Below are 114,248 nucleotides of genomic sequence, written 5' to 3'. Positions count from 1 at the left end.
AGTCGCTATCTCCTTATGAGTAGATTCATCTGGTCGGCTCTGGTCAGTTAGCTTGTGTCGCCCGCAAACAATTGTGCCATAGATGCCATGAGGTCTCTTTCAAAATTGTCTTTTAAGGTATAGTGGTGCCACTGTCCTTGTTTGCTGACAGAGATGATGCCGGCTTTTTCCAGTACTTTCATGTGATGCGACAATGTGGGCTGGGTAAATTCAAAATAGCCCAGTACCTCACACGCACACATCGTCCCGCGCGACAAAAGCTTGATGATTTTCAATCTGCTCGGATCAGCCATGGCCTTTAGTACCAATGACATCCTTTCGTCATTCATTGTTTTTCTTCCTTTCGTATATAGACAGTTGTCTATGTTCGTAATATAAAACAGCTGGAAAATAATGTCAAGCATCATTTATTGGCCAGTTAAATTTTTTTATGGAAAAAGATAAAAGCGGCCTCACCTGCTGACCCAATGCTGGTGAAGCCGCTCATTTAGTCAGTTTACGGTTTATCAGCCAAAACTGCCAACGACTTAGCCAGTTCAACTAAATCAAACTGATTTGCTTTTTGAACTGCATCGAATAACGAGATAAAATGCGGGTCATCTGTATTAATTAACGCACCGACCATAGACCCGGTGATTGTGGCAACGGTATCTGTATCATAGCCAATATTTACAGCATCGATTACTGCTTGCAGCGCATCATCCTGATTCAGTGCAACAATTCCAAATGCGCATGGAACTGCTTCTGAAATATGCAGACCGCTGCCAATAATTTGTGATAATCTGCGCAGCTTCTCTTCTTTGCTGCCCGGACCAGCGGCAATTTCAAACGATAGACCGATTCGTTTGGCAACACTTGGTCCCGCTACCTCTCTAGATTTAATTTTCCCCAATGTTTCCCCGCGCGCAGCGCCATATGCCCCTGCGCTTAACACATCTGTCATTGTCGCATTAGTTGCTAAAGAAACACTTGTTGCTGCTGCAACTGCACACGCACCAGAAACCGCTAAAGAATTATCATGTGTGACTTGTGTGATTGTTATTGCTGCTTCCATTGCTTTTTCAATGTTATCAGGAAATAAAATACCCGCAGGTGCAATTTTCATTGCTGCGCCATTCGTAGCTTTTGAAGCATAATCGACTGTAGCAGCACCTGCCAAAGGCTGCATCTTCTTTGATGGGTCTTTATACATCGCGACTGCACTTCTTGTAGTCGGACCAGCAAATCGGTCAAAGTACCATGGTTCGTTTGACCAATCCAAAATTGCTTGAATCACAATATCCTTTGTTAAAACACCTTCATTTTTTAAAATCGCTTGACACAGATAGTATATTTGTGAAAAATCATCCGTAACTTGTCCAGCATCATTTCCTATGGCAAATGCCGTTTCTTTTGGTTTTTCAAATGTCTTAACTGTACCGCCGAACTCATGTCTTATTTGGTCAAATGACAGATTTTCTGTTGCCGCTCCCATTGCATCCCCAATAGCCGCTGCGCCTAACGTACCACTGATTTTTTCTTGTAAATTCATGTGTATCTCCCTTTCTTTTATTATTTCATTGCAGCTTCGGGATCTTTAATCCCAAAAATAAACGTTAAAATGGTTCCTCCTAAAAACGAAATTCCCAAACCTAAGACATATGCCCATAAAGTCGGACCTGCAAACGCAGGAATAGTTGTCAATCCCCCAAACACAAAAGCATTGCCTGTAACGTTAAATGCACCCATAAATGCACCACCTAAAGCTGCTCCAAGACATCCTGCTGCTAGAGGGGTCTTAAATTTAACACCGATACCATAGATTGCCGGTTCAACGATGCCTGATAAAAAAACGGAGGTAATAGCTGTCAAAGAAAAGCTGCGCAACTGCCTATTCTTACTTCTCAAGAAAACAGCAAACGCTGCCCCGGCCATTCCAAAGTTTGCATTCGCACCATATGCGATAAATGGAGAACTTCCTGTTTTAGCTATTTCAGGAATAATGACCATCGTATTAGGTGCCCAATGAACACCAAACATGATTAATATGTTCCAAATTCCGCCAATTAAAGCTCCAGTTATTATTTGATTAATACCAGCAAGCTTATCCACAATATTGGCAATCCCGATACTCAGATAATTACCGACGGGACCAATAATTATCGCAGCCAACGGGACAAGGACCAGCAGGAGAATAGTCGGTATAACAATCATGTGCAAACTATTTGGTAATTTTCTTTTCATCAGTTGTTCCATTTTAGACTGTACCCAAGTCGTTAAAATAGCCGGAATAACCTGACTTGTATAATTGAAGACCGGCAATGATATGCCTAAAAAAGTAACCCAGTTACCCCCATCTCCTTTCATCAAATTCATAAAGTCCGGCATAATCAATGCTCCCATCACTGCGACAGCAATATACGGACTGGTTTTAAACCGGTTAGCAGACGTCACTGCCACCAGCAAAGGCAGAAAGTAAAAAACTGATGTTGCTGCAACTGTGAAAATCAAGTTAGTCGTACTTTCCGTAGAAAGCCATCCTGCTTCATTCGCTAAAATTGTGAACCCTCTTAATAGCCCCGAACCGGCAAGCAATGGCAATAAGGGTGAAAAAATACTCACGACAAGTGCAACAAACTCATTTAGCGGATGTCCCTTTACTTTGGCAGTATCTTCGGTAATCATAGTTCCCTCTTGGTTATCTGCCTCACATAGTTTCATCAACTCATCATAAACATCGCCCACGTTGGTCCCAATAACAATTTGAAGACCTGATTCTTTATCAACAATACCTGCAACATCTTCTAATGCTTCGATTTCTTCAATTTTCGCCAAACTTCTGTCTTTTAAAATGGGACGCAGCCGTGTCGCACAGTACGTGATTGACTCAATGTTCCCTTTTCCACCCATCAATTTCAGAAGTTGTTCTGATAGATTAGTTATTGGATTCATAGCTTTTTCCTTTCTTTATTTATCTTTCTCATCACATATTAAATATCAGCATGCAACAAACAATTTCCTAACACCCTTTCGCGGCAACGTTTTCATTTTTTATTACAATCACTTGCATCTACTTTAATATCCTAAAACCAACTTGCTTCACTTTCTATGCGCAATAGAAGATGATTGATAAATAATTTGCTTACGTAAACATGTTAACTACTCTTATAATATCACAAAAGCAAACTAATAGTAACTATATTTTTATATATAATTACATTTAGTTTGTATATTTAAAAAATCATACTGCCTACAATTAATTTGAAGGGGAAATAATCCGAAATGGATGGGAGAAACGACATGAAATTAGCTCAAATGGAAGAAATTGGAAAACATATTGCCAATTACAGAAAAAAAGCCGGTATGACACAGCTTGAACTAGCCGCAAAAACCGACTTGAGTTTGCAACACATCGGCTACATCGAGAATGGCCGACGGCAGGTTACGCTAAAAACACTGATTAATATCACTAATGCTCTTGAGGTGAATTTATCAACCTTTTTCTTAGGAATAGAAAGAGCTGACGATCAGGTAGGGCAATTAGTGACAAAATTAGAGTATCACCCTAAAAAGGAAACATACCTGACTATTTTTAATGCTATTTTGGATGCGTCATCCGATTAATAACCTAATACAAAAAATCGCAAGGCATGACTGAATTTAGTCACACCATGCGATTTTTTTATACTTACTGGTATTGCGCAGCAGCTTCTACTCTTCCGGCACAACCGCAAACACGCGCGCATTAAATCCGGGAGCTGCTTGAATTTTAGGCAGTCCGATGATGATGGCTCCGCCAGTTGCCGGCAAACGGGACAGATTGTTCATTACTTCCACTTGATATTTGTCTTGCGACAGCCAGTACAATTCGCCGACTAGGCCGCCGTTTTGCCGTGTGTCGGCTGCACTGTCCGTATCCAGCGTTTCATGGCCGATGGCAAGGACATCCCGTTCTTCATGCAAAAACTTCAACGCTTCCAGTGACCAGCCAGGCGTATGCGCCTCGCCCTCTGCATCGCGATTATAAAACTGCTCATGATTATTCCAGCGTTCCGACCAGCCGCTTGAAAAAGCCATAAAACATCCCGCAGGAATCCGGCCGTTTTCTTCTTCAAATTGCAGTAAATCTGCCAAAGTCACAGCATAGTCATTATTTGCCGCCACTTCTTTTTCTTTATGAATCACACACAACGGCAATACCAACTCTTTCAACGTCAGCTGGTCAACGTTTCTGCCGGGCTCATAGAAATGAGACGGTGCATCGACATGTGTGCCGTATTGCGTCACAAGGCTGTACTCTTTGGCATAAAACCCGTCTTCCTTCACTGTTGTGACTGTTTTTTCCGTCATTGGGCTGAATGAGGAAAAATAAGGAATGTTGTCATTCACGTCATGAGACAGGTCAATCCATGTTTGTGTCTTTAAAAAATGCAGGGCTGTTTGAATATCCGTCATCCTGATTCTCTCCTTCTTAAAGTTCTCCCCAGACTTCTTTGGCTATATCCACCACCAAGGAAAGTTTTTTCCACTGGTCATCCTCAGTCAAGGCATTGCCCTCTTGTGTGGAAGAAAAACCGCACTGCGGGCTGAGGCACAGCTGATCCAGCGGTACATAGTTCGCCGCTTCAGCAATACGTTCTTTGATTGCTTCAGGATTTTCCAATTCGCCTGTTTTAGATGTGATTAAACCGACGACGACACGCTGGTCTTTGATATTTTTTAACGGTTCAAAACTGCCTGACCGCTCATCGTCGAATTCAAGGAAGAACCCGTCGAATGCTGCAATAGCCAGCAGGCGCTCGGCAATGCGGTCGTAGGAACCGTTGTACAACCATTTGGACTGGAAATTACCTTTGCAAAAATGGAATGTAACGACCATGTCTGCCGGTTTTTTAGCCAAAACTTGCTCGGTGATATCGCCGAACTCCTGAATCAGCGCATCAGGGTCGTAACCGTTCTTGGCGATACTTTCTCTAAAGTTGTCATCAAACAGTGCACCCCAGCTCGTATCGTCCAGTTGCAGATAACGGCAGCCGACATCGTAAAATGCCTGAATAGCGTCTTGATATGTGTTAATCAAGTCAGCCACAAACTGGTCTTTCGTCTGATAGACCGGCTGCTCATGGTACCGTTCTGACATTAAAAAGGAATTCAAAAAAATCATGTTCGGACCGGGAATTGTTTGTTTTGCCAATGTTTCTCCTGCATGCTTTTTCGTAAACGCGAAGTGCGCCAAAAAAGGATGATCCGGATTGAATGAAAGTTCGTCGCTGACGTAGGTGCCTTGCGCTTCCGATTCGATGCCGAAGCCTTTCATGATATAGTCAAACACTGTGATACCGTTTAACCCAGCAATAAAATCCAGATGCCACCAGCGTCTGCGAAACTCGCCGTCTGTCACAGCCTTTAAACCGACCGCTTTTTGCTTGTCGATGGCGGCGATTATTTCCTCATCTTCTATTTTTTGTAATTCTTCTTTGCTCAATGCACCTGATTTAACGGCTTCTCTCGCTTTTTTCAGCCGTTCAGGGCGCAGCAGGCTGCCGACTTGGTCGCCTCTAAATGGAATGTTAGACAACATGCATCAACCTTTCTTATTTAAGATAAGTCTATTATAGCAGAAGGCAACAGGTTTAATGGATAATTTTCTGACTTTTCTAAAAATTTATAGTAAAACGGAACGGCCGGGAAATGGTCTTTCACACAGCCGTTCCGTTTGTTCGATTATCTTCTGACTGATCTGGCAATTCTGCTCATCGTATGGCGGATGCCTCTGATGGCAACTGACAGTGCATAGATGTTTTCCAAAGTTGCTACACCGGCAACATAGCCGCCGTCACCGATATGCTGGATATCTACACCGGCAATCTTGTTGCGCAAGGCGATGTGTCGAATTGTTTCCTGATCGGCACTTTCTTGACTCGTGCCGATTGCTGACATAGTCAAAGCCCCCCGTTCTTGGGCGTATTTGACCCCTTCAATCAGTTCGGCGTCCGTAAAGCCCGGGATGGAGCCGACTGCCGGCATCAAAATGATATCTGCACCAGCGGCGACAAATGCTTGAATCGCTTCTTTGGATACAACCGGTTCATCCACGCCTGCACTGTGCATTTTCCCGGCAATCACCAAACCTGAAAAATGTTTTTTAGCCACGGCAACTGCTTTTTCGATGCTCTTGTTTGTGACGCCAGTTCCCGGATTGCCTGTCAGGCAAATGAAGTCTAGGCCCAACTTATCCGCCAATGCCAGCGTGTCGGCAGAGCAGGTACGGCCTGCTGGAATATTGATGCGGTTTTGCAATAGGTCGATGGTGTCATCCACCGGCTCCAAGTTGATGCCCACGGGACGTCCCGTCAGTTCACGAAGTGTTTGTATCAGGCGGTCGCCGTCAACGTCCGGCATGCCGTTAATTTGAGGCGCATAGCAATCAAAGCCGTTCAACAGCAACAAATCAGCGCCATAGGACACGGCCACCTCCGCATTGGTGATGTCGCCAATGATTGCTGCATGTTGCCGATTATCTCTGAACAAATCGTCCGCCCAGCTGATGCTTTGATAGACTGCTTCAGTTCTTCCTTATTCATCGCCAGTATCTCACTGGCATTGGCACTTAAAAATCGTTTGACCATTGGTTTACCTCTCCTCTATAAGTTTTCTTGACCGGCTTCCTTGGCTGCGTACTTGTCAGCTGCCTTTAAGAACGGCATATAGATAACTATTGAACTCAGCAAACAAGTAATCCCCAACAGCAATCCCTGCCATGTACCACCTGTAGCTAAAAATGACAAGATTGGGCCGGGTGTCGTCCAAGGCACACCGATACCTGCTGGTACTACCCATTTTAAACCAACTGTTGCAACATAAGCAATCGTCAAACTGACAATCGGAGTTAATATAAATGGTACGGCTAAAATCGAATTCAAAACCAGCGGCAGACCAATTAAACAAAAAAACCGCTGTATATTGCTATACAGCGGTAACGTCGTGTCAGTTACTATAAGCGCTCGCTATTACCGAAAATAGTAGCGGCTCAGTTCAAGCGCGCTGCGTTCCATCAGCAGACGCCCGTATTCTTCCAGCATATCAAGGGTAATGTGTGTTTTGTCTCCGTATTCATAAAGCAGTGCAATGTCATTGGCAATCTGCCCGTCTGTCGACTCATCTGTCAAAAATGTCACTACTAAATAGTATTCGCCGTTCAGCGTATACAAGTCAGTCACTACATTCGCCAGTCGGATGTTTTTTGCCAAAGCGATAAATTCTTCAAAATCGTTGAGTTTAAAGACGACTTCCAGAGTCATCGCATCCGGCGCGCTGAGGTATTCCTCTATATCATCCACATCATCCACATTGGATTTGACATCTTTTCCTTGCTCAAACATATGTTGCTTCAGATAGTCTGCAAAGCCTTCCTGATAGCCTTCAAACTGTCCGTCTATGTCATCGCCGTCTGCCATTGGAGTATTTTTACTGATAAACAGCTCTAATCCATCACGGTTGGGTAGCACTTGAAATGTCACGGAATCAGTTTCTTGAAATTGTTCATCTACATCTACTTCCTCTAAAATACTGTAGAAGAAACTTTCAATCTGCTTGTGATTCCCTAACAAGTCCAGAAACGTTATTCCTCTTTCAGCTAAATCGTCATTGCCGATTAAAACACGGATTGTATTTTCGTTGATACGTTCCATTTCCATCTTGCTACACCTCATTTCTGTAAAAAATTCCTTCCCTAGCCTCATTGTATCGAAAATACGGAAAAAGTAAAGGGATTGGGTTTAAAAGATACGTAAATTAAATAAAATCAGCATACAGGACAAGAGTTCTTGTATGCTGAATACACGTCAAATTTTAAAAATGCCGGCAACTTTTTATAAACCGGCCATCATTTGTGCCCGTTTTAATTCCAATGCGCGGACTTCCCGCGGCAGGAATCTGCGAATTTCATCTTCATTGAATCCAACTTGAAGTCTTTTTTCATCTATCATAATCGGTCTTCTCAATAGCCCCGGATTGTCTTTCACCAGTGTCAATAACTCGGCCAATGGCAGGTCATCCAAATCAACATCTAATTTTTGAAAAACTTTTGAGCGGGTGGAGATGATCTCTTCAGTCCCATCTTCAGTCATCCGCAAAATTTCTTTCAACTCGTCTTGACTTAATGGCTCGGAAAAAATGTTTCGTTCTATGAAGGGAATTTTATGTTCCTGCAACCAGGCGCGCGCTTTACGACAAGAGGTGCAACTAGGCGACGTATATAACTTTAACATAGACATTCACTCCCTTTTTGCCAGATTGGCAATACTTTTTAGACAGTTTTTTTTACTTGTCTTCCAATACATAATTATTATACAACATTCCATTGAGAATGACTACACTTATTTAAAAATTCTTAATTTGTTTTCATTTTAATAACCTTGATAATACAAGGGTTACCAGACTTTTTTCATTCAAATTTTAGTCAAATAAAAATCGCTAAAAATTCACAAATAAGAAAAATATAACAGTTTTCACTGCTGTACCATCAAAATTTATTTGTTTTCTTTTTTCAAAAAATTCCCGTTCTTGCCGCTTACCTGAAAAAGCCTCCCCGGGAATGTAACCGTTTGATATCAAGGGAGAATAACGCTGATTTCCTTTTTTTCCGGTGCGTGCCGGACATCTTTCTGCATGAAATACGGTGGTAATTCAAACAGGGGTGCAGCTTCTTTAGCAGTATTTTATGATACATGACAAATACACGCTTTGTTTTCTGCTATAATTGTCAGCCACTATTGTATAAAACGTTACTCTTTTATAGCAAACGCATATTTTACGGAACTATAAAACCGTTTTTGTCTATTTGCGTTTTTGGGTAAAGCGGCTCCGCCGGTTAAAGTTAGAAATCCGGACGCCACGGTGAAAAGTTGTTTTGGACTTCAATGTCTTGCACAATGCCTTTGTCATCAAAGATAACACCATGCATCGAGCCGCCGTACACAGCCCCGCCGTCAATGCCGATTTTATTATCTTGCAGCCACAAATCAGTTGTCACATTATCCCCATGCAAGCTTGGCGTGATCGTATGGCCAAAGATGATGACCTTGCCTGTCCGGTTTTCTCCTGAATGGAATGGTTCGCGTATCCAGACAAAATCTCTCGCACTGCTGTGCCGCCAATCGTTCAACTCGAGGTTCACGCCTGCGTGCACGCAGACATAGTCATGCCATTCATAATAGAGCGGCAATGATGACAAAAACGCAATCAGTTCCTTGTACGCCGACCGTATCATCAGCGCCATTTCTGTTGGCGAATACTCAGCCGCCGCGCCCGGATGGAGCAGGCTGTTAAGCGTGCTGTCACCGCCGTTGAAATGATAATTGGGATACATCAGCTCCGGTTTTGCCAGAAAATCGAGGAACATCCGCTCATGATTCCCCATCAGATACACCGCACCGGTTTCTTCCACCAGCTGTTTACCCAAGAGCAGGCACGCTTTCGACTGGGGGCCTCTGTCTAGCAAATCGCCAATCAGCACCAGTTGATGCATCTTCTGATCGTAATCTTTCAAAAGCTCATTAAAAAGGGACAAATTACCATGGACATCACTTATCACAAATAATAATTTTGACATCTTTCTCCATCCTTTTTTGTGTGGCTGTGTTTGTTACTGCGGGTTGCTTGCAAAATTTAGTTGTATGCCGGGGGCGTCCAGTGCGATTTCCGTGACTTCATAGGTCAGCCGCTCAATCATTAACAGCAGCGGACGTACCAGCAAATCAATTTCTTCTTTTGCCAAGTCTGTGTTGCTGGATACTTTTTTATTTTTTAATGTACTGACCTGTCCCAGTGTGCCGGATATCAGCACTTGCTTCAAAACAATTTTGAATTCCACGCTGATTCCGACAATACTGTCTTTATCGCTGTCCAGCGCCATTTCTTTAGTAATCGGCAGCGGTGTCACGCTGACATTAATCGCTGTTTCTTCGCTATGATCTTTTGGCAATGCATCGTAATGAAAGGCATTGACAAATTCTTTCTGTCTATTAATTTCCAAAAATATACCCTCGCTTTTTCGTCAGTTACCTTTATTTTATACAATAACCAGAAGAATGTATACAGGCAAATAAAAAAAGCTTGTCATTACTCGCCGACAAGCTCTTGTTCGCTGATTTCTTTTTCTTTTTGACGGTACTTTTCCATTTTTTTGCTGAACAGTTCGCCATTTGTTGGCGGCGTGTACGTGATGGCGTTCGCTCCGGCCTGAATCGTTTCCAAAATCGATTCATCCGTTGGGCCGCCTGTGGCAATAATCGGAAAATCCGGATAGTCTTCCCTGATTTTCCGTACGATGGCTGCCGTATGGCGTCCGCCGCTGACGTTCAGGATTTTCGTTCCGGCGTCGATTTTTTCTTTAACATCTGTGTATTCCGAGGTGATAGTGCCAATAATCGGCACGTCGACCACCTTGGCAATCTCCCGAATCGTTTCTTTCCCCGTCGGCGCGTTGACGACAACGCCTATGGAGCCATTTGCCTCGGCAAATATACTCATCACAACAGACCTGTTGCCTTGTGTCAGACCGCCGCCTACGCCTGAGAATACCGGCAGGTCGGCTCCTTCCACAATACTTTTAATAATCGTCGGGTGAGGGGTAAACGGATAAACAGCGATGACCGCATCCGCATCAATGTTGCGGATGACGGCAATGTCCGTCGAATAGCAAATTGATTTGATGCGCCGCCCGAATATCCGGATCCCCGAGCATTCTCTGATGACAGACGGAACCTGAATAATGTCCCGCCGCAAATCAGTCGTAATTTCTGGTACTTTTTTCTTCATAACTCACCACATCTCCCCATCATGTGCCTTTGCCGTATAGCGTGTTTGTGTTACAAATCATATTGATAGAGCTCGTATGTTTCAATGACGGATATAATCTTTTGGGCATAGCCCGGGTCGGTCGCATAGCCGGCAGCCTCCAAAGACTTGGCCGCGCTGCGATAATTGTCGGCAAGCAGTACGCCCCTGTATAAATAAGGGTCCCAATCAACGCCGTTAACAAACAGCAGCGTATGGTCCTTCATTGATGCTTCCCAGCTGTCGTATACTTTAAAATCTGCTTTGATTTCAATCCACTCGCCGTCAACATGTTCCTTTGTTACCAGATTTACTGAATTGTTGTCGGGATGAAACGATTTCATGCCAAAAAGATTGTTATAGGTGGCACTCAATTCACTTCTTCCCCAGTCCGATTCGAGAATCGCCTGACCGATGATGATGCTTGGAAGGATACCATACTCCTGCTGCAACTGCTGAGAATACGGGACCAGCCGTTCGATAAATTCGGTCTGATTCATCGTCGGCTCCTCCACTGTGACAGCTGACGGACGGGACAATCCTCTCAAACTGATGACAAAAACAACGATTCCTATCACGATGATGCCCAAGCTGATAAATGCAGGAATGTTTTTGACGTTCGGCGATTGGTATTTCCTTCTATTCCTCTTCATTCTCTACCTACTTTTTAGTTGATCGATATATTCTTCCAGCGACAAATTGTTTGCCATGATGTAACGGGCGCTTTCAACACCGACATAGCGGATATGCCATGGTTCGTACTTGATACCTGTCTGTGCTTCTTTGCCCTCAGGGTACCGGATGATGAACCCGTAATCGGCACAGTTGGCTGCCAGCCACTTGCCGCCTTTGGATTTGCCGAAGTCTGTTTCCAACCCTCTGCCGGACTGATACCAGCTGTCGTCCAGAACATCCAGCGCCAAACCGGTCTGATGCTCGCTGCAGCCCGGTGTGGCCACATAATCAAGTGCTTTTTTCTTGGCTTCCGATTCACTGTAGCCTTGTGCCATGTAATCTTCTGTGTCCGTTGCCAAAATAGCTTCCTGCTCTTGAAGCGAGCGGTACCCGGAAAGAACAATCAGGCGAATATCTGATTTCAGAGCCGCCTGTAATAAATTATCATAGGCTGTTTTAATCCGTTTGTCAATTTTGTAGCCACTTTCCAGTTCGACAAGTTCCATACTGGAATCGGGCGCAGGATTGTCTTTATTGACAAGCATCAGCTCCCAGTCTTTCACCGATACACTGGGCAGCTTTTTATTGGTCGCTTGTTTCTTTTTTGCGGCACTTTCTTCATTGTTCTCTGCATTCGTTTGTCTATTTCCCTGATGGGTGTGCGTAATACGCGCCTCATCAGCAAAAAATGCCATCCCAGCGAAAATAATAAGAACGCTCAAAAAGAAAACCATTATTCTCTTCGCCATTCTATCATTCCTCACTCCTCTTGTGCCGAAACCTCGTCCGCCATGTATGTATCTTCCAGATTTTCATCGACCCACTCCAGCAGGTCGACAGAGGCATCCTCTATTTGCTGCTGGATCACTGCCGGCATGAAAAATTCCAAAATATCGTCATAGCCCCATTCGCCGTAGGACATGACGACCCGTAAATTCACTGTGTGTTTCATCACCTGCTGTTCTGACTGTCTAGGGAAATGGCTTTTCTTCGACACCAGTTCCACATCCGCTTCGTCGGAATGCAGCCATTTTTTTGCGATGATGGCTTTCAGACGTTTGTATTCGGAGACCACGTAGTTTCTTTTTTCCGGAAACAGAATCGTCTGACGGATAATTTTTTGAACCAGCATCCATTCGTAATCCGAAAACAGTCCTTTCATCTTCTGCATGACGTCTGCCGGCAGATTGCTGCGCCCTTTCTGCCATTCCCACCATACCTCAGTGGAAATTTGTAAATAATGTTTACAAAAAAGTTCTTCATTTATAAATTGTTCTTGAATACGGTCTTGCACGATTCTTACTAATGCCTGATGCATGTCAATCACCTCACTTATCATTTTACCTGTTTCAACCGAAAAAATCAGCTTTATCCATTTTCTGTAATCAATTTTTAAAGCTCTCTTGATATTTTAGTTACTATTCGGCCCTGTTTAAGGATATAATATAGTAAAAAAGACAAAGGAGCCAGTAAATTGACACAATACCATTGGGGCATTATCGGGCTTGGCGGCATCGCGACCCAGTTCGCCGAAACATTCAACCAGCGGCACAGCCGTCTGTCAGCAGTTGCTTCCCGCGACTTGCGGAAAGCTCGGCAGTTTGCCAACACGCACAATATCGGCAAAGCTTACGGCAGCTATATGGAGCTGTTGCAGGACAAAGAAATTGATATGGTGTACATCGCCACACCGCACAACTACCATTTGGAATGGATACTTGCCACTCTGACACACGGCAAGCATGTGTTGTGCGAAAAAGCCATCACCTTGACTCACAATGAACTTGCCGAAGCAATTGAAACTGCCGATGCGCACAACGTCTATCTGGCAGAGGCAATGACCATTTACAACATGCCGCTTTATGACACGCTGAAAAAACGCATCGCAGCAAATGAATTCGGCAAACTGAAAACTATCCAAGTCTCATTCGGCAGTTTGAAAGAAGCAGACCCTGAAAACCGGTTTTTCAATCCTGATTTGGCAGGAGGGGCGCTGCTTGACATCGGCACGTACGCCATGTCCTTTGCCCGTTTTTTCCTGTCAGAACAGCCGGATAAACTGTCGTCTTTCATGACGCCGTTTTCTACCGGGGTGGATGAACAGTCGGTAACGATCCTCAACAACCCGGCCAATGAAATGGCCACCGTCGCCCTTAATTTCCGTGCCAAAATGCCAAAGCGCGGCATCGTCGCCTTTGAAAAAGCCTACTTGACAATTGACGACTACCCGCGTGCCGATACTGCTGTCATTACTTATCCGGATGGCAAAACAGAACTGGTCGAAAGCGGAAAGTCCGCCGATGCACTGAATTATGAAATTGCCAACTTCACACAAATGGTCGCTAGACAAGAAGACAATCCCTCGCTGCGCTTGACAGGCGATGTGATGAAATTGCTTGACTGGATGCGGCGCGACTGGCAAGCAGACAACTAGCACACACTGAAAAAACCGGCCGCACCTTGTTGGTGGCCGGTTTTTTCATATCTCTTCACCTGACTGCTTTCCTTATATACTTTGGCGTTCTGCGTCAAGCTTCGTCTGGCTGAAGACGACTTTGATGTCGATGAAAGTTTTAAATTCTGTCAGGAGCTGATACAAACGGGCGCGGTTTTCAAATTCTTCACGTGTTGCCGGCAGCGGCATCGTGCGGTAGCTCTCATATACACGTTCGATTTTTTCCAGAATCAGCAGCCCGTCATTGTCTTCCCCGTATGTGTCATAAGTAAACTCAAATAATTCCCTGATACCTTCGGCAATCTCATAGCTGACATCAGTCTGCTCAAGCAAATCGAGCATTTCTTTCAAAACTGTGACTTGGATGTTCCGCATGTCAAAATAATCCATTTCATAAGCAGACTGCCCCAGCAGACGGTTTTCCGCATCGCGTCGGGCGTACTCCCTGCCTTCCTGAATCATTTCGTCCAGTGAATCCAATATTTGTTCACAGTTGAGCTGGAGACTTTTATCCGCCAGCGTCTGCGACATTTTTTTCAGCAAGTAGCGGATCGTTTCGTCGACAGCTTGCTTATCCCGCTTGATTTTTTCAGCCGTACTCGGCATGTACAAGTTGGACAGCAAGGCCAAACCCGCCCCAATCACCAGCAAAGAAAAACTGTTGACGATCAGCTCGAAAGATATGCTCTGTTCATTCAAAAAATGCGTCACGAGCACTGAGCTGACAGGAATGCCTTCCGACAGTCCCCAGCGGGCGGCACACGGGATGAACAGCAGCAAATAAACGCCGAAGGCAAGCGCATTGTACCCAATCAGGCGGTAACAGACAAACGCAATGATGATGGCGGTCGCCAGTGCGATGAGGCGCGACAGGCCGACTTTAAATGATGATTTCTTAGTATTTGTCACACTCAGTATGGCAATGACCCCGGCAGTTGCCGGATATAACAGTCCCAGCTGTGCCGCCAGCCAAATCGCCAGCGCCGCACTGATTGCCGTTTTGATCGTTCTCAACCCTATTTTCACCGGTTAACCCCCTGTAAATGAATTTAGCCGTCTTTATAGTTATAACATTTATTTTTTCGAAAAACTAGCCGAATAGCTCATCTTCGTTTATTATAATAAGTAGACAGAAGGAGGAACGATTTTTGAAAAAAAGAGCTGCGATTATTTTACATGTACTAAGCGCAATGTTGTTTCTTTCGGCCTGCGGCATCACGCAAGAGTTAGAGCAAGCCAGCACGACTGTCTCAGCACTGAAGGAACTGCTGCACACGCAGACATCTCAACTGCAAGAACTGCAGGAAGATGTGCAAGATATTTGGCGTGCATTTGATAGTGATGATTTAAACAACGTCAAAGGCGAAAATCTATTTAACCAGGAAAAAGGCGAACTTTTTGAAAATATGGAACGGCGCACGGAACAATTGCAACAAATCACGGACACGCAAAAAGAAATAGACGCTGTCCAACGACAGCTCAAAGGCATCCACAAAAAAGAAGCCGTCGATGTTGACAATGAAAAGCTTCAGCTGATTATCAACAGTCTGGATATACTGAAAAACGACTTTGAATCATTGTCGCTGTATCTCACATCAAGTTTTGAACAAGAGGAAGCATTATACAGCCAGCTGCCAGTTGAAAACCTGAGCAGCCAGCAATCGATTTTAAACCGGACATTCGGGGCAATCATGCTCGTTTCCGATGAGAGTATTGCAAACATCGATTACACACTTGGTTTGATCGACACATTCACAGCGTCTCAAAACAAAGCTGCGGCATCGCAATAGGAAGGGAAAAACATGTTTATTGGCGGAAAATTTCATCTGGGGTTGCGTACGATAAAAACCTCTTTAGCGGTGATGCTGTGCATCATCTTCTTTCAGCTCACTGATAGAGGGAATCCTGTGATTGCATCCCTTGGGGCGGTCTTTGCTTTGCGGGAAGATATTTCATCATCTGTCAACTTTGGCAAATCGCGCGTTGTTGCCACTTTGCTGGGAGGCGTCAATGCCCTGCTTTACTATTTTTTCCTGCGCTTCTTCGATAGTCAGGACATTGTTCAAGTGATTCTCGTGCCGGTATTCGTCGCGCTGACGATTGCCATCTCAGTGGGACTGGACAACAAGACCGGCGTTATCGGTAGTGTGGCCACGCTGCTGGTCATTGCCTTCACTATCCCCAAAAGCGAATCAGTCCTATACGTTATCAACCGCGTCGTCGATACGTTCATCGGGACATTTTTCGCGATTGCCATTAATTACCTGATAAAATCACCTAAAGAGGACAAAGGCGCATCCATTGAAGAAAAGTTGCTGAAGATTAAAGAAAAAGAACGGGAAATCACCCAACTAAAACAGGATATCAAAGACTTAAGGCGCTAAAACGGAGAAAGGCTAATGTTCTTTCTCCGTTTTTATGTTATCGGACAGCGGCAATGAACGAAGTGCCTGTTTACTGTGATTCCTTCAATTGTTTCTTTCCCGATGATAGTTGTGATTCGATTTTAAATTTTATTTTTTACCGACTTTTTTAGACTGGTCCAGAGGTCCCGTTACCCCAGAAACTGAGGTATAAAAAGGATAAAGTTATGCAACATATGGATAAAAATCGAATCTGCTAAATTTTTATGTCTTGAAAAGGCATAGTACAAACCGCAGCCGGCGATAAAGAAGTAACACCCCAGATAAATGCTGTTTGGAACATGGATCACCAAGAAAATGAGTGATGAAGCAATCAACTTAATGATAAAAGGTTTATCGAAAAAGAATTTTTCAAACATTCCTCTGTATACTGTCTCTTCCCAGACAGGGATAACAATAACTTGAAAAATAAAGTAAAAAAAGATAAGTGCCAGTGATTCCCTTTCGCTGGTAGCAGCTGAGGAAGGCCCACCTTGGTCCAGCACTGATTTAATATACATAAATAGAAACGGCACGCTCGCAATCAACATGACACAATAAATAATGATGTTGTGCAACATATCTTGCCAGCTTAACATGGTGAAGTTGATATGATACCTTTTTAAAAATCGATACGCACCATATAAACAAGCAACCCCCAAGAGACCTGTTAAAAAAAAAATGCGTTTGTATTTGACATACTTTCAAGTGAATCTGTTAGCATACCTGCTACTATTGAATATACCAACAAAAATATGATATATATGGTAATTCGCGACCCAAGTGACAGTTCTTTCATTCTAGTTCTGCTCCTTTTACTTGCAAAATTAATTCAGCGGCTGTTTTAACCGCTCTTTTATTTTAGCTGCCTTACCGATTGAAAAGACCCGTACCAAGTCAGCTTCAAAATGAATCTCACGCGTTTTAAAATTGATTTCTTGCATGTTTAACGGGTTGGCTAAGCACGACCGGTTGATGCGGATAAGGGAAGGATACTGCTTTTCCAGCTCGGATAATTTCCCGTAAAATTCGTAGTGTCCATTTTTCGTGTAAAGGCGAACCCTGTGAGGCAGCTCGGAAGGCTCAATAAAATAAACATCGTGCAAGTTAACGACAAATTGTTGCGAGCCGATAGAAAAAATGAATGCTTGATGGGCATTCGTCCTGACTGCGTCGATTCGCTGCTGCGCCAGTGTCAACAGCTCGACGATTTCTGCCCGGTAATCATCCAGCGGCTGGTCCTTTGTGACGAAGCCCAGCGTTTCTACCCGCCGTTTAATGGTCAGCGGCAGCATTTCTTCATGGGTCGTGGTGAAAATAATCTTGGCCTGCACGTCAGACTCGCGGATTTTTTCCGCCAAATCAATGCCGTCAATCGTGTGATTCAAGTCAATGTCTAAAAAGTAGATACCTTGACTCGGCTTAAAGGTTTTTAAGTATTTTTCCACTTCGACCGGACTCTGTGTCTTGAGCTTGATTTCAAATAAATCACTGTGAAACAAGATATAGTTCTGAATAATGGTTTCAAGCTGGTTTAACTGAGTAATCTGATCTTCGCAGATGATGATAGGATAGCTCATGTTTACGACCTTTCTTCCCGCATCAGGATAACTTGAGCGGTAAATTGTAATTGGTTGCTGTGATATTGTACAAACATGTTGCGGTGCTTGTGATTGATTTCTTGGATAGTATGCAACCCTAACCCTTGATGACCTGCTTTGGTGGAAAATCCTTTCTGCAACAGGCTGTTGATGGGCACATTGAGCGGCTGACAGCTGTTTTCAATCAAAAATTCTATCTGATGTGCGTCTTGATAAATCAGTAAAGACAGCTCCTTCGCTTCGCTTTCGCTGGCAGCCTCTATAGCGTTATCCAGCATAATCCCCAATACTCGCACACAATCAAAGATGGGAATCGGGACCACCTCAATCACCTGAGAACACTCGAAACGGCAATGCAGCGAAGACTCGGTTGCCTGGTAGAGCTTGGCAATCAGCAAGCTTTTTAAATAGTCATTTTTGACATTTTTTAAGTGAGGATAATCAAACTTAGTTGACGATAGATAGGCATCAGAATAAACTTCCAACTCCTGAATCTTATCCGCAAAATCAGCATCAGCATTTATGTCGACCGTCTCTTTCAAGCTCAACAGCAAATTTTTGTAATCATGCCGGAACTTTCTTAAGCGTTCTTGACTTTGTTCCAGCTTGTCCGTATATTTTTTTAGATGACTGAGTTCCTGTTCCTTTAATTGTTGTTCGTACTTATCCTTTTGTTTGACTGTGGTGATAAGAAATAAGAAAAGCACAAAAACCAGTTGAAGCATCACGAAAACAGAAATCCCGATAATAAACTGGTCAAACGCTTCAAAGTAGTGGGCGCCGTATGAAACCAGCAGCGTTGCCAAAATCAAATAGCTCATAAAAAATGCAGTTGTCTTAGAGCTGTATTTTTCGATAAAAGCTTGTGTCCGTAATTTCTTGTATAAATAAACAAACCCAGCTAACAGAAGTAAGTTAAGCATTAGATGGAAAAACACAAAACTATATCCTTTGACGCCTTCATGTGAAAAACTGAAGTACATAATGATAGAACTCACTAAAGATGCACTGAAGTTTACTAACGTGCATAACAAAAGAACATTCAGTAAACTGATGTCTGATTTTCCTTTTGGTTTTAAAATGAAGTAACTCGCCACAACAGGAATAACCTCAGCAAATCCCGTAAATAATTGCGCAACAAATGTGACGGGTAAAAACAGCAGTGCCATCACTTTCTTTTTTCTGCTGTATGGTGCAGGCAGCAAACTAAAAATCAGCAGATAGTACAATACTAAATTACCAATCATCCTGACAATATAAGCCTTTGTATCAATAATAACCAAGCATCATCCCTCCCGATTAAATTATAACAAAGGTTATATTTTTTAACACTTCTTAAAAAGAGAAAAAACACATTTTTCGAGCTCAGAACCATTTTTCCCCATAAAATTAAAATTTTCTCCACCGTTTATCTTTTTTACTCGTTTTCTTCCCATTGCCAAAATGTGATAGTGATAGTATGCCATATGTTTATGGTTAACATGAAAAGTTTTCCCGAACGCGCATGGGAGCATTCCTGAACGTGACACTTTTACAGTATTGTCCGTTCAGGAAATATTTCGATGGTGCCCAGGAAGATTTTGGCCGCAGATAGATCAAAAGTACTATAATTAATATGAAAATTCTAGAATACAATAAGAAATGGAAAGACTAGTTGAAAAATCAGTCACTAAAAAAATATAATAATGGAGGTTTACTATGAAGGCACTGTACAAAGGTAAAATAGCTCATGTTTGGGAAATCAGTAAAACAGGGAAACAACCGGAATGGATTGCTGATTTATTTAACAAACACTACCTTACATGGTACGATAATCGATTAAAAATTTTAGTTCAGGCTATCTCTCCCTCGCCTGCTAGGAATATAAAACGTGGGTTACTAGATACTCTCGAACGAAGTTACAACGGCGGATATAAAATGGGAGATATAGGCGATTTTTTTGATGCAACTAATGGCAGAGTAATCTCTAAAGAAAAATTTCACGCGCAATATGCTATTGAAATTGAGTAAAGGAAGCTTTCTGAAAGGTGACGAAGATGCCAATTTTGGAATGAAGCGAACAAATATTTATCCAGCAAGTAAAATGGAAAATATAAATATTTGGTAGCCTAAGACCTATTAGAAGTTTCTTTAAGTAAAAAAATGTACTGGACACCAAACAATCATTGTCAGGAGATGTTGATTATGAAAAAAAGAGAGCAAGAACAACAAGTGTTACAACAAGTGAATGCACTGTTAGATTTGGATATCAGCAGCGAGGAACGCAAAGCCCTTGCCTATGCGAAGAAAGGCTTGGAAAAGTCAGATTATTTTCCTAGCGTTATTGGCGCCTTAAGAAATGATTTAACCCCATTGGCTATGAGACGTTCACTATCACCAGCTGTTTCAAAATTTTATTTGACCGTTACTAATCATAAATATATGAATAAAAATTTTGGCGGCGGACTAATTAGCACTTGGGCTAATATTTTCAAGTAGATTTCGGAATAAAAAATCAACTTATTTGTCCCTGAAAAAATTCAGCTTTCTTTATTATCATGAAATACATTAAAGGAGAGTGTTGTACATGCAAAATGTAAAAGAGTTACTAAAAATTAATGCTAGAAAATATTTTACTAATGGCTCTGTAATAAATCCTATTGCGAGTTCTGCCGGTGACGTTACAGGGTTGTTTGCAGGGAAGACGGGGTGTGTTCAGCATGGCTAGAAATAAGAATTTATACCTTAAAGGAGCTATTCAAATAATGGTTTTCATACTAGTAATGATACTATTATCTTCCTACGCAAATTTTTCATTAACTAATTTCTTAATTGGGACAATGATCTTCTCTTTAGGTGTAGGAATCAATATTTATTTGAAGAGGAATGGTTCTGAGAAGTGAAGTAAGTTGTAGATGTCAAAAGTTATATGATTCTTGAAGAAGCCAGTAAAGTATAAAGTCAGTGCAGAATCATTAAAAAAATACAAAAAAACAGGTGGCTGCTGGTGAATTATAATGGGCGTAATTTTATAAGATGCTTGTCTTGTCTGAAAAATGTGATGTTTACTTGGTTTTTATTCGTGGGAGCAATCGTATCCTTCCAATTTGTAGTGGGGATTAACCCTGCCATATTAAATGAAAACCTATGGCTATTTATGCTGGGGACATCAATAGTTGCTAATATAGTTACAGCGATTAGAAAATACAAAGGAAAGGTGTATCGATGAGTATTATACCATCATCGTTCTTCTAACTTTTTAGTCGGAAAATTGAGATTAGGCACTTTTAATAGCTGTGTTGTGAAGTATCTAAATATTTTAGTGTCTAATCTTTCCTTTAGCTAGTTGCTTTTCTATTTGTTTCAATATTTCTTTTCCGCTTTCATAGCTGATGATTTGATAGGCTTCCTCAAGCGAACACCAGATTAACTCAGCAAATTCTTCGCCATCTTCAATCGTAAATTCAGGAAATTTCCCCGTCCATTCTTCAATCAAATAAATATAAAAAATAACGCTTATTTCTGATACTTTCAAGGTACCTCTATCAGTTGATACTTTTTTACAATAATTTTATGGTCAAATTCCTCCATCACCTCACGAAACATTGCATTGAGCAAATGATCATGACCATCTTTTTGCTCCTTGATTTCCACAGACCCATTTGTAAAAAAATATCTTTTCAAGCTTTATCTCTTTTTTCCAGTAGTATGGTATTTTGCTTATTATCATAGAAAGCAAAAATGACACCTTCACGATAATTACCATCATGTGAATATATTTTATTTCCTCCTAGCCATCATTTTAATGGTGATATGTATCCCTTTGTTCATAAACTAACGTCTGTATATAGATAACTGTAGTTTGCAAGCATGGGGCAAGACTTTCGCGACCGACGAATGACAACGTTAACATTTTTTCGTTTGTAAATTTAAATTTATACCTTAATTAAGAGGCAGCGTCAAGATACACCTCTCCTGCCCTCTTTGGCTAATAGCCACACAAGTTTGTCAGTAACGCGCGATTTTGGCAAGTCTCCGGACTCCATGGAAAAATTGGAATGTCCGTTATTATGTATAACTAATAAACCTAGCTTTTAAATTCTTCAGCGGCATCGCTTTCGTTAGAGAGTTCTTTTTCTATTATTTTTGCAATTTCGTCAATATTCATTTCGTAAAATAATATAGCCGGCACACGAACCTCGAACACTTTTTCTTCATTCAAGACAGGCGGAAATGGGTCTGGGATTATTAATGCATCTAAGTGTCCTTCCTTTTTTGATTTTTCCCATTCAAATGTGACATCCCATTTGTCACCTAATGATTCAAGCAGCTTTTTTTCTAAAATAGAAATTTTCTTTCCTGGAATACCTCCTAAATAGGATACTCCAAATGGCTGATTAGTATAAAGAACAAATGCAATTTTTCTCACAATAATCTCTCCTCGTATTTATAATTTTAGAACATGAACAGCCTATAAAACAGATATTAGCAATCACATATGGGAAGCGTTAAGAACTCCCATTACCGGAATAACCAGATTTAAAGTCAGAATGGTCATACTTTTCATAATCTAAGAAATCCGTTAGATCAGCACGTAGTAAAATTAATCATGAGAAAGTTCTCCTGAAAAATTTCGGTGTCGCAACTTTAATTCTGTAGAATGGACTTTCTTTTTTTACTACCCCTAATTTCTATTTATACAAAACAGTTTACACTATCTTTAAAATATTTACTTACCTTCATTTTTAAATTTCTCCTTTTTTTAAAATTCAATGTCTCTAAATACAGCTACACTAATAATCATATCATAGTCTTAGATAACTTAAGAAATTAATTTAGATTCCAAATTATCAATGGTAATTGAGAAAATTTATTACTTCAACTTCAAAACAGATAATTTACTTCTTCTTTTGTGTGTTATGTCAATTTTGCCGTTTTTTACACTTCACTAAAAAAGGATGTTCGGCTTTTGTTGAGAGTGCAATTCCAAGCGACTGAGATAAAAATTAACAGCGGAAATGCCTCTTACTAATTTTTGCCCGAGTTTTCGACATAGGAGCTTCTTGGATTATTTCTCCGAACATATCTTTGAGTGCATTTTTAATATTATCAGTTGTTTTTATATCGTAATGTTTGATCTTTTTTATTTGATCTTTAGAGATTATACTCGTTGGTATATTCCTTCTAGATGTTTTTTAATTAGACTATTTTAGAACTCACACAAAATATTGTACACTCCCATTTTTCAAAAAAAGTAGTCGTTTAAATGGCATTGTCATTCAGGAATCATATTGGCAACATTCAAGAAGGTTTTTACTAAACATATTAGAAACGTGTTATAGTCATCTTATTAAAAAAACCCTTCAAGGGAAGTGAAAGGAATGACATTTTTTGGAAAAGTTAAAATGGTTTTCAGGCGGAAAAGACCGTGGCAATCAAGCCCTCACTCTCATTACCGAACTATTGAAAGAACTCAGTAATGACCCAAAGAGTAATACACTGCAAAATGTACTACTTAATTATAAGGATGAGCTAGAAAGAAAACAGTCTGCTGTCCCGCATATTTTAAGCCGTATGAATCTGGATATTTCGAGTGCCATTAGGAAAGACCAGCTTTCTTTATCTCATACTCAGTCGAGTGTGTTGAACGAGTTAACTACTCTATCAACTATTAGATACGGGTATTAGATTAAACTGCCCTTGCATATAATTTTAGTCGTAATGTCGGCACGTCTTATCCATTCAGGAATTATATCGGCAGCACTCAAGAAGGTTTGTACCGAATATCATGGAATCGTGTTACACTTTTCCTGTAGAAAATTATATAACAGGAGGTGATTCCATGTCTGAGAAGAAAGATTCAAAAATGATTCTTGCTAAATTTGGGTTTCTAGGACTTTTCTTAACTAAAATAACTGCTGCTAAGAAAAAATACACATTTTTTCTATTAGCGTCATTGTCCTTTGCTGTGTTGTTTATCGGCTTTGACTTATTTTTAGATGGATTGCATGGACAGAAAATGATTCGCTACATCATCGTTTTAGCATTTTCGATTATATATGGTGCGTGTTTGTCTGCTGCTGCAAAAAAACTAAAATAATAAGACCAGTGGAGAAGAACTGTTTGACAGCCTCCCCAAAAATAGCTGTTGAAAATAAACATATTTAGAAGGAGCTGTCACTCTGTGAATAGAGAACAGCTCCTTCTTTATATCCAGCCACATCTCTGCGGACATTTTTCAGTTAGAATCCCACCTCAGCCGATTCTTTTCCTAACTCCTCGTAGGTTTAAAGCCTGTATCTTACCCGTTACTGCGGCTGTAAATTATCCAGAAAGCAAAAATAAGCTATTGGCTTTAGTAAATGACATTGAATTTACGATTTATTAATTTGATTTCGATTAGTTTAATACAAAATGAAAAGGATTACTGTGAGTAATTTTTTTTACATGGAAAATTGATTGAATCATGTGATTAGCAGGAAGCCGGGAAAACGATATTGTCATGGGGCCATTTAGCGGCTCTAGAATAGCTGCAGAAGTGACCGTAAAATATAGCAGACAATATACCCTGATTCAGCTAAATCTGATACCATCACAAAGGACGAACAACATACGAGTAAAACTATTGTGAGCATCTAGCATAATCACAATAAAAAAGACATGCAATGAGCATGTCTCATGTCTAAGGTCCGTGGCCGAAAATAATCCAACCGAAAATATAAAGTCCCAAGTAACAAAGTAAAACTACTGAAGAGAAAATCAAAGGAACTAGCAAAGCTTTTAACTTGAATTTTTTTAAAAGTACCGCTGAAAGTATGATTGCTAGGATATTTCCAGTAAAAAATAGATATAAAGCTGGAGAGTAGTATTTGAGAAAAGCATCTACACTTTGAACAGAAAGAGGTGATAAAATGTAAAACATTGGCGCTGTACAGATGATGGCTAAAATAAAAATCACAAGTGGAAGAACGTTAATATACTTTGATTTCATGGCTATTACCTCTTTTCTCCTTTAAAACTATTATACCAAAAAAAACAGCCGCTGAACTACTTCAACGGCTGTCTTATCTTAATCTTTTTCGTGATAGTTGACCACATTGCTGTTATTCTTTTTCGTAAAGTTTTCAATCAGTTCCTTAACGTCCAGACCGGTGGTTTCCTTCAACGTTTCCTGAGAAGCGGAAAGCAGGTTTGTGGCGTAGTTAGTAATCCGGTTTGCACCGCTGTTCTCGCCACCTTGACCTGTGTCCACCACAGAAATACGTTCGATATTGCCCATCGGTTGAGCAGCTTCTTTCACCATCTGAGGCATGATTTCAACAATCATACTGATGACGGCCGCTTCGCCATATTGCTTGAAGGCTTCGGCAATCAGTTCTTTCGCCTCGGCTTCCGCCCGTCCTTTTGCCAAGATTGCTTCCGCAGCTGCCTGACCTTCCAACCGTACTTGTGACGCATTGGCTTCAGCCATTGCCTCTACGCGGAATTTCTCCGCTTCGGCATCGGCAACTTCTTTAGCTTTTTCTGCCAGCGCTTCTTGTTCCTTGGCGTAACGGTCAGCATCCGCTTTTTTCTTCACTTCAGAATCGTACTGTTTCTCACGACGGATGATTTCTTTTTCTTCCAATTCGATTTGTTTCTGACGCTCAATGACTTTGACTTCCATCTCCTGAGCGATAACGTCTTGTTGGGCACGGGCGCTTTCCAAGTTATACGCTTGGTCGGCACGCGCTTTGGCAACATCTTGCTCTTCTTTATATGCTGCCAGCTTCAGTTCTTTTTCCTTCGCCGCTTCCGCGATTTCTGTCTGGCGTTCAAGCTCTGCTTTGGTCGATTCTTTTTCAGCCATCGCCCGTTTGATTCGCGTTTCTTTGTCCGCTTCAGCTTCAGCAATATTTGCGTCACGTTTGACTTGGGCAATCCGCGGCTTCCCTAAAGAATCCAAATAACCATTTTTGTCTTTGACTTCTTTAATCGTGAAGGATACGATGACCAGTCCCATTTTTGCCAAATCGACACTGGCAACCTCTTGCACGCTCTGACTAAATTTATCTCTGTTCTGATAAATCTCTTCCACTGTCATCGAACCAAGAATGGAACGCAGGTGGCCTTCCAGCACTTCACGCGCTTCATTTTCCAATTCTTCACGTGTTTTGCCTAGAAACTGTTCGGCCGCTGTAGCGATTTCTTCCACCGACGAACCGATTTTAATGATAGACGTGCCGTCTGCCATCACCGGTACACCCTGCTCTGTGTAGACTTCCGGTGTTGACACATCTAGCTTGCTGGACAAAAGACTTAGTCTGTTTGACCGCTGGAAAACCGGCAGAACGAACGCACCACCGCCTCTGACGATTTTTACTTTGTTGCCGGCATCGTCCTGATGCACATTTTTTACTCCCAGATAACTCCCGCTGATAATCAGCGCTTCATCCGGTTTAGCTGTCTGATATTTTGAAATAAACACAACCAGCATCATCAATAAAATAAAGACCACAATTGCAATAGGTATAAACAATCCAAAACTCATTAGTTCTCCTCCTTTTTTACATCACAAAATTTTCTTTGTACGGGACTACGTAGCAGACACGCTCCCTGATTTCAATAATCAGCACTTCTTTACCCGCAGCAATTGCTTCTTCCTGCGGTTCATAGAATTTTGCCGGTCTGGTCATTGAGCCGGTCACGCTGACGATTTTAATCTCCCCCATGCCGTCCACTGGAATCGGTGTCACGACTTCTGCTTTTCTGCCTTCCAGATCCCGTTCCGAAACAGAAATAGTTGCTTCTGAATTGCGTAAAGGGACCAACACGTAGAAATTTAGGATGAACACCAGAATACTGGAAATACCAACACCAAGGAAAATGATGAAATAGCTGTTCCAATCCGTCAGCATTTCACCAAGATAGCCCACCAATGCAGCAAATGCGAACCACGGCACCAACAACATCGGGTCAACTGGTCCATCAAATTCAAAAACATCTCCAAACAAAAACAACAGGACCGAGATGACCGCACAAATAATCAACACATAGAAATAAATGGTTTGTAATGGGATCTGCGCTAACAAACTTTCTCACTCCCTTTCTGTTCCGACTATTCTTATATTTTACCAATCTTTTTCATAAAAAAATAGATTTAGATAACACTTTTGTAAAAATCATCCTAAAGTCTGAGAGGCGGTACAATCCCACCAGCTGTTCCCCTTCGCTTTCGCCTGTCCGCAGAAAAGAGAATAGCACCGCCTGTCTCCCCCGCCGAATCCTGCAATTTTTTGTTGCCGCAAGTGCCGGAGAGGTACGTCCTTGTTGCGGTGGACATTGCTTTTTCCACCAGTCCATAATAGATATTTATAAGCGTTCTGTGTTATATTTAAAAAATAAAAATAACGTTTTTTGCCTTGACTTCCCGCCCCGTTCCGCAAGGATGATATAATTTTAAACATAATCCGAACAACGCTTTATTTCATACAACTTTGTTTCTTCCGAGAATGCGGTTCCACAACTCTTTTGGGCCAATATATGACACAAACGGAATGCTGTTTTTTTCGGATATTGTTTTTTTGTCTGTTTATACGACATTCACACGCTGGTTCGGACTGCTGCCTGAAACAGTGAGTGAAACGGGATAGAAGAAACAATGCGTTCTCTGTGAACCCTCACTTACGACCGCTTGAAAATTATCGTCATTAACGATTGCTGCCCAATTTTCTTCTGTGATAACCACCCAGGGAACGTCCATCATGTCGGTACTGTTTGTAACCATCTCTCATCCAAGATAAAAATAGTGTCAATCGCCGAATGGCGGGCAGGCTCTGCATAAAAAAGCTGTCAGGAGTGACCCCTGACAGCTTTTTTATATCCTGTCTTACCCTTGGATTTAATCATTCATTAGACTTCAGCGCTTCAATCATATCGACCTTTTTCAGCTTGCGGTGCATTACCATCATCACAATCAGTGAGAACAGAAAAGTCAGCAATATCGCATAAACATAGCTCATGGCATGAATTGTTTTCGGGAACATCATCAAGTCCACTTCCGCGGTCTGCAGCACAAACCCGTGCAGCAGAATCCCCAGCAAGCAGCCGACGCCGACCCCCAGCAGTGTCAGCAGATTATTTTCCCGGTAGACATATTGGGTGACTTCGTTGTCGTAGAAGCCCAGCACTTTTATCGTGGACAGCTCCCTGATTCGTTCCGAGATGTTGATATTGGTCAGATTGTACAGCACGATAAAGGCCAGCATTGCGGCGGACACAATCAGCACCCAAACAACGATGTTCAAACTGTTCATCGTATCATCCAGCGCCTGACCAATTTGTGTCGTGTAACTGACATTCAAAATACCGTCTGTCGCCATCAGCTGAGCCGCGATGTCTTTTTCGCGGTCATCCGAAAGGGACGTATTGAGGCGGACCAAATCCACATTATACACTGGTGTTTCGCCGAATACTTTCTCGTAGTACGCCGGTGTCATGTAAGCAAAATGCATGGTGTAGTTTTCGACGATGTGTGACACTTTCATACGGTATGTGTCGCGGTCGGCATTTTTCAGCGTCACTGTATCGCCTGCTTCGATGTCAAACAGTTTTGCCAGCTTTTCGTTGATGATCGCACCCTCGTCGTCAAGGCTGTAGACTGCACCTGTTTTGCGGTCGTTGAACAAAACAAACTGGTCAAGATTGTCGGTTTGCTGCGGAACGTCCACGGTCACGTCGTGCGTCGTATAACCTTGTTTGACGACCTCGAACGTGTTTTGTGACAGCTGCAGCTGGTCTTCGTATTCGGGCAGACCGGTCAGTGCCGCTTGGTACGCTTCTTTTTCTGCGTCTGAGCTGTCGTCGTTCAGCGTAATCGTTGCGTCATAGTGCCACAACTTATTAAACTGAATCGTCACGATGTCACCAATCGAATCCCTGACGCCAAAACCGGTCAGCATCAGTGCCGTACAACCGGCAATCCCGATGACGGTCATCAGCATGCGCTGTTTATAGCGGAAGAGATTGCGGGCAGTCACCTTCTGATTAAAATTCAGGCGGGACCACAGCCATGTCACCCGCTCCAGCAAAATGCGCTTGCCTGGTTTGGGCGCTTTCGGACGCATCAGCGCAGCCGGCGTGCTTAACAGATCGATTCGCAGCACAATCAGCGATGACAGCAGTGTACAAATCAGCGCCACGACAATCGACTGAACAGAATAGCTGGTATAGTAAGTCAGACGGACATCCGGCAGATTGTACATCGAGCCGTACGCATTAAAAATAATTTTCGGAAAAGTGTTGTACCCGATAATCAGACCCAGCACACTGCCGGCGACACTAGCCAACGTGGCATACACGATGAATTTCAGCGAGATTTCCCAGTTGGCATAGCCTAATGCCTTTAACGTACCGATTTCACTGCGCTTTTCATCGACCATCCGCGTCATCGTCGTCAGACACACCAACGCGGCTATCATAAAGAAAAAAACCGGAAAAACAGACGCAATGGACGATAAACGCTTGGCATTTTCATGATATTCAGAGTAGGCCGGCGTATCGTCGCGGCTTAAAAAGAAGTACTCCGGTGCTTCCAGCTCGGACAGTTTTTGTTTTTCTTCCGCAAGTGTCTCGTAGGAGTCGGCCAGCTCGGCTTTTTTCTCATCCAATTCTGCCTGCTGTGTATCAAGTTCCGCTTTGGCAGACGTCAGCTGGTCCTTTTGCGCTTGCGGTACCGGCTGTCCCATTGCCTCGGCTGCCGTCAGCATTGACAGATTTTGTGTCACCTCGCCCAGTGCGGCATCCAGCTGGCTTTGCGCTTCATCCAGACTGTTTTGTCCGTCACGCAGTTCTGATTCGGCCTCGTCGATTTCCTTTTGTGCGTCAGACGTGATTTCCGCCAGCTTTTCCGCCGGGCGGTCGGCAAACTGTTTCTCCAGCGCCGCCTCATGCTTGGCTAGACGTTGGTCATACGTGTCGCTGTAACTCTGTACTCTTTCCAAGTCTTTGAACCGGACGGCCAGCTCGGTATAAGCATCCATATTGAAATCTTCTTCGGGGATGACCCCAAAATAATCGATTGACCCCTTGCCGACCGACGTATTGCCGCGGCTCACCTTGTCGATATACAGCGGACTGTTGACAAAACCGACGATTTTAAAAGAGGTTTTAGCAACATTGGCTTTCGCCTCTTCGTCGGTTTTCAAGGTAAACGTATCTCCGATGTTATACGATCCGAGAGTATCAGCGCGACTGTCAAGAGCAATCTCACCCGATTGTTTCGGCAGTCTGCCCTCAATCACCCGGTAGTCGTTCAAGTTATTCTTGCGCTCCGTGTCGTAAGAAAAAAGTTTCATGACCACATTTTCATTGGTCAGATTGACATCCAAACTGTATCCTGCCTGAAAATCCAGCACATCAGGATTATCCTCCACCAGCCGGATATCCTCGTCATACAGCCCCATGGTCGAGACGATTTGACTGTGCATGAGCCGTTTATCGCGGAAATAATGGTCTGCGGTGTCAATCATATTCGGGCCGGTCGCCTTAATGCCTACATAAAAGCAGACGCCTAAAAGAATAATCCCCAGAATGGATAGAAACCGGGTTTTGGACTGAAAAATTTCACGTTGAATGGATTTGTACAAGGCTTTCTTTTTCATACCATCACCTTACCATTCAATCTGTTCGACCGGCTGCGGCTGAGGATTCACATCAATGCTTCTGACCTTCGCATCGTTGATTCGAATGATTCGGTCGGCCATTTTGGCAATAGCGGAATTATGGGTGATGACAATCACTGTCGTCTTAAATTCCCGGCACGTGTCCTGCAAAATTTTTAAAATCTGCTTGCCTGTCTCATAATCCAACGCTCCTGTCGGTTCATCACACAGCAGGAGTTTCGGATTTTTGGCCAGTGCCCGGGCAATCGCCACCCGCTGCTGTTCGCCTCCAGATAACTGGGCCGGAAAATTTTGCTTGCAGTTATCAAGTCCGACCAGATTCAAGACCTGATCCACGTCCAGCGCATTCGGCGCCACCTGCGACGCCAATTCAACATTTTCTTTCGCCGTTAAATTGGGAACCAGATTATAAAACTGAAACACAAACCCGACATCCACGCGCCGGTACTGTGTCAGCTGCTTTTGAGAAAATCGGGCAATGTCTGTCTGATCAACAATGATTTCTCCCTCATCACAGCTGTCCATGCCGCCCAAAATATTCAGTACAGTTGATTTGCCGGCGCCGCTGGGACCAAGAATCACAGCAAACTCGCCTTCCTCAATCGTAAAACTGACGCCGTTATTCGCAACAATCACTGTATCCCCCATCTGATAACGTTTATAAACATCCTTCACTTTTACATAACTCATTAGCCATACGCTCGTTTCATCCAAATTTTTTTACACTACCTTCATTTTAGTATAGAATGAAAGATACATCAACGATTCAGAAATGAATTAATCATGAATTATTTTGTTATAATTTTAACATCTCCCATTGCAGGAGCTCTTTTAAATAACAAGGAGGGTGTCATGGCACGCAAAAAGAAAAAAAACAATTATTTCCCCAAACTAAGTCCGCCGATTATGCTGTTCGGTGCGCTCGTCGTTCTGATACTTGGGATGTTCGGTATCCAAACACCTGAATTTATTTCCGACTACTTCAATTCGCCGCAAAGCCAGCCAACCGAGCAGCAGGCACCGGCTAAAAAAAATTCCACAAATCCCGGGCCTCAAGACAATGGCTTGGCTGTGTTTACAGAGGATGAGCTGAAAGATGCCAAACAAGGCTGGATTACTTATCATGAACTGGACGGGCTCGGGCGCGCAACAGGAGCCGACGCGCTGATTAAACAAAAGATGATCAACACAGGGACCTCTGCCAACAGGAATATCCGCCCGCCAGGGTTTATTTCAGGCTTAGAGCCGTATTTCCATTCCCGCGGGCATCTGATCGGCCGGCAGTTCGGTGGCAGCGGCGACGATGAACGCAACCTTGTCACATTGTATCAGAACCCTGTCAACACCCCGTACATGACTGAGTACGAAAACCGGATTCGTCGAGCGGTGGATGCAGGTGAAACAGTCCGCTACCGTGTCACCCCGGTCTATAATGACAAAGATTTGATGCCGGCTGAGGTGCATTTGGAGGCGCAGGGCATAACCGCCGGCACGCAGGTTAATTTCAACGTCACCATCATCAACGAACCTTAGGAAGGACGGCGAGGACATGAGCAGTTTGTTCAACGCTTTAAAAAAGCAGGCAGCAGATACATTGCCGGAGACCTTTCTCCGGCTGCTGGAAGAAAAAGGGATACAGCAAGTTGAGGAGTATTTCTTTTTCCAGACAATGTATAATCAGACAGCCTTTGATCAGGCACTGGCCTACCTGTCATCTGACATCACTCTCACTGCTGAGGCACTGTCGGGCTACACGATAGTCGCCAGAACTGTCGATGGTGATTTTATCGCCGCCGATTCGCAGACGGTGCTGGTAATTCCCCGGACACTTGTCACAGCCGATGTGGAGCAACATCCGCTTTCCGTCTTTGATTTTTTCATTGCTTGGGAAGACGGCAGCCTTCATTCGCAGCTGGTCAGCTGACTGAATAAGGCTGCCAAACCGTTGTCCCAAACCAGAGGAAGCGCTGTCTTTTCGCTTGAAAAATGGCAGAAATATTGTATAATATAAGTGAGGGGTTAGATAAATTCCCTGTGAGAGCAGTTAGAAGAAACCTTCGACGAAGGCGGCTGCTGAACGAAACGCTTCGCAGTTTGGAAGCAGAACAAGAGAATGAGGTGGGAATTTGAAAACTCCTTATCAATTTCATACGGTCTAGCAAGTGACGCTCAACAAGACGGGATAAACAGAACATCGCTGTCCCGCACGACATCTACTGACGGATGGACGTTTATCACTTGCTGGACTGTTTTTTTGTGGCTCTATAATAAATAGGACTGATGAATCAGAAAACTGATTTATTTGTCCTATTTTCTTTGGCACGATAAAAAACATATCATCTTTCTGATATGATTAAGTCACGACAACCCAACACAGAAAGGATGATATGCTTTGTCTCATCATATCAAACAATTACTCAAAATCATAGACCCTGACTTGATTATTTCAACTGTCACACAAGAATCGTATCACGGCAGACAGACTCAGGTCGTTCATGCCAAGCTCTCGCCAGAATGGCAGAGCTGTCCAAACTGTCACTCGAAAGCCATGACTGCAGATAATCAGCACATCCTGGTCAAAAACGGCTCAAAACAAGTGACAGTCAGACTAGGCACCTATCATCACTTACCGCTTGTCAGGAGACTGGCCAAACAGCGTTACTTTTGTCGGAACTGCCACTCTCATTATACGGCCCAAACCTATTTTCTCTCACCTCATTGCTCCATCTCAAAGCAGGTGACGTTTAAAATCATCGATTTGTTGCAGGAGAAACTCTCCTTGACATGTATTGCCAAATTGACTCAGGTTTCAATCACTACGGTCATTCGTGTGCTGAAAAGCTTGGCTGATTATGTCCCTGACCGTTACCATGAACGGTTGCCGGAGGTCTTGATGGTCGATGAGTTTCGATCCCACGCTACGATAGAAGACAGTATGAGCTTTATTTGTGCGGATGGTCAGACGGGGGAATTAGTGGATATTTTTCCGAGTCGTAAGCTGACAGATTTAAAAAAATCTTTTTTACGTTATTCGCTGGATGTCAGGCATACGGTTAAATTCCTCGTGACCGACATGAATGCGCCCTACATCGAGTTAACAAAAAAGGTGTTCCCAAACGCTAAAGTGATCATTGATCGCTTCCATATCGTTCGTCATTTGAACGACGCCTTTAATCAGTTCCGTGTCAGGGAAATGAAGCGATTGAAGGCTGCTGGGTTTACAGAGGAAGCCCGTAAATTGAAATCTCACTGGAAACGATTATTGAAAAACAGGCAGTCAATCAATGTATCCGAGTACAAACGCTGGCAAGGTTTCCGCTCACATCGCTACCCATTGATGACTGAAGGAATCCTGATTGACCGGCTGTTGAGTTATTCTGAACCGTTAAAGAAAGCATATCATGCCTTTCACGCATTAGCCGATGCCTTTCGCAGAAAAGAAGGCACATTCTTTTTCGAATTGTTGACGACCCTTCCTGCAGATCTGGATGATACTTTCCGACAGAAATTGCAAAATTTGCTTCCGTTTAAAGAAGGGATTCTGAATGCGATGATTTATCCTTATTCCAATGGCAAGCTGGAAGCTAAAAACACGCATACTAAGACGTTGAAGCGTATTTCCTATGGATTTAAATCATTCGAAAATATGCGGCTCAGGATTTTCATGATTAATGGGATGATTCAAATTAAATAACTAAAAAAGATGCTGATCAGGAGACAATTGTCCTTGATCAACATCTTCGATTTAATCGTCATCAGTCCTACTTGACAAAGAGCCGTTTTTTTGTCCAACCGGCAGCTCTTTTCCACAAATCCACAGAGTTATCCACAATATATAGTGCTGTTCGTTTTTTGTTCCCGCTATATTTTGTTACCACCGAGTTGAAATGGTAACCTCCTTAACCAAAAAACGGTTGCATGACATTGAGACTAAAGTCTGATGCCGCAGTCTCCTGCACTATGCTATAGTTAAAATAACCTATATTAAACAAAACGATTAAGGAGGTTGGCAACATGAACACACCGCTGCGGCGCAAATCACTGCTGATTGAATTCGCTTTCTTGCTGATTGTTATCATCGCCCCCATCAGGCCGATTAGCGAGGCAGCCAACCAGTTTGGCAGCATTGCACACATCATCAGCATTCTTTTCTTAGTAATAGTCTTTGGCGCCGGCTGGTGGCTCAGCAGCAAGCTGCCGAATGTCGGTCTGATATATCTTGCTTTCTGGGAACATATGTTGACGTTCGGCGCGTGTCTGATTCCTGTTACCTACTTTATGCTGACCGGGGTCAACCCTGTCAGCCTGCTGATTACATTCTTTGCCGCCGTGATGGCTGTGGCGTGTACCTTAAAAGATATCCAGCTTTTGACAAAAGGGCGTTTGACCTTCAACTGAAAAAAACTGCGGCTTGCATAACACCAAGCCGCAGTTTTTTTGTGCTGTCTTTAAATCGCCCCGCTACCGGTTGACACCGACTGCTTTTTCCGGCTGAGTTTTTGCCGGTACAACGCCTCTTCATCTTCGCTGCAGTAAACAAAATGACCGTCGGCAATCTCCCGTAAAGACTGAACTTTGCCAGTCTGCTCCTGCGGCGCGTAAACCATCCGCTGCCGATGACGCTCGTAGTTCGGGTCAGGCAGAGGAATTGCCGACAGCAAACTTTCCGTGTAGGGATGAACCCCGTATGTGTAGATGTCCGCAGCGGTTCCGACTTCGACCAGTTTGCCGTAATACATGACCCCAATACGGTCGCTGATATGTTTGACCATCGACAAATCATGAGCAATAAAGAGATACGTCAGTTTTTTAGTTTGCTGCAACTCTTGCAGCAAGTTGACAACTTGTGCTTGAATAGAGACATCCAGCGCAGAAATCGGTTCGTCGCAAATAATGAACCGCGGCTTGACCGCCAGTGCCCGGGCAATGCCGATCCGCTGGCGCTGGCCGCCGGAAAACTCGTGGGGATAGCGGGTACTGTGCGACTGGTCCAAGCCCACCGTTTTCAACAGCTCATTGACCTGCTCGTTCCTGCTTGCCTCGCTGTCTGCCAAGCCGTGAATATCAATTCCTTCGGCAATAATGTCTTTTACTTTCATTCTCGGGTTCAAAGATGCATACGGGTCCTGATAAATCATTTGTACTGCCTGCCTGAATGTTTTCAGTTCAGCTTGCCCTTTGATGCTGCTGATGTCTTCGCCATCAAAGATAATCCGGCCGGCAGTCGGCTCATACAAGCGGATAATGCTGCGGCCGGTCGTCGACTTGCCGCAACCCGATTCGCCCACCAGTCCGAAAGTTTCTCCTTCATAAATGTGGAAGCTGATGTCATCCACAGCTCTGACTTCATCCGCTCTGCCGACATTGAAATATTGCTTCAGATGTGTGACTTCAAGTATTTTTCGCGGTGTTTCTCCATCTTTCATCGTTTCGGCTCCTTTGCTTCTAGCTGTTACTGCCTCTCCAAAAACTGTTTCTGCCGCCTTTGAATCTCCAGCGGCGGTTCGACTTTTGGCGCGCCGGGTGCAAGCAGCCATGTGGCGGCTTGATGTGTCGGCGACACGTCAAAAAATGGCGGCGCTTGCCGGGTGTCAATCTTCATGGCATACGCGTTTCTCGGATAAAAAGCGTCACCGCTGGGCGGATCAAGCAAATCCGGCGGCGAGCCGGGGATAGCATACAACTTGCTGCCTTTCGTATCCAATGTCGGCATGGAGCTCAGCAATCCCCACGTATACGGGTGCTGCGGATTATAAAAAATGTCGTCCGCCGTCCCGATTTCAACAATCCTGCCGCCGTACATGACTGCCACACGATCGGCAACATTTGCCACAACGCCCAAATCATGGGTAATAAAAATAATGGATGTGCTGATTTTCCGTTGAATTTCCTTCATCAGCCCAATGATTTGCGCTTGAATCGTGACATCCAGTGCCGTCGTCGGCTCGTCTGCTATCAAAATTTCCGGATAACAAATCAGCGCGATGGCAATAACAATCCGCTGGCGCTGACCGCCGGAAAACTGATGGGGATAATGTTTCAACCGGTCTGCCGCATTTGGAATCCCCACCAGCTGCAGCAAACTGAGCGCCCGTTCCAGAGCCTCTTTTTTACTGATTTTTTTATGCTTTCTTAACGACTCGGCCACCTGATTGCCGATTGTCATTGTCGGGTCCAGGGAGGTCATCGGGTCCTGAAAAATCATCGCGATGTCTTTGCCGCGAATCAACTGCATCTCTTTCTCCGTTTTCTTTACCAAATCCGAATTCTTAAACAAAATTTCCCCCTGATCGATTGTCGCATTATTCGCCAATAATTTCATGATGCTGCGTGTCGTCACAGACTTGCCTGAACCTGATTCGCCGACAATCGCCAGTGTTTCGCCTTTGTATAAGTCAAAGCTGACGCCGCGGATGGCATGCACCTTGCCCGCAAACGTCTCAAATGAAATCGCCAGCTCCTTAACTTCCAATACTTTTTCCATCTCGTCACCTGCCCTAATCTTTCATTTTCGGATCAAACGCATCGCGCATGCCGTCTGCCAGCAAATTAAAACAAATCATCACGGCTGACAGCGTGACGGCCGGCACCCACATTAAATGAGGGAGAAAACGAAATGTTTTGTACCCTTCGCTCAGCATGATGCCTAGTGAGGATACCGGCGGCGTCAGCCCCAGCCCGATAAAGCTCAAAAAAGCTTCAAAAAATATCGCCGACGGGATGCTGAACATCATCTGAACGATGACGACACTTGAAATATTCGGCAGAACATGTTTCACGGCGATTTGCCATTGCGGGGCACCTAGGGTCATGGCCGCCAACACAAATTCCTGATCTTTGACTTTCAATGTCTGTGCCCGGACGACCCGGGCCATGGTAATCCAGCCGGTCACAATCATCGCCAAAATAATGGTTTTCATTCCGGGCTTGAAGATGGTCAGAAACAAAATCATAACGACAAGATTGGGGACTCCTGACAATACTTCCAGTATCCGCTGCATGATATTGTCTGTCCGCCCGCCTTTCAGCCCTGAAAACAGTCCGTAGACCAACCCGATCGTCACATCCAGCAACGCCGCCGCAAAAGCAATAATCAGTGAGGACCTGGTCCCCATCAGCAGGCGCGACAGGACATCCCGTCCCAGTCCGTCAGTTCCTAAAAAGAAATGAACGTCGGCCGGCACCTTTGCCTGTGCATATTTGTCAACGACCTGCTGGCCGACTTTGGCCGTCCCGTTGAACCCGTTGATTGACACGCCCGGAATTTTCGGCGGCAAATTGACATAGGAAATATTTTGTTTGGTCGGGTCATGGGGTGTCAGCCAGATGGAGCCGAAAGCCAACACGGCGATTACCGACAAAACAGCCAGCGACACAACGGCCCCTTTGTTCTTTCTCAGCCGCCGCCACGAATCTTGTAAAAAATTCAGTGAAGGCGCGGCGATTTTTTCCCGTTCGCTGCTTTGGCTGACGTCAATCCTCTCGAAACTGTCTTCTGGCAAATGGTGTCTATCTGCATGTGTCATCTTTATGTCCGCCCCCTTCCTGCAACCCGGATTCGCGGATCAATAATGCCGTAGAGCAAATCCACAGCCAAAATAACAATCACCAGCATCGTTGAAAACAAAATCGTCACGGCCATGATGGTAGAAAAGTCCTTGGTCATGATGGACTTGACGAATTGTTCGCCGATTCCCGGTATCGCAAAGATATTTTCAACAACCAGCGAACCGGTCATCAAAGACACAGCCAGCGGTCCCAAAAGCGTCACCAGCGGAATCAGACTATTCCGCAACCCATGCCGCAGTGCGACTTGCCAGCGGCTCAATCCTTTGGCCCGGGCCAGCTCAATGTAATCGCTGCTGAGGACTTCCACCATTTCTGTCCTGATAAAACGGGCGGAATCGGCCAGCGGCGACATGGACAGTGCAATGGTCGGCAAAATCGTATACTCAAACCCGTTCCATAGAGCAATCGGCAACACTTTCAATTTGACCGCGAAAACGTATTGCAAAAGGACGGCAAAGACAAAGTTGGGAATGGACCGCCCCAGTATCGCTACCAGCGTTGACGCGGTGTCCAGCCAGGTATTCTGTTTCATGGCCGCGATAATTCCCAACACAATGCCGGTTAGGGTCCCGAACGCGATGGCCTGCACGCCAAGCTGAATCGACGGACCAATACGTTTGCTCAACAGCTGCGCCACTGGCTGGTTTTTAAATTGGAACGAGGTGCCGAAGTCCCCTTGCAGCAAATTGGTCATGTAGATGATATATTGCTCCGGCACAGACTTGTCCAGACCCGCTTGTTTATTTAAAATTTCAATTTGTTCCGGTGTCAGCTTTTCCTGATTGGCGTAAGGCGAACCGGGCAAAAATTTCATCAGAAAAAAAGTGATCGTGGCAATCAGCCACAAAGTGATGAGCATGAAGAAGACCCGCTTTAAAAAATAAGCCGAAAAATTCCTCATTTAAATTCCTCCATTCTCATATTTTTTTTGACAATCGCGTGTGATTTTTATACAGTTAACTTACTTTAAAAAGAAACGGACTGAGTCTATGAAACGTTATCAAAGAGTCGGCTTGTCTTTTGCCGTTATCAGCTGCGGCGTCATCGGCTGGCATCGCTTCATCGCCCGTGATCTGACCGTTAGTACGCTAGCCGACAGTTTTTTTCTGATTGCTCTCGTCTATGTCATGATTTTTGCATTTATCGCAGTTTTATCATCGGGCTTTTTTGATGCCTTTCAGCACAGCATCAAGCAGGCTTTAAAACGCAGCAAACAAGCCGAGCCGCCCGAGTATCTACCGCTCTCGCAAGTCTTTTCTGCAAAAGGGTATTATTTCTTATTGACTGGTCTGGTTTTTTTAGGCTTTTCCTTGTTTTTCCTGCTGATTTAACGGAAAAAACCTATAACTTTTTTAAGAGTTATAGGTTTTTATCAGTCAACTCTACTCTACATATGCCCATTTATAATCATAGTGCGCACCGGCCGGATGAATGGCGATATCTCTGATGTTGGATTTGCGCAAGTGGGCTTCCGCCTTTTGGTACAAAGGCACAACACCCATCTTCTCCAGCAGCAGCTTTTCTGCTTCCACCAAATCACGCCAGCGTGCGGCAGGGTCTGCCACATTTGTGGTGGCTGAACTCTCTACCAGCTTATCGTACGCTTCGTCGCTGAATTTCCCGCGATTGTACGCGTTGTTTGTCGTAAATAACTCGGAGAAGGTCACCGGATCGGTGTAATCGGCGCTCCAGCCGCCCAGTACCATGTCGAATTCGCCTTGATTGCTCCGCTCCAGCCTCACCGCAAACGGCACCGGCGTGACTGTCACCTTGATACCTGACAGATTTTCCTCCAATGTGCCTTGCAGATACTCCACGACTTTCTTGGAAGAATCCGTATCAGATGACAAAATATCAAGTGTTTCAGGTACCTTGCCGCCCAGCTCCTGTTTGGCTTTCTCCCAGTATTCCTTGGCCTGACCGGCGTCGTAAGCGAGACTGCTGCCGGCATCTTCGGTAAAATCTTTGCCGGTTTCCGGATTTTTAGACATGTCGGCAGGAACCAGTCCTTTCGCCGCTACGGACCCGTCGCCTAAAATTTGTGCGGCGAGTCTGTCCCTGTCAATCGAATAGGAAATCGCCTTGCGCAGATTCTCGTTTCTGAATGCGGAATCTTCAGCCCGCTGGTTCAATTCCAAATAGAAAGTTGAGGCCAGCTTTTCGATGACCATTTCCGGGTCGTCTGCCCGCTGCTGTGCCAATTCGCCGGTCAAAATCGCGTCATGCACCTGACCGTCATCAAAGAGGTTCATCCCCGTTGACGCATCTTTCACCACTTTGACATCAATACGGTCCAGCTTCACATTCTCGGCGTCCCAGTAAGACTCATTTTTAACGTATGCCCATTCGGTGTCAGTGCCCGGTCCGTCAAAATCAGCCAGGACAAACGGTCCGTTGTACACTGCTTTTTCGCTGGTCGTCGCAAATTCCTTGCCATGCTCTTCAACGACTTTTTGGTTTTGAGGGAAATACTGTTTAAATGCCAGCAAGTACTTAAAGTACGGGACAGGTTTTTCCAGTGTGATTTCCAGTTCATAGTCGCTGACGGCTTTAATGCCTAATTCACTTTTATCCAGTTCGCCGGCCGTGATTTTGTCCGCATTTTTGACCGGTGAAAAAATCGAGGCATATTCCGATTCTGTGGCCGGATCCACCGTGCGCTGCCAAGCAAAGACATAGTCTTTGGCTGTTACAGGGTCGCCGTTGGACCATTTGCTTTCTTCACGCAGTTTCAATTTATACACTTTGCCGTCTTCGCTGACCTCTGCAAAGTCTGCCGCGCCGGCCGGTTCAGGTTCGTTTTCAAGATTTAGGCGGTACAATCCTTCATACGTATTAGTCAATGCCCGCGCGCCGATCACATCTGTTGCCAGCGACGGGTCCGCAGACGGCATTTCCTGCTGCTCGATGACAGTAAAGGTCTGTTCTGATTTACCGTTTCCGCCTTTGCCGCCGGTTTTTTTATCTGTATCGCCACCGCCTCCGCAAGCAGCCAAACTTAAGACAGCCGCTGAAATTAAACCTGCATATGTTACTTTTTGCCATTTCATACCTGTTTCCCCCTTTTAACAAAATGATAAAACGATTAGATTTCACAAAGTATATGGTTATGATTCTATAGAGATTATTTCATGAAGGCAATCTTTTTTTCTGCGCCCGCAAAAAAAATAAACATGTTTTTTTTGCATCTTCAGTCGATTTTCCTGCCATGACTGAAACTAAAACAGCCGGCCGTCAAAATGAGGAATGAAACATCTCTCATTTTGACGGCCGGCTCAGACAATTTTGTCTTTTTATCGTCCGTTTTTTTATAATGAAAATAATGGTGTGGCACTCTCTGGGCTCGTGTCATGAACCTGTACTTGCCGTTCGGGATCGATGTCGTGTTCCTTCAGTGTTGACACCATCGTCATGTGGGCAAGCTCTATCAAGTTGTTCTCTTTGCTCAAATGGCCCAAGTAAATCGCTTTGGTCCGGCTGCCGATGACATCTGTGGCAACCAGCGCACCGTCCTCATTGGACAGATGCCCGCGGTCGCCGAGTATCCGCTGCTTTAAGCTCCACGGATAGGCGCCCATGCGCAGCATGTTCAAATCATGATTACTTTCCAGCAAGTAAGCATCAGCATTTTGGATGATCCCTCTGATCCGGTCGCTGCAATAGCCGGTATCCGTCAGCATGACGAAACTGCGGCCATCTTTGTGAAACCGGTAAAACTGCGGGTCGGCCGCATCGTGCGATACGCCGAAACTTTCAATATCCAAATCACCCAATGTCAGCGTCTGACCCATGCCGAACACAAATTTTTGTTCGGTTTTCACCGTCCCGATCATCGTATCCATGGCCTGCCATGTTTTCTCATTTGCATAGACGTCCAAGTGATACTTCCGCGCCAGCACACCGACACCGTGAATATGGTCGCGGTGTTCATGTGTCACTAGAATCGCATCTAAATCTTGGGGCGACCGGTCGATTTCACTCATTAACTGTGTGATTTTTTTGCCGCTTAAACCGGCGTCTACCAGAATCCTTTTTTGCGGTGATTCAATATAGAGAGAATTTCCCGTGCTGCCGCTTGCCAGTATACTTACTTTAAACCCTTGATTTTCCACGAAAAAAACTCTTCCTTCCTAGTCCACTGATTAATATACAGCTCTCATTATACGTCATTCCCGTCAGTTTTTCACTTCAGAAATATTACTGGTTAAAACCGCGCCCGAGATGGCGTTCACCCGTTCAATCTGCACGTGGTCTTTGTCATCTGTGACGGCCACGAACCACGCCGGGATGTACACATTCTTTCCGCGCACAGTAAACATTTGCGTGTAGGCCAACTGAGACCACTCGATTTTCGAAGCGCTCGGCAGACGGTTGTTCGTGTACAAGCTGACGATGGCTTCCTTTTCAGAAATCAGCGATTGCTTTTCTCTTAGCGGTTCGATGTTTTTCAAATATGTCTGCTGGTAACCGGCAACACTCAAGGACGTATTGCCGGCATCTTTGACCTCCAGCACCAGCTGGGAAGTGACGTCATTAAAGAGCAGGCCTTCCCATTCCTGAACAAACACATACTGGTGTTCATCCGTGTTTGAATTTATCTTTGAATAATTGTACTCTTGCCCGTGCAGCACCGTATGCCCTTTTTGGATAAACTGCGTCAAAGATGCCACGGTGTCTTTTTTAGACAGACGCTGGTCAGGCAGGCCGACAAAAGTGGCCGTCAATCTGTTTTTTTCAACTGACCAGTTTTGATTCAGCAAGTCGTCTTCGGCCGCTTTGATCAGACTGTCCTGCTCGGCACTCAAGTAATACCCCGTATATTTTTTTTCGGATAACGGGCGCGATAGTTTGATTTTATCCACTTTCAATCTATTTTCAATGCTGGTGGTCACGCCGTTAGCAGCAAGATTGTCAGAGTCCCCTTTGCCGTCTTGATAAACGCTAAACAGAAAGATATTCAGAAAAAGGAATGCCACCAGAAAAATGCCTTCGATTTTTTTAAAGTCCATTTAGCCGGCCACTCCTTCCGACAATTTTTCTTCTATCACCGCTACTGAGTCCCAGATGCCGTCATACTTGACGTACCATGCAGGATTTAAATCGACCACTTGTTTCGTTTCCGTGTTGAGCTGCCATTCATAGCCGATCTGCAAATCATGAATCTTAGTGATGTCGGCTCCGTGGTCAAGCAGTTGCTGCAAGACCGTGCGGGTCGGCTCCAGCCGGACAGTTTCGTCAGACGGGATAGGCACCAGCAGCGTTTCCTCGTTGGTCGTGACAGTCACATTCTGATTTTGCACCGTTACCGACATCCGGCCTTTCGTGTAGTCGCCGAACACCGGGAAGCCCTCAACATAATTTCTGTAAATCACTGTGTTGTCCTGGGCTCCGAAAAAGCGGATATTCCCCAGCACATTGCCGGTACTTTCGACATAATGGAAGCTGCTGTCGTATATATTAGCATCAGCGTCCGCCGTTTCTTTCAACTTCCCGCGGTAATTGATTTCGCCTGTTTCGGCATTTACATTCAAAAATTCGCCTTCTGCATTGGTCAGTTCCACATTTTCCGTATTGCTCTTGGAATAGACTTCCGCCGACTGGTTGAAGAACGCTTCCGTAAAGATGGTGAACGGCTGGACTGTTGCGATGTAGCTGTATTTTTTCAATTGGATGTCTTCATTGACGTAATAAATCTGGCCGACATTCTCGCTGTCAAAATCCACATCGAAAAAGACATTGTCCTCGTCACGGAATTCAGCTGTTATACTCGGGAAGTCTCCCATCATCTTCGTCCGGTAGACAGTCATATCCACATGGTTCAGCAGATACAGATAGTTGTCGGCGATAGAAATCATGACCCCGTCAATCATCACATCATCCTTCAAACTGTCGATATCGGCAATCGGCAGTTCAAACACCTCTTGGTACAGTTTCAGCGGCAGCGGCTGGGGATACGTCAGCTCCACCGCGTGGCGCTGCGTCTTAATCCGCTGAAAAGTCGCTTCGCCGCCGGCTAATTCCTCAAGACGGTCGTAATTGAATTTTTTCAGTTTCTGCTGGATGTTGCTGATCAGCCCTTCCCGGTAACTAAGCGAATCCTGATCGTCGACATGATGGTAAATCAGCTTCGTCGGGAGAAATACTTCACTGCGGCTTTTCTTCTGAACCACTTCTGTCTGGTCTTTTTTAGTTTCCTTGTGCGTCGAATTGGCCGGCTTCGTCCAGATTTTGAACGACAGGAACAAGCTTAACGCAACCATTGCTGCCAGACCATATCGAATGCTGTAATCAAGTAGTCGCCTCATTCCCATATTTCCTCCTCATACGGCTCATACGGAAGTGAAATGAAAAAGGTCGACCCTTTCCCTTCTTCACTTTCCACCCAAATGTTGCCGCCATGTGCCTTCACTGCTTCTTTGGAAATCGCCAGTCCCAACCCTGACCCGCCCATCGCCCGGGAGCGTGCTTTGTCAACGCGGTAAAACCGGTCAAAGACGCGTCCCAAATCTTTTTTAGGGATGCCGAGGCCTTGGTCTGAAATACTGATGATGACATTTTTATGGGTCTCCAGCAGCCGGCAGGTAATGGTGCCGCCGGCGGGTGAATACTTCATGGCATTGTTCAGGATATTGTCCAGCACCTGAATCATGCGGTCCGCATCGATTTCGACCCAGAGGGAACGTTTGGTGAATTCCCGCTTGATGTCATAATTTCTGCCTTCGTTTTTGATAACCATGTCAAACCGGTCAAGCACATAGTTGAACAGTTCATTCAGATTGACCAGTTCGACTTGCAGTGTCATTTTCTGTGTGTCCATCCGCGACAGCTGCAGCAAGTCGTTAATCATCCGAATCATGCGCTCTGTCTCTTCCTGCGTTACCTTTAAAAACTGCGGGGCAACTTCAGGGCTTTGCCAGGCGCCGTCCACCAGCGCTTCAATGTAGCTGCGCATGCTCGTCAGCGGCGTCCGCAGTTCATGCGACACGTTGGAAACAAACTGGCGCCGTTCCTGTTCGGCCTTCGTCTGCTCGGTCACGTCATGCAGCACACACACCAGACCGCTGATGAAGCCCGATTCGCGCCGGATGATGGCAAAATCGGCCCGTAAAATCACCTGGTCGAATTCCGAGGCGGAAAAGTCCAGCAAAATTTCCTCCTGTTCTTCCAGCAGCATGCGGAAACTGTATTCCCCGCGGATATCCAGAAGATCAAGAATCGATTTGCCCAGTGCTTCTTCGTTGGTCGTCTCCAAAAGACTAAGAGCCGTTTCGTTGATGATAATCACATTCCCGCGCCGGTCTGTCCCGATAACGCCGTCGGTCATGTGCGTCAAGACACTGTCCAGACGCCGCCGCTCGGAGTCCATCGTCTCCTGGGCTTCCTCAACCCGGGCGGAAAGCTCATTAAAGGTTTCGCCAAGCTGTCCCAGCTCGTCATTGCCGTGAATCTCCACACGGCCGGTATAGTCGCCTTGCGCTATGCGGCCCGCCTGACGCTTCATTTCGCCAATCGGTTTGGTAATGGTTTTTGACACCAAGAGGACGACTGCCAGAGAAATCCCCACAGACACCATGGAAGCGTAAAAGAATATCAATGTCACGTCGCTGACCTGACTGTAGCGGCTTTCGATGTCGCTCAGCACATAGAGAAAACCGATGACCGTTTCTCCTGTCGGCGAATAAATCGGCCGCCAGTTCCGAAACACCCGGTCACCAGTCTGGGGATTCGTAATTTCCTCGCTCTTCGGTTTTAAATCTGTCAGCAGCCAGTAGTCGCTTTTTTTCCCGACTTCGGTCAGAAGATTGGCGTCGCTGGTCGCCAGAATCGTACCTTTTTCGTCGATAATCCGTGCTTCGATGACATCTGATTTGGCAAAGTCGCTGAGCAGACGATTCAAATTGGTATTGTCTTTTAAATCTTGTTCTTTATACGTGCTTAATTCATTGCTTAGGTTTGTCGCAAGTGTTTCGACTTGTGAAGTCATGTTGATTTCAAATGACTCGATTGTCGAAGACTCCAACTGTCCGATAAAAATCGCACCGATGACCTGAATCGAAATCATCAGCAGCAGGACAAACACAAGTGCGATTTTAAAATTGACAGACTGGTAAAACCTAATTTTTTTGTTCATTCGTGTAACTCCTAGTCTTTATCAGGATTTCTCAGATAATATCCCACACCTCTTCTGGTCACTAACCAGGCCGGATGACTAGGGTTATCCTCTATTTTTTCCCGCAAGCGTCTGACCGTTACGTCCACTGTGCGGACATCGCCGAAATAATCGTAGCCCCAGACCGTTTGCAGCAAGTGTTCCCGCGTCATCACCTGTCCCAGATGTTTCGCAAGGTAGTGCAGCAATTCAAACTCGCGGTGCGTCAGCTCTATCGTTTCGCCCCGTTTGGATACGATGTAGGCGTCCGGGTGAATGGTCAGCGCACCGATTTTCAGTTCGTTGCTGTCGTTTTCTTCATTCGCTTTGCTGCTCGCATGGCTCTGACGGCGCAGATTCGCTTTGACGCGCGCCACCAGTTCCCGGTTGGAAAACGGCTTTGTCACATAGTCGTCGGCTCCGAGTTCAAGTCCCAAGACTTTATCAATTTCAGAATCTTTCGCTGTTACCATGATAATCGGCATGTCGTAGTTTTTGCGGATTTCGCGGCAAACTTCCAATCCGTCCATCTTAGGCAGCATCAAATCCAGCAGGACCAAATCCGGTTCGACTTCTTTGACTTTTTCAACAGCTTCCTCGCCGTCAAAAGCCGTGTACACGTCGTACCCTTCCTTGGCTAAACTAAATTTTACAATATCTGAAATAGGCTTTTCATCATCTACAACTAATATTTTCTTCATTTTTTGCCCTCCTGTATGAAGTGACCTTTTTGCAAGGTATCATTCTAATTATACATCATTTTACAAGTCAAGCGAAATGATTTATTCAACAGACAAAAAAGAACGGGGAATCAGCCTTCCCCGTTCTTTTGTTAGCAGTTTGCAGCGCCGCGCTTCAGCAGGTCAAGCAGCAAAGCCAGCTCCCGGCGCGTCTCGCTTGGTCCGACGCAAGGCAGTGCCAGATGAAGCAGCGCATGCAGGACAGCCAGCTCGACTCCCTTGGCCGCGGTTTTCATCTCAGCCGTTTGAATTGACATAAAATCAATCCCCAGACGGTGGCAGCCGTCGTCGGCTGAGATTGGCGACAACTCACGGATTTTACTGTGATGACGGGCCACCACCACTTGAACTTGTTCAAATGAAATCGTGGTGAAAATCTGTCCCAGCAGTGCGCGGTGTGTTTCCAGCAGTCCGCTGAAAATATCAAACGCGCAAAGGCCGAATTCAAAGATATCGGCAGGCGGCCGGCTCAGTCCCTGATAGGCAGCCACGGCGGGTTTTTCCACCAGCTCCTGCAACAAATAGAACAATAAATCTTCCTTGTCTGCAAAATACAAATAAAAGCTGCCCCGCGAAATGTCCGCTGTCTTGATAATCCGGTTGATTGATGCGTCATTATAAGGAACGGTGCTGAACTCTTTGACAGCCGCCGCTAAAATACGTGCCTGCTTGTCCTTTTCCAGTTTGAAAAATTGCGCAGTCGGCATTGGCTTACACTCCCTTGTCTTTTCATTGCTACTCTCTGCGAAGCGACTCGACCGGGTCCAGTCCGGCTGCCCGCTGGGAAGGCAAAAAGCTCGCCAGCATGCTGATGACCACACTGATGGCCAAACCCATCACGATATTTTCATTGGCAATTTGGATGATCGGCACGTCAAACACATTTAAACTGAACTGATTGATGCCATACCCCAGACCAAAGGCAAAGGCAATCCCGATGACGCCGGAAAACAACCCTATTAGAAATGCTTCGGAAACAAAAATCCGCCGGATATCTTTTTTGCGTGCCCCGAGCGCTTTCAAGATGCCGATTTCTTTCGTACGTTCGACCACACTGATGTTCAGCACGACTAAAATCATGATGGCGGAAACCACCAGTGAAATACCAGCCACAGCCGCCAGCACGTATGTCAGGACGTCCAGCATTTCATTGAACATGTTGGTCATGGCTTCTTGAGCAGAACCTTGATAGCCCATGTCTTTGACTTTGTTTTTGATGCTTTCCGTATCGTCTGCTGTTTCAGCCAGCAGGAATACGACATTTGGCTCCAGTGTCATATTTTCCGCCTGGTACCAGTCGTTCAAGTCTTCAAAGGTCACATAAGCTGCACTCATCCCGCTCATCGCATCAGAGTCCGAGCCGAAAATGCCGCTCACGTCAAATTCGCGGGAGACGACCTGTTCGCCCAGTGTCAATGTCAATGTCACCGTACGGCCAATCATGCTGTCCTCTGCCAGTTCATCAGCCACACTTTGAGACAACATGATTTGACCAGCTTCCGGCCAGTTCCCCGCCGTCAGGTTGGACTCATTTAAATTGCTGGAAACTGTAGCGAAAGTCAGAATCATTGATTCATTCTCATCGTAGGCTACACGGTTAGCGCCGAACGACAGCAGGCTGTAGCCTTTTTCCAATGATTTGACATTGGGAAGAGCTGCCAATTCATCAAGATTCTCAGTTTGAAACGGCGCATCTGCTGTCAACATGCTCTGCATCTCCATCTGCTGCTGCCGCTGCATCGCTTCCAGCGACGTCTGATCATCACTTCCCGCCTCTTCCCCTTGGGTGTCGGCAGGCATCCGGACTTCCGTCACTAACGGATTGACAAAACTGTTCATCGTGTCGTTGATGTAGGTCTTGACACCATTGCCCAGCGCCAGCATCAGGATAACGCTCATGATGCCGATACTTGAGCCGACCGCTACCAGCAAGTTGCGGGACAGCTTTTCTTTCATATTCAGCAAGGCCAGACGGATAGCGGAAAAGAAACTCAAGTTTTTATTGCCGACAGCAGGCTGTGACGACTTGACCTCTTCATGAATGAGCGGTTCGCTGTTGCGTTTGTCGTCCACGATACTGCCGTTGTCGATGGATACGATACGGCTGCAGTGACCGGCGACTTGCGCCGAGTGGGTGACCATCACCACCAGCTTGCCGCGCTTGGCAATGTCGGTGATAATCTCCAGCACTTGTTCGGTCGTTTCAGCGTCCAGTGCACCCGTCGGTTCATCGGCAATGATGATATCCGGGTCGTTCACCAATGCGCGGGCAATCGCCACACGCTGTTTCTGTCCGCCGGAAATCTGGTCCGGTTTTTTGTAAATATGGTCAGACAGCCCCATATCGCTCAACACTTCTTTGGCGCGCTTGATGCGCTCTTCTTTTGATGTATTGGCCAGCGTCATGGCCATGGTCACATTGTCCAGCAGGTTCAGGTGGGAAATCAAATTGAAGCTTTGAAACACAAATCCGACGTTTTCTTTGTGGTATTTGACGAAATCCGCCTCTTTGAATGTCCCTAAATTTTGACCGTTAAACAGGATTTCCCCGTCGAAATCAGAGTCCAGTCCGCCGATTAAATTCATCAGCGTGGATTTGCCGCTGCCGGATTCACCGATGATTGCCACCAGCTCCCCCTTGTCAAACGACACAGTGACATCCTTTAATGCCTGAAACGGCTGATTGCCGGCTACTTTGTAATACTTGTTCACATGTTTTAATGTTAACACTGACATCTTCGCTTTCACTCCAAAACTGACAACTTGTCATTAATATTGCTCCATCTTAACTGACAGGTTGTCATACTGTCAATGAAGATTCTGTGAACTCTTGCCGATTGTCAAAAATATTTCTGAAAACGCCTATTTTTAAAACAATTTCCAAAATAGTTCACAGCTTTGTGCAAAATATGACAGTCTAAGAAACCGTTGTCCGGTCAGGTTTTATGATCATCTAAATGGTTACAACGATTTAAAAAGGGAAAATCCATTGAAAAAATACATGCATACCCATAAACTAAAGATAGTATCGCTAGTATATATGTGAAACATAAAATCCACAACTTCCCCTTCCCTTACATTACACGATTTTATGTTTCAAAACGCCCCGTCTGGTTGAGAGACGGGCTTTTTTTTTAGATAAAAAAGCCCCTGTACCGAGCCTGAGCGGTTCAGTACAGGGGAACGACAAGTATACGATTAGTCAGCAGAATAAGTATCTACTTCAAAACGGCAGTTGCCGTCAAGATATGTTGCCAGCAAATTCATGTCCGGTTCCAAAACGATGAAATCGGCCGCACGTCCTTTGGCAATCTGGCCGCACTGGTCATCTATCTTACAGCTGACAGCAGGAACATAAGTCGCCATCATGACGGCTTCCTCCGGCGTAGCCAAGCCCCAGTCGACCACATGTTTGATGGCTTCTTTCAGCTTCAAAATGCTGCCGGCAAGGTTGCCTTCCGCCATTCGTGCAGTACCGCCAGCCACTTTCACCGGAAATTCTCCCAGCATGTAGTCGCCGTCCGGCATGCCGCCGGCCATCATACAGTCCGTAATCAATGCCACATGGTCATGCCCTACTGCCTCCATCAAAATACCGGCCGCTGTCGGATGGACATGGTGGCCGTCGCAAATCAGCTCGGAAAAGACATGTTTCAAACTCATCGCTGCACCGACCATGCCAGGTTCCCGGTGGTTCAGGCCGCGCATCCCGTTGAACGCATGCACGAACACGCTGGCGCCTGATTCGACCACATCCCGCGCTTCTGCCAAAGTGGCATTGCTGTGGCCCAAAGCCACGACCACACCGTCGTCAGTCACCCGTTTGACAAACTCGGCTGCGCCGTCACGCTCGGGTGCCAAGGCGATTTTTTTAATGAGGTGGCCGGACACTTCCTGCCATTCGTTAAAGACATCCAAATCAGGGTCGGAAAAATAACCCGGATTTTGCGCACCTTTGTATTCCTCGGTGAAAAACGGGCCTTCAAAATAAATCCCCTGAATTTTTGCCCCTGTTACCTCTTGATGTACTTCGCCGATTGTTTTGGCCACGGCAGTCAGCTGCTCGCGGCTGGATGTCAGCGTTGTCGGCAGAAACGACGTAACTCCGCAAGAAAGAAGGCCTTCTGACATCACTTTCAGCCCTTCAGGGTCGTTGTCCATGACATCATGATTCATATAGCCGTGAATGTGCGTATCCACCAGCCCCGGTGCAATCCATTTGCCTGAGTAATCAATGACTTCGCCAAAATCATTGTCAATTTCTGTTGCAATCTCGCCAAACACTCCATCTGAAATATCTAAATAGCCTGGGCCAACCGTCCCGCTGGGTAAGAAAAATCGATCTGCGTAGACATACTTTTTCATTTCTCCACAACTTCTTTCTTTAAATAATTTCAACTCTAAGCTATCATTAAATCTTTTGCTAGTCAAGAATTGTCCGCAGTCCGGACTGGACCGGACCCTGTCAAAAAAAGAACAGCCGTCTGTTCCCCGGTTATCGCCCGGCGCGCTGATTTTTTCTGTCCGGTCGTGTGTAAAAACGTCTTTTTACGCGTTGAAAGGCGCTTTTTCGTTCACACCCGCTCGCAACGTTCGTCAATTGTAACAATAGTTTGACTTTTTTATAACTTTTTTTGGTTTTCTCTTTCCTTTTCAGCACTTTTAGGGCATAATTGGTATCAATTGATTTGGTGGAGGGGATGGCTGTGGATAATATTAACCGCAAACTCACATTTTCATGGGAAGATAAAACTTATGAAGGCTTTATTGAAAAGGAATATGAAAACTCTTACTTGATTGACGTTACCAATCCGTCTGAAGAGATGGCCGACAAATACTTGGGCAGGCTTGTCGTCAGTAAAAAAAATTGCCAGTTAATCGGCTCAATAAAATCTGACTAGTTAAAAACGTTCGACAGGGGACATCCTGCCGAACGTTTTTTTAATCTGTCAAATACCCGCGTTCGCGGTACCAGGCATCCGGCTGCCATATCCAGTCATGGCCGTCTTTTTCCAGCAGCTGGAAGGCTTCGTCCGGTCCCATCGTACCTGCCGCATAGCTTGGAATGGCGGCAGTGTCCTTGTCCCATGCCTGCCGGATAACATCGACAATGCGCCACGACTGCGCCACTTCGTCCCAGTGGGTAAAGTTGGTCGCATCACCATTCAGGCAATCCAGCAGCAGCCGCTCGTAAGCCTCCGGGCTGTTTTCCAGCGCATCAGCAGAGTGGCGGTAGTCCAGTTTGATTGGCGCCAAACTGAAGCTTGGTCCGATTTCCTTGCCGTTCATTGTCAGCGAGAATCCTTCTGTCGGCTGAATGTAAATCGTCAGGACGTCTTTCCCTTTGATTTTTCTGGTCGCCTCATTTTCCCTGAAAATATTGACCGGGACGGGTTTAAACACAATGTTAATCCGCGTGCCTTTTTCTGTCAGCCGCTTGCCGGAACGGATGTAAAACGGCACGCCCGCCCAGCGGAAATTATCAATCAGCAGTTTGCCGGCCACAAATGTCTCCGTGCGGGAATCAGGTGCGACATTCAGCTCATCATGATACGCGGCGAATGTGTCATCCTTCAGCTTGCCTGCGCTGTATTGTCCTCTGACGAAAAACTGGTCGACTTCTGCTTCTGACAAAATCCGGATCGAGCGCAGCGCAATGATTTTTTCCTGGCGGATTTCCTCGTCATCAAAAATCCTTGGCGGCTCCATCGCCAATAAAGACACGATTTGAAGCGCGTGGTTCTGAATCATGTCTTTCAGGGCGCCGCTCTTATCATAGTAGCCGCCGCGCTCTTCCACACCCAGACTCTCAGCCAGCGTGACTTGCACATTATCAATGTAGCGGTTATTCCACAACGATTCGATCATATTGTTGGCAAATCGGATGGCGGAAATGTTTTGAATCATTTCTTTGCCGAGGTAATGGTCGATTCTGAAAATCTGGTCTTCCTCAAATACTTCGCGAATCTCCTCATTCAGCAGCCGGGCCGATTCATAGTCGGAACCAAACGGCTTCTCGATTACCAGACGGTTAAAGCCGTTATTGGTGATGATTTCTTCTGACTTCAGGTGGCGGGTAATCACACCGAAAAAGTTCGGCGCCATCGCCAGATAAAACAGCCGGTTGCCGCCAATCTCATATTGTTCATCCAGCCGGTCCGCCAATGTTTTGATGACCGTATACTCTTCCGTATTCGTCACATTGTGCGACTGATAGTAAAAATGTTGGACAAATGCTTCTTCTTCTTCCTTTGTCGGCTCCAGCGGCTCGATGGCTGTCTTGATGATTTCACGAAAATAATCATTGGACCACTCCCGTCTTGCCGTACCGATAACAGCAAAATGTGTCGCAATGTTGCCTTTTCTGAACAGGCGGAATAATGACGGGTACAGCTTTCTCTTCGCCAAATCGCCGGTACCGCCGAAAATAACAAATAGCGCTCGATGTTCTTGAATCATATACAAGCTCCTACCTTTTCCCAAAATAAAATGATGTCATACTACTTGAATATTCTACTGTTTTCATACCGACAAAGCAAGTAATTGACTATCCGCCCCGTGTACGCCAGCCGGTGTTTTGATGCGCCGCCGCTGTAAACAGGGCATTACTTGACTTTAAAAAAAGTGTGTTATACTAAAAGAAAAACTGTAGGAGGCCGATTTTATGGCAAAAAAATATTCTGAAATACATGACATCGTATATTATCAATGCGATACTAACGGCACTTTAACTTTGCCGACATTATTAAATATCATCATCAAAACTTCCAGCGCGCAAAGTGATGCGCTAAACCGGGGAAGCGACTATGTGGCATCGTTCGGGCTGGCGTGGGTCATCACGCAATACGACATCGCCATCACACGGCTGCCGTCTTCCGGCGAAACAGTGACCGTCACCACACAAGCCACCAGCTACAATAAATTCTTCTGCTACCGTAATTTCTGGGTGCACGATGAGGCAGGCAACGAGTGTGTCTTTATCAAATCGACATTTGTCCTGATGAACATCGAAAACAGAAAAATGAGCAGCGTGATCGAAGACATCATCGCCCCGTACGAATCGGAAAAAGTCAAACGGATTGAGCGGGGAGAAAAAATCCAGCCGGTGGAAAACGGCCGGTCACAAGACTACCGCGTGCGCTTTCTAGACATCGACGGCAATAAACATGTCAATAACTCCAAATATCTGGACTGGATGACCGACGTGCTCGGTTTCGACTTTTTGACTACCCACACCCCTGAACGCGTGCTGATCAAGTTTGATAAAGAAGTCGAATACGGCGAAATCGTGGACAGTATCTGGTCGTTAAAAAAACAAGACAGCCGTCCTGCCGTCAGCTGCCATCAAATCAAGGTCAACGACACCATTTGCGCCGAAGCAACCATCTTTTGGCAAACAAAAAACGAGTAGAAAACCAACTGTTTTTTCTGAAAACTTGAAAAATATTCGGAATTGCGTCACACTGATAGAGTACCTTATTGCCAATTTAAAAAGGAGATGATATTACATGATTGAGTTTAAACATGTCACTAAGGTTTACAAAGGCAATAAAGTCGCAGTTGATGATATGGATCTGACATTTGAAAAAGGAGAATTCATTTGTTTCATCGGTACAAGCGGAAGCGGGAAAACCACAGCCATGCGCATGATCAACCGCATGATTGAACCGACTTCCGGCGATATTTTAATCAACGGGGAAAACATCCGTGACAAAAATCCGGTGGAGCTGCGCAGGCAAATCGGCTATGTTATCCAAAACATCGGCTTGATGCCGCACATGACGATTCGCGAAAACGTCACACTCGTGCCGAAGTTGCTGAAATGGCCGGAAGCAGAGCGGGATGAAATAGCTGAACGCATGATGAAGCTGGTGGAAATGCCGCTGGAGATGCTCGACCGCTACCCCAGCGAATTGTCCGGCGGGCAGCAGCAGCGGATCGGTGTCGTGCGCGCACTGGCGGCCGACCAGGATATCGTGCTGATGGACGAACCTTTCGGGGCGTTGGACCCGATCACCAGAGATGTGCTGCAGGACTTTATCAAAAGCTTGCAGGAAAAACTGGGAAAAACGATTATCTTTGTCACACACGATATGGACGAGGCATTGAAACTTGCGACTAGAATCGTCATTATGAGTCAAGGGAAAGTCATTCAATTTGACACACCTGAAAATATTCTCCGCCACCCTGCCAATGATTTCGTCGAAGAGCTGCTCGGCGAAGAACGGCTGGCAAGTTCCCAGCAGGATTACCTGACACTGGGAGAAGTCATGCTGCGGACCGGTGTATCCATCACACCTGAAAAATCACTGTCGGATGCCATCAAACTGATGCGGGAAAAAAGCGTCGATACGCTGCTCGTCACAGATGCCCAGCATGTCCTGAAGGGGTTCATTGACGTGGAAAGCATTGACAAACACCGCCACCGTGCAACGAGCGTCGGCGACATCATGAATCCGGATGTCTATTACGTCAGCAAAACGGCCTTTCTGCGCGATACGATGCAGCATATCCTGAAACGGGGACTGAAATACGTACCGGTTGTTGATGAACGGAAACGACTGGTCGGGATTGTCACCCGTTCGTATATTGTCGATATAGTCTATGACACCATTTGGGGAGACGATGACAACAATGTCGCAAACGAAGGCGGCAGTCAAGGAGGCGACTTGTCATGAGCGCATTTTTGCAAGAAAATGGCACAGAACTCGTCACAAAAATCGTCGAACACATTTACATTTCCTTTGTTGCGCTGCTTTTGGGCGTTATTGTAGCTGTCCCTCTCGGCATTCTTTTAACACGAACGAAAAAGATTGCCTCTCCGATTATCGCACTTGTCAGCCTTCTGCAGACCGTCCCTTCACTCGCTCTTCTCGCCATGCTGATTCCATTTATGGGTATTGGCAAGGCAACTGCGATTGCAGCTCTCTTTATTTACTCGCTGCTGCCTATCCTGCGAAACACCTATATCGGTGTGAAAAATGTCAACCCGGACATTGTCGATGCGGCAAAAGGCATGGGGATGACCACGGTTCAGCAAATTTTTTCCGTAGAATTTCCTCTGGCCGTCCCGACCATCATGAGCGGTATCCGCTTGAGCGGTGTTTATGTTGTGGCCTGGGCGACTCTTTCCGGCTACATCGGCGGCGGCGGGCTGGGCGACTTTATATTCAGCGGTTTGAATCTATACAAGCCGGAGCTGATTATCGGCGGCACGATTCCGGTAACCATTCTGGCGATTCTGGTAGATTTTCTGCTCGGGCGCCTGCAAAAAGTGTTGTCGCCAAAACAAGAGGAGGTGGCTTAGTATGCGGACCCGCAAAAAATTCACTCTGCTTGTGCTGATGACTTTGACCTTGTTTCTAAGCAGTTGTTCGTTACCCGGATTAAGCGAAGGGACAGATAAAAAGGCGATTTCAATTGCTGCGCAAACATCCACCGAAACGCAAATCTTGGCTAATATCATCAAAGGCATGATTGAACACTACACTGAGCACCGCACGAATATCGTCAATAACTTGGGATCGACGACCATGAACCACCAGGCAATGCTCAACGGCGACGTCAACATTTCTGCCGGACGCTATACCGGGACAGATTTGAGCAGCACGCTGATGCTGCCGGCTGAAAAAGACCCGGAGAAAGCCATGAAGACAGTCGTGCATGAATTTAAAACACGCTACGACCAGACATGGTTCCCGTCTTACGGATTTGCCAACACGTATGCGTTTATGATCACAAAAGAAACGGCAGAAAAATACAACTTGAAAAAAATCAGCGATATGGCCGCTGTGTCTGATGAACTGGCAGTCGGCGTCGATACGCACTGGATGAGACGCGAAGGTGACGGCTACGAGGCCTTTGTGGATGCTTACAATATGTCATTCAAACAGGCTTACCCGATGCAGATCGGGCTCGTATATGATGCGGTTGCCGCCGGACGGGTAGATGTCGTGTTAGGTTACTCGACGGACGGACGGATTGCCAGTTACGATTTGGTCATTTTGGAAGACGACCTGAAATTCTTCCCGCCTTACGACTGCAGTCCGCTGGTCACAGATGAACTGCTGGAAGAATACCCTGAGTTGGAAGACATCCTGCTGAAGCTTGCCGGGAAAATCGACACGCAAACCATGCAGGAACTGAACTTTCAGGCAGACAACAACTTGCTGGAACCTGAAACTGTCGCGAAAAACTTTTTACGGGAAAATAACTTTTTTGAGGAGGGAAATTAAATGGTAGACATGACTCTTTCTCAACAAATTGCTTACTATCTGCAGCATAACGGCGGGTACGTCCTGGACCAGTTTGTCCGCCACTTTCTGATTTCGATTTACGGCGTGCTGTTTGCCGCCGTCGTCGCTATTCCGTTAGGTATCGCGATCTCCCGAAAAAGAAAACTGGCCGGCTGGGTAATCGGCATTGCCAATGTCATTCAAACCGTGCCGTCGCTGGCGTTGCTTTCCATTCTGATGCTGGGCATCGGACTGGGGGTAAATACGGTAATTGTCGCCATCTTTCTCTACTCGCTGCTGCCGATTCTCTCCAATACTTACACAGGTATGTGCCAAGTCGACAGCAACGTGCTGGATGTCGGCAAAGGCATGGGAATGACCAAGCTGCAGCGCCTGTATATGATTGAACTGCCTTTGGCGGTTTCTGTCATCATGGCGGGACTCCGCAACGCGCTGGTCGTGGCCATCGGTATCGCCGCCATCGGCTCGTTCATCGGTGCCGGCGGCTTGGGCGACATCATCATCCGCGGAACCAATGCCACCGACGGCACCGCCATCATCCTGATCGGCGCTTTGCCGACTGCTTTCATGTCGGTGACCACCGACTGGCTCTTGGGAATCGTTGAAAAACGGCTGGACCCCAGCGCAAAATTCAGCAAACGCGCTGAATAATTAGAAAAATCTCATTTGTTTTATTGCTTTTTACGTCCCCATAGTGTACTTTTTATGTAAGGTCTTTTTTCCGCAACTTAAAGTAGGGGGATGCTCAACCATGAGAGAATTCAAAAAATCAGCCAAATTGGACCATGTCAGCTACGATGTACGCGGGCCCGTTCTCGAAGAAGCAGACCGGATGCAAGCTCGAGGCATAGATATTTTAAAGCTTAATACGGGCAACCCGGCCACGTTCGGCTTCAAAGCGCCAAACGAGATTATTCATGACGTTATCGCAAATGCCAGAGAGTCGGAAGGCTATTCTGACTCAAAAGGGATTTTTTCAGCGCGGAAAGCCATTCAGCAGTACTATCAGCTGAAAGGTTTTGAGAATTTTACCATCAATGATATCTACACCGGCAACGGTGTCAGTGAACTGATCACGATGTGTATGCAGGGACTGATCAATAACGGCGACGAAGTGCTGGTGCCCATGCCCGATTATCCGTTATGGACTGCCTCCGTCTCTCTGGCAGGAGGCAATGCCGTGCACTACGTCTGCGATGAACAAGCGGAATGGTTCCCGGATATTGACGACATCAAAAGCAAAGTGACTGATAGAACCAAAGCAATTGTCATCATCAATCCGAATAACCCGACAGGTGCACTCTACAGCGAAGAGTTGCTGCAAGACATCATCAAGGTCGCGCGGGAGCACCAGTTGATTATCTTTTCCGATGAAATCTACGACAGACTGGTCATGGACGGTCTGGAACACACGTCCATCGCCGCGCTGGCTCCGGATTTGTTTACCGTCACGCTGAACGGTCTTTCCAAGTCGCATCGCGTTGCCGGCTTCCGCTGCGGCTGGATGGTGCTTTCGGGTGAGAAGACACACGTTCAAGACTATATCGAAGGGCTGAACATGCTCGCCTCGATGCGTCTATGCTCCAACGTCCTCTCCCAGCACATCATCCAAACTGCTCTGGGCGGCTATCAAAGCATTGATAAACTGCTGCTGCCGGGCGGACGGATTTATGAACAGCGCGAATTCATTACAAAGGCACTGAACGACATACCGGGGATTTCTGCTGTCAAGCCAAAAGCCGCCTTTTATATTTTTCCGAAAATCGATACGGAAAAATTCAACATATTGGACGATGAGCAGTTTGTGCTTGATTTTCTGCATGAAAAACATATCCTGCTGGTTCACGGCAAGGGCTTCAACATGGATACCCCCGACCACTTCCGCATCGTTTATTTGCCGAAGCTGGAAGACTTATCGCACACGACCGACAGCCTGGCTGACTTTTTAGCAGGCTACCGGCAAAAAACAATCTAAAAAAGTGTTGAAAGATAATCGCTGTGATTATCTTTCAACACTTTTTGTTTATTCAAAGCCTTCTGCCACTGCTTCCGGATAATTTTCCTCAACAATGACCGCACAGCGGTCGCATAAAGTCGGAAGGGCCGGATGACTGCCGACATCGTCTTTGATTGCCCGGCAGCGTTCGCAAGTCTCTCCGACAGCATGCTCCACGAGAATGGATACATCGTCAAAAACAACCGCATTGTCAGGTACTTCAGCTGACGCATCCGCCATCACAAATTCTGAGACAATCAGCACTTGCGACAGATTTGTATTGAGTGACAGCAGCAATTCCCGCACCGGCTCGCTCGGGTACACGGTCACCTTGGCTTCAAACGGCTTGCCGATCAGTTTGTCGTTCCGTGCCATCTCAAGAGCTTTCAGCACATGGTCGCGGAAAGCCATGAATGCCTGCCACTCGGACAAGATTTCCTCCTGACCGGAAAACTCCTGCCAGCCCGGCATTTCCGCCAATTGCACATACGCTTCCGTTTCGCTTAAATGCGACCAGATTTCCTCCGCTGTATGCGGCAGAATCGGTGTCATTAATTTAGTCAGAGCCACCAGCGTGTCATAAAAGACCGTCTGCATGGCGCGGCGTTCAGGATTATCGGCTGCTTCAATGTAAACGACATCCTTGGCAAAGTCCAAATAAAATGCGGACAAATCGACCGTACAGAAATTAACCAGCTCTTTGTAGACCGTTGAGAATGAATAGTTGTCATAGCCCTTTTCACGCATGGTTCTGATTTTTTGATTCAACCGGATCATCATGTATTTGTCGACTGAACGCAGATTGTCGTAAGCCACACGGTGCACTGACGGGTCGAAGTCAGACGTGTTGGCCAGCAGGAAACGCATCGTGTTGCGGATTTTACGGTACACTTCAGCAATTTGCTGCAACGTGTTCATGTCCACGCGCACGTCAGATTCATAGTCCACACTGGCTACCCATAATCTCAGGATATCGGCCCCCATTTGCTTGATGACTTTATCCGGCGCGATGACGTTGCCCAATGATTTGCTCTGCTTTCTGCCTTGCGGGTCAAGGGTGAAGCCTTGCGACAGCACCGCTTTATATGGCGCCACACCGTTGATTGCCACGCTGGTCGTGATACTTGAGTTGAACCAGCCGCGGTACTGGTCGGACCCTTCCAGATACATATCCGCCGGGAAAGTCAGCTCCGGACGCTGCTTCAACACCGCTTCATGGGAAGAACCCGAGTCAAACCAGACATCCATGATATCCATTTCTTTTGTAAACTTGCCGTTCGGGCTGCTTTCGTGCGTGAAACCTTCAGGCAGCAGGTCAACAGCTTCCCGTTCAAACCAAATGCCGGACCCGTGCTCGGCAAACAAGTTGGAGACATGCGCGATGGTTTCTTTTGTGATAATCGGCTCGCCGTTTTCACCGTAGAAAATCGGCAGCGGCACGCCCCATGTCCGCTGGCGGGAAATGACCCAATCGCCGCGGTCGCGGACCATATTGTAAAGACGGGTCTTGCCCCACGGAATAATCCAATCGACTTTTTCGATTTCTGACAAAATGTTTTCCCTGAATTTATCAATTGACGCAAACCACTGCGGCGTCGCACGGTAAATGACCGGTTTTTTGGAACGCCAGTCATGCGGGTAGCTGTGTGTGAAGAAATCAAGCTTCAAGAGCGCGCCCTTTTCTTCCAGCCAGCCGGTAACAATCGGATTGGCTTTATCATAAAAGACCCCTTCGAGTCCCGGCGCTTCCGCTGTGAACACACCGCGGCTGTCCACCGGCGACAAAATATCCAAGCCGTATTGTTTGCCGACAAAGTAGTCATCTTCCCCGTGACCCGGTGATGTATGAACCAGACCGGTCCCCGCTTCCAGCGTCACGTGGTCGCCGCACATCACTAACGACTCTCTATCATAAAACGGATGGTGGGCTGTCATGTACTCAAATTCGCCGCCTTCATACTCTGCCACGACTTTCGGATTTTCCCAGCCGATTTCCTCGGCAACATCAGCCAGCAGGTCTTTGGCAACGATATATTTTTTCCCTCCGACTTCGACGGCAACATATTTGTATTCACGATGAACAGAGATGCCCAAGTTGGCCGGCAGCGTCCACGGTGTCGTTGTCCAAATGACAAAATACGTGTTGTCATCCAGCACACCTTTGCCGTCCGCCACTTGAAACGCCACATAAATCGACGGTGATTTGACATCCTTGTACTCGATCTCCGCTTCGGCAAGCGACGACTCGCTGGACGGCGACCAGTAAATCGGCTTCAGACCTTTGTAAATGTAGCCTTTTTCAGCCATCTTCCCGAATACACGAATCTGGGCAGCTTCATACTTAGGGTCCAGTGTGATATACGGATGGTCCCAATCGCCGGAAATTCCCAGACGTTTGAAATCTTCACGCTGTTTGTCCACCTGCGACAGTGCGTAGTCGCGGCACTTTTGCAAATACTCTGAACGGGACATTTCTTTGCGCTTGATGCCTTTGTTCGTCAAAACTTGTTCAATCGGCAGACCATGTGTGTCCCATCCCGGCACATACGGTGCGCGGTAGCCGGACATCGACTTGTAGCGGATGATGATGTCCTTGCTCACCTTGTTCAGGGCGTGCCCCAAGTGGACGTTGCCGTTGGCATAAGGCGGTCCGTCGTGCAGCACAAATGTCGGTTTGCCTTCATTCAATTTTTGCCGCTGTCCGTACAAATCCTGCTCTTCCCATTCTTTCTGCCAGTCGACTTCTCTGACCGGTAAATTGCCCCGCATCGGGAAATCAGTTTTACCAAGCTGTAGTGTCTCTTTCATTTTCATGATTGTCTGTATCCTTTCAATTTGTCTTTCTATAAATAAAAAAACTCCGCCCCCAATAGGGACGAAGTTTTCGTGTTACCACCCGCATTCAAAGATTGCCTCGCAATCTTCCTCTGAAACGGTTAATGACGTTACCCAGCTCTGCCTACTTCATTCAGCAAAGTACTCACATGAAGGATCTTTCTTGTCGCAGAGGCTGCCGGGTTTTCACTATCCCCGGCTCACTTTAAGCATGGCAGACAAGCTTTTCTGTTTCATGTACCTTGTATTTTTTATTCGTCGTCAGGAAAAACCACTGACGTTTTAGTAATCGTTTGTTCAAGCTCCGGCGCCGCTTCTTCAACAGCCAGCGTCTCTTCATGGTCGTCTGCTGCCAGATAGCCGCCTTCTTCAGACGACTGCACGGACTCCAAAACTTCCTTGAAGGCTGTCTGCGTGTTATCCACGTAAGCACCGAACGGTTTCAACAAGTCGTCCCATTCATCGCTCTTCACCAACTCCAGCTGGGATTCCAGCATCATTGTTAAATTACGGTGGAAGACACGTGTCTTTTTCTTCAAGTCGTCGGTTTCGACTGCAAGTTGTTTGGCACGGTTGCTTGCTTCCTGTAAAATATCATTGGCTTTAGTCGTTGCTTCATCAATAGTCTCTTCAGAAATCCGGTTGGCGCGCGCCAAAATATCTTCTGACTGGGCCTGAGCCGACTGAAGGGTCAAATCAGATTCCCGTGTCGCATTTTCTTTCAGCTTTTCTGCTGTGTCTTGTGCCACAATGATCGACTGATTCAGCGAATCCTTTAATTCGTTGAAATAATTCAGTTTCTCTTCAACATGCTTGATGCGTTTTTCAAGCTCGCGATTATCCTGAATCGCCCGCTCAAAATCCAATGCAATCTGATCTAAAAAATCGTCTACTTGATTTTTATCGTAACCGCGCAATTTTGAATCAAAATTTTTGCTTGTGATATCGATTGGTTTAATACTCATGCTTTCACCTCATTGTTTACTTTCTAAACACCTTGATTGCTAGCCTGTGTTTATTTTTCTTCGATTTCCCGAGTGTCTCATCAATTTGTATCCGGCCGAACTTTCTGACAGAGATGATATCAAGATAACTCACCACTGCATCCGGACGATAGGTCTCGACCCAATTAATTTTAACGTTCCCTGATTCTATCATTTCTTTTGAACGCTGTCTAGATACATTATATACCGTGGAAATCAGATTATCAATTCTAAAAGAACTCAGGGTGACTGTCTCAAGCTGCCAGTCATTAATCGGCAAAAGCACCTCTTCCAGTTCTTTCGGCTCTAGACGCACACCGAACGAGCCGATTTTTCTGGTCTGGGTGATGAGGTAATCGGCAATCGGTGATTTTACAAACACCTGCCAGCGGCTGCCGTCAGTGATGATGTCACCGATCAGCTCGCGCTTGATGCCTGAACTCATCAACGTACCCAGTATTTTCCCGTGGGAAAGTTTGCCGAACTTTACCGGATAAATAACTTCCAGCAGTGTGATGTCATAATCTGTTTCTTCCGGCACGTAATACTCAGGATACATGATACTGCATGTGCGTTCGGCATCTTCAAAACCGCCGTAAAACGCGCACAGAATATCGTCCCGCTGGCCGACCAGCGTCCGCAGAATATACGCCTCACGGGGATTTAAAAAATCAGTCGTTACTGGTGCATACTGATTGTCGACTTGTTCCAGCCAGTCGTTTACCATATCAATAAAAGGATGTTCTTCCTTGCGAAAATGTTGATAAACACCGTCAGACAATAGAATCACATCCTTTCTATGCAATTTTACTAATAGAGAAGTCCAAACATGATTCTGCTAACAATTAAATACAGTCCTTGACTGGACAACTCCAGTGCAAGAATTGCCACAATAATCGTGAAATCAATCGGACCGAACGACAGATTCAAGTGGTCGAACAAACTTAAATACGGTCGTGAAATTTTAATAATAAATCGTCCCAATGCTGTATCATACGCACCCGGAAACCAGGACAGCAGCGCATAAATCACCAGGATAATCGAATAAATATGAACAACCTCAAAAAGCAGGTTAAAAAGCTTATAGACAAATATCACCTGTTCACTTCCTTTTAATAATCAGAAAACTGAGTGCTTATCAGGCTCTTGGCAACAGACGAATCAATTTCGATGCTTGCCGGCGTACAGAGAAAAATTTCATCGCCGATGCGCTGGATATCGCCGTCCAGTGCATACACCGTGCCGGTTGTGAAATCAACGATTCGTCGTGCTTGTTGTTCATCTATTGCCGAAAAATTAATAATCACAATTTCTTTTCTGAAAAGCGCCTTGGCAATTGCCTTGCCTTCTGTGTAAGTTTTCGGCTCGATAACGGTGATTTTTCGTGTCAGCGCCTGGCTTACGTCCGCCTTGCTCTGTCGATTAGCTTCGGGGACCGATTGAAAAGCATTCATTTCAACTACTTTATTGTTCGCTAATTGTTCAGAAGAAGGAGAGGAAACCGGCGTTTCGTTTTCAAATTCTCTGTTTTCAGATGAACGCTGGAACAATGAGGATATGCCCCGGCTTTCTTGCACGGACTCTTGCTGATGCGGAGTCTCCGGTGCATATTCGTACTCTTCTACTGTATCATCTAAGCCAAAAAAGCTTGAGAATTTCTTCGGGTTAAACATTTTCAAATCCTTTTCCACCTCTTTCGTGTTACTCAAAGAATGCTGAACCAACGCGGATAAAAGTAGCTCCAGCTTGTATCGCCTGTTCAAAGTCCCGGCTCATCCCCATGCTTAACTCCCGACAAGGAGCATGTGCATGACCGGCAGCCCGGATGACATCCCGTAATTGCCTCAGTGTACTGAAATAATCCAGCAACTCGCTGTCAGTTGCATCAATGGGAGCCATCGTCATCAAACCCACAACTTGTATCTTCGGGTATGCTGACACTTGCGCCACAAAGTGCGCCGCCTCATCAGGCGTGACACCTTGTTTGCTTTCTTCCCCTGACACATTGACTTGAACAAAGCACTTAATTGGTTTTTCAGCTCGTTTTTCAATTTCGGCTGCCAAAGACAGACTGGATAGTGCGTGAAAATAGTCGATTTCATTAATCACGGACTTTACCTTACGCCGCTGCAAGTTGCCGACAAAATGCCAGATAATCGGTTCCTTCGCTTGTAAGGCAGCCTTTTTTTCTAAAAGTTTTTCCATGCGGTTCTCTGCCAGATGTGTCACACCTGAATCCACCACTAAAGCGGCAGTTTCAGGCGACACTGATTTACTGACACAAACCAATGTCACATCATCAAGACTGCGGCCAGCAGCCAGACAGGCAGCCTCTATCTTTTCTTGAATAGCGGCAACGTTTGCCTTAATATGCTCTGCTTGCAATCTCAAGTCACTCCCTTACCTTTTTCTTCTGAAAAATGGCGGTGTGCTCAACTCGTCATCGTCTGAAGAATCGTCTTCTTTAAACGTGTCAAAATCTTTTTTTTCGATGGAATCGAACGGACTCTCTTCCGGTGTGTTGCGGACGCTCGGTTCGCGGCGAATATCCCAATCGCCGAACGCGCTGTCGCTTTCAGTAGTTGCAGCCGGTTCGATATCTTTGGTCATTCTAACTGACTTTGAAGCCAGACCATGTCCTGGCTGACTCGCTCCTCTAGAATGACCGCGTTCCTTTTTTCCCGGATCAATACCTGTTGCAATGACTGTCACGACAATCTCATCGCCAAGATTTTCATTAATAGATGTTCCCAAAATAATATTGACATCGCCGCTTGCAGCGCTTGACACGATTTCAGAAGCATCCTGTGCTTCGAACAATGTCATGTCCAGACCGCCGGTGATGTTAAGCAGGACTTGCTCGGCACCGTCGATAGATGTTTCAAGCAGCGGAGACGCGATGGCTTTTTTGGTTGCCTCGATGACTCTTTCTTCACCGCTGGCCACACCAATCCCCATCAGCGCCGTCCCCTGATTTTCCATCACAGTCTTCACGTCGGCAAAGTCAAGATTGACATAGCCCGGAGAAGTAATTAAATCAGAGATACCTTGGACCCCTTGACGCAGGACGTTGTCCGCTTCTCGGAAAGCTTCCAGCATCGGTGTCTTTTTATCGACAACTTCAAGCAGACGGTTGTTGGAAATAATAACCAGTGTATCCACATTTTCTTTCAGCTGAGAAATTCCTTCTGCAGCAAAGCGGCTGCGTTTCGGTCCTTCAAAACTGAACGGACGGGTCACTACGCCGACAGTCAGCGCGCCCTGGCCTTTGGCAATCCGGGCCACGATCGGTGCGGCACCTGTACCTGTTCCGCCGCCCATGCCGGCAGTGATGAAGACCAGATCGGCCCCCTCCAACGCCTCGGCAATGGCTGATTCGCTTTCCTCTGCCGCTTTCATACCGACTTCCGGCAATGATCCTGCACCTAATCCTTTAGTAAACTTAGGTCCTAATTGAATCACGGTTTCAGCTTTTGAATTTTTAAGTGCTTGTACATCTGTGTTTGCGACAATAAACTCAACGCCTTTGACATTTTCGTCAATCATGCGGTTGACAGCATTGCCGCCTGCCCCGCCGACACCGACTACTTTGATTACAGCGCCAGTATGCATGTCATTATCTAAAGAAAAATTCATTATTCTTTTTCCCCTTTCGAATTAATCAAATATATTGGACAATAATCCTTTGAGTTTGCCGACCACGCCGGTCTCTTTGGATTCATTATTCGTTGGTGCAGTTTCTTGTGTTGGTGCATCACTGGCTTTCACTTCTGAGGCCGGCTGCTGGACGGCAGCTTCCGTCATGCGTTTGGCCTTTGGTTTATTTCCGGAAATAGCCAATTTGGAAATGTGATAAATGTCATCCAACTGGGCAACATATTCGACAATGGCAATGGCATTGGCAAATATCGGGTTACGCAAGCCCATGTGATTCGGCACATACAGTTTGACGTTTGTCTTGAAAATATCTGCAGCCAGTTCAATCACTCCTGGAAGACTGGCGGCACCGCCTGTTAAAATGACACCGCCCGGTAAATCCAGCGCATCGATACTGTCCAGTACTGCTTTGGACTTGTTGAAAATCTGTTCTACGCGCGCTTCAATGATTTCCGACAAATATTTTTCATTGACTTTGACCGGCTCGTTTTGTCCGATGACATCCACCGGAAACTCTTCATTGACGGATGTCCGCTCCGGATAAGCATAGCCATAATTTATTTTCAATGCTTCGGCATTGGTCAGCGACGTATTCAATACCACTGAAATATCTTTCGTGACAAACTCGCCGCCTTCTTGTTCCACGTGTGCAAATTTCAATTCTTTTTCATACATGACGGCTGTGGTTGTCTGCCCGCCGCCCATGTCGATAATTGTCGTACCGAAGTCCCGCTCGCCGTCAGACAAGATGGACTCAGCCAGAGCAAGAGGAGTAATCACCATTTCATCCAGACCCAAACCCGCTTTTTCAACACACTTGCGAATGTTGTGAATGATCGTTTTCGGTCCGGTGAACAGCAAACCTTTCATATCCAATCTAACGCCTATCATACCGCGCGGATCTTGAATCCCTTCAAAGCCATCGACTTTGTACTCCTGCGGAATAAGCGTGATCACTTGGCGTTCAGGCGGGGTTGAGCGGACAACAGCTGCCGCTGCCACATTTCTGACATCTTCGGCAGTAATTTCTTTTGATTCTGTATTGACGGCTATCATGCCTTCGCATTTTTCAACTTCCAGCAGATTGGCCGGCAAACCGACATTGACACTTCGGATTTGGATGCCGGATTTTTCTTCAGCCTGCTTGACCGCACGCTGAATCGATTCCACTGTCTTGTCAATGTCAATGACAATCCCTCTGTCCAATCCTCTTGATTTTGCATTTCCCACACCAATTATATTGATTTGATTTTCTATATATTCAGCGACTACAACTTTCACTGATGTTGTTCCAATATCAAGACTCACATAAATCCCTGTTTTCGCCATGAAAGGTGTCCCTCCTATTTCCTCTCTATATATTTAACAGACGTTCCCTTTTTTATCCGATACCTCATACAATTCTATCATAACTATCACTAGTAAAGAAAGGAGAATACCTGTTTTCTTACATCTTTTTTTACTTAATCTGTTGAATTTTCTGTAGAATTTTTTGTCTCTTCCTTTTCTCTCAGACTGAACGGGTAGGAAAAGATACCAGAGTCGCCTGCTTCCATGTCAATGACGCCTTTTTCATCCATTTCCGCGACCACTTTGTCATAATAAGGCATCTTGGTAGCAATCGTCGTCGACAACCCAATAACCTCATTGCCGTCTTTCATAAACAACTTGATGCGGAACGGATTTTTTTTGGTGGCCAGCGACTGTATTTCCATAATTTGACGCTGGATACTTGCGTCAAATTGATTATACGCTTTTATCACTTCTTGTAAACTATCATTTTCTTTAAAATCCCGCAATACAGGTAATTTTTCTGAAAATTCTGTCACAGGCTCATCCTGCATGATTTTCCCGCTTTCAATTACTTGGAAGAACTGGTCGCCTTGTTTCGCATAAGCAACAATCGGGTATTCCTCCACGCTGACTTTCAACCGGTTTAAATCAACGATTGAAACTGCGACACTCTTCAACCGGGGATTCTCCTCCAAAACGCTGTTGGCTATAACTTGCCTTTGACGATACTGTTGCCACAGCGGTCCGCCCACTCGAATACCGGATGACGTCGCAATTGATTGCGGGTCGGACTTTTCAACTCCTGCGATGACAATATTGTCAACTTTGCTTAACGGAGAGATAAAATAAATTGTAATCAGCATCGCCATGCCTAAAACAGATAAAATAAGGATGAGCTGCTTTATCAGCTTTTTTTCTTGTGGCGTCTTGGGTCTTTTTAACGTTTCTTTGTTGTGTTCAATAGCCGCTTTGAATCTTTTTTTCACATTTTCAAAGCGTGAATCTTCTTTTTCAGTTTGACTCGTATCAAGTATTTCGGCAGGTGGCGGCACTTTTTCCGGCGTTTCTTCCGAAGTCTCGTGTGATGCCGTTTCCCCCTGCTGATTCCCATTCATTTCCCGGTACTTCTGGTTTTCTTTCTGCCATGGTGTAAGCATCACCTGCTTATCTTCCGACTCGTTACCGTTCGGCTCGTTCTTGTCTTTACTCAATGATACTTACCTCCATTCTGCATTAAGCCAATAATTCTTCAACCAGCTGATACAAGCGGTCCGTCGCATCGGCAATCCCCTGTTTGCGGGAAGCTTGCGCCATCTGCTGTCTGCGCTTTGGGTCTGCCATAATCCCATCAATCGCATTGACGAGCTTTTCGCCTGTTAGTTCAGCATCCTTGATTATTACAGCTGCACCTTTGTTCACCAGACTCATAGCGTTTTTCGTCTGATGGTCATTCGTTACATTAGGGCTGGGGATAAGCACTGCCGGCAAGCCCAATGCCGTAAATTCTGCCAGTGATGTGGCGCCTGCTCTCCCTGCAACTAAGTCGACATTGACCATCACGCGCTCCATGTTTTTAATATACGGTACAATTTTAACATGGGGCATTGCCGGCAAATCGGCCAGCGCCGTCTGCACTGTGTCAAAATAGACATCGCCTGAACCGTAAAGCACCTGATAGGGTTTGTCCGCCAACAGCGGCAAACTTTCCGTCATTGCCTGATTGATTTTCAATGCCCCGCGGCTGCCGCCGAAGACCAGCACCGTCGGTTTGCCCGGGTCCAGCTGGTAATCTGACAGAATGTCGGATGTTTCGGTCCCTGCAACCTCCTGCGCCCTTGGATTGCCGACCAGTACGACTTTATCTTCAGGAAAACTGGCGGCCGCTTCCGCAAAAGCGATGCCGATTTTATCAACGTAGCGTGCAAGAAATTTATTGGTGACGCCCGCCACGCTGTTTTGTTCATGAATGATGGTAGGGATGTGCAGTTTATGAGCAGCGTAGACCACCGGCCCACAGACATATCCGCCAGTCCCCATGACGATGTCCGGCTGAAAATCACGGATAATCTTCTTGGCAGCGGCAATGCCCTTGACAAATTTATAAACTGTTTTGACGTTTTCCAACGACAGAGAGCGTTTAAACCCTTGGATTTCAATCGACTTAAATGGAATGCCTTTATCCGGCACGATTTTACTTTCGAGACCTTTTTTCGTACCGACGTACAAAAATTCAGACTCCGGGTGCTTTTCTTTGATATAATTCACCAGCGAAACAGCCGGGTAGATATGACCACCTGTGCCGCCTCCTGTTACTAATACTCTCATGCGTATCCCTACTTACTTAATTTTTTCATTAATGCAACGAATGTTTCACCGCGAACTTCAAAGTTTGGAAACTGGTCCCAGCTGGCATTGGCCGGTGACAGCAGAATCGCATCACCTTCATCACTTTCCGAAAAAGCAGAAGGCACAGCTTCTTCAAGCGTGTCGACCAAGTGAACTGTTTCAACACCGGCTGAATCGGCTGCTTTTTTCAATTTTTCTTTCGTTTCACCGTAAAACACTGCCGCTTTCAAGCCTTTGAAATGCGGAATCAGCTCAGCAAATTCATTGCCTCTATCCAGCCCGCCGGCAATTAAGACCAGACGACTCTTTTCAAAGCCGCTCAGTGCCTTTTCTGTTGCCAGACTGTTCGTTGCTTTCGAGTCATTGTAAAATTTCCGTCCCGCCACATCACCGACATATTCCGTCCGATGAGGCACTCCGCTGAATTGTGTCAACGTTGCTTTTATAGCAGCTGTCGACACACCGGACAACTTGGCAACAGCAATCGCAACAAGCGCATTTTCAACATTATGTATGCCCGGCACGCCTAATTCCGATGCCTGTATTATTTCTTCCTGATTATAATGCAGCACACCTTGTGACAAGCATGCGCCTCTGTCCAGTTTTTTAGCTGTTGAAAATGGGATGACTGTCGCCTGTGTATGGTGCGACAGCTCTTGAAACACCGGCTGGTCGACATTCAACAGCAGGAAATCAGCACTTGTCATGTTTTCCTGAATCCGCCACTTGGCTGCCAGATAGGCCGCCTTGTCGCCGTGGTAATCCAGATGCGCTTCATACAAGTTAGTAATAGCCGCAATGTGCGGGCGGAACTCATCCACCCCCATTAATTGAAAACTTGACAGTTCGGTTACCAGCACATCATCGGCCGTCACATCTTGTGCGACAGTACTTGCCGGAAATCCGATATTCCCGGCAAGGTAGGCCTGACCTTTCTGACGCTCGCTGTTTAGCAGCTGATGAATCATCGTTGTGGTGGTTGTTTTGCCGTTTGTACCTGTAATCCCGATAAACGGGGCTTCTGAAATCTGATACGCAAGTTCGATTTCGGTGATAATCGGAATGTGTTTCTTTATTGCTTTTTCGAGAATAGGATTCGAATAAGGAATCCCAGGGTTCTTGACAATCAAAACGAACCCTTCATCAAGTAAATCTACAGGATGGCTGCCGGTGATTACTGTGATGCCAAGCTCTAGCAAATGCTGGGCATCAGGATTCTGGTCGAATTCCTTGGCGTCATTGACCGTCACAAAAGCCCCCAGCTTGTGCAGCAATGCCGCAGCAGCGACGCCGCTTTTAGCTAAACCAAGCACTAAAATCTTTTTATTTTCATATTTCTTTGTCGCTTTCATCCGTATAGATTCTCCTTGCTAAAGTATAATCGCCAGCGTGAGCGCCGACATAAGTAATCCCACTATCCAAAAAACAATATCCACTTTCCATTCAGACCAGCCGCTCATCTCAAAATGATGATGAATCGGCGCCATTTTGAATAACCGCTTGCCGGTCAGTTTGTACGACGCAACCTGCAGCATCACGCTGAGGGTTTCTATCACATACACCAGACCAATAAGCAGGAGCGTCCACTCTTGGTGCAGGGCAATAGAGATGGCTGCCAACATGCCGCCCAGCGCCAGTGAACCGACATCGCCCATAAAGATTTTAGCCGGTTTTTTATTGTAGATAAAGAATCCTAACAAAGAACCGACAGTCGCTACGCAAATGAGCAAAATGTCTGTCTGCTGCTGATGCCACGCAATGACGCCGTAAGCAGCAAATGAAATGATTCCCAAACCGGACACCAGACCGTCGATCCCGTCAGTCAAGTTGACCGCGTTTGAAAAACCGACCAGCCAAAATATCGCAAAGAGGCCGTAAAGTACCCCCAACGGGACATCGCCAATCAGCGGCAGTGTCAGTGTGCTGGAAAATCCTTCCATCCGGTAAGCCAGATAAAATACCAGACCGCCAAGCACCTGTCCCAGAAATTTTTGTTTTGAGTTCAATCCCAGATTGCGCTTTTTGAAAATTTTAATAAAATCATCCAAAAAGCCTAACCCGCCGTATAACACCAAAATAAAGATAATCAGCCAAAGTCCGGTCGTTAATGACTCCTGCCAAGCACCTGTTACGACTGTCGTAATGACGATGGCTATCAAAAACACCAGACCGCCCATCGTGGGCGTGCCTGATTTGGCAATGTGCCATGTGGGACCGTCATCTTGTATTTCCTGGCCGTGTTTTTTCATCTGAAAATAAGCGATAAACAACGGCATGATCAGCAAGACAATGGCAAAGCTGAGTGACAATGGTATCAGTAATTCTGTAAGTTTCATAATTATCTCCTAATGTTTCGCAAAATAGTCGTTCACAATCTCCACATCATCGAAGTGATGTTTGGTCGTGCCGATAATTTGATAGTCTTCATGACCCTTGCCAGCTATTAGTACCACATCATGTTTTTCTGCTTTTGATAATGCATACTCGATGGCTTCCCGCCGCTCAACGATTTCCACATATTTATTACCGCTCAAATGTCGGGTCATTTGTTTGATGATTTCTGTCGGGTCTTCCGTCCTCGGGTTGTCCGATGTGAACACCGGATGTGTGGCATAGGTCATGGCAACATCGGCCATAACCGGCCGCTTCGACGGGTCGCGGTCGCCGCCGCAACCGACAACGCAGTATACCGCACCTTCTGCAAATTTATTAATAGTTTTTAATACATTTTCCAATCCGTCCGGCGTGTGGGCGTAATCAACGATTGCCGTCACTCCACGATGGTTTGGTACTAGCTGGAACCGTCCCTTGACACCTTCAATTTTCGCTATGGACCGGATAATTGCCTCAGACGCAAGCCCCAGCCCGTAACAGGCGCCGAATGCCGCCAGTATATTATACACGTTAAAGTCGCCAATCATTTTCATGGTGACAGGATAAATCTCGCCTAAAAACAGCAAATCAAACGACGTGCCGTGGTTGGTAACCACGACATTCTGCGCTTGGATATCGCCCCGGCCTTGACAGCCGTAAGTCAAAACATTCGCTGCTGTCAGGGGAATCAAGCGCTCGCCGTACGCATCGTCAATGTTAATGACCGCCAGCTTTTGTTTTCCCTGTTCGCCGTAAGCATTTCCTAACTGTGAAAACAGCAGGCTCTTGGCTAAAAAGTATTCTTCCATTGTATGGTGGTATTCCAAGTGGTCTTGCGTCAAATTGGTGAACACAGCCACGTCAAAATCAATTCCCCGCACCCGGCCTTGAATGAGCGCATGGGATGACGCCTCCATCGTGCAATGGGTCAGACCGTCTGCGACCATATCCGCCAGCAATTGCTGTGTGGTCAAACTGTCGGGCGTGGTATTGGCAACAGGAATTTGCCGGTCGCCGATTTTACTGTACATCGTTCCGATAATACCGGATGAACGGTTGTTGTCATCAAGGATTGATGCCACAACGTGTGTGATGGTTGTTTTGCCGTTGGTGCCTGTGACACCGACCATGCCCAACTTGCTGCTGGGATTGCCTGTTGCCAGTACACTGAGCTGAGCGAGTGCTTTTTGAGTATCATTTACATAGAGCACCGGCACAGCCACTGACAGTTCTTTTTCTGCAACAATCAGCGTTGCACCTTTGGCGACCGCCTCGTCGGCCAGCTGATGGCCGTCGACAACAGCGCCGACAATACACACAAAACAAGTGTTTTCTGTTACCTTGCGGGTATCATGTTGAACTTGCGAGACGCGGACATGCCGCAAGTCTGTATCATTTTTTTTCACAAGTTGTAGCGCATTTTTAATCTGCTCACCGTTCATAAACAAGTCTCCTTCGTTCATTAGTTATCGCTCGGGGTATCCCCCGCTTCAATTTGAAGCGCGTGTTTCAAGATGCCGTTGGAAATTTTAGCAATCATCTGGTCAGGACCAACCTTATCCGAAGGTTGCTTCATCGTGACATAAACAATATACTTCGGATCTTCTGTCGGTGCAATTTGCACGACAGAATAGACATAATCTCTGGCTCCACTTAAATATTTTCCTTGTTTTTCATCAAAAATCTGGGCTGTGCCTGTTTTAGCTGAGACATTGACTCCTTCAATATCATACACGCCGTAACCAGTACCATAATTCGCATCATTTACAACATCACCCATGTATGTCAATACTGCATTAGCTGTCGTTGCTTCAATCGGTGTACCGACAACAGTCGGTTTGAGAACATTGTCTTTGCCGCCTTGTCTTGTCGTTTTCTTAATGAATTGCGGGCGCATCATCTCGCCGCCATTGGCAATTGCCGTGAATCCTTGCAACATTTGAACAGGCGTCACCGATATGGCCTGACCAAATGAAGTCATCGCCGTATCCACGATCGTGCTGTCCTGGATGCTGCCGGTAATTTCCCCGCCTAAACCTGAATTGGTCGTTTGTCCAAAACCAAACTTATTTAGAAACTTGGGCCACTGCTCGCCCATTTTTTGTTCAAGATGTACCATTCCGACGTTGCTGGAATGAGCCAGAGCCTGTCGAAAAGTCAACATGCCGCTACCAAAATCCCAGTCATTAATTGTTGCATCACCCACGTCAATCGACCCCGACTGAAATGTCGCATGTTCATTAAAATTACCGGACTCTACAGCCGCGGCAACGGTAAAGACTTTCATTGTGGAGCCGGGTTCGAAGGAGCTCTGCACAAGCAGATTTTGCCAAGTCGGTTCCGGGTCGTCTTTCTTTTCTTTCGTTAAACCTTCTTTGGTTTCCGGATTAAAGGTCGGCCGTTGAGATGCTGCCAGAACCTCGCCCGTCGCCGGGTCGACCACAGTTGCCGTTGCTTCGACTGGCTCGGCTTCTTTTGCCACTTCATCCATCAGTTCCTCCAGCCGAAACTGCAAGTTGCTGTCAATGGTCGTATAAATGTCCTGTCCGTCCTCAGCCTCTTTGTCGATGACAGCTGTCCCGGGTATTTCATTGCCATTGACATCACGCTGGTAATATTTCAGCCCGTCTTTCCCTTTCAACAAATCGTCATACGCGGCTTCGATCCCCATGACGCCTGTCAAAGCGGAGTCTTCATTTTTCTTATCGCTCGGTGCCACATAGCCAATCAAATGCGATGAAAAAACACCGTTGGGATACATGCGTGCCGGATGCTCCATAAAATAAATCCCTGTGATTTTCGCTTTCTCCAAAGCAGCTTCAATGTTGAGTTTAGTTTCAAGCGACAAGTTTTTTCCGGCTGCGCCGAACTCCACACTTTTGATTTTATCGCCTGCTTCGTTTGTTGTCTGGGACAGTTGTTTCAGTGTCAGTTCTTTTTCCACACCGGCGTATTTATTGAGAATTTCTGCAATACGCCCATGGTCCTTTTCATGAACAAACAGTTCCTTGCCGTTCAAACCGATAAATTCCTCGTCCAGCTCGGCATATAAAGAATAAGAAGTAGCGTCTTTTGCAATCACTTGGCCATTGCGATCATATATGGTCCCTCGTTTTGCTTTAACCACGCTACTACCTTGATATAATGCTTGCTTTTTTTCGCTGAGACTTTCAGACGCTACCTTGCCGACTGTTATCAGATAGGAGAAGCGAATAGCGAATATTAAAAAAACGGCAATAGAAGCCGCAAAAAGGATAACTCCTACTTTTTTTCTATTGCCTGCTGGTGATAAGTTTTTTTTGTCAATTTTTGCTTTGATTTTTTTTAACTTTATGATTAGCTTTTCTTTGTTCATTACCGAATGTTCCTTATATTCTCTTCACGATGTTTGACATCTGCTTCTTCAGCAATTTTGTTCACTCTGTCTTTTCGGCTAAGCTCGTTTTTTTCCTGCTCCAATTGTTCTATGATCTCTTTATCGGCGCTGACTTCCTGTTGGATGGCAGTGATGGGTTTTTCTTCTTGATTGATAGCCGTTGACAGCTGGACTGTGGCCACTGACAAGACGACAAATGTGACAATAAACAGTGCCACAACAAGTTTTTCTAATTTCGACACTTTGTCCAGTTTCCGTTTAGGAACCAGATACGGTGTTACCTCTGTCAATACCTTCTCTTTAGTGGATGGTTGAACAACAGGTATATCAAGTTGCTCATGATTATGTTTTTCAGCATTTGTCAATTGTCATTCCCATCCTTTCTCACAAACGTATTCTTTCCGCAATTCGCAGTTTGGCGCTTCTGGAGCGGTTGTTGGATGCAACCTCTTCAGCAGTGGGTAAAACTGGCTTGCGGTTGACTAGACGCAGTACCGGCTGGTATTCTTCCGGAACCACCGGCAAGCCCGGCGGTAGGTCTCTAACCTCACTGTACTGCTTAAACATATTTTTTACAAGACGATCCTCTAAAGAGTGGAAAGTAATCACACTGACCCGGCCACCAAGCGCAATCAGCGCAATAGCCTGTTCCAGTGATTCTTCCACAACTTGCAATTCGTCATTGACCTCAATCCGAATCGCTTGGAACACCCGTTTGGCAGGGTGGCCGCCCTTGCGCCGCGCCGGGGCAGGAATGGCTTCTTTAATGATAGCCACCAGCTCCGAAGTTGTTTCAATCGGTTTCTGCTTGCGATGCTTCTCAATTGCGCGTGCAATTTGCTTTGAAAACTTTTCTTCGCCGTAACGGTAGAAAATCCTCACCAAGTCATGGTAGTCATACTCATTGACCACTTGCTCCGCTGTCAGCGGATTTTGCCGGTCCATGCGCATATCCAGCCGTGCATCCTTATGGTAGCTGAAGCCCCGTTCGGCTTCATCCAGTTGCGGAGAGGACACGCCTAAATCGTAAATGATACCATCTACTTGTGTGACGCCGCGTCTGGCAAGTTCCGCCTGCAAATGACGGAAATTGCTGTGCACAAAGGTTATCATGCCTTTTGCAACATAGGGTTTGAGCGTTTGCTCGGCAAAGGCTAAAGCAGTCTCATCCTGGTCAAAGGCATACACATGACCCTGTTCGTTCAATTGTGACAGAAGATATGCCGTGTGACCGCCTCCGCCCAGCGTGCAGTCAACATAAATGCCATCCGGCTTGATATTCAGCCCATCAACGGTTTCTTTTAATAATACAGTTGTATGCGAAAATGTAGCTGACATCCTTATCCTCTTTCTAACGTCATTCTTTTAAAAGCCAAAATCAATCATCTGTTCGGCAATGTCATCAAAATTTTCTTCCGCTTCAGCTGAGAATGCTGCCCAGCGTTCCGCGCTCCAAATTTCAATTCGGCTGGAAACGCCGATTACGACACAATTTTTTTCCAAAACAGCATGATTTCTTAATGTCGGGGGTATATTGATACGGCCCTGTTTATCGATTTCACATTCAGTCGCAGCTGAATAAAAAAAACGGACAAAGGCACGCGTCTCTTTCTTGGAAATCGGCATTTCTTTCATTTTTTGTTCCATGATTTCCCATTCGCTTTGAGGATAACCAAATAAACAGCCGTCCATACCTCTTGTGACAACAAACTTTTCGCCAAGTCCTTCACGAAATTTTGCTGGGACAATCAGTCGGCCTTTTGCGTCTATGTTGTGTTGAAATTCGCCCATAAACATCGCTGGTCACCTCGATTTACCACCCATATGACTTAGTCTACCACATTCCCCCACTTTCTACCACAAACTTCTTTAAAAAAAATATTTTTTTTCATTTTCGTTCGCATTTGGGGAATGCTTCTAAAAAAGAGACAATTAAAAGTCTTCAACCCTTAATTGTCTCTCGTCTTACAGATAATTAATGATGCTCATTACAATCAACACAATATATATCAGCAGTGTGACCAAAAAGATAATCCGCCACAACATCTTGATGTATCGCTTGTATTTAATTTCCTTGAAAGTGCTGGCTTGATAGACAGCGACAACCATGCCGAGCATCAAAGAAATCAGAATCATATATGGTAAAATGGATGCCCCGATGGTATCCACCGATAGAAAATGTAAGCCAATAAACAAAAATGGCGTGGCGATGTCCGGAGATTTGATGCCCAGACGCTCACTTAGAGATAGTGTTGTAACAATAAAATTGCAGGCAAACATTAAAATAACTGGAAATATATACCATAAAAATACAGTAACCGATAATGAATTCATGCCTGTCTTCCCTTCATTTTTTTGACATCGATTACGTTGCTTTCCTACATTAGTTATTATACTAAAATCAGGTTACATATCTATGTCAGTTCTTTTAATTAGACTGGTCTTTTAAACGACAATTATTACGGAAAAATCCCCGCTAGTTATCAAAAGCGGCGGGGATTTTCCACATATACATCATGCCAAACCATAAAGGTCAAAACCGTCCATAGTTTACGCGAGTTGTCGCGGACGCCTTGACGGTGGTCGGACAACAAACGCAGTGCATAGTCTTTGTTCAAATACTGATCCGTTTGCGACGTCTTGATGAGCTGTTCGGCCCAGTCGTAAAGTTCGTCTTTCAGCCAGTAGCGTATCGGCACCGGGAACCCGAGTTTCTTGCGATACAGCACGTGCTCAGGGACAAAATCTTCCGCCGCCTTGCGCAAGATGTACTTGGTCGTGCCGTTGGCAATGCGCAGCCGCGATGGAATCGTGCGTGCCAACTCGAATACTTTCCGGTCCACAAACGGCGTCCGCAATTCAAGGCTGGCAGCCATCGTTGTCCGGTCCGCGTTCAACAGCAAATCGCCCACGAGCCACGTATGGATATCAATGAATTGCATCCGGTCAATCGGATCATAGCCGACCGAAGCATCATAAAACGGTTTAGTCACCGTGGTAAACGGCTTGCGGCTGTCGTAGTTTTTCAGAAGCACTTGCTTTTCAGCTTCATCGAAAATTTTGGCATTGCCGACATAGCGTTTTTCCATCGGTGTCGTGCCGCGTTCAATAAAACTTTTTCCCTTCATCCCTTCCGGAAAGACATTAGCTACCGCACGCAAAGCCGAGTTCAACGCTTGCGGCATGTTGTTGAATAATTTTAATGAATTCGGTTCATTGTAGATGGTGTAGCCGCCGAACATTTCGTCAGCACCTTCGCCTGACAGCGACACTGTACAGTGCTTCGCCGTTTCGGCCGCCAAAAAGAACTGCGGCACAGCCGCCGGGTCAGCCAGAGGGTCATCCATGTACCAGACAAAGCGCGGAAATTCATTGATAAATTCCTCAGGTGTAATGACTTTGCTGACATTTTTGACATGGAGCTTTTCTGCTGTTTCCTTGGCAACGTCGATTTCGCTGTAACCTTCCCGTTCAAATCCGACCGACACAGTGGTGATGTCAGGATTGAACTCCTTGGCAATGGAAACGATGATTGATGAATCCACACCGCCCGACAAAAATGAACCGACTGTCACGTCAGAACGCATGTGCTTCTCGACACTTTCAAACAGCGCATCTTTTAATTTGCCGGCCAGCTCTTTCTCTTCATAATCCACCGGTGCAAACGTGGCTGCCCAATATTTTTCGATGCGCAGCGGCTGGTCTTTCTCTTTTACCATGTAGTGCCCCGGCAGCAGACGCTTGATGCCTGTTGTCAACGTCAGCGGCTCCGGTACATACTGGAACGTCATATAATGCTGCAGCGCATCATGGTCCAGTTGCTTTTCTTGCATAATTTGTCTGATTGCCTTTGCTTCCGAGGCAACATAGACAGCACCATTCTCTTCTGCATAATGGAACGGTTTGATGCCGAAATGGTCGCGCGCCATGTAAGCTTTCTTTTCTGCTTTATCCCAAATGACAAATGCAAACATGCCCCGCAGCTGTTCGGCAGTTTGCTCGCCGTATTTTTTATAGACAGCCAGAATGACTTCTGTATCGCTTTCTGTTTTGAAGGCGTAGCCTTCTGCTTTCAGTTCTTCTCTCAGTTCAATATAGTTATAGATTTCACCGTTGAAAATAATCCAGTAACGTTCATCATCATAAGACAGCGGCTGGCTGCCTTTTTCCAAATCAATGATGCTCAAGCGTCTGAAACCCATTGTAATATCTGAATCTTGAAAGTAACCTTCACTATCAGGCCCTCGATGGACAATCAAAGCGTTCATCTCTTTAATTGTTTCTTTTTGCCCCTGAAGCAGTTCTGGATCAAGGTCTTGATGCAAGCATCCTACAAATCCGCACATTATCTTTTTCCTCCTGATTTCTGAAGTTCACATCTTTAACATTATAGTGGAAAACACCATAAGGTTCAACGGTTTAATCACTTCCTTTTATTTTTTAAGAGATCTTTAATAAACCATTTCAGTGTTATAGCTAACAAAAATCACCCGGATATGATAGTATAATACTTGATTAACTGCGAGTCGCATCAATCTTCTGTGCGGCTTTTAATTAAGAAGGAGATGTCACTCAATTTGAACAAAAAAGAAAAAAGCACTTTTGCCAAAGTGACTTCAGCGGTCATCTGGATTATGCTGATTGCGATGATTGGCTCTATTGTTATCGGAGCATTGTCAATCTTGGCAAATTAAACACCAAAAACCTGGTACTGTTTTAGACAGTACCAGGTTTTTCTTTGGCCATTGCCAATAATTCCTGCGCGTGTTCAAGTGTCAGTGCTGTTACTTCACTGCCGGACAGCATCCGGGCAATTTCTTCCGCCCGCTCAGCTTCATCCAGTTCCTGAACAAACGTTTTCGTGCGGTTGCCGGACACTTCTTTCCGGATATAATACTGCGTGTCTGCAACAGCAGCCACTTGAGGCAGGTGCGTGATGCACAGCACTTGCGAGTTTTCCGCAATTTGATGGATTTTTTCTGCAATAGCCTGAGCGACTCGCCCGCTGACGCCGGTATCCACCTCGTCAAAGACAATGCTGGTAATCTCCTGCGATTTGGAAAAAATGGTTTTCAGCGCCAGCATCATTCGCGACAGTTCGCCTCCCGAGGCGATTTTAACCAGCGGCTTCAATGATTCCCCGATGTTGGTCGAGATGAAAAAGGCCACCTCATCTTGTCCCCGCGGGCCAATTTTCTCGCTGTCACTGACAATCTGCACACTGAAAACAGTATCCGCCATATACAACTCTCGCAATTGCACCATCATGTCCTTCTCAAGCCGCTCAGCAGCTAGTCGGCGTGCCGCTGTCACGTCTGCTGCCAGCGAATGGACAGTTTCTTTTTGCTGCAGCAGTTGTTGCTGAAGTTCCTCCAGACGAGCGCCTGAAAAAACGGCTGATGACAGTTCTTTTTCGATTTCCCCGGCATAAGCCAAAACAGCGGCAACCGAATCGCCGTACTTCCGTTTTAATTGCCGAATCGTATCCAGCCGGTTGTCGACCTCTTCCAGACGCCCTTCATCCATTTCCAGTGTATCTTGCAGCGACGATACATCCGCGGCAGCTTCCTGCAGTGTGTAGTAGCTGGTCTTTAACATTTCCGAAACCGACTTGTAATGCTCGTCCAGTTCTTCAATGCTCTCCATTGCTTCCATTGCCAAACCGATTTTGTCAATCGTCTGCAGCGGTTCACCCTGTAAAATATCGTAACTGTTTTGAAGGGCGGCTGCTATTTTTTGGAAATTCGCCAATTTCTTGCGTTCTTCCAGCAGCGCTTCTTCTTCCCCTGCTGTCAGCTGGGCGGCTGCTATCTCATCAAACTGAAATTGCAGCATATCCATCCGCTGAACATATTCTTGTTCATTCCGCTGAAATTCATCGAGCGTTTTAGCCGTCTGCCGGTATGTTTCGTAAGCTTCCCGGTATCGCGCCAACAGTGTCTTCAAACCGTCCGGCCCATATTCGTCCAGCAGTTTGATATGACGTGACGCCTGCATCAGCTCCTGATGTTCATTTTGACCATGGATATCCACCAAATATTTACCGACTTCCCGCAAGGTGGCTGTGTTCACAAGCTGACCGTTGATACGGCAGCTGTTCCGTCCGCTCCGGTAAATCTCGCGCTGCAAAATAAGCTGGTCATCAGCCATATCCACGCCGACATCCGATAAAACACGGGCTATTTTCTGCGGCTTTTTCACCCCGAACGACCCTTCGATTCGCAGACGGTCCGCCTGTTCTCTGATAAAATCCGTTGACCCGCGGCCGCCGACAAGCAGGCTCACCGCATCAATAATAATCGATTTCCCTGCACCTGTTTCGCCGGTCAGCACGGTCATGCCTTCTTTAAAATGGATGTGCAGCTCGGAAATAATCGCAAAATCCTGGATAAACAGCTCTTGAATCATGTCTCAGCACCTTCTTTATACTAAATCCAGCAACAGCTGCTTCAATGCCGCTGCATCCGCTTCTGACATGCTGATAATCAGCACCTTGTCATCATTGGTCATGACAACAAATATTTTTTCCGGAAAGACCTGTTCAATCAAACCGCCCAGAGCAAAGCCGCTGCCCGGGGTAGTGCGGATGGAGACAAATTTTTCCATTTGTTTCAGTTCTACGAACGATGAACGGAACAGTTTTTCCAAACGCTGAGAAAAATCCTGCTTTTCGCTCGGCATGCTGTACCGGTACTCATGAAAACCAATGGGGACTTTTACCAGCTTCATTTCTTTAATATCCCGCGAAACGGTTGCCTGTGTCACATCCACGCCGCGTTCTTGCAGCAATGCAACCAGCTCTTCCTGTTTTCCCACAGGCACTTCCCTGATCATTTTTTGTATCAGCCGCTGCCGGTCTTTTTTACGCATGATAGCACCTCCAAAAACTACTTTTTATGTGTCTCACGCTTCAATGCCTGATGCGCCAGAGCAACCACTTGTGCGGGTGTCGGCACACCTGCCTGTATCTTCCCGCTACCTTGTTCCGCCAATGTCAAATGCGCCAAAAACTCAATATTCCCATCTCCACCGGTAATCGGCGAATAATCCAGCCCCGTCACATGATACCCGTGTTTCAGCACAAAATCCAGCACCTGAGCCAATACAGCGATGTGTATGTTCTTTTCCCGGATGACCCCTTTTTTGCCAACCAGTTCCTTCCCCGCTTCAAACTGCGGTTTAATCAACGCCACCACATCACCTTCAGGTTTCAAAATATCGGCCAGCACCGGCAATATTAAGTTAAGTGAAATAAACGACACGTCAATGGTTGCAATATCAGGCCGCCCTTGTGTAAAATCTTCCGGTTTGGCATAGCGGAAATTCGTCTTTTCCATCACAACAACTCTCGGGTCTTGGCGCAGTTTCCACGCCAGCTGGTTCGACCCGACATCCAGCGCATAACTGAGCGAAGCGCCGTTTTGCAAGGCAACATCCGTGAAACCGCCGGTAGAGGACCCGATATCCAGCAAAATTTTCCCCGACATATTGATTTGAAAAACGTCCAACGCCTTTTCCAATTTCAACCCGCCTCTGGAAACGTATTTTAACCCGTCGCCTTTGGTGTGGAGCGGCGTTTCTGCATTTATCTTTTCGCCCGGTTTGTCATAACGCTGGTTTTTGTCATCATAGACCAATCCTGCCATAATCATGCGCTTGGCTTTTTCCCTCGTATCTGCCAGCCCCTGCTGGACAGCAAGGACATCCACCCGCTCTTTTTTTAATTTATCAGCCATCATATCTCCGTCAATTCTTTTAATATCACATCAAGCATCGTCTGACCAGTCACATCCAGCGCCGCTTTTGCCTGCTGCAAGGCGGCAGCGGCGTGATCACACTCATCGTCAAGGGCCGTCTCCGCTCCGGCAATCCCCAAAAGCGACACATACGTGCTTTTGTGAAGCGCTTGGTCCGCGCCAGTCTTCTTGCCGATTGTCTGCTCATCGCCGATCACATCCAGCAAATCATCACGTATTTGGAATGCCATGCCCAAATGTTCAGCATATCTCAGCAAAGCACTGCCCGCTTCTGCCGGGTGCGGCACAAGGGCTGTAGCGGCCGCGACAGCCGCACGAATCAAGGCGCCTGTCTTGCGCCGATGCATCTTTTGCAGAGTTTCAAGCGTAATTTGCCGGTTTTCCGACTGGATATCAAGCACTTGCCCGGCAATCATCCCATTGGCCCCGGCTGCGTTTGCAAACAGCTGCGTAATAGCCAAGACCGCTTCCGCCGGCAAGTCCGCCTGACTGACCAAATGGAATGCCTCTGTCAGCAAGCCATCACCGGCCAGTATCGCCAACGCTTCGCCGAACACTTTGTGGTTCGTCGGACGACCGCGGCGCAGTTCATCATCATCCATCGCCGGCAAATCGTCATGAATCAGCGAGTATGTATGAATCATCTCCAGCGCACTGGCGGCCTGATAAACACCTGCCGTTGCCGGCTGGCCGAGAAATTCCGCGGCGGCAATCAACAGCAGCGGACGAAATCGTTTCCCGCCCGCTGCCACCGAGTAGTCCATTGCCTCAAACAGCTTGGCAGATGCGCTGTTTTTCTTTAAAAATCCGCGCATGATGCTGTCGATCTCAGGCACATGCGCACCGGCAAATGCTGAAAAAGTCTGTGTCATCTATTCCTCTCCTTTGTCATCAAAAGGAATCTCCTGACCGTTTTCCGTCATGATTTTAGTCAGCATCTCTTCGGCACTGGTCAATGTTTCCTGACACAACTTGCTTAATTCAACGCCTTTTTGAAAATGGGCAAGCGCCTGCTCCAACGGAATGTCGCCGCCTTCCAGCTCTTTGACGATTCCTTCCAGTTCCGTCATGGCTTCTTCAAATGTTTTTCTATTTTCTGTTGTCATTCACGTTACTCCGCTTTCTTATGTATTTTCGAGACAGTCGATTCTAAATAACCGTCTTGCAAATTCGTTGTGAGCTGCTGTCCTTCTGCAACATCATCCACAGATTTGATAATCCGCCCGTCACTGACAGTATAACTATAGCCCCGCGCCATCGTTTTCAAGGGACTTAACAAGTCCAGTGCCGACACCGCATCAGCCAACTCTCTTCGGCGCCGGTCCTGATAGGTGGCAACACTGGTCAACAAACGCTCGCTGACCCGCTCCAGCTGTTCCCGGCTGCGCTGGACCCGGTCTTTCGGATTTTGCAGCAGCAGCCGGTTCTGCTGCTTCGCAAATTGAGCTTGACGCGTTTGGACTGTTTGATAAACAGCCTGCTGAAGCCGCTGCTTCAACAAATCCAACCTCATGGAAAAACCCTCGTATAGTCGGCCCGGATGTTTGAACACATAAGAATCCAGACTATGTTGAAGCCGCTGACGGTCCTTTTTCAGTAAATAGGACATCGTTTGCAGCAAACGGGCTTCCTGCTGACGTATTTTATACAACTCTTCGGTCAGCACCGGAACGGACAGCTCGGCTGCGGCGGTTGGCGTGGCCGCCCTGACGTCCGCTACCAAATCGGAAATCGTGATGTCGGTTTCGTGACCGACAGATGAAATCACCGGGGTGTCCGCCTGGTAAATGGCACGCGCCACGATCTCCTCGTTAAACGGCCACAAATCTTCAATGGAACCGCCGCCGCGGGCAATAATCATCGTATCAAAATTCCCTGCCCGTTCAACTCTTTCAATGCTTTTAACGATATCCGCCGCCGCTTTGTCACCTTGGACAACCGTCGGAAACACCACCAGCTCAACAATCGGGAACCGGCGCTTGATGGTCGTTATGATATCGCGGATAACCGCACCGCTCGGGCTGGTCACTACAGCGATACGTTTTGGAAAAGCTGGGATGGCCTGCTTGTGTTCAGACTGAAACAAGCCCTCCTGAGAGAGCTTTTGCTTCATTTTTTCCAGCGCCTGATACAGTGCGCCGATGCCGTCAGGCTCCATGTGTTCCACGTAAAGCTGGTAGCTGCCGCTCGGTTCATAAAGCGACACTCTGCCGATGGCGAGCACCTTCATCCCTTCCTCAAGCTGAAACTTCAGCTTCTGAAAGGCGCCTTTAAACATGACCGCCGAGATTTTAGCCCCGTCATCTTTCAAGCTGAAATATTGGTGGGCATTCGCACGAAGCCGGTAATTGGATATTTCGCCAGTCAGAAAAACCCGTTCCAAATAAGGGTCCGCATCAAATTTGCGCTTGAGGTATTTTGTCAATGCTGTCACTGATAAATATCTTTCCTGAGACATGCCTCAAAACTTCCTTACCTTTTTATTTTCTCGCATTTGCCACCGTCTGTTCCATCAGCATGGCAATCGTCATCGGACCGACTCCGCCGGGGACCGGTGTAATAAATCCGGCAACCGGTTCAACCTCATCAAATTTGACATCGCCGATCAATTTGCCGTTTTCATCACGGTTCATGCCCACGTCAATCACAACGGCACCCGGTTTAACAAACTCTTTCGTCACAAAATTCCCGCGGCCGATGGCCACTACCAGAATGTCTGCCTCACGGGCCACAGCCGGCAAATCTTGTGTACGGGAATGGGTCATGGTCACTGTTGCGTTTTGCATCAGTAAAAGCTGCGCCATCGGTTTGCCGACAATGTTGCTTCTGCCGATAACAACGGCTTTTTTGCCTTCCGGCTCAATCTGGTAAGCCTCAAGCATCTTCATGATGCCATATGGCGTGCACGGGATTTTATCGGGACTGCCGATGAAAAGCTGTCCCATGTTGTAAGGATGGAAACCATCTACATCTTTTTTCGGATGAATCGCAAGCAGGACTTTGTCAGCATCGATGTGCTTCGGCAAAGGCAGCTGCACCAGTATACCGTGAATCGTCTCATCCTGATTATAGGCCTCGATTTTAGCCAGCAGTTCTGCTTCGGTGATACTGGCCGGGATGCGTTCAACAACGGAATGAATGCCGATTTTTTTGGCACTGATTTCTTTGTTCTTCACGTACGTTTGGCTGGCAGGATTGTCCCCTACCAAAAGCACCACAAGCCCAGGCACGATACCTTTTTCTTTCATGCGGCTGACTTCTTCTGTTAATTGTGCAGTGATTTCTCCTGCTAGTTTTTTGCCATCAATGAGTTTCGCCATGCATCTTTCCTCTTTTCTGTCTTTTTAGGTCTATTCTAGCATAATTTATAACGTGTAAAAAGCTGCCGGCACACAAAAAAACTCGAAAAAGCGTGTTATTGCTTTTCCGAGTCGACTTTGTGCATAATGGATGACAGCACGCCGTTGACGAACCGCCGCGATTCATCCCCGCTGAATTCTTTTGTCAGCTCGAGTGCCTCATTTAACGATACCTTCGGCGGGACGTTGTCAAGATACAGCATCTCAAACGTTGCTAAACGCAAGATAATCAAATCTGTTTTTGAAATCCGCTCAAGCCGCCATTTGTTCAGGTGGGTGCTGATCAATTCATCCAGCTCAGGCTGTTTTTCCGTTACACCTTCTGCCAGCAAGGTCAAGTAAGAGGGAATCTCGCTCGTTGCTACCTCCTCTGCCGGTACATCGGCCGATTCCGCCAAAACATAGGCGAGTATTTCCGCAACAGGCTGCGCCTCATTGAACGACCGGGCAAAAAGCGCCTGAAAAGCTAATTGTCTAATTTGATGTCTTGTTAACTCCACACTAGTCTTCCTCATCTTCAGCATCAAACAGTTCATCCAAGTCAGGAAGAACCGTTTTTTCCGGAATCACACCGACAACATGGATGTTGACTTCTGATAATTCCAAATCGGTCATGTACAACACTTGCTGTTTCACTTTTTTCTGCATGTCTACAGCGACTTTAGGAACAGAGACACCATAGTTCAAATAGCAGTACAAATCAATTTTGATGTCGCCTTCTTCTGAGGACAGGTACACGCCTTTGTCATGCGCCGAGCGGCCTAAAAGCTCTGTCACGTTGGATGCCAACGTGCCTCTCATGGCATAGACTCCCGGCACATTGGACGCTGCAATGCCCACGATTACCTCGATTACTTCCGGTGCCACGACAATTTCGCCATTGATTTCTTCAGCTGGATTGCTTAAGACTAAATTTTTGTTCTCTGGCATAGGTTTTCCTCCTTTAGATTCATTATGCACGTGACACATAAGACCCGTCACTTGTGTTGATCACCAGTTTGTCTCCCTGATTGATGAAGAACGGCACTTGCACGACCAGACCCGTTTCCATTGTCGCCGGTTTCGACCCGCCGGATGACGTATCGCCCCGGATTCCCGGTTCAGTATCGGCTACTTCCAGCGTAACTGTGTTCGGCAAATCGACACCCAGTGTTTCAGAACCAAACATAATAATGTTGAGTTCGCTGTTCTCCAAAATATACTTCAATTCGTCTTCGATTTGTTCTTCAGGCAATTCGATTTGTTCATAAGTCGTTGTGTCCATAAACACATGATTGCCGCCGCTCTCATACAGATATTGCATTTTCCGGTTGTCGATTTGTGCTTTCGCCACTTTTTCCCCTGCACGGAAGGTCTTTTCCTGCACACCGCCGTTACGCAGATTTCTCAGTTTTGTTCGCACAAACGCGCCGCCTTTGCCGGGTTTCACATGTTGAAAATCAATGACACGCCAAATGCCGCCGTCAAATTCGATTGTCAAGCCGGTTTTTAAATCATTTACAGAAATCATCAGTTTCCTCCTACTATCTGCTGCTCAGCCTTTTGCCGAGTCTACAAGTATTTGTCTATAAAATAATAAGCTCTTTTGGTGATTGTGTCAAACTCTCCACACCATTTTCCGTGATTAACAGGTCATCTTCAATCCGGACACCGCCAATCCCTGATAAATAAATGCCCGGTTCGTTTGTGATGATGTTGTTTGCAACGAGCGGCACATCTGAGATTGCCGACACATGCGGCCCCTCGTGCACTTCCAAACCGATGCCGTGACCAGTCGTATGCCCGAAAGCTTCACCATATCCTTTTTGCGTGATGTAATCACGTGCGACAGCATCCAGTTCTTTCCCGGTCATCCCGGGTCTGGCTGCTGACATGACTTGCTGCTGGGCATCGAACACAATCTGATAAATGTCCTTTAATTGGTCAGACGGTTCGCCAATCGCGATTGTGCGCGTGATGTCAGAAACATATCCGTCATAATAGCAGCCGAAATCCAGTGTCACAAACTCGCCGACAGCAATCTCCTTGTCAGTTGCCACGCCATGCGGCAGAGCAGAACGTTCACCGCTGGCGACAATTGTCTCGAATGAGACTCCGCTGGCACCCATCGACCGCATATAGAAATCCAGTTCATTGGCGATTTGACGCTCTGTCATGCCCGGTCGGATACACGTCAGAATGTGCTCGAACGCCGCATCTGCAATGGCACAGGCTTTCTTGATGGTTTTTATTTCTGCTGTATCTTTGACTTCGCGAAGTGTTTCCACTAGCCCTGAAACAGGCAGCAAGTCTTGCTCTACTAAAGCCTCCAGTTCAAGGTACTCCTTGAAGGTGACTGTTTCCTCTTCAAACGCTAAATTTTCAGCATGCTCCTTTGACAACAATTCAGCAATCAGCTCTTCCATCGGCCCTTGTCTTTGAATGATGTCAAACTCTGCAGCCTGCGAGCGTGCCTGGTCCACGTAGCGGAAATCCGTGAGCAGGAAAGCAGCGTCTGCTGTTATCAAAGCAGCTCCCGCACTGCCGGAAAAACCGGTTAGATAACGCAGATTGTAACGATTTGTCACAAGAAAAGCAGAAATATCAGTGGTCCGCATCAGTTCCCGCAGCCGGTCAACGCGTAACAATCCCATGTCATCACTCTCTTTCATCTGTTCTTCTTTAAATTATAACAGACTGTGAAACCAAATTAAACTAAAGTCCGATAGTAAAACCTTTTTCCTGACTACAAAAAAACAGCCTGTCAGCGACAGACTGTTTTTCATGTTCATTGTCTTATTTAGCAATCGGATAGACAGAGACTTGTTTTTTGTCCCGTCCTTTGCGTTCAAAACGGACGACACCGTCTACTTTTGCATAAAGTGTATCGTCGCCGCCACGGCCAACATTGACACCCGGATAAATTTTAGTACCGCGCTGACGGTACAAAATTGCGCCGCCTGTCACTGTTTCGCCGTCGGCACTTTTAGCACCCAGACGTTTTGATTGTGAATCACGACCGTTGGCAGTTGAACCGCCACCTTTTTTCGTCGCGAATAATTGTAGATTCATTTTCAACATAGGTTTCGACCTCCTTAAACCAGCATAATTTTGATGTACTTGTCATATTCTTCAGCCACGCTCTGTAAGCCAATCAGTAAACTCTCAAACAAAACCTGAGTGGTTTCCCGCTGTTTGCCGCTCAAGCCAGCCGGCGTTTCGCAATAAAGATACCCGCCGTCTGTTTCATTCACTTCAAGAATCGGCCGGTAACCAGCCAGCTTTTCAATACTGTTAATCGTATTGGCCGCCAGCGCAGAGACACCTGCACACACGATATCACTGCCGTACGCAGCATAGTCTGCGTGCCCGGTAATTTCAACAGAAATAATCTCTTGCTGCTGATTTCGTTTGATTGTCGCCTGAATCACTTGCATGACCTCCACTTTCACCGTTCAAATTAAGCGTTGATCGCTTCAATCATCACTTTTGTGTAAGGTTGACGATGACCTTGTTTACGATGGCTAGATTTTTTTGGTTTGTATTTGTATGTCACAACTTTCTTTTGCTTGCCCTGTTTTTCAACAGTTCCTTCAACAGTTGCGCCTTCGATGGTCGGTGTTCCAACTTTTGTTGTTTCGCCGCCGACTAAAACCACTTCATCGAATACTACTTTTTCGCCGGTTGCCACGTCCAGTTTTTCAACGTAAATTGCTTGACCGACTTCCACTTTTACTTGCTTACCACCAGTTTTAATAATTGCATACATGCCGCTAAGCACCTCCTCTTCTTTACTTAGACTCGCCGTGATAAGTGATAACTCCGTAAGAGTTATGCTTCTATTTAACTTATTTCCGCGCGGTTGTAGCTGTGGTGCTCACAATTACAACATTCAGATTATAGCAAAAAAAAAAGATAAGGTCAATAGAATCAACCTTATCTCTCCTGATAGTAGGGGACGTCCGCCTCTGTTTCAAAGAAATTCAAAAGATCCATTTCTTGAAACAGCTGCGAGCGGTATGCTTTCAACGCTTTGGTAGCCATAAAATGCTCCGCATAAATCATGCCTTCTTCAATCCAGATACTTGCTGTCCCCAAGATAGAGAACACCAGATAACCGGTGACAAGTTCTTTTGGCACTTTTTCAATGGTTGTCGTTTCAGAATATTGTACATGTTCTTTAATCAATTCATAAAGTTTCACACCCAGCAATTCCTGATACTTCCGGGCATCGTTCTCCTTTAAAAGGGTGATGAAAAAATCCGGATAGTTGCCGATAAAACGGTACATCTTGTCTAATACAATTGAAGGTGTCTGCTTCTCTTCATCATTGTCTAGTTGGTGATAGACAACGATCTCTTTAAAAAAGTCGTTGATAATGCCAAACATCACATTATCTACAAACGTGTCTTTGTCTTTATAATGCAGATAGAAGGTACCTCTAGTTACTTGCGCCGTGTTCGTCAAATCTTTGATGTTCATTTCGTGTAATTTGCGACTTTTCAACAATTCTAAAAAAGCATAACGCAGCTTATTACGAGTCTTAATTACTCGCGGATCAGTTTTTCCCATGATTGTCAAATTCCCCTTATTAAAATAGTTGCTTGCGCCCTACAAAGCCGGTCATCCCCCTAACCAACTTTGTCCTCATACAAGTATATCTTAAAAAACTCTTTTTTGTCTAGTTATTTTATTTTTTATAACGCATACTTTCCTACGCATAATTTTATTTGTGGAAAAGGTCAGAAAAACGGTGATACAGTGGACTTGTTTAATTATTTTTTCCGAAAAAACCAAAAAGCTTATTGACTAATTTACATTTCTTCATTATACTATTACATGTTGCGTTAATAACAATTCGATCTGTCGCAGTAGCTCAGCTGGATAGAGCATTCGCCTTCTAAGCGAACGGTCGGGGGTTCGAATCCCTCCTGCGACGTCATCTTTAAGAAGTTGGAAACTTGCCGCATCGTTCTGCGATAACGATGTCCCCGGTAAGTTTCTTTTTTGTTATCCGAGAAACTTTTTGGTGACTGGACAGTTTTCCGCCCGCATACAGCTTATGAAAAAGTCACACTTATCAAATCATGTCGCGTCCCTCGCCTTTCTCACCTGAACAGCTCCGCTAAAATACAATCTGGCACACAAAGAAATATTAGCAACATCTTTTTCCACTTTATTCAACTTTTAACAAAGATTTCGTTTAGCTAACCGGGTCAATGCGATTTTGTTTCCTTTTTCCCGCCGCAGCAAACAGAGCTGTCGACTAAAACGAGTGTAAAGCAACATGTACATACATAAGAATCGTTCATTTAGAATAATCACTCAGCGAGGGAAACGTGATGGCTACATATGATTCGTCCGCGTTGGGTAACTCCCCACCACAAACAGCAAATACAGATGAAAGATGAGAAGGGCTGATGCTCAATCGTCCGAACTACTCTTAAGTATACTAGATGAAACATCGAATTTTCAATATAAAACATCATATTTAGTATAATTAGTTCGTTTTTAAAGCGCTAACAACTATATAATATCAAAATACATTTTATAATATAACTCATTCGCAACTTAAATAAACCATCAATGCTATAATCATATTTTTCATGAGATATTACCTGATTCATTGGGCAGACATGGCAGTTTCTGTCAGCAACAAGCTGTTAATGCGCTTTCATGTCTGACTTTGCCAAAAAACAGCAACCTTGTGCCCTAACGGAAATAACACACCTTCCTGTTTGTACACAAATGCGCTGCTGCCGCAGTTATTTTCTTCTATACAAAATCGTTCTTATACTGATTTTTATTCTATTTTCAGTTACCTTCCGAAGCATCTCTATTATAACACTCCTGTTGATTTTTATATAATAAATCGGCCGTTCATTTCCTTACGTTTTCAGAAGAAAATAAACCTGAATAAAAAACCTCCCGTACTTATAACAAGCGGAAGGTTTCGTTCTTATTCAGTTGGTTGACGGTCAAAGAGACACGTTATCTTTTTCTTTGGTAATCAGTAACACGCCATCCCCTAAAGGTACGAGTGAGGTCGTCAAATCTTCGTGCGTCAGCACTTTATCGAACAATTCATTCAACTTGCGGTGAATGCCCCGCTGGCTGCGATGTATTTCCGTGACCGGATGCATCACTGTACCGCCTTGAAATACATCATCAATCATCACGACACCCTTTTTTTTCAACAGCCGCAAACAGTCAGGAAGAAAATCGATGTATTTGGCTTTCGCACTGTCCATAAACACAAAATCATACTCGCCTTGCAGCGTCGGCAAAATGTCCGCCGCCTGTCCTTCAAGGATGGTGATTTGGTTTTCCAGCGACAGTTCCGCCACATTCTTTTTGGCTTGTTCACTCATGACGTCAAATCGTTCAATTGTCGTGACATGACTGTCAGGCCCTGCTGTTTGGGCCATCAAACTCGCAGAAAATCCTATAGCAGTGCCTATTTCCAATATATGTTTCGGCTGCAGCTGCCCCAGCAGAAATTGCATAAAAACGACTGTTTCATGGGGGATAATCGGTACACCTTTCTCCCTTGCCTCTCGTTCAATGTCACCCAGTTTGCCTGTGAGTTTTTTCTGTCTGTCGCGAATCAATGTCAGAATGTCCTCTTTAACAACCGGGCGGCGCATCATTTCGTTTCGCATTGTTCTCTCCTTCCAAAACTATCCAATTTATTATACAAATTTTCTGTAAAAGTTTCAATGTCAAAAACTCTAATTGGTATAGGTTTAAATTATCGCTATTTCATGTTACTATTTCAGTATATTATCAAAAAAGGTATAGGTGATGTCAGATTGAAAAAAAATAAATATCTGGATTTACTCAGCAAGCAGTTTTCATCTCCTGAAGAAATAATCACTGAAATCATTAATCTAAAGTCTATTCAAAATCTGCCAAAAGGCACAGAACATTTTGTCAGCGATCTGCACGGCGAGTACGATGCGTTTCAGCACATCTTGAGGAGCGGTTCAGGCAATGTCAAAGAAAAAATTAAAGACTGTTTCGGCAGAACACTCTCAAAGGGGCAAAAAAATGAGCTGGCAACCTTGATTTATTACCCGGAAAGACGACTGGCGCTCATAAAAGAAGAAATAACTGATGATTGGTACAGCAACACGATTCAGCAGCTGATTACACTCGTTAAATTTTCCGCCACCAAATACACGCGGTCCAAACTGCGTAAAACTCTCCCGAAACGGTTTGCTTATCTGATTGAAGAACTGCTCTACCAGACGGACCAGCAAGGAGACAAAAAAGCTTATTATCATGAAATCGTGTCGGAAATCATCGCATTGAAACAAGCTGATCGTTTAATCATCGATTTATGCTATACGATTCAACAGCTGGTCGTGGATCACCTGCATGTTGTCGGCGATATTTACGACCGGGGACCTGCACCGGATAAAATCATCGAGCGGCTGATGACTTACCACTCTGTGGACATCCAATGGGGAAACCACGACATCATTTGGATGGGTGCGGCAGCCGGTTCGCCTTTGTGCATGCTTAACACGATCCGAATTTCCGCCAGATACAACAATCTGAACATCATCGAAGACACTTACGGTATCAATTTACGTCCACTTCTAACTTATGCTGAGAAATATTACGAGGACAATCCGGCGTTCAGACCGAAAAACATCAGTGAAGGGGAAGCGGAGGAGGAAGTGCTTGAGACGACCAAAATCCATCAGGCGGCGGCCATTTTGCAATTTAAAATGGAAGAACAGCTCGTGCGCCGCAGGCCTGAATTTAAGATGACACACCGCCTGCTGTTAAGCGCTACAGACTACGAGGCGCTGACGGTCGCAATTGACGGCGTCTCCTATCCGCTGACGGATACTTGCTTCAAGACTGTCGACCCATCACAGCCGGAAAGACTGACCGGCGAAGAAGAAGACGTTATTCAGCGGATCATGCAAAACTTTATTCATTCCGAAAAATTAAAACGGCACACGGATTACCTGATAAACAACGGCACCATGTATCTCGTGTACAATGACAACCTGCTGATTCACGGCTGTTTGCCGCTGAACAGCGACGGTTCATTCAAAACACTGACCATTCAATCTCAGACTTACGCCGGCAAAACACTGCTTGACAAGTTTGAGAACGCCTTGCGGACCGCTTACGAACAGCCTCATGTCGCTGATGACTTGGCAACGGATTTGATCTGGTATTTATGGTCGGGAGAATGCTCCTCTCTATTCGGCAAAACCAAAATGACGACATTTGAACGGTATTTTATCAAAGACAAATCCACTCATCAAGAATACAAAAATGCCTACTATCATTTGAGGGAAGACGAGCAAATCTGTCGGAAAATCCTTAAGGAATTCGGCTTATCTTCTGAACAGTCGCATATTATTAACGGTCACACACCGGTCAAAGAAATCAAAGGCGAAAATCCCATTAAAGCTAACGGCCGGATGCTGGTCATCGACGGCGGCTTTTCAAAACCTTACCAGAAGACAACAGGGCTGGCAGGGTACACTCTGCTGTACAACTCATACGGCATGCAGCTGGTGGCACACAAAGCTTTTTCATCCGTGGAGCAGGCGGTCCGCGACCACCAGGATATCGTTTCTGTCAAACGTATCGTCGACCGGCCGCTGGAACGAAAAAAAGTTAAAGACACCACGATTGGACGCGGCTTGCAAAAAGAGATCGATGAACTGGAAACATTGTTAACCTATCTTCAACAACAAGGATAACGCATAAAAACACCTGTTCAAAGAGCAGATAACGCTCTTTGAACAGGTGTCTTCATTACATTTCTTGAACGGAACGACGCACTGCCTGAATCGAATCCATCTTGTGGTTCCAGCAATTAGTCGATAAATCCACAGGATATTGCTGCGGGTTTAAATCGCGCTTGTACTCTTCCCAGAGCGAGTCAAGGTTATTGCAGGCCGTTTTCTTGATTTGCACTAAATCGGGCAGCTCGTAGACGCGTTGCCCGTTTTTGAAAATTTCCTGAAGGATTGGGCGTGCATCGAAATCACGCACATATTTGTTGATAAATGTGTGCACCGGGTGGAACATGAACAATTCCTTTTCAAGGCGCGGGTCTTCATCCCACAATGTGATGTAGTCGCCTTCTGATTTGCCGTCGCTCTTGCCAGTGATGCGCCAGACTTGTTTCTTTCCTGGAGTCGATACTTTTTCTGCGTTGTTCGACAGCTTGATGGTGTCCATCATGTTGCCGTCCTCGTCTTCGATCGATACCAGTTTGTACACTGCTCCCAGCGCCGGCTGGTCGAAGGCGGTAATTAGTTTGGTACCGACACCCCAGACGTCAATTTTGGCACGCTGCATTTTCAAGTTCAGAATGGTCGCCTCATCCAAGTCGTTTGACGCGTAAATCTTGGCGTTCGGGTAGCCGGCCTCATCTAACTGCTTCCGGACTTTTTTGGAAATATAGGCCATATCGCCGCTGTCGATTCTAACGCCTAAAAAATTGATTTTGTCGCCCATCTCATCTGCCACTTTGATGGCCGCCGGCACCCCGGACTTCAATGTATCATACGTGTCCACCAAAAACACACAGTCTTTGTGGGTCAGCGCATAAGCTTTAAATCCGTCGTAGTCATTCATGTAAGATTGAATCAATGAATGGGCGTGTGTGCCGCTGGCCGGGATGCCGAATATTTTCGATGCACGCACATTGCTGGTCGCATCAAAACCGCCGATGTAGGCCGCGCGCGTCCCCCAAATCGCCGCATCCATCTCGTGGGCTCTCCGGGAACCAAACTCCATCACCAAATCGTCACCCACCACTGATTTGACACGCGCTGCTTTAGTCGCAATCAGCGTCTGGAAATTAATGATGTTCAAAATCGCCGTTTCGACAAGCTGACACTGTGCCAGCGGTCCCTCGACCTGCAAGATGGGCTCGTTATTGAAAACCAGCTCTCCTTCCACTGCCGAACGAACTGAGCAGGAGAACTTGAGCGTGCTCAGGTAGTCTAAAAATGCTTCTGGATAGATGCCCAAATCCCGCAGGTAGGCAATGTCTGTATCGGAAAAAGATAAATTCTCTAAAAAGTTTACCACTCGTTCCAGTCCTGCAAAAATGGCATACCCGTTTTTGAACGGCATTTTTCTGAAGTACACTTCAAACACTGCATTCAAATCGTCCCGTCCCATTTCCCAATACGTCTTCATCATATTGATTTGGTACAAATCTGTGTGCAAGGCAATACTGTCGTCTGGATAAATTGTTTTCATTTCTACTCTCCAACTTACATTATTTTTCAATGAAAAATATTCATTACCTCGTTATTATACCATACTATAGCGGTTTTTTATGTCTTATGAGCAGGAAGTTTCGCAGTATACTCATTTTTTTATCGTCCAAATAAAAAAAACAACACTTCATAATGAAGTGTTGTCATCAGTCTTATTTCAATGTTACAGTAGCGCCGACTTCTTCTAAAGAAGCTTTCAAAGCTTCTGCTTCTTCTTTGGCAATGCCTTCTTTAACAGGAGCAGGTGCACCGTCAACAACAGCTTTAGCTTCTTTCAAGCCCAAGCCAGTTGCTTCACGGACAGCTTTGATAACTTTAACTTTTTGGTCGCCGACTTCTGTCAGTTCAACAGTGAATTCTGTCTGCTCTTCAGCAGCACCTGCTTCAGCAGCGCCGCCAGCTACAGCTACAGGAGCAGCAGCAGTTACACCAAATTCTTCTTCAATAGCTTTGACTAGGTCATTTAATTCTAAAATAGTTGATTCTTTCAAATCAGCAATGATTTGTTCAATGTTTAATGCCATTTTTTGTTCCTCCATTTATAATGATTTGATAATTTATTTGTTTAACAGCTGCTGTTACGCAACTTCTTCTTGTGCTTCTGCCACAGCCTTGACTGCGTAAGCAACGTTTCGTACAGGTGCTTGCAGTACAGACAGCAACATAGACAGCAAGCCTTCGCGGTTCGGCAGTTTTGCCAGAGCAACGATTTCTTCCACAGAAGAAACGTTTCCTTCCACTACACCGCCTTTAATTTCCAATGCTTCAGCGTTTTTTGCAAAATCATTCATGATTTTTGCAGGCGCCACTACATCTTCATTACTGAATGCAACGGCTGTCGGGCCGACAAATACGTCTTCCATGCCGGACAGGCCTGCTTTCTCAGCGGCACGTCTCAGGATACCGTTTTTGATGACTTTCATTTCAACATTTGCGTCACGCAATTGTTTTCGCAACTCTGTGACTTGTTCAACTGTCAGTCCACGGTAGTCTACCACAACAACAGAAGCCGCTTCGCTGAATTTTGCAGCAACTTCTTCAACTTCTTGGGCTTTCTTAGCAATTGATGCTTCGCTCATTCTCATTTCACCTCCTATAATGATAGATGGAGAAGTTTTTCACCTCTAACGATAAAAAAACTCCATGCCACCGTTGACATAGAGGGACTATTGACTGGAATTCAATGGTGTCCTCGGTAGGATATTAAGGCTTGCGCCGCCTACTGTCTTCGGTACAGTTAATTCTTAACCTAGATAACCTTAACATATCAGGCTATCCAGGTCAAGAACAAAATGATTAAAATGAGTATTGATCGACTTTGACGCCAGGGCCAAAAGTTGTTGTGATAGAAATATTCTTGATATATTGACCTTTGCTGGCTGCTGGTTTAACTTTCATCATCACATCATGGATAGTGTTGAAGTTTTCAATCAGTTTAGCATCGTCAAAAGAAACTTTGCCGATCGGCACATGGATGTTGCCGGCTTTGTCGACACGGTAAGTAACCTTACCAGCTTTTACTTCTTCCACAGCTTTTGCAACGTCCATCGTTACAGTACCTGTTTTAGGGTTAGGCATCAGCCCTTTTGGTCCCAAGACACGGCCAAGCTGACCAACTTGAGCCATCATGTCAGGTGTCGCTACGACTACGTCAAAATCGAACCAGCCGCCTTTGATTTTATCAACCAAATCAGCTTCGCCGACATAGTCCGCACCTGCTGCTTCTGCTTCTTTTGCTTTTTCGCCTTTAGCAAAAACCAGAACTTTTTGTGTTCTGCCGGTTCCGTTAGGCAGCACGACTGCGCCGCGGATTTGCTGGTCGGCTTTTTTAGGGTCAACGTTCAAACGGTAAGCCACTTCAACAGTTGCATCAAATTTCGCAATGTTAGTATCTTTTGCCAGAGCAACTGCTTCTGCGACAGGATATTCTTTAGTTACATCAATTTTTTTCAATGCTTCTTGCATTTTCTTGCTTTTCTTTGCCATTTTATTTCCTCCTTGAGTGTGGTTATAACGGTAGAACCTCCCACATATTTATATCTTTCAATATAAATGACTGAGAAGCCACTTCCGGCGGTTACAGTCTGATTTAAGCGACTGTAATCCCCATGCTTCTTGCAGTACCTTCAACCATGCGCATAGCTGCTTCCACATCTGCTGCGTTTAGGTCTTGCATTTTCAATTCAGCAATTTCTTTGACTTGGTCTTTTGTCACAGTAGCGACTTTCTTCTTGTTCGGTTCGCCTGATCCTTTATCCACCTTTGCTGCCTTCTTCAACAATACTGCTGCCGGTGGTGTCTTAGTAATGAATGTGAATGAACGGTCTTCATAAACTGAAATGACGACAGGAATAATCAACCCTGCTTGGTCAGCTGTGCGTGCGTTGAATTCTTTTGTGAATCCCATGATGTTGATACCCGCTTGACCTAGTGCAGGACCTACTGGCGGAGCTGGTGTTGCTTTACCTGCAGGAATTTGTAACTTAACGATTTTTTCTACTTTTTTTGCCACGAGACATACCTCCTTGGTCCGTGATGTGGTTGAATGGAGATGAAAAATTTCTCCTCCCACGTTTCTTTTTTACAAAAAAGAAGCACATGCAGATACATGTACTCTTGAGAGTATACACTCCTTTGCCGTTTAAATCAAGTCTAAAACACATTTTATTACGATGAAAACGGTACCGCCAGAATGAGAATATCTTTAGGCTTTCTTAATGGAAAGGTTGCGTTTCATTTTGTTTTTTTGTGTTAAAATAGCGATGACATTAAAACAGGGGAGGTTATTGTTTTATGAGCGGATCGTATAAAAGCGTGTTTGATATTATCGGGCCGGTAATGATCGGACCCAGCAGTTCACACACTGCCGGCGCCGCGCGCATCGGCAGAGTCGTGCGCAGTATTTTCGGCGAACAGCCTGAGAAGGTGGATATCTATTTATTCGAATCGTTTGCCAAAACTTATCGCGGGCACGGCACTGATATCGCCTTGGTCGGCGGCTTACTGGGGATGGAGCCGGACGACCCGCAGCTGGCGGATTCGTTGAAGATTGCCCACGAGTCCGGAATGGAAGTCGCCTTCATTCCGAAAAAAGAAAAAGCGGAACATCCGAATCTGGTGAAAATGAATGTAAGCGCCGGCAGCCGGAAGCTGAGTGTCACAGGTATCTCCATCGGCGGCGGCAGTATTCAGATTTCCGAGCTGAACGGTTTCAAAATCAATTTGGATTTGTCGACTCCTACTTATCTGGTCGTGCATCAGGACAAACCGGGCGTCATTGCAGACGTGACGAATTTGTTTTCCGAGCATAACATTAACATCAGTACCATGACCGTTACGCGTGAATCAAAAGGCGAAAAAGCTATCATGGTCATCGAAGTTGACGACAGATTCCCGGATTTGACTGACCAGCTGGAACACATCAACAACGTTCACAACGTCAGTTCATTCGGGTAGTTGCCAAAAGAAGAGGAGAGACAATCATGTTTCAATCAATAGAAGAATTAGTACAGATGTCCAAACCGTACGGCTCTATTGCCGAACTGATGATACGGCTTGAAACGGAGCATTCGCAACTGCCGCGGGAAGCTGTCGTCAATCACATGAAACGAAATCTTGACGTCATGCTGGCGGCTATCGACAAAGGAAAAAAAGGTGTGACATCCGTTACCGGTTTGACCGGGGGGGATGCCAAGCGCATGAGCGAGTACATTGCTTCCGGAAAGCTTTTGAGCGGCAAAACGATTTTAACAGCTGTTCAAAACGCGATTGCGGTCAATGAAGTGAATGCCGAAATGGGCGTGATTTGTGCCACACCGACAGCCGGTAGCGCCGGTGTCGCAGCTGGTGTCTTGTCTGCCTTAATTGAAGAAGATGAAATTCCGCTGGACGCCCAGCTCAACTTTTTATTTACTGCCGGGGCGTTTGGTCTGGTAATTGCCAACAACGCTTCTATCAGCGGTGCAGCTGGCGGCTGCCAGGCGGAAATCGGTTCGGCAAGCGCTATGGCGAGCGCCGCCCTCGTCGAATTGAAAGGCGGCACACCTGAGCAGTCGGCACAGGCGCTGGCAATTACACTGAAAAACATGATGGGGCTGATTTGCGACCCGGTTGCCGGCTTAGTGGAAGTCCCGTGTGTGAAACGGAATGCACTGGGAGCCTCCCAGGCTTTCATTTCAGCCGACATGGCACTGGCCGGTATCACCAGCGTTATCCCGCCGGATGAAGTCGTGGCGGCCATGTACAAAGTCGGACTGCAAATGCCGAGCATTTTTAAAGAGACAGCCGAAGGCGGCGTTGCAACAACACCGACCGGCCTGAGAATCGCCAAAGAACTTTATGAAGCCTAAACCCGCAGGAACAGGACAGACATGCGTCTCTCCTGTTCCTTTTTTCGGCTGCCTTTGTGCCCAATTAAAAAAAGTTGAGGATGTTCTCAACTTTTAACAACGCGGTTATTCTACTTTGTCGATTTGTTCAAAATCCAGCTCTGTACTGGTCTCGCGCCCGAACATGTCGATATTGACTTTCAGCTTCTGACGCTCATTATCTATTTCAGTGATTTCACCTGTCAAACCGGAAAATGCCCCTTCAATAATGACAACATACTCGCCAATCTCAATGTCGAGGTCCACATGACGTTTGCTGATACCAAGTTTGCGCAAAATATGTTCCACTTCTTCGTTCAAGAGCGGTGCCGGCTTGCTTCCTGCCCCGTGCGACCCGACAAATCCTGTCACGCCCGGTGTATTCCGCACCACATACCATGAATCATCTGTCATTACCATTTCAATCAGGACATATCCAGGAAATGTTTTTTTAGCAACGATTTTTTCCTTGCCGTTTTTAATCTCCCGTTCTTCCTCTTCAGGAACAACCACACGGAAAATATAATCCTCCATCCCCATACTTTGGGCACGCGATTCAATATTCGTTTTGACTTTGTTTTCATAACCGGAATACGTGTGAAGCACATACCACTGTTTTTCAAAAGTTTCCATTTTTGTTCGTTCCTACCTTTACATTTGTAAAATAAAAAAACCTCAGGCAATCCGAAGTTTTCTTTTCATCGTTAGTATATCATCAACCTGCTATTTATTCTAGTTATTTCTGCGGTTTACATGAACAATTTAAGAACAAAACTAATAGCATTGTCAACAATCGCAAAAAATGCCGCGAAAATCAATGTCGACTGCACGACTGTCACAAAATCTTTTCTCAACTTCTGTTTTGACGGCCAGGTGACGATTTTCATTTCATTTTTAACACTGGCAAAAAAACTTTCTTTTTTCATCTGGAACCTCCTGAACACTAATTTATCTCTCACATGTAACAGTTGACCACTGTATTTTTCTATTCGTAATAAACATCAACAGCTACATTATAGCGGTATTCGCTTCAGGATTCAAGAGCCTGCTTTGGAATAACGCTTTAAAATCTTTTTTGCACCCGCCCGACGGCTCGCAGCGGCTTGAAAAAAATTATTTTGTCTCACGATGCAGCGTATGTTTTTTACAATATTTGCAAAACTTTTTGACTTCCAAACGTTCTGTCCGCTGTCCTTCGTTGACAGATTTGGAATAGTTTCTCGACCCGCAGACCGAGCATGCCAATGTTGTTTTTTTCTTAGCCATCCTGACGCCTCCCAGACGCTGTTTTTTTCTTCACAATACTATCATTTTCGCCGAAAGCTGTCAAATAGCCCGCAAGTGCCGAGGCAGCGCAAAAATCGCTGTTTTGTTTCTAAAACAGATGTGTTATCATATAACCAGAATAAAGATGGAGGTTTTGAGTATCATGTTAATCGAATCTGTTGTTATCCCAAAAAGGCAGTTAACCACTGTCACTGAATCATGTACACTGGAAAAAGCCCTCGACATTCTTGAAGAATCCGGATTCCGCTGTGTTCCGATTTTAGATGAAACTGGAAAAATATTCCGTGGCAATATATACAAAATGCATATTTACCGTCATAAGGCAAACGGCGGCGACATGCAGCTGCCAGTCACCCACTTGTTGAAAAACGCGACAAAATATATCCACTTGAATTCGTCATTTTTCAAGATTTTTTTCACCATCAAAGAACTGCCGTACATTGCTGTGCTGGACCAGGACAATTTGTTTTACGGTATCTTGACTCATAGCAAGCTGCTGAATATTCTCTCCCAATCTTGGAATGTCAACGAAGGGCGCTTCACTTTGACCATCGCCTCAACCGGGAAAAAAGGCGACTTGGCCAACATGACAAAAATCATTTCCAAGTATTCGGAAATTGCCAGCTGCATCACACTGGATCTAGGAAAGGACGAGTACATCCGCCGGACAATTATTACCTTGCCTGCCGACACCACACAAGAGGTGTGTGATGAAATCGTCAGACATTTGGAACGGAAAGATTTCTTCGTGGCCGAAATCGAAGACCTCGCCACAGCTCAAATGGAATAGCAAAAAGCTTACAAGCCCGCAACGAACGCGGCTTGTAAGCTTTTTTTAGACGTATGCAAGGGGTGTGTGCCTGCTCAGCCAGTACATGACCGGCGCCGACACGCCCATAATGATTGCTTCACTTAATGCGGTAGAGCCATAAACAGCCCAAAAGTACGGCGAACCGATGGGAAAGTTTCCAATCAGCGACAGCATTATCGCTATCAGGACCATACTGAGCGAAAAGACCACGACATTGAGTACCAGTCTTTTGCGGACATCCGGCAGCCATTTTTCCGATGCGGCAACCACTGCTAGCGCCAAAAAGGTCTGCCCGCCGCCGAACACCACATCCAGCAACCCGCCATCTGAAAAGAACAGGTTAAAGAAGATGACGCCCGACAAGACGCCCCACATCAGCTTTTTGTTAAAAACTACCAGATGATTCAGGCTTTCCGACACTCTAAATTGAATCGGTCCTTGTGCAACAGGTGCGACGACAAGTGTCAGCACGACATAAATCGATGCAATCAACGCATTTTGTACTAGCATATGCGTTTTTGATTTTTCCATATTATTCCTCCTCCTAGTTTTGATAACGCAGGATGGTCGACGAACTGCGCAGCAATTATGTTGCTGAAAATGTGTGAACATATCACACCAAAGTTATTTTACACGATTCTCACACAATATGCCAGACAAACCGCAAATTTTTACTGCAGATGCCGCCGGACACTCATCATCAGGGACCTAATCTTGAACAGCTTTAGCCCGGCGCAGTTTATCAACCAGCGCGGCAAGCGCCTCGTCAAGTTCCGCCCCGTTCGCCTCTGTCCGTTCCATGTTTTTGATTGGGTGCGACACGTAATCCAAAAGCGACACAGGCACAACCTCTTCTCCCCGCACCTCTGCCACAATGCGCGGATGATAGGCTGTCGTCCCGCATGAGTCAGCCAGCATGAACGCCAACTCAAACCGGCTGTCGTCCAACATTTGTATGCGGTAGTAGCCGTCTTCAATAAATTCTTTTCGGCCGGTAAACTGACCCGCCAGTGCTTCCATTTCAGTTTTGAGCATTGTTTTCCCTCCAGACCATTGCTTTGTTAAAAAATCGGCATGGCATCCCTTCACGTCTTCGATGTCATGCCGATTTTAGTTTTATGTGTAACGCAGGCAAGTGGATTAGTTTGATGTCTTATTAATCCAATCCACAAATGAATTGACAATCAGTTTTAAGAAATCAAGTGTGCCCTCATTGGTCACCTTGCCTTCGCTGTCCAAGATGTTAGCAACATTTCCGATATACGCTTCCGGCTGCTGCATTGTATAGATATCTAAAAACACCAGTACTTGCCGCAAGTGATGGTGAGCACCGAACCCGCTGATGGCACCCGGAGAAACGCTGACAACCGCCCCCGGCTTGCCGCCCCATTTGTTCTGGCCATACGGACGCGAGCCGACATCCAGCGCATTTTTCAACACTGCTGGCACTGAGCGGTTATACTCAGGCGTGACAAACATAAACGCATCATACTGACCGAGCTGTTCACGAAAACTGGTCCACGCAGCAGGCGGGCGGTTTTCATCATCCAAGTCCTGGTCGTACATGTCCAATTTATCTATGGCAATAAATTCCGTTTCAAAGCCTTCCGGGAATAATTCAGCCATATTAGCTGCGATTTTCTTACTGAAAGACTCTTTCCGAAGACTGCCGACAACAATACCGATTTTTTTCGTACTCATTATTTCACGCTCCTAGTCTGTTATATCCTCATCATAATACACTCCTATTTTTTTTACAAAAATATTGTTTTTCGTTCGAAATCCGAATTTCACCCTTTTAGAAGCATTTTTGTTATAATATGTGTCTGAGAGGAGACAGACTATGACTGAATTTTTTCTGCATCTTATTGTCAATGAGCACGCAGGCGCCGGCAAGGGCGGGCAGACTGCCAAGCTGGTCATCGACAATTTGGAAAAACAACAGATTGCATACACTGTTTACAAAACAGAACATCCGAAACACGCCATCGATCTAGCTGCGGCTGTTGCTGCCGAAAAGCTTGTGCCGTGGCATGAAGAGACCGACAAACAGGAACCTTTCCCGCTTCTGGTCGTCATCGGCGGCGACGGCACGCTGCATGAAGTCGTCAATGCGCTGGCAGAGCAGCCGCTGATACCTGTTGCCTATATCCCGGCTGGCTCTGGCAATGATTTTGCACGCGCCGCCAAGATTTCCCGACAGCCTGAAGAAGCACTTCGGCATCTTCTGACAACGACTAAGCCGAAAGAACTGACCATCCTGTCTTATACAGAAGCGATTGCTGAAGAACAACAGCTATTTGTCAACAACGTAGGCATTGGACTGGATGCAGCCATCGTCGCCGCTGCCAATGCGTCTGAGAACAAAGCCCGGCTGAATAAATTTAACTTCGGTTCACTGTCTTATTTGAGTGCCGCACTGAAAATCCTGTTCCGGCAAAAAGGGTTTCCTATTTCAGTGAGCGCCAACGGACAGACGATAGCATTTGAACATGCGTTTTTGTGCACCACAACTAATCACCCATATTTTGGCGGCGGAGTGGCTATCGACCCTTTAGCCGATGTCACCCAGGACGAGTTCAGCCTGATTGTCGTTGAACGGATTCCGCTGATCAAGATTTTTTATCTGATGCTCTTGCTGATCCGCAAAAAACATTTGACATCAGCGCATGTGCACCGGTTTGTGTCACGCCATTTACAAATCGTGTCCACCGTGCCGCAAGCCGGCCAAACCGACGGCGAAGAAATGGGTGTCCGCCCCTATGATATCCAGTTCAGCACTGCCAAACGGCTTTTTTGGCTGTAACGGCAAAAACCATTCCCAGTCCATTTGTGAAAGCGGACTGGGCATGGTTTTTTTTATAAATGTTTCTTCCATTTCAACACCAGCAGTGTCAGCACCACCGATACCAGCATGATGGCCAACACGATAAAATAACCGTAAGGATGCTTCAGCTCGGGCATGTTCACAAAATTCATACCGTAAATACCGGAAATCACCGTCAACGGCGTCGCGACTGCGGTTAAAATAGTCAATTTATTAAGAAAATTATTGGACCTTTGGCTCATGATGATATCATAAATATCCAGCAGGCCCTCACTCTTTTCATATAAGTCGGCGCTATACTCGGACAACCGGTTGATTTTCGTGTCGATGTTCGTAAAATATTTCCGGTTTACCGTTTCAATGAAATTATTTTCGTCAACGAGCAGCTCGTCGCCGACATAGAGCGTGGAACGCAAGTAGCGCCTCACACGGAATGCTTGCCGTTTCAATGCAATCAGCCGTTCAAACGAGAACTTATTGTAGCGGTTTTCGAGAATGCTGACTTCCATCTCCTCCAGCTCGTCCTCAAATGAAAACAGCGCTTCGAACATTTGGTCCAGCAGGAACTCAAAGACCTGACAATACGCAAAACTGATGCTGTCCATGAGTGTCTGTTCTTGAAAAGAATCCCGTGCCAGCCATGCCAGCAGTTCTTCATACAAATAGCCGTCATTTTGCGTCTCCAGCACGATAAAATGCTGGCTCCGGTAAATGCGCAGTTTTTCAAATTCAAACAGCGTCCGGCGCCAACGGAACTGCACCAGATTAATCAAATCAAAATCAGCGCCGCTTTCAAACGTGACACCTTTGCGTTTAACGACGGCTTCTGACTGGGACATGCTGTCCAGATGGAGCTGCTGTTTAACGGCAGCGAAATCGCGCCGCTGGCAAACAATAAACACCATCTCGCCCGGCAACACATCCGTGATACTGCTCATTTTAGTTTCTTTCGTAAAATTGATAATGTGCATGATTTTGCTCCTCAACCGACTTTTTCCCCTATTATATCACACACAGGCCGGCAGCTTGCATCAGGCAAAATCATATGGGCTTGCGCCGTTCATGCCAATCAGCGGGTCAATAGTGCCCGCGTGGACCAGCGCAGCTGTCAGCCGATATTCTTTCGGCTCTTGAGATGGTATGTCGTCTGAGAACAGACTGCCCTGTTTCGCATCAGACGGACGTTCGGCTGATTCTGCGGCTGAAGGCGGCTCGTCAAAGGCTGATACCGCCGCTTCTTTCTGTTTGCGGTTCAGCTGGTCCATCTGTTCCAATGTCTCGGCGGACAACCGGTCGGGATGGACGATTTTTTCGACAAGACCGGTCCGCCGATTGATGCTTTGATTCGCGATAGCAGCCGCAAAAGCTTCAGGCTCGCCGATTAAAATCAACAACTCTTTGCTCCGCGTCACACCAGTGTACAGCAGTTTGCGCTGGAGCATGCGGCTGTACTGTTTCAACATCGGCAAGATGACCATCTTGAACTCGCTGCCTTGTGCTTTATGAATCGAACAGCAGTAAGCCAGCGTGATTTTCTGCCATTCATTCCGTTTATATGTAATCTCTGTGTCATCAAACAACAACGTCAATTCATCTATTTTATCTTCCGTGTCCTTGGCCAACGTGATGCCGGTTATCTCGCCGATATCACCATTGAACACATTGGTTTCAGGACTGTTCACCAGATGCAGGACTTTGTCGCCGATGCGATACGTCTTATCCAGCCACTGCACTTCTTTCCGCCGGCCGTCTTCATTGCTGTTCAGTATTTCCTGCATCAGCTGGTTCAGCGCATCTATCCCGGCAATGCCGCGGTACATCGGCGCCAAAACTTGCATGTCCTGCGCCGTGAATCCTTTTTCTTTGGCTCTCGAGACGATTTGCTGCACCACTGACGCCACTTGGCCGGCGGAACAGCGGATGAATGAACGGTCCGCCTGATTCACAAGCAAGTCCTCCGGAATCTGTCCGTTCCTGATATTATGCGCCAGCGGGATGATGCTGGAGCCGTCTTCCTGCCGGTAAATTTCTGTCAGCTCGCAGGTCGGGATGTCCGCCACCGCCAACAAGTCTGTAAACACCTGACCCGGCCCGACTGACGGCAGCTGGTCTTTATCGCCGACAAGAATGACTTGCATGTTTGTCGGGACAGCTTTGAATAAGGTATTGGCCAGCCACGTATCCACCATGGACATTTCGTCCACTATCAACAGACCGCCGTCCAACTCACGCGTTTCGCCAAGCACATCTTTTTCCCTGCCAGTCAACCCCAGCAGCCGGTGAATCGTGCTGGCCGGCAGTCCGGTTGTTTCATTCATCCGCTTGGCGGCACGCCCTGTTGGCGCCGCCAAAGAAATCGGAAAAACGTCCTGCGTATAATCCGCAATGTCCAGCGACAGTCCGTTCAGTTCAGCGAAGACTGACACGATGCCGTTAATCACCGTCGTTTTACCGGTCCCGGGTCCGCCGGTCAAAATAAACAGCGGCGATTTCAGCGCCTCCTTGATTGCTTCTCGCTGCGAGTTGCCGTACACAATGCCGAACCGCTTTTCAATCAGGCGCAAACTTTTTTCGATGTCTTCATCAGCATAAAAAATCTCTTTTTTGCGCGCAAGCAGCCGCTGAATCGAGCTGCTGATGCCCCATTCAGAAAAATAAAGCGTCTTTTCATACAGACGCGTCCCTTCCTGAATGATCGCTCCCTCTTCAGCCAGCGAAATGATTTCCTGCGCCACACTGTCAGGATGGATTTCGACCGGACGGCTTTTTTCCAGTGTGTTGAGAGCTGTCTCTAGCAACTCTTTCGCCTCCAGATAAGTATCCCCTGTCGTCAGAGCCGTGTGCAGTACCTCATGCAGAATCGCCGCCCGTATCCGCTTGGGCGAGTCAGCAGCGATGCCCAGCTGCTCGGCCAAACTGTCGGCTTTTTTAAAGCCGATGCCGTCGATGTCTTCCACCAGCTGATACGGGTTTTCTTCAACAATATCCAGCGTGTCGGCCTTATACACTTGGTAAATGGCAAAAGCCAGCTGATTGCTGAACCCGTACTGCGAAAGCCCGACAACGATTTTTTCCATGCCGTAATTCTCGCGCAGCCTCTCCAGCAGGAGTGTCCGCTTTTGGTTGTTCAGCCCTTTGATGCCGGCAAGGGATTCCGGGTCGTTGATGATGGTTTCGATGGCATCTTCACCTAAAGCCGCCACAATGTTCCCGGCTGTTTTTTTCCCGATCCCCGGAAACTTGTCGCTGGACAGGTAGGCAATCACCCCGCTTGCTGAAGTCGGCTTTTCCTGCTGGTAACGTTCCGACTGAAACTGCTTGCCGTATTTGGCATGCGTAACAAAACGGCCGACAAATCGGTACTGCTCCTCTTCCTGTATCTGGCCAAAGGTGCCGGTCACGACAATCTCATTTTCGTCAAAGGCGGTATTCGTTTCCAAAATTTTGACTAACAGAACCTTGTAAAAATTGGCGGGGTTTTCATAAAATACTGCTTGGATTTGACCGACGAGATAACTTTCTGTCTGCATTTCCGGAAGCAATGATTCCTGCCGCATGCCATCACCTACTTTTTTGTGATATCATCCGCAAATGGGACGCATCATTCCATAATACGAGTGTTGCTTTCCCGTCTGCGTCAATCGTCACCTGGGACAGCGTATTATTCTCAAGGCCGCCCATTTTTCTGACGTCAGACAACGGTTTTCCGACCAGTGTCTGAATCGCACCAGTCAGCGTCACGCCATGACTGACAAAGAGCAGCGGCCCTTTTTCAGCATTTGCGCATGCACGGCGGATAACTGAAAGCGAGCGGCTCAGCATCGCTTGATAGTCTTCTCCGCCGAAGCGCTCGGGATTGAACCGGTCCGGACGGTGGCGCAAGGCATCCAACTCAGGTTGATACAATTTGCGGGCCTCCGCTATCAATTGCCCTTCCAGCTGACCCATGCCGATTTCACGCAGCCCGTCATCATAAATGATCGGCGGACGCGGGTCTTGGTACGCGACAATCCCGGCAGCGGTGTCGCGTGCCCGCTTTAACGGACTGGCATACACTGCTTCAAACGAAAGCGCCCGGCAGCGTTCCCCCAGTGCTTCGATTGCCAAATAACTTTCCGGCAGCAGCGGCGAATCGCCATCCCGCCCTTGAAAGCGCGCTTCCTGGTTCCATTGCGTTCTGCCGTGACGCGTAAAATACAGTTCCATCCTTGTTCACCCCTTTAATTTATCATTGTCATAGTGATGTGTCAGATCCAGCCCGCTGAACTGCTGCTGACGCAACGCTTCATATAATACCAGAGCCGCGGTGTTGGACAAATTCAGTGAGCGCACATGCTCATCGTTCATCGGTATTCTTAAACAATCCTCCCGCCGTTCTGTCATCAATTCCTTCGGCAGTCCCGTTGTTTCCTTGCCGAACATAAAATAGTGGTTTCTGCCGTCATTATAAGCGGCATCTGTATAAATGCGCTCGGCAAACTTGGTAATCAGATGGAGCGGTTCATCAGCAATACTCGTTAAAAAAGACGTCAGGTCAGGATAGTAAGTAATTGAGACATCATGCCAGTAATCCAGTCCTGCCCGCTTTAAGTGTTTATCGTCCGTGGAGAAACCAAGCGGTTCTATCAAGTGCAGCGGCGTATTCGTCGCCGCACACGTGCGCGCGATATTACCGGTATTCGCCGGGATTTGCGGTTCAAACAAAACAATATGGTTCATGAATACACCTCTCTCGAAAATAAAAAAAACGTATCGCCTCGGTGTCAATTCACTGCGAGTCGCTACGTTGATGGAGCCACCTCTCATCAACTTTTATCAGAACAGGAATCTGATAAAAACTGCTGAAAAATAGCTTTCTTATAGTATAGCATTTTCAAATTATTTTCGCAAGCAGAAAATTTGTTTTCATAGGTTATTTAAATTTTCCCACCAGCACGCGGACATCAACAGTCAATTCTGTCATGGGATGCGCTGCCGCATAGGTCAGCGCATCGGCTGTGGCTCCCCACTGAATCGGCGACATCAACAGCGCATGCGTCTGCTGCTCGCTGGTCAGCGGATACGTATACGTCAGCCGTTCTTCGGCAACAACTGTTAAGGCATCCTGAAACTTTTCATAGACCTTATCATTAGAGTAGTCTTGTTTTTCAGTCTGATCAACGTAAAACCGTTCGCGCAGCTCTTTTAAGTAATACCTTTCAGGGATGACTTTCAGCACTACTCCGTCCGGCTTCAGCACTCGTGCCATCTCGCTGTAATGGGAAGGCGAAAAAATATTCAGCAGTACATCGGCCGATGCGTCTTGGAACGGCATGTTGGTGATGTCTGCCACACACCAGAAAGCCTGCTCACTAAAATCAGTTGCCAGAAAAATACCGTCCTTCGAAATATCGAATCCGACAGCAATATGATCCGGACGCACCAGTTTTTTCAGAAAACTGCCCTCGCCGCAACCCATATCGATGCAAACCGCACCAGCGCCAGCAGGCATGTAGGGGGCCAATCGGTCAAAGAGCGGTCCATACAAGCCGTCTGCAATCATCTGCCGGCGGTGGAGCAGCATCTCTTTATTGTATTCGGTCGCAATCTGATGACTCAAAAAATAGAGCGTGCCTTTTTTCGACAAATCGTATTGATGGCCGTTGGCACATATCATGCTGTACGGCCGTGTCTCCGTAATCGCTTCATGGCACTTCGGGCAGCGGAAAAGCATACGGTGCTCGGCAATAAATTCATAGCCCATATCAATTTTCTTTTGCAACATGCACTTAACTCCTCTGCAAAATTATACTATAATCATATCATACTACTTTTTAAAAAAGTAACACAGATAACCGCATCAGATGACATAGACAGGAGACCTATAAACACATGATTAAAGAATTTTGTTCAGAAAATTTTACATTGATACCAAAAGCCATTGCCTCAGGTGCCAGACGCATTGAATTGTGCGACAATCTGGCAGTCGGCGGAACCACAGTCAGTACAGGCGTAATGGAAGAAACAATTCTTTACTGCCACGAAAAAGAAGTAGCTGTGATGGCTATCATCCGTCCCCGGGGCGGCAACTTTATTTACACAGATACTGAGTTGAAAATCATGCACACCGATATTATCGAAGCGAAAAAACTCGGCGTTGACGGAGTGGTCTTCGGCTGCCTCAACGAATCCGGCTGGCTGGATGAAGAAGCCATGACCCGATTGATTGAAGCGGCTGAAGGCTTGCAGATGACGTTTCATATGGCTTTTGATGACATGTCGCCTGACAAACAATTTGAAGCCATCGACTGGCTGACGGAAAACGGCGTCCACCGCATCCTGACCCACGGCGGCCCTGCTGGCACACCCATCGAACAGAATCTGGAATACATCAACGACCTGATTTCATACGCGAACAACCGCATCATCATCATGCCCGGCGGCGGCATCACGTACCGCAATGCGGAGGCAGTCAGCGGCTTTCTTAAAGCAAATGAACTTCACGGTACGAAAATAGTCAATCTTAATGTGTTGAAATAAACACTAAAACCAACTTTTCAGAGTGGATTACATCCACTCTTTTTTTGTAAGCGGGTAATAATCACACGGGCGCACAAATAGCGTCAGATAAGGTATGATTTTCATAGAAAACCATCCAACTTATCTGGCGCTCTTTTCTATAGGGTTTAGCGACACGTTTGTTGACTTTGTTTTGACCACGGAAGATACGCTTCCAATAATTCTGGATGCTGTCCAAACTCCACGTTAGGTAAATCAGAAAAGAGGCGACAAAGGTAGCGATACGGGTTGAGGCCGTTGGCCTTAGCTGTTTCGATTATGGTATAGGCCATGGCATTCGCTTCCGCCCCGGCTTCGCTCGTTGAAAAAAGAAAAATCTTGTGTCCAATGGTCAACGGGCGGATATGCCTTTCCGCTGAGTTATTCGATAAGACGAGACGACCATCTTCCAAAACCCGCATCAACGCTTCTTTCAGCTTTAGCCCATAAGCCACTGCTTTCCCCAGTTTACTTTTACTCAAAACTGGCAAATTTTCTAGCCACGTCCAAAACTCTTCTAAGACAGGTCGCAGATGACGTTGCCGGTTCGTTTTTCTCTCAGAAGGCGACAAGTCTTTAAATTCTCTCTCAAGCGCAAACAGCTGGTTACAATAGGCAAGACCAATAGCGGCTTGTCCCTGGTCATCACCCGCTTCATGAAATTTCCGTCGCATATACGCCCAGCAGCCGACAACGGTTAAACCGGGGATATGCTGATAAGCGGAATAACCATCGCAATGACAGTAACCGTGAAAGCTGTCCGCCAGGACATCGAGAATGTTCTGACGCTCTCGCGTCAGAGACGCATGATAGAAAACAACGGGATGGTCGGCTTTATCCAGTGTTTGGAATAACCACATGCGACCATCAGAGGTCGCGGGACGGCCATCT

Annotated in this window: 122 protein-coding genes, 1 tRNA gene, 1 pseudogene and 2 other annotated features; of the genes and pseudogenes, 30 read left to right on the top strand and 94 right to left on the bottom strand. The window is 46.0% G+C overall.

Annotation, left to right across the window (positions count from 1 at the left end; genetic code table 11):
- Positions 1-47: 47 nt before the first annotated feature.
- The 3 genes from CBF27_RS06120 to CBF27_RS06110 all read right to left on the bottom strand — a co-directional run bounded on the left by CBF27_RS06120 (position 48) and on the right by CBF27_RS06110 (position 2,931).
- A complete protein-coding gene (locus tag CBF27_RS06120) occupies positions 48-329 on the bottom strand; it encodes an ArsR/SmtB family transcription factor (protein ID WP_126813437.1) in 282 nt (93 codons plus the stop codon).
- 167 nt (positions 330-496) lie between these two features.
- A complete protein-coding gene (locus tag CBF27_RS06115; protein WP_126813436.1) occupies positions 497-1,531 on the bottom strand; it encodes an ADP-ribosylglycohydrolase family protein in 1,035 nt (344 codons plus the stop codon).
- Between the two features lie 20 nt (positions 1,532-1,551).
- Positions 1,552-2,931 carry a PTS transporter subunit EIIC gene (locus CBF27_RS06110; RefSeq protein ID WP_126813435.1) on the bottom strand — a complete coding sequence of 460 codons (1,380 nt, stop codon included), beginning with the start codon at positions 2,929-2,931 and terminating at the stop codon, positions 1,552-1,554.
- 348 nt (positions 2,932-3,279) lie between these two features.
- Here CBF27_RS06110 and CBF27_RS06105 point away from each other — a divergent pair, with 348 nt between their 5' ends.
- Positions 3,280-3,603 carry a helix-turn-helix domain-containing protein gene (locus tag CBF27_RS06105; protein WP_170175017.1) on the top strand — a complete coding sequence of 108 codons (324 nt, stop codon included), beginning with the start codon at positions 3,280-3,282 and terminating at the stop codon, positions 3,601-3,603.
- 87 nt (positions 3,604-3,690) lie between these two features.
- Here CBF27_RS06105 and CBF27_RS06100 read toward each other — a convergent pair whose 3' ends face one another.
- The 12 genes and pseudogenes from CBF27_RS06100 to CBF27_RS06045 form a co-directional block, all read right to left on the bottom strand.
- Entirely contained in the window at positions 3,691-4,434 is a 744-nt protein-coding gene (locus CBF27_RS06100) for a cyclase family protein (protein ID WP_126813433.1), read from the bottom strand.
- Positions 4,435-4,450: 16 nt separating this feature from the next.
- Positions 4,451-5,560 (bottom strand): 5-methyltetrahydropteroyltriglutamate--homocysteine S-methyltransferase, encoded by a 1,110-nt coding sequence (locus tag CBF27_RS06095; RefSeq protein ID WP_126813432.1) that lies wholly within the window; start codon positions 5,558-5,560, stop codon positions 4,451-4,453.
- Between the two features lie 143 nt (positions 5,561-5,703).
- Positions 5,704-6,608: pseudogene (locus CBF27_RS06090) on the bottom strand (DUF7916 family protein).
- A 15-nt stretch (positions 6,609-6,623) separates the two neighbouring features.
- The gene (locus CBF27_RS06085) at positions 6,624-6,902 is read right to left on the bottom strand and encodes a PTS sugar transporter subunit IIC (RefSeq protein WP_126813431.1); all 279 of its coding nucleotides are present in this window, start codon (positions 6,900-6,902) and stop codon (positions 6,624-6,626) included.
- A gap of 87 nt (positions 6,903-6,989) precedes the next feature.
- The gene (locus CBF27_RS06080; RefSeq protein ID WP_126813430.1) at positions 6,990-7,676 is read right to left on the bottom strand and encodes an adaptor protein MecA; all 687 of its coding nucleotides are present in this window, start codon (positions 7,674-7,676) and stop codon (positions 6,990-6,992) included.
- Between the two features lie 174 nt (positions 7,677-7,850).
- The gene (gene spxA, locus CBF27_RS06075; protein WP_126813429.1) at positions 7,851-8,249 is read right to left on the bottom strand and encodes a transcriptional regulator SpxA; all 399 of its coding nucleotides are present in this window, start codon (positions 8,247-8,249) and stop codon (positions 7,851-7,853) included.
- Between the two features lie 608 nt (positions 8,250-8,857).
- Positions 8,858-9,592 (bottom strand): metallophosphoesterase, encoded by a 735-nt coding sequence (locus CBF27_RS06070; protein ID WP_126813427.1) that lies wholly within the window; start codon positions 9,590-9,592, stop codon positions 8,858-8,860.
- Between the two features lie 33 nt (positions 9,593-9,625).
- Complete coding sequence (locus CBF27_RS06065; protein ID WP_126813425.1) at positions 9,626-10,015, bottom strand: DUF1149 family protein; 390 nt, start codon at positions 10,013-10,015, stop codon at positions 9,626-9,628.
- A gap of 86 nt (positions 10,016-10,101) precedes the next feature.
- Positions 10,102-10,800, bottom strand: a complete 699-nt coding sequence (locus CBF27_RS06060; RefSeq protein ID WP_126813423.1) for a beta/alpha barrel domain-containing protein — start codon at positions 10,798-10,800, stop codon at positions 10,102-10,104.
- 50 nt (positions 10,801-10,850) lie between these two features.
- Complete coding sequence (locus tag CBF27_RS06055) at positions 10,851-11,471, bottom strand: glycoside hydrolase family 73 protein (protein ID WP_126813421.1); 621 nt, start codon at positions 11,469-11,471, stop codon at positions 10,851-10,853.
- 3 nt (positions 11,472-11,474) lie between these two features.
- Positions 11,475-12,188, bottom strand: a complete 714-nt coding sequence (locus tag CBF27_RS06050; protein WP_170175016.1) for a M15 family metallopeptidase — start codon at positions 12,186-12,188, stop codon at positions 11,475-11,477.
- A gap of 65 nt (positions 12,189-12,253) precedes the next feature.
- Positions 12,254-12,811, bottom strand: coding sequence for a hypothetical protein (locus CBF27_RS06045; RefSeq protein WP_126813416.1), 558 nt, complete (start codon positions 12,809-12,811; stop codon positions 12,254-12,256).
- A 156-nt stretch (positions 12,812-12,967) separates the two neighbouring features.
- On the opposite strand from CBF27_RS06045, the gene CBF27_RS06040 reads away from it, so the two are divergent.
- On the top strand, positions 12,968-13,927 hold the full coding sequence (locus CBF27_RS06040; RefSeq protein ID WP_126813414.1) for a Gfo/Idh/MocA family protein: 960 nt from the start codon (positions 12,968-12,970) through the stop codon (positions 13,925-13,927).
- Positions 13,928-13,999: 72 nt separating this feature from the next.
- On the opposite strand, the gene CBF27_RS06035 is transcribed toward CBF27_RS06040, so the two are convergent.
- Positions 14,000-14,974, bottom strand: coding sequence for an aromatic acid exporter family protein (locus CBF27_RS06035; RefSeq protein ID WP_126813412.1), 975 nt, complete (start codon positions 14,972-14,974; stop codon positions 14,000-14,002).
- A 122-nt stretch (positions 14,975-15,096) separates the two neighbouring features.
- Between CBF27_RS06035 and CBF27_RS06030 the strand changes: the two genes are divergently transcribed.
- Both CBF27_RS06030 and CBF27_RS06025 read left to right on the top strand, forming a co-directional pair.
- Entirely contained in the window at positions 15,097-15,738 is a 642-nt protein-coding gene (locus CBF27_RS06030; protein WP_126813410.1) for a hypothetical protein, read from the top strand.
- A 12-nt stretch (positions 15,739-15,750) separates the two neighbouring features.
- A complete protein-coding gene (locus CBF27_RS06025; protein ID WP_126813407.1) occupies positions 15,751-16,332 on the top strand; it encodes an FUSC family protein in 582 nt (193 codons plus the stop codon).
- Positions 16,333-16,502: 170 nt separating this feature from the next.
- Here CBF27_RS06025 and CBF27_RS06020 read toward each other — a convergent pair whose 3' ends face one another.
- The 4 genes from CBF27_RS06020 to CBF27_RS14605 all read right to left on the bottom strand — a co-directional run bounded on the left by CBF27_RS06020 (position 16,503) and on the right by CBF27_RS14605 (position 19,387).
- On the bottom strand, positions 16,503-16,871 hold the full coding sequence (locus tag CBF27_RS06020) for a CPBP family intramembrane glutamic endopeptidase (RefSeq protein WP_170175015.1): 369 nt from the start codon (positions 16,869-16,871) through the stop codon (positions 16,503-16,505).
- A gap of 306 nt (positions 16,872-17,177) precedes the next feature.
- On the bottom strand, positions 17,178-17,930 hold the full coding sequence (locus CBF27_RS06015; protein WP_126813403.1) for a response regulator transcription factor: 753 nt from the start codon (positions 17,928-17,930) through the stop codon (positions 17,178-17,180).
- 2 nt (positions 17,931-17,932) lie between these two features.
- Positions 17,933-19,234, bottom strand: a complete 1,302-nt coding sequence (locus CBF27_RS06010) for a sensor histidine kinase (RefSeq protein ID WP_126813401.1) — start codon at positions 19,232-19,234, stop codon at positions 17,933-17,935.
- 42 nt (positions 19,235-19,276) lie between these two features.
- Positions 19,277-19,387, bottom strand: a complete 111-nt coding sequence (locus CBF27_RS14605) for an EntF family bacteriocin induction factor (RefSeq protein WP_170175014.1) — start codon at positions 19,385-19,387, stop codon at positions 19,277-19,279.
- Between the two features lie 262 nt (positions 19,388-19,649).
- Here CBF27_RS14605 and CBF27_RS06000 point away from each other — a divergent pair, with 262 nt between their 5' ends.
- The 3 genes from CBF27_RS06000 to CBF27_RS14110 all read left to right on the top strand — a co-directional run bounded on the left by CBF27_RS06000 (position 19,650) and on the right by CBF27_RS14110 (position 20,658).
- Positions 19,650-19,961, top strand: coding sequence for a hypothetical protein (locus CBF27_RS06000; protein WP_126813396.1), 312 nt, complete (start codon positions 19,650-19,652; stop codon positions 19,959-19,961).
- Between the two features lie 174 nt (positions 19,962-20,135).
- Positions 20,136-20,429: a bacteriocin immunity family protein gene (locus CBF27_RS05995; RefSeq protein WP_170175013.1), complete on the top strand. Its 294-nt coding sequence runs from the start codon at positions 20,136-20,138 to the stop codon at positions 20,427-20,429.
- Between the two features lie 88 nt (positions 20,430-20,517).
- A complete protein-coding gene (locus CBF27_RS14110; RefSeq protein ID WP_170175012.1) occupies positions 20,518-20,658 on the top strand; it encodes a hypothetical protein in 141 nt (46 codons plus the stop codon).
- Between the two features lie 591 nt (positions 20,659-21,249).
- Here CBF27_RS14110 and CBF27_RS14105 read toward each other — a convergent pair.
- Positions 21,250-21,465 carry an NUDIX hydrolase gene (locus tag CBF27_RS14105; RefSeq protein ID WP_126813392.1) on the bottom strand — a complete coding sequence of 72 codons (216 nt, stop codon included), beginning with the start codon at positions 21,463-21,465 and terminating at the stop codon, positions 21,250-21,252.
- A 552-nt stretch (positions 21,466-22,017) separates the two neighbouring features.
- Complete coding sequence (locus tag CBF27_RS05985) at positions 22,018-22,359, bottom strand: hypothetical protein (protein WP_126813390.1); 342 nt, start codon at positions 22,357-22,359, stop codon at positions 22,018-22,020.
- Between the two features lie 962 nt (positions 22,360-23,321).
- Between CBF27_RS05985 and CBF27_RS05980 the strand changes: the two genes are divergently transcribed.
- The 3 genes from CBF27_RS05980 to CBF27_RS05970 all read left to right on the top strand — a co-directional run bounded on the left by CBF27_RS05980 (position 23,322) and on the right by CBF27_RS05970 (position 24,318).
- A complete protein-coding gene (locus CBF27_RS05980; RefSeq protein WP_126813388.1) occupies positions 23,322-23,618 on the top strand; it encodes a bacteriocin immunity protein in 297 nt (98 codons plus the stop codon).
- A gap of 154 nt (positions 23,619-23,772) precedes the next feature.
- Positions 23,773-24,030: a hypothetical protein gene (locus tag CBF27_RS05975; protein WP_126813386.1), complete on the top strand. Its 258-nt coding sequence runs from the start codon at positions 23,773-23,775 to the stop codon at positions 24,028-24,030.
- Between the two features lie 84 nt (positions 24,031-24,114).
- Positions 24,115-24,318, top strand: coding sequence for a hypothetical protein (locus CBF27_RS05970; RefSeq protein ID WP_126813384.1), 204 nt, complete (start codon positions 24,115-24,117; stop codon positions 24,316-24,318).
- Between the two features lie 294 nt (positions 24,319-24,612).
- Here CBF27_RS05970 and CBF27_RS05965 read toward each other — a convergent pair whose 3' ends face one another.
- The 6 genes from CBF27_RS05965 to CBF27_RS05940 form a co-directional block, all read right to left on the bottom strand.
- A complete protein-coding gene (locus tag CBF27_RS05965) occupies positions 24,613-24,921 on the bottom strand; it encodes a hypothetical protein (RefSeq protein WP_126813382.1) in 309 nt (102 codons plus the stop codon).
- A 78-nt stretch (positions 24,922-24,999) separates the two neighbouring features.
- Positions 25,000-26,460, bottom strand: a complete 1,461-nt coding sequence (locus tag CBF27_RS05960; RefSeq protein WP_126813380.1) for a flotillin lipid rafts scaffold protein FloT — start codon at positions 26,458-26,460, stop codon at positions 25,000-25,002.
- Positions 26,461-26,476: 16 nt separating this feature from the next.
- Complete coding sequence (locus tag CBF27_RS05955; protein WP_126813378.1) at positions 26,477-27,001, bottom strand: NfeD family protein; 525 nt, start codon at positions 26,999-27,001, stop codon at positions 26,477-26,479.
- 500 nt (positions 27,002-27,501) lie between these two features.
- The gene (locus CBF27_RS05950; protein ID WP_126813376.1) at positions 27,502-27,696 is read right to left on the bottom strand and encodes a hypothetical protein; all 195 of its coding nucleotides are present in this window, start codon (positions 27,694-27,696) and stop codon (positions 27,502-27,504) included.
- Between the two features lie 118 nt (positions 27,697-27,814).
- Positions 27,815-30,571 carry an ABC transporter permease gene (locus CBF27_RS05945; RefSeq protein ID WP_126813374.1) on the bottom strand — a complete coding sequence of 919 codons (2,757 nt, stop codon included), beginning with the start codon at positions 30,569-30,571 and terminating at the stop codon, positions 27,815-27,817.
- A gap of 9 nt (positions 30,572-30,580) precedes the next feature.
- Positions 30,581-31,282 carry an ABC transporter ATP-binding protein gene (locus CBF27_RS05940; protein ID WP_126813372.1) on the bottom strand — a complete coding sequence of 234 codons (702 nt, stop codon included), beginning with the start codon at positions 31,280-31,282 and terminating at the stop codon, positions 30,581-30,583.
- A gap of 162 nt (positions 31,283-31,444) precedes the next feature.
- Here CBF27_RS05940 and CBF27_RS05935 point away from each other — a divergent pair, with 162 nt between their 5' ends.
- From CBF27_RS05935 to CBF27_RS05920, 4 genes are all read left to right on the top strand, one after another.
- Positions 31,445-32,125 (top strand): DNA/RNA non-specific endonuclease, encoded by a 681-nt coding sequence (locus CBF27_RS05935; RefSeq protein ID WP_126813370.1) that lies wholly within the window; start codon positions 31,445-31,447, stop codon positions 32,123-32,125.
- A 16-nt stretch (positions 32,126-32,141) separates the two neighbouring features.
- Positions 32,142-32,516, top strand: coding sequence for a hypothetical protein (locus CBF27_RS05930; RefSeq protein ID WP_126813368.1), 375 nt, complete (start codon positions 32,142-32,144; stop codon positions 32,514-32,516).
- Positions 32,517-32,984: 468 nt separating this feature from the next.
- Positions 32,985-34,286, top strand: coding sequence for an ISL3 family transposase (locus tag CBF27_RS05925; RefSeq protein WP_126813366.1), 1,302 nt, complete (start codon positions 32,985-32,987; stop codon positions 34,284-34,286).
- Between the two features lie 320 nt (positions 34,287-34,606).
- On the top strand, positions 34,607-34,990 hold the full coding sequence (locus CBF27_RS05920) for a hypothetical protein (RefSeq protein ID WP_126813364.1): 384 nt from the start codon (positions 34,607-34,609) through the stop codon (positions 34,988-34,990).
- A 50-nt stretch (positions 34,991-35,040) separates the two neighbouring features.
- Here the strand turns inward: CBF27_RS05920 and CBF27_RS05915 are convergent, their stop codons facing one another.
- From CBF27_RS05915 to opp3b, 4 genes are read right to left on the bottom strand one after another with little or no spacing between them, the layout of a single operon-like run.
- Positions 35,041-36,018, bottom strand: a complete 978-nt coding sequence (locus CBF27_RS05915) for an ABC transporter ATP-binding protein (RefSeq protein WP_126813363.1) — start codon at positions 36,016-36,018, stop codon at positions 35,041-35,043.
- Between the two features lie 26 nt (positions 36,019-36,044).
- Positions 36,045-37,076, bottom strand: coding sequence for an ABC transporter ATP-binding protein (locus CBF27_RS05910; RefSeq protein ID WP_126813361.1), 1,032 nt, complete (start codon positions 37,074-37,076; stop codon positions 36,045-36,047).
- Between the two features lie 13 nt (positions 37,077-37,089).
- The gene (locus CBF27_RS05905) at positions 37,090-38,118 is read right to left on the bottom strand and encodes an ABC transporter permease (protein ID WP_126813359.1); all 1,029 of its coding nucleotides are present in this window, start codon (positions 38,116-38,118) and stop codon (positions 37,090-37,092) included.
- A 2-nt stretch (positions 38,119-38,120) separates the two neighbouring features.
- Positions 38,121-39,062, bottom strand: a complete 942-nt coding sequence (gene opp3b, locus CBF27_RS05900) for an oligopeptide ABC transporter permease (protein WP_126813357.1) — start codon at positions 39,060-39,062, stop codon at positions 38,121-38,123.
- Between the two features lie 88 nt (positions 39,063-39,150).
- Between opp3b and CBF27_RS05895 the strand changes: the two genes are divergently transcribed.
- A complete protein-coding gene (locus tag CBF27_RS05895) occupies positions 39,151-39,492 on the top strand; it encodes a DUF3899 domain-containing protein (protein ID WP_126813355.1) in 342 nt (113 codons plus the stop codon).
- Between the two features lie 51 nt (positions 39,493-39,543).
- On the opposite strand, the gene CBF27_RS05890 is transcribed toward CBF27_RS05895, so the two are convergent.
- From CBF27_RS05890 to nagA, 9 genes are all read right to left on the bottom strand, one after another.
- Positions 39,544-41,211 (bottom strand): peptide ABC transporter substrate-binding protein, encoded by a 1,668-nt coding sequence (locus CBF27_RS05890; RefSeq protein WP_126813354.1) that lies wholly within the window; start codon positions 41,209-41,211, stop codon positions 39,544-39,546.
- 258 nt (positions 41,212-41,469) lie between these two features.
- Entirely contained in the window at positions 41,470-42,273 is an 804-nt protein-coding gene (locus CBF27_RS05885; protein WP_126813353.1) for an MBL fold metallo-hydrolase, read from the bottom strand.
- Between the two features lie 63 nt (positions 42,274-42,336).
- The gene (locus CBF27_RS05880; RefSeq protein ID WP_126813352.1) at positions 42,337-43,170 is read right to left on the bottom strand and encodes a two-component system regulatory protein YycI; all 834 of its coding nucleotides are present in this window, start codon (positions 43,168-43,170) and stop codon (positions 42,337-42,339) included.
- Positions 43,171-44,466, bottom strand: coding sequence for a YycH family regulatory protein (locus CBF27_RS05875; protein ID WP_170175011.1), 1,296 nt, complete (start codon positions 44,464-44,466; stop codon positions 43,171-43,173). It abuts the gene before it with no gap.
- A complete protein-coding gene (gene walK / locus CBF27_RS05870; protein ID WP_126813350.1) occupies positions 44,463-46,292 on the bottom strand; it encodes a cell wall metabolism sensor histidine kinase WalK in 1,830 nt (609 codons plus the stop codon). Before walK ends, CBF27_RS05875 begins: the two co-directional genes overlap by 4 nt.
- A gap of 11 nt (positions 46,293-46,303) precedes the next feature.
- Complete coding sequence (gene yycF, locus CBF27_RS05865; protein WP_126813349.1) at positions 46,304-47,011, bottom strand: response regulator YycF; 708 nt, start codon at positions 47,009-47,011, stop codon at positions 46,304-46,306.
- Positions 47,012-47,142: 131 nt separating this feature from the next.
- Positions 47,143-47,757 (bottom strand): TetR/AcrR family transcriptional regulator, encoded by a 615-nt coding sequence (locus tag CBF27_RS05860; RefSeq protein ID WP_126813348.1) that lies wholly within the window; start codon positions 47,755-47,757, stop codon positions 47,143-47,145.
- A 28-nt stretch (positions 47,758-47,785) separates the two neighbouring features.
- A complete protein-coding gene (locus tag CBF27_RS05855) occupies positions 47,786-49,786 on the bottom strand; it encodes an ABC transporter ATP-binding protein/permease (RefSeq protein WP_126813346.1) in 2,001 nt (666 codons plus the stop codon).
- 462 nt (positions 49,787-50,248) lie between these two features.
- A complete protein-coding gene (nagA, locus tag CBF27_RS05850) occupies positions 50,249-51,415 on the bottom strand; it encodes an N-acetylglucosamine-6-phosphate deacetylase (protein ID WP_126813344.1) in 1,167 nt (388 codons plus the stop codon).
- A 335-nt stretch (positions 51,416-51,750) separates the two neighbouring features.
- Between nagA and CBF27_RS05845 the strand changes: the two genes are divergently transcribed.
- Positions 51,751-51,951: a DUF2187 domain-containing protein gene (locus CBF27_RS05845; protein ID WP_170175023.1), complete on the top strand. Its 201-nt coding sequence runs from the start codon at positions 51,751-51,753 to the stop codon at positions 51,949-51,951.
- Positions 51,952-51,991: 40 nt separating this feature from the next.
- On the opposite strand, the gene zwf is transcribed toward CBF27_RS05845, so the two are convergent.
- Positions 51,992-53,506 carry a glucose-6-phosphate dehydrogenase gene (gene zwf, locus CBF27_RS05840; protein ID WP_126813479.1) on the bottom strand — a complete coding sequence of 505 codons (1,515 nt, stop codon included), beginning with the start codon at positions 53,504-53,506 and terminating at the stop codon, positions 51,992-51,994.
- A gap of 208 nt (positions 53,507-53,714) precedes the next feature.
- Here zwf and CBF27_RS05835 point away from each other — a divergent pair, with 208 nt between their 5' ends.
- The 6 genes from CBF27_RS05835 to CBF27_RS05810 all read left to right on the top strand — a co-directional run bounded on the left by CBF27_RS05835 (position 53,715) and on the right by CBF27_RS05810 (position 59,281).
- The gene (locus tag CBF27_RS05835) at positions 53,715-54,461 is read left to right on the top strand and encodes an acyl-[acyl-carrier-protein] thioesterase (RefSeq protein WP_126813340.1); all 747 of its coding nucleotides are present in this window, start codon (positions 53,715-53,717) and stop codon (positions 54,459-54,461) included.
- Between the two features lie 97 nt (positions 54,462-54,558).
- Positions 54,559-55,728 (top strand): betaine/proline/choline family ABC transporter ATP-binding protein, encoded by a 1,170-nt coding sequence (locus CBF27_RS05830; protein ID WP_126813338.1) that lies wholly within the window; start codon positions 54,559-54,561, stop codon positions 55,726-55,728.
- On the top strand, positions 55,725-56,357 hold the full coding sequence (locus CBF27_RS05825; protein ID WP_126813336.1) for an ABC transporter permease: 633 nt from the start codon (positions 55,725-55,727) through the stop codon (positions 56,355-56,357). Before CBF27_RS05830 ends, CBF27_RS05825 begins: the two co-directional genes overlap by 4 nt.
- Before the next feature lies 1 nt (position 56,358).
- Positions 56,359-57,285, top strand: a complete 927-nt coding sequence (locus tag CBF27_RS05820) for an osmoprotectant ABC transporter substrate-binding protein (protein WP_126813334.1) — start codon at positions 56,359-56,361, stop codon at positions 57,283-57,285.
- Positions 57,286-57,957: an ABC transporter permease gene (locus CBF27_RS05815; RefSeq protein ID WP_126813332.1), complete on the top strand. Its 672-nt coding sequence runs from the start codon at positions 57,286-57,288 to the stop codon at positions 57,955-57,957. It begins immediately after the preceding gene.
- Positions 57,958-58,057: 100 nt separating this feature from the next.
- The gene (locus CBF27_RS05810) at positions 58,058-59,281 is read left to right on the top strand and encodes a pyridoxal phosphate-dependent aminotransferase (protein WP_126813330.1); all 1,224 of its coding nucleotides are present in this window, start codon (positions 58,058-58,060) and stop codon (positions 59,279-59,281) included.
- Between the two features lie 48 nt (positions 59,282-59,329).
- Here CBF27_RS05810 and ileS read toward each other — a convergent pair whose 3' ends face one another.
- The 19 genes from ileS to asnB all read right to left on the bottom strand — a co-directional run bounded on the left by ileS (position 59,330) and on the right by asnB (position 80,511).
- Positions 59,330-62,116, bottom strand: a complete 2,787-nt coding sequence (ileS, locus tag CBF27_RS05805; protein ID WP_126813328.1) for an isoleucine--tRNA ligase — start codon at positions 62,114-62,116, stop codon at positions 59,330-59,332.
- A gap of 272 nt (positions 62,117-62,388) precedes the next feature.
- Positions 62,389-63,102 carry a DivIVA domain-containing protein gene (locus tag CBF27_RS05800; RefSeq protein WP_126813326.1) on the bottom strand — a complete coding sequence of 238 codons (714 nt, stop codon included), beginning with the start codon at positions 63,100-63,102 and terminating at the stop codon, positions 62,389-62,391.
- Between the two features lie 16 nt (positions 63,103-63,118).
- On the bottom strand, positions 63,119-63,901 hold the full coding sequence (locus tag CBF27_RS05795) for a YlmH family RNA-binding protein (protein WP_126813324.1): 783 nt from the start codon (positions 63,899-63,901) through the stop codon (positions 63,119-63,121).
- Between the two features lie 29 nt (positions 63,902-63,930).
- Positions 63,931-64,218, bottom strand: coding sequence for a YggT family protein (locus tag CBF27_RS05790; protein ID WP_245985974.1), 288 nt, complete (start codon positions 64,216-64,218; stop codon positions 63,931-63,933).
- 14 nt (positions 64,219-64,232) lie between these two features.
- Complete coding sequence (locus tag CBF27_RS05785; RefSeq protein WP_245985972.1) at positions 64,233-64,829, bottom strand: cell division protein SepF; 597 nt, start codon at positions 64,827-64,829, stop codon at positions 64,233-64,235.
- Complete coding sequence (locus tag CBF27_RS05780) at positions 64,822-65,505, bottom strand: YggS family pyridoxal phosphate-dependent enzyme (protein ID WP_245985970.1); 684 nt, start codon at positions 65,503-65,505, stop codon at positions 64,822-64,824. The genes CBF27_RS05785 and CBF27_RS05780 overlap by 8 nt, the downstream gene beginning before the upstream one ends.
- A gap of 15 nt (positions 65,506-65,520) precedes the next feature.
- The gene (gene ftsZ / locus CBF27_RS05775) at positions 65,521-66,756 is read right to left on the bottom strand and encodes a cell division protein FtsZ (protein WP_126813320.1); all 1,236 of its coding nucleotides are present in this window, start codon (positions 66,754-66,756) and stop codon (positions 65,521-65,523) included.
- Between the two features lie 21 nt (positions 66,757-66,777).
- Positions 66,778-68,106, bottom strand: a complete 1,329-nt coding sequence (ftsA, locus tag CBF27_RS05770; RefSeq protein ID WP_126813318.1) for a cell division protein FtsA — start codon at positions 68,104-68,106, stop codon at positions 66,778-66,780.
- A 134-nt stretch (positions 68,107-68,240) separates the two neighbouring features.
- A complete protein-coding gene (locus CBF27_RS05765; RefSeq protein ID WP_126813316.1) occupies positions 68,241-69,281 on the bottom strand; it encodes a cell division protein FtsQ/DivIB in 1,041 nt (346 codons plus the stop codon).
- A gap of 22 nt (positions 69,282-69,303) precedes the next feature.
- A complete protein-coding gene (murG, locus tag CBF27_RS05760) occupies positions 69,304-70,395 on the bottom strand; it encodes an undecaprenyldiphospho-muramoylpentapeptide beta-N-acetylglucosaminyltransferase (RefSeq protein WP_126813314.1) in 1,092 nt (363 codons plus the stop codon).
- 8 nt (positions 70,396-70,403) lie between these two features.
- Positions 70,404-71,768: a UDP-N-acetylmuramoyl-L-alanine--D-glutamate ligase gene (gene murD / locus CBF27_RS05755; RefSeq protein WP_126813312.1), complete on the bottom strand. Its 1,365-nt coding sequence runs from the start codon at positions 71,766-71,768 to the stop codon at positions 70,404-70,406.
- Positions 71,769-71,786: 18 nt separating this feature from the next.
- Positions 71,787-72,752, bottom strand: a complete 966-nt coding sequence (gene mraY, locus CBF27_RS05750; protein WP_126813310.1) for a phospho-N-acetylmuramoyl-pentapeptide-transferase — start codon at positions 72,750-72,752, stop codon at positions 71,787-71,789.
- A 9-nt stretch (positions 72,753-72,761) separates the two neighbouring features.
- Positions 72,762-74,231: a UDP-N-acetylmuramoyl-L-alanyl-D-glutamate--2,6-diaminopimelate ligase gene (locus CBF27_RS05745; RefSeq protein WP_126813308.1), complete on the bottom strand. Its 1,470-nt coding sequence runs from the start codon at positions 74,229-74,231 to the stop codon at positions 72,762-72,764.
- A 20-nt stretch (positions 74,232-74,251) separates the two neighbouring features.
- A complete protein-coding gene (locus CBF27_RS05740; protein ID WP_126813306.1) occupies positions 74,252-76,144 on the bottom strand; it encodes a penicillin-binding transpeptidase domain-containing protein in 1,893 nt (630 codons plus the stop codon).
- Entirely contained in the window at positions 76,144-76,530 is a 387-nt protein-coding gene (locus CBF27_RS05735) for a hypothetical protein (RefSeq protein ID WP_126813304.1), read from the bottom strand. The genes CBF27_RS05740 and CBF27_RS05735 overlap by 1 nt, the downstream gene beginning before the upstream one ends.
- Positions 76,531-76,549: 19 nt before the next feature.
- On the bottom strand, positions 76,550-77,503 hold the full coding sequence (gene rsmH / locus CBF27_RS05730) for a 16S rRNA (cytosine(1402)-N(4))-methyltransferase RsmH (protein WP_126813302.1): 954 nt from the start codon (positions 77,501-77,503) through the stop codon (positions 76,550-76,552).
- 27 nt (positions 77,504-77,530) lie between these two features.
- Complete coding sequence (gene mraZ / locus CBF27_RS05725; RefSeq protein ID WP_126813300.1) at positions 77,531-77,962, bottom strand: division/cell wall cluster transcriptional repressor MraZ; 432 nt, start codon at positions 77,960-77,962, stop codon at positions 77,531-77,533.
- 168 nt (positions 77,963-78,130) lie between these two features.
- On the bottom strand, positions 78,131-78,499 hold the full coding sequence (locus CBF27_RS05720; protein ID WP_126813298.1) for a DUF3397 domain-containing protein: 369 nt from the start codon (positions 78,497-78,499) through the stop codon (positions 78,131-78,133).
- 149 nt (positions 78,500-78,648) lie between these two features.
- Positions 78,649-80,511: an asparagine synthase (glutamine-hydrolyzing) gene (gene asnB, locus CBF27_RS05715; RefSeq protein ID WP_126813296.1), complete on the bottom strand. Its 1,863-nt coding sequence runs from the start codon at positions 80,509-80,511 to the stop codon at positions 78,649-78,651.
- A gap of 231 nt (positions 80,512-80,742) precedes the next feature.
- Here asnB and CBF27_RS05710 point away from each other — a divergent pair, with 231 nt between their 5' ends.
- A complete protein-coding gene (locus tag CBF27_RS05710) occupies positions 80,743-80,859 on the top strand; it encodes a DUF4044 domain-containing protein (RefSeq protein WP_126813294.1) in 117 nt (38 codons plus the stop codon).
- Between the two features lie 22 nt (positions 80,860-80,881).
- On the opposite strand, the gene recN is transcribed toward CBF27_RS05710, so the two are convergent.
- The 15 genes from recN to CBF27_RS05635 all read right to left on the bottom strand — a co-directional run bounded on the left by recN (position 80,882) and on the right by CBF27_RS05635 (position 91,742).
- Entirely contained in the window at positions 80,882-82,573 is a 1,692-nt protein-coding gene (gene recN, locus CBF27_RS05705) for a DNA repair protein RecN (RefSeq protein ID WP_126813292.1), read from the bottom strand.
- Positions 82,574-82,588: 15 nt separating this feature from the next.
- The gene (locus tag CBF27_RS05700; protein ID WP_126813290.1) at positions 82,589-83,035 is read right to left on the bottom strand and encodes an arginine repressor; all 447 of its coding nucleotides are present in this window, start codon (positions 83,033-83,035) and stop codon (positions 82,589-82,591) included.
- 17 nt (positions 83,036-83,052) lie between these two features.
- Positions 83,053-83,901, bottom strand: coding sequence for a TlyA family RNA methyltransferase (locus tag CBF27_RS05695; protein WP_126813288.1), 849 nt, complete (start codon positions 83,899-83,901; stop codon positions 83,053-83,055).
- Positions 83,901-84,794, bottom strand: coding sequence for a polyprenyl synthetase family protein (locus CBF27_RS05690; protein ID WP_126813286.1), 894 nt, complete (start codon positions 84,792-84,794; stop codon positions 83,901-83,903). The genes CBF27_RS05695 and CBF27_RS05690 overlap by 1 nt, the downstream gene beginning before the upstream one ends.
- On the bottom strand, positions 84,795-85,028 hold the full coding sequence (locus tag CBF27_RS05685; protein ID WP_126813284.1) for an exodeoxyribonuclease VII small subunit: 234 nt from the start codon (positions 85,026-85,028) through the stop codon (positions 84,795-84,797).
- 5 nt (positions 85,029-85,033) lie between these two features.
- A complete protein-coding gene (xseA, locus tag CBF27_RS05680; protein WP_126813282.1) occupies positions 85,034-86,380 on the bottom strand; it encodes an exodeoxyribonuclease VII large subunit in 1,347 nt (448 codons plus the stop codon).
- Positions 86,381-86,402: 22 nt separating this feature from the next.
- Positions 86,403-87,242, bottom strand: coding sequence for a bifunctional methylenetetrahydrofolate dehydrogenase/methenyltetrahydrofolate cyclohydrolase (locus tag CBF27_RS05675; protein WP_126813280.1), 840 nt, complete (start codon positions 87,240-87,242; stop codon positions 86,403-86,405).
- Positions 87,243-87,337: 95 nt separating this feature from the next.
- Positions 87,338-87,781 (bottom strand): transcription antitermination factor NusB, encoded by a 444-nt coding sequence (nusB, locus tag CBF27_RS05670; RefSeq protein ID WP_245985968.1) that lies wholly within the window; start codon positions 87,779-87,781, stop codon positions 87,338-87,340.
- Between the two features lies 1 nt (position 87,782).
- Positions 87,783-88,211, bottom strand: coding sequence for an Asp23/Gls24 family envelope stress response protein (locus CBF27_RS05665; protein ID WP_126813278.1), 429 nt, complete (start codon positions 88,209-88,211; stop codon positions 87,783-87,785).
- A 22-nt stretch (positions 88,212-88,233) separates the two neighbouring features.
- Entirely contained in the window at positions 88,234-88,791 is a 558-nt protein-coding gene (efp, locus tag CBF27_RS05660; protein WP_126813276.1) for an elongation factor P, read from the bottom strand.
- A 55-nt stretch (positions 88,792-88,846) separates the two neighbouring features.
- Complete coding sequence (locus tag CBF27_RS05655; protein ID WP_126813273.1) at positions 88,847-89,914, bottom strand: M24 family metallopeptidase; 1,068 nt, start codon at positions 89,912-89,914, stop codon at positions 88,847-88,849.
- A 142-nt stretch (positions 89,915-90,056) separates the two neighbouring features.
- On the bottom strand, positions 90,057-90,341 hold the full coding sequence (gene rpmA / locus CBF27_RS05650; RefSeq protein ID WP_126813271.1) for a 50S ribosomal protein L27: 285 nt from the start codon (positions 90,339-90,341) through the stop codon (positions 90,057-90,059).
- A 14-nt stretch (positions 90,342-90,355) separates the two neighbouring features.
- A complete protein-coding gene (locus CBF27_RS05645) occupies positions 90,356-90,691 on the bottom strand; it encodes a ribosomal-processing cysteine protease Prp (RefSeq protein WP_126813269.1) in 336 nt (111 codons plus the stop codon).
- A gap of 29 nt (positions 90,692-90,720) precedes the next feature.
- A complete protein-coding gene (gene rplU, locus CBF27_RS05640) occupies positions 90,721-91,029 on the bottom strand; it encodes a 50S ribosomal protein L21 (protein WP_126813267.1) in 309 nt (102 codons plus the stop codon).
- 18 nt (positions 91,030-91,047) lie between these two features.
- Positions 91,048-91,134, bottom strand: a sequence feature (ribosomal protein L21 leader region).
- Positions 91,135-91,196: 62 nt separating this feature from the next.
- Positions 91,197-91,742: a TetR/AcrR family transcriptional regulator gene (locus CBF27_RS05635; protein WP_170175010.1), complete on the bottom strand. Its 546-nt coding sequence runs from the start codon at positions 91,740-91,742 to the stop codon at positions 91,197-91,199.
- Between the two features lie 383 nt (positions 91,743-92,125).
- Here CBF27_RS05635 and CBF27_RS05630 point away from each other — a divergent pair.
- Positions 92,126-92,199: transfer RNA gene (locus CBF27_RS05630), tRNA-Arg, on the top strand.
- Positions 92,200-93,238: 1,039 nt separating this feature from the next.
- Here CBF27_RS05630 and CBF27_RS05625 read toward each other — a convergent pair.
- Positions 93,239-93,922, bottom strand: coding sequence for an O-methyltransferase (locus tag CBF27_RS05625; RefSeq protein WP_126813263.1), 684 nt, complete (start codon positions 93,920-93,922; stop codon positions 93,239-93,241).
- A 150-nt stretch (positions 93,923-94,072) separates the two neighbouring features.
- On the opposite strand from CBF27_RS05625, the gene CBF27_RS05620 reads away from it, so the two are divergent.
- Positions 94,073-95,992, top strand: a complete 1,920-nt coding sequence (locus CBF27_RS05620) for a fructose-1,6-bisphosphatase (protein WP_281273664.1) — start codon at positions 94,073-94,075, stop codon at positions 95,990-95,992.
- Between the two features lie 55 nt (positions 95,993-96,047).
- On the opposite strand, the gene CBF27_RS05615 is transcribed toward CBF27_RS05620, so the two are convergent.
- The 5 genes from CBF27_RS05615 to rplK form a co-directional block, all read right to left on the bottom strand.
- Positions 96,048-97,508, bottom strand: coding sequence for a nicotinate phosphoribosyltransferase (locus tag CBF27_RS05615; RefSeq protein ID WP_126813261.1), 1,461 nt, complete (start codon positions 97,506-97,508; stop codon positions 96,048-96,050).
- A gap of 172 nt (positions 97,509-97,680) precedes the next feature.
- Positions 97,681-98,052, bottom strand: coding sequence for a 50S ribosomal protein L7/L12 (rplL, locus tag CBF27_RS05610; protein WP_126813259.1), 372 nt, complete (start codon positions 98,050-98,052; stop codon positions 97,681-97,683).
- Positions 98,053-98,106: 54 nt separating this feature from the next.
- Positions 98,107-98,607 (bottom strand): 50S ribosomal protein L10, encoded by a 501-nt coding sequence (gene rplJ / locus CBF27_RS05605; protein ID WP_126813257.1) that lies wholly within the window; start codon positions 98,605-98,607, stop codon positions 98,107-98,109.
- A gap of 45 nt (positions 98,608-98,652) precedes the next feature.
- Positions 98,653-98,778: a sequence feature (ribosomal protein L10 leader region), on the bottom strand.
- Positions 98,779-98,824: 46 nt separating this feature from the next.
- The gene (rplA, locus tag CBF27_RS05600) at positions 98,825-99,514 is read right to left on the bottom strand and encodes a 50S ribosomal protein L1 (RefSeq protein ID WP_126813255.1); all 690 of its coding nucleotides are present in this window, start codon (positions 99,512-99,514) and stop codon (positions 98,825-98,827) included.
- A 103-nt stretch (positions 99,515-99,617) separates the two neighbouring features.
- Positions 99,618-100,040, bottom strand: a complete 423-nt coding sequence (rplK, locus tag CBF27_RS05595; RefSeq protein ID WP_126813254.1) for a 50S ribosomal protein L11 — start codon at positions 100,038-100,040, stop codon at positions 99,618-99,620.
- 281 nt (positions 100,041-100,321) lie between these two features.
- Here rplK and sdaAB point away from each other — a divergent pair, with 281 nt between their 5' ends.
- Both sdaAB and sdaAA read left to right on the top strand, forming a co-directional pair.
- Positions 100,322-100,984 (top strand): L-serine ammonia-lyase, iron-sulfur-dependent subunit beta, encoded by a 663-nt coding sequence (gene sdaAB, locus CBF27_RS05590; RefSeq protein ID WP_126813253.1) that lies wholly within the window; start codon positions 100,322-100,324, stop codon positions 100,982-100,984.
- Between the two features lie 26 nt (positions 100,985-101,010).
- Positions 101,011-101,877 (top strand): L-serine ammonia-lyase, iron-sulfur-dependent, subunit alpha, encoded by an 867-nt coding sequence (sdaAA, locus tag CBF27_RS05585; RefSeq protein WP_126813252.1) that lies wholly within the window; start codon positions 101,011-101,013, stop codon positions 101,875-101,877.
- Positions 101,878-101,982: 105 nt separating this feature from the next.
- Here the strand turns inward: sdaAA and nusG are convergent, their stop codons facing one another.
- The 3 genes from nusG to rpmG form a co-directional block, all read right to left on the bottom strand.
- Complete coding sequence (nusG, locus tag CBF27_RS05580; protein WP_126813251.1) at positions 101,983-102,528, bottom strand: transcription termination/antitermination protein NusG; 546 nt, start codon at positions 102,526-102,528, stop codon at positions 101,983-101,985.
- A gap of 116 nt (positions 102,529-102,644) precedes the next feature.
- A complete protein-coding gene (gene secE, locus CBF27_RS05575) occupies positions 102,645-102,821 on the bottom strand; it encodes a preprotein translocase subunit SecE (RefSeq protein WP_126813249.1) in 177 nt (58 codons plus the stop codon).
- 187 nt (positions 102,822-103,008) lie between these two features.
- The gene (rpmG, locus tag CBF27_RS05570) at positions 103,009-103,161 is read right to left on the bottom strand and encodes a 50S ribosomal protein L33 (protein WP_126813247.1); all 153 of its coding nucleotides are present in this window, start codon (positions 103,159-103,161) and stop codon (positions 103,009-103,011) included.
- Between the two features lie 163 nt (positions 103,162-103,324).
- Between rpmG and cbpA the strand changes: the two genes are divergently transcribed.
- A complete protein-coding gene (gene cbpA, locus CBF27_RS05565; protein WP_126813245.1) occupies positions 103,325-103,972 on the top strand; it encodes a cyclic di-AMP binding protein CbpA in 648 nt (215 codons plus the stop codon).
- A 45-nt stretch (positions 103,973-104,017) separates the two neighbouring features.
- On the opposite strand, the gene CBF27_RS05560 is transcribed toward cbpA, so the two are convergent.
- The 3 genes from CBF27_RS05560 to CBF27_RS05550 form a co-directional block, all read right to left on the bottom strand.
- Positions 104,018-104,524 carry a QueT transporter family protein gene (locus tag CBF27_RS05560; protein ID WP_126813243.1) on the bottom strand — a complete coding sequence of 169 codons (507 nt, stop codon included), beginning with the start codon at positions 104,522-104,524 and terminating at the stop codon, positions 104,018-104,020.
- Between the two features lie 177 nt (positions 104,525-104,701).
- Complete coding sequence (locus CBF27_RS05555) at positions 104,702-105,028, bottom strand: hypothetical protein (RefSeq protein ID WP_126813241.1); 327 nt, start codon at positions 105,026-105,028, stop codon at positions 104,702-104,704.
- Between the two features lie 105 nt (positions 105,029-105,133).
- The gene (locus tag CBF27_RS05550) at positions 105,134-105,694 is read right to left on the bottom strand and encodes an NADPH-dependent FMN reductase (RefSeq protein WP_126813239.1); all 561 of its coding nucleotides are present in this window, start codon (positions 105,692-105,694) and stop codon (positions 105,134-105,136) included.
- A gap of 142 nt (positions 105,695-105,836) precedes the next feature.
- Here CBF27_RS05550 and CBF27_RS05545 point away from each other — a divergent pair, with 142 nt between their 5' ends.
- Positions 105,837-106,799: a diacylglycerol/lipid kinase family protein gene (locus CBF27_RS05545; protein WP_126813237.1), complete on the top strand. Its 963-nt coding sequence runs from the start codon at positions 105,837-105,839 to the stop codon at positions 106,797-106,799.
- Positions 106,800-106,852: 53 nt separating this feature from the next.
- On the opposite strand, the gene CBF27_RS05540 is transcribed toward CBF27_RS05545, so the two are convergent.
- The 5 genes from CBF27_RS05540 to CBF27_RS05520 all read right to left on the bottom strand — a co-directional run bounded on the left by CBF27_RS05540 (position 106,853) and on the right by CBF27_RS05520 (position 112,584).
- Positions 106,853-107,791, bottom strand: coding sequence for a CorA family divalent cation transporter (locus tag CBF27_RS05540; protein WP_126813235.1), 939 nt, complete (start codon positions 107,789-107,791; stop codon positions 106,853-106,855).
- 60 nt (positions 107,792-107,851) lie between these two features.
- Complete coding sequence (gene recD2, locus CBF27_RS05535; protein ID WP_126813474.1) at positions 107,852-110,350, bottom strand: SF1B family DNA helicase RecD2; 2,499 nt, start codon at positions 110,348-110,350, stop codon at positions 107,852-107,854.
- Positions 110,351-110,381: 31 nt separating this feature from the next.
- The gene (locus CBF27_RS05530; RefSeq protein WP_126813233.1) at positions 110,382-111,026 is read right to left on the bottom strand and encodes a histidine phosphatase family protein; all 645 of its coding nucleotides are present in this window, start codon (positions 111,024-111,026) and stop codon (positions 110,382-110,384) included.
- 6 nt (positions 111,027-111,032) lie between these two features.
- Entirely contained in the window at positions 111,033-111,539 is a 507-nt protein-coding gene (gene trmL / locus CBF27_RS05525; RefSeq protein ID WP_126813231.1) for a tRNA (uridine(34)/cytosine(34)/5-carboxymethylaminomethyluridine(34)-2'-O)-methyltransferase TrmL, read from the bottom strand.
- A 193-nt stretch (positions 111,540-111,732) separates the two neighbouring features.
- A complete protein-coding gene (locus tag CBF27_RS05520; protein WP_126813229.1) occupies positions 111,733-112,584 on the bottom strand; it encodes a methyltransferase domain-containing protein in 852 nt (283 codons plus the stop codon).
- Between the two features lie 107 nt (positions 112,585-112,691).
- Between CBF27_RS05520 and CBF27_RS05515 the strand changes: the two genes are divergently transcribed.
- Positions 112,692-113,339 carry a copper homeostasis protein CutC gene (locus tag CBF27_RS05515; RefSeq protein ID WP_126813227.1) on the top strand — a complete coding sequence of 216 codons (648 nt, stop codon included), beginning with the start codon at positions 112,692-112,694 and terminating at the stop codon, positions 113,337-113,339.
- A gap of 146 nt (positions 113,340-113,485) precedes the next feature.
- On the opposite strand, the gene tnpC is transcribed toward CBF27_RS05515, so the two are convergent.
- Positions 113,486-114,248, bottom strand: a 763-nt coding sequence (gene tnpC, locus CBF27_RS05510) for an IS66 family transposase (protein ID WP_126813224.1), incomplete at its 5' end; no start/stop codon positions are given.

The sequence above is a fragment of the Vagococcus acidifermentans genome (assembly GCF_003987655.1).
GTDB lineage: Bacteria > Bacillota > Bacilli > Lactobacillales > Vagococcaceae > Vagococcus_B > Vagococcus_B acidifermentans.
Note: the sequence above shows the minus strand (reverse complement) of the source record. Positions and strands in the feature narration are given on the sequence as shown.

What these genes read in the sequence shown, in the direction of transcription:
- CBF27_RS06045 (WP_126813416.1), bottom strand. Translation starts at nt 12,811, where the DNA reads ATGCATCAGGCATTAGTAAGAATCGTGCAAGACCGTATTCAAGAACAA.
- CBF27_RS05830 (WP_126813338.1), top strand. Translation starts at nt 54,559, where the DNA reads ATGATTGAGTTTAAACATGTCACTAAGGTTTACAAAGGCAATAAAGTC.
- rplU (WP_126813267.1), bottom strand. Translation starts at nt 91,029, where the DNA reads ATGTATGCAATTATTAAAACTGGTGGTAAGCAAGTAAAAGTGGAAGTC.
- CBF27_RS05945 (WP_126813374.1), bottom strand. Translation starts at nt 30,571, where the DNA reads ATGAAAAAGAAAGCCTTGTACAAATCCATTCAACGTGAAATTTTTCAG.
- CBF27_RS05860 (WP_126813348.1), bottom strand. Translation starts at nt 47,757, where the DNA reads ATGCCGACTGCGCAATTTTTCAAACTGGAAAAGGACAAGCAGGCACGT.
- rsmH (WP_126813302.1), bottom strand. Translation starts at nt 77,503, where the DNA reads ATGTCAGCTACATTTTCGCATACAACTGTATTATTAAAAGAAACCGTT.
- CBF27_RS05820 (WP_126813334.1), top strand. Translation starts at nt 56,359, where the DNA reads ATGCGGACCCGCAAAAAATTCACTCTGCTTGTGCTGATGACTTTGACC.
- CBF27_RS05915 (WP_126813363.1), bottom strand. Translation starts at nt 36,018, where the DNA reads ATGAAAGATGGAGAAACACCGCGAAAAATACTTGAAGTCACACATCTG.
- CBF27_RS05655 (WP_126813273.1), bottom strand. Translation starts at nt 89,914, where the DNA reads ATGGGATTGTTACGCGTTGACCGGCTGCGGGAACTGATGCGGACCACT.
- CBF27_RS05740 (WP_126813306.1), bottom strand. Translation starts at nt 76,144, where the DNA reads ATGAACAAAGAAAAGCTAATCATAAAGTTAAAAAAAATCAAAGCAAAA.
- CBF27_RS05935 (WP_126813370.1), top strand. Translation starts at nt 31,445, where the DNA reads ATGGCACGCAAAAAGAAAAAAAACAATTATTTCCCCAAACTAAGTCCG.
- CBF27_RS06095 (WP_126813432.1), bottom strand. Translation starts at nt 5,560, where the DNA reads ATGTTGTCTAACATTCCATTTAGAGGCGACCAAGTCGGCAGCCTGCTG.
- CBF27_RS05695 (WP_126813288.1), bottom strand. Translation starts at nt 83,901, where the DNA reads ATGGCTGATAAATTAAAAAAAGAGCGGGTGGATGTCCTTGCTGTCCAG.
- murD (WP_126813312.1), bottom strand. Translation starts at nt 71,768, where the DNA reads ATGAAAGCGACAAAGAAATATGAAAATAAAAAGATTTTAGTGCTTGGT.
- recD2 (WP_126813474.1), bottom strand. Translation starts at nt 110,350, where the DNA reads ATGCAGACAGAAAGTTATCTCGTCGGTCAAATCCAAGCAGTATTTTAT.
- CBF27_RS05895 (WP_126813355.1), top strand. Translation starts at nt 39,151, where the DNA reads ATGAAACGTTATCAAAGAGTCGGCTTGTCTTTTGCCGTTATCAGCTGC.
- CBF27_RS06060 (WP_126813423.1), bottom strand. Translation starts at nt 10,800, where the DNA reads ATGAAGAAAAAAGTACCAGAAATTACGACTGATTTGCGGCGGGACATT.
- CBF27_RS05995 (WP_170175013.1), top strand. Translation starts at nt 20,136, where the DNA reads ATGAAAAAAAGAGAGCAAGAACAACAAGTGTTACAACAAGTGAATGCA.
- CBF27_RS05950 (WP_126813376.1), bottom strand. Translation starts at nt 27,696, where the DNA reads ATGGTTACAAACAGTACCGACATGATGGACGTTCCCTGGGTGGTTATC.
- CBF27_RS06115 (WP_126813436.1), bottom strand. Translation starts at nt 1,531, where the DNA reads ATGAATTTACAAGAAAAAATCAGTGGTACGTTAGGCGCAGCGGCTATT.
- cbpA (WP_126813245.1), top strand. Translation starts at nt 103,325, where the DNA reads ATGTTAATCGAATCTGTTGTTATCCCAAAAAGGCAGTTAACCACTGTC.
- CBF27_RS05890 (WP_126813354.1), bottom strand. Translation starts at nt 41,211, where the DNA reads ATGAAATGGCAAAAAGTAACATATGCAGGTTTAATTTCAGCGGCTGTC.
- xseA (WP_126813282.1), bottom strand. Translation starts at nt 86,380, where the DNA reads ATGTCTCAGGAAAGATATTTATCAGTGACAGCATTGACAAAATACCTC.
- CBF27_RS05940 (WP_126813372.1), bottom strand. Translation starts at nt 31,282, where the DNA reads ATGAGTTATGTAAAAGTGAAGGATGTTTATAAACGTTATCAGATGGGG.
- asnB (WP_126813296.1), bottom strand. Translation starts at nt 80,511, where the DNA reads ATGTGCGGATTTGTAGGATGCTTGCATCAAGACCTTGATCCAGAACTG.
- CBF27_RS05875 (WP_170175011.1), bottom strand. Translation starts at nt 44,466, where the DNA reads ATGAGGCGACTACTTGATTACAGCATTCGATATGGTCTGGCAGCAATG.
- rpmG (WP_126813247.1), bottom strand. Translation starts at nt 103,161, where the DNA reads ATGGCTAAGAAAAAAACAACATTGGCATGCTCGGTCTGCGGGTCGAGA.
- mraZ (WP_126813300.1), bottom strand. Translation starts at nt 77,962, where the DNA reads ATGTTTATGGGCGAATTTCAACACAACATAGACGCAAAAGGCCGACTG.
- CBF27_RS05975 (WP_126813386.1), top strand. Translation starts at nt 23,773, where the DNA reads ATGTCTGAGAAGAAAGATTCAAAAATGATTCTTGCTAAATTTGGGTTT.
- CBF27_RS05555 (WP_126813241.1), bottom strand. Translation starts at nt 105,028, where the DNA reads ATGCTCAAAACTGAAATGGAAGCACTGGCGGGTCAGTTTACCGGCCGA.
- CBF27_RS05560 (WP_126813243.1), bottom strand. Translation starts at nt 104,524, where the DNA reads ATGGAAAAATCAAAAACGCATATGCTAGTACAAAATGCGTTGATTGCA.
- CBF27_RS05665 (WP_126813278.1), bottom strand. Translation starts at nt 88,211, where the DNA reads ATGCCAGAGAACAAAAATTTAGTCTTAAGCAATCCAGCTGAAGAAATC.
- CBF27_RS06055 (WP_126813421.1), bottom strand. Translation starts at nt 11,471, where the DNA reads ATGAAGAGGAATAGAAGGAAATACCAATCGCCGAACGTCAAAAACATT.
- CBF27_RS05700 (WP_126813290.1), bottom strand. Translation starts at nt 83,035, where the DNA reads ATGCGTAAAAAAGACCGGCAGCGGCTGATACAAAAAATGATCAGGGAA.
- walK (WP_126813350.1), bottom strand. Translation starts at nt 46,292, where the DNA reads ATGAACAAAAAAATTAGGTTTTACCAGTCTGTCAATTTTAAAATCGCA.
- sdaAB (WP_126813253.1), top strand. Translation starts at nt 100,322, where the DNA reads ATGAGCGGATCGTATAAAAGCGTGTTTGATATTATCGGGCCGGTAATG.
- CBF27_RS05690 (WP_126813286.1), bottom strand. Translation starts at nt 84,794, where the DNA reads ATGACACAGACTTTTTCAGCATTTGCCGGTGCGCATGTGCCTGAGATC.
- CBF27_RS05815 (WP_126813332.1), top strand. Translation starts at nt 57,286, where the DNA reads ATGGTAGACATGACTCTTTCTCAACAAATTGCTTACTATCTGCAGCAT.
- CBF27_RS05530 (WP_126813233.1), bottom strand. Translation starts at nt 111,026, where the DNA reads ATGGAACTGTATTTTACGCGTCACGGCAGAACGCAATGGAACCAGGAA.
- CBF27_RS05550 (WP_126813239.1), bottom strand. Translation starts at nt 105,694, where the DNA reads ATGAGTACGAAAAAAATCGGTATTGTTGTCGGCAGTCTTCGGAAAGAG.
- CBF27_RS05745 (WP_126813308.1), bottom strand. Translation starts at nt 74,231, where the DNA reads ATGAACGGTGAGCAGATTAAAAATGCGCTACAACTTGTGAAAAAAAAT.
- CBF27_RS06020 (WP_170175015.1), bottom strand. Translation starts at nt 16,871, where the DNA reads ATGTATATTAAATCAGTGCTGGACCAAGGTGGGCCTTCCTCAGCTGCT.
- ftsA (WP_126813318.1), bottom strand. Translation starts at nt 68,106, where the DNA reads ATGGCGAAAACAGGGATTTATGTGAGTCTTGATATTGGAACAACATCA.
- CBF27_RS05810 (WP_126813330.1), top strand. Translation starts at nt 58,058, where the DNA reads ATGAGAGAATTCAAAAAATCAGCCAAATTGGACCATGTCAGCTACGAT.
- CBF27_RS06070 (WP_126813427.1), bottom strand. Translation starts at nt 9,592, where the DNA reads ATGTCAAAATTATTATTTGTGATAAGTGATGTCCATGGTAATTTGTCC.
- CBF27_RS05675 (WP_126813280.1), bottom strand. Translation starts at nt 87,242, where the DNA reads ATGGCGAAACTCATTGATGGCAAAAAACTAGCAGGAGAAATCACTGCA.
- CBF27_RS05965 (WP_126813382.1), bottom strand. Translation starts at nt 24,921, where the DNA reads ATGAAATCAAAGTATATTAACGTTCTTCCACTTGTGATTTTTATTTTA.
- CBF27_RS05635 (WP_170175010.1), bottom strand. Translation starts at nt 91,742, where the DNA reads ATGAACATCAAAGATTTGACGAACACGGCGCAAGTAACTAGAGGTACC.
- CBF27_RS06100 (WP_126813433.1), bottom strand. Translation starts at nt 4,434, where the DNA reads ATGACGGATATTCAAACAGCCCTGCATTTTTTAAAGACACAAACATGG.
- nagA (WP_126813344.1), bottom strand. Translation starts at nt 51,415, where the DNA reads ATGAAAAAGTATGTCTACGCAGATCGATTTTTCTTACCCAGCGGGACG.
- ileS (WP_126813328.1), bottom strand. Translation starts at nt 62,116, where the DNA reads ATGAAAATGAAAGAGACACTACAGCTTGGTAAAACTGATTTCCCGATG.
- CBF27_RS05515 (WP_126813227.1), top strand. Translation starts at nt 112,692, where the DNA reads ATGATTAAAGAATTTTGTTCAGAAAATTTTACATTGATACCAAAAGCC.
- CBF27_RS06000 (WP_126813396.1), top strand. Translation starts at nt 19,650, where the DNA reads ATGAAGGCACTGTACAAAGGTAAAATAGCTCATGTTTGGGAAATCAGT.
- yycF (WP_126813349.1), bottom strand. Translation starts at nt 47,011, where the DNA reads ATGAAGAAAATATTAGTTGTAGATGATGAAAAGCCTATTTCAGATATT.
- CBF27_RS05920 (WP_126813364.1), top strand. Translation starts at nt 34,607, where the DNA reads ATGAACACACCGCTGCGGCGCAAATCACTGCTGATTGAATTCGCTTTC.
- CBF27_RS05625 (WP_126813263.1), bottom strand. Translation starts at nt 93,922, where the DNA reads ATGCGAAACGAAATGATGCGCCGCCCGGTTGTTAAAGAGGACATTCTG.
- CBF27_RS05540 (WP_126813235.1), bottom strand. Translation starts at nt 107,791, where the DNA reads ATGCACATTATCAATTTTACGAAAGAAACTAAAATGAGCAGTATCACG.
- mraY (WP_126813310.1), bottom strand. Translation starts at nt 72,752, where the DNA reads ATGAAACTTACAGAATTACTGATACCATTGTCACTCAGCTTTGCCATT.
- spxA (WP_126813429.1), bottom strand. Translation starts at nt 8,249, where the DNA reads ATGTTAAAGTTATATACGTCGCCTAGTTGCACCTCTTGTCGTAAAGCG.
- sdaAA (WP_126813252.1), top strand. Translation starts at nt 101,011, where the DNA reads ATGTTTCAATCAATAGAAGAATTAGTACAGATGTCCAAACCGTACGGC.
- CBF27_RS06080 (WP_126813430.1), bottom strand. Translation starts at nt 7,676, where the DNA reads ATGGAAATGGAACGTATCAACGAAAATACAATCCGTGTTTTAATCGGC.
- CBF27_RS05720 (WP_126813298.1), bottom strand. Translation starts at nt 78,499, where the DNA reads ATGAATTCATTATCGGTTACTGTATTTTTATGGTATATATTTCCAGTT.
- secE (WP_126813249.1), bottom strand. Translation starts at nt 102,821, where the DNA reads ATGAAAAAAGAAAGTTTTTTTGCCAGTGTTAAAAATGAAATGAAAATC.
- CBF27_RS05545 (WP_126813237.1), top strand. Translation starts at nt 105,837, where the DNA reads ATGACTGAATTTTTTCTGCATCTTATTGTCAATGAGCACGCAGGCGCC.
- CBF27_RS05880 (WP_126813352.1), bottom strand. Translation starts at nt 43,170, where the DNA reads ATGGACTTTAAAAAAATCGAAGGCATTTTTCTGGTGGCATTCCTTTTT.
- recN (WP_126813292.1), bottom strand. Translation starts at nt 82,573, where the DNA reads ATGATTCAAGAGCTGTTTATCCAGGATTTTGCGATTATTTCCGAGCTG.
- CBF27_RS05855 (WP_126813346.1), bottom strand. Translation starts at nt 49,786, where the DNA reads ATGTCAGTGTTAACATTAAAACATGTGAACAAGTATTACAAAGTAGCC.
- CBF27_RS06050 (WP_170175016.1), bottom strand. Translation starts at nt 12,188, where the DNA reads ATGGCATTTTTTGCTGATGAGGCGCGTATTACGCACACCCATCAGGGA.
- rpmA (WP_126813271.1), bottom strand. Translation starts at nt 90,341, where the DNA reads ATGTTGAAAATGAATCTACAATTATTCGCGACGAAAAAAGGTGGCGGT.
- rplA (WP_126813255.1), bottom strand. Translation starts at nt 99,514, where the DNA reads ATGGCAAAGAAAAGCAAGAAAATGCAAGAAGCATTGAAAAAAATTGAT.
- nusG (WP_126813251.1), bottom strand. Translation starts at nt 102,528, where the DNA reads ATGGAAACTTTTGAAAAACAGTGGTATGTGCTTCACACGTATTCCGGT.
- CBF27_RS05835 (WP_126813340.1), top strand. Translation starts at nt 53,715, where the DNA reads ATGGCAAAAAAATATTCTGAAATACATGACATCGTATATTATCAATGC.
- CBF27_RS06105 (WP_170175017.1), top strand. Translation starts at nt 3,280, where the DNA reads ATGAAATTAGCTCAAATGGAAGAAATTGGAAAACATATTGCCAATTAC.
- rplJ (WP_126813257.1), bottom strand. Translation starts at nt 98,607, where the DNA reads ATGAGCGAAGCATCAATTGCTAAGAAAGCCCAAGAAGTTGAAGAAGTT.
- CBF27_RS05960 (WP_126813380.1), bottom strand. Translation starts at nt 26,460, where the DNA reads ATGAGTTTTGGATTGTTTATACCTATTGCAATTGTGGTCTTTATTTTA.
- rplL (WP_126813259.1), bottom strand. Translation starts at nt 98,052, where the DNA reads ATGGCATTAAACATTGAACAAATCATTGCTGATTTGAAAGAATCAACT.
- CBF27_RS06120 (WP_126813437.1), bottom strand. Translation starts at nt 329, where the DNA reads ATGAATGACGAAAGGATGTCATTGGTACTAAAGGCCATGGCTGATCCG.
- CBF27_RS06015 (WP_126813403.1), bottom strand. Translation starts at nt 17,930, where the DNA reads ATGAGCTATCCTATCATCATCTGCGAAGATCAGATTACTCAGTTAAAC.
- CBF27_RS05905 (WP_126813359.1), bottom strand. Translation starts at nt 38,118, where the DNA reads ATGACACATGCAGATAGACACCATTTGCCAGAAGACAGTTTCGAGAGG.
- CBF27_RS05845 (WP_170175023.1), top strand. Translation starts at nt 51,751, where the DNA reads ATGGCTGTGGATAATATTAACCGCAAACTCACATTTTCATGGGAAGAT.
- opp3b (WP_126813357.1), bottom strand. Translation starts at nt 39,062, where the DNA reads ATGAGGAATTTTTCGGCTTATTTTTTAAAGCGGGTCTTCTTCATGCTC.
- CBF27_RS14110 (WP_170175012.1), top strand. Translation starts at nt 20,518, where the DNA reads ATGCAAAATGTAAAAGAGTTACTAAAAATTAATGCTAGAAAATATTTT.
- CBF27_RS05930 (WP_126813368.1), top strand. Translation starts at nt 32,142, where the DNA reads ATGAGCAGTTTGTTCAACGCTTTAAAAAAGCAGGCAGCAGATACATTG.
- CBF27_RS05800 (WP_126813326.1), bottom strand. Translation starts at nt 63,102, where the DNA reads ATGAGTATTAAACCAATCGATATCACAAGCAAAAATTTTGATTCAAAA.
- CBF27_RS05685 (WP_126813284.1), bottom strand. Translation starts at nt 85,028, where the DNA reads ATGACAACAGAAAATAGAAAAACATTTGAAGAAGCCATGACGGAACTG.
- CBF27_RS06025 (WP_126813407.1), top strand. Translation starts at nt 15,751, where the DNA reads ATGTTTATTGGCGGAAAATTTCATCTGGGGTTGCGTACGATAAAAACC.
- CBF27_RS05910 (WP_126813361.1), bottom strand. Translation starts at nt 37,076, where the DNA reads ATGGAAAAAGTATTGGAAGTTAAGGAGCTGGCGATTTCATTTGAGACG.
- efp (WP_126813276.1), bottom strand. Translation starts at nt 88,791, where the DNA reads ATGATTTCTGTAAATGATTTAAAAACCGGCTTGACAATCGAATTTGAC.
- trmL (WP_126813231.1), bottom strand. Translation starts at nt 111,539, where the DNA reads ATGAACCATATTGTTTTGTTTGAACCGCAAATCCCGGCGAATACCGGT.
- CBF27_RS06110 (WP_126813435.1), bottom strand. Translation starts at nt 2,931, where the DNA reads ATGAATCCAATAACTAATCTATCAGAACAACTTCTGAAATTGATGGGT.
- CBF27_RS14605 (WP_170175014.1), bottom strand. Translation starts at nt 19,387, where the DNA reads ATGGGAAGAAAACGAGTAAAAAAGATAAACGGTGGAGAAAATTTTAAT.
- murG (WP_126813314.1), bottom strand. Translation starts at nt 70,395, where the DNA reads ATGAGAGTATTAGTAACAGGAGGCGGCACAGGTGGTCATATCTACCCG.
- ftsZ (WP_126813320.1), bottom strand. Translation starts at nt 66,756, where the DNA reads ATGAATTTTTCTTTAGATAATGACATGCATACTGGCGCTGTAATCAAA.
- CBF27_RS05520 (WP_126813229.1), bottom strand. Translation starts at nt 112,584, where the DNA reads ATGTTGCAAAAGAAAATTGATATGGGCTATGAATTTATTGCCGAGCAC.
- CBF27_RS05615 (WP_126813261.1), bottom strand. Translation starts at nt 97,508, where the DNA reads ATGAAAACAATTTATCCAGACGACAGTATTGCCTTGCACACAGATTTG.
- CBF27_RS05825 (WP_126813336.1), top strand. Translation starts at nt 55,725, where the DNA reads ATGAGCGCATTTTTGCAAGAAAATGGCACAGAACTCGTCACAAAAATC.